This window comes from Mesorhizobium sp. M7A.F.Ca.US.010.02.1.1 (assembly GCF_004023085.1).
GTDB lineage: Bacteria > Pseudomonadota > Alphaproteobacteria > Rhizobiales > Rhizobiaceae > Mesorhizobium.
Genome location: NZ_RZRV01000002.1, coordinates 57672 through 172550 on the forward strand (window position 1 = coordinate 57672; position 114879 = coordinate 172550).

104 protein-coding genes (2 of these 104 running past the window's edge) are annotated in these 114879 nt (G+C 63.7%); 32 read left to right on the forward strand and 72 right to left on the reverse strand.

The window, feature by feature from the left end:
- The 17 genes from EOA19_RS36350 to EOA19_RS02285 form a co-directional block, all read right to left on the reverse strand.
- On the reverse strand, positions 1-85 hold the start of the coding sequence (locus EOA19_RS36350; protein WP_023808985.1) for a nuclear transport factor 2 family protein. The gene continues 584 nt to the left of window position 1, outside the view; 85 of the gene's 669 nt are visible here — the first part of the coding sequence; it begins with the start codon at positions 83-85; the stop codon falls past the left edge of the window.
- The gene (locus EOA19_RS02210; protein ID WP_128302550.1) at positions 82-1461 is read right to left on the reverse strand and encodes an aspartate aminotransferase family protein; all 1380 of its coding nucleotides are present in this window, start codon (positions 1459-1461) and stop codon (positions 82-84) included. The genes EOA19_RS36350 and EOA19_RS02210 overlap by 4 nt, the downstream gene beginning before the upstream one ends.
- A 94-nt stretch (positions 1462-1555) precedes the next feature.
- On the reverse strand, positions 1556-2287 hold the full coding sequence (locus EOA19_RS02215; protein WP_023808987.1) for a LamB/YcsF family protein: 732 nt from the start codon (positions 2285-2287) through the stop codon (positions 1556-1558).
- A gap of 12 nt (positions 2288-2299) precedes the next feature.
- Positions 2300-4648, reverse strand: a complete 2349-nt coding sequence (locus tag EOA19_RS02220; RefSeq protein WP_128302551.1) for a xanthine dehydrogenase family protein molybdopterin-binding subunit — start codon at positions 4646-4648, stop codon at positions 2300-2302.
- A complete protein-coding gene (locus EOA19_RS02225; RefSeq protein WP_023808989.1) occupies positions 4641-5138 on the reverse strand; it encodes a (2Fe-2S)-binding protein in 498 nt (165 codons plus the stop codon). Before EOA19_RS02225 ends, EOA19_RS02220 begins: the two co-directional genes overlap by 8 nt.
- Positions 5135-5986: an FAD binding domain-containing protein gene (locus tag EOA19_RS02230; protein WP_128302552.1), complete on the reverse strand. Its 852-nt coding sequence runs from the start codon at positions 5984-5986 to the stop codon at positions 5135-5137. Before EOA19_RS02230 ends, EOA19_RS02225 begins: the two co-directional genes overlap by 4 nt.
- 136 nt (positions 5987-6122) lie before the next feature.
- Positions 6123-8090, reverse strand: a complete 1968-nt coding sequence (locus EOA19_RS02235; protein ID WP_023808991.1) for a hydantoinase B/oxoprolinase family protein — start codon at positions 8088-8090, stop codon at positions 6123-6125.
- A gap of 3 nt (positions 8091-8093) precedes the next feature.
- Positions 8094-10121, reverse strand: coding sequence for a hydantoinase/oxoprolinase family protein (locus EOA19_RS02240; RefSeq protein ID WP_023808992.1), 2028 nt, complete (start codon positions 10119-10121; stop codon positions 8094-8096).
- A gap of 103 nt (positions 10122-10224) precedes the next feature.
- Positions 10225-11205, reverse strand: coding sequence for a helix-turn-helix domain-containing protein (locus tag EOA19_RS02245; protein WP_023808993.1), 981 nt, complete (start codon positions 11203-11205; stop codon positions 10225-10227).
- Between the two features lie 234 nt (positions 11206-11439).
- Complete coding sequence (locus tag EOA19_RS02250; protein ID WP_245486035.1) at positions 11440-11685, reverse strand: hypothetical protein; 246 nt, start codon at positions 11683-11685, stop codon at positions 11440-11442.
- Between the two features lie 38 nt (positions 11686-11723).
- A complete protein-coding gene (locus EOA19_RS02255; RefSeq protein ID WP_128302553.1) occupies positions 11724-13058 on the reverse strand; it encodes a sorbosone dehydrogenase family protein in 1335 nt (444 codons plus the stop codon).
- Positions 13059-13095: 37 nt separating this feature from the next.
- Positions 13096-14178 carry a c-type cytochrome gene (locus EOA19_RS02260; RefSeq protein WP_128302554.1) on the reverse strand — a complete coding sequence of 361 codons (1083 nt, stop codon included), beginning with the start codon at positions 14176-14178 and terminating at the stop codon, positions 13096-13098.
- Positions 14178-14798 carry a cytochrome c oxidase assembly protein gene (locus EOA19_RS02265; RefSeq protein ID WP_245486037.1) on the reverse strand — a complete coding sequence of 207 codons (621 nt, stop codon included), beginning with the start codon at positions 14796-14798 and terminating at the stop codon, positions 14178-14180. The genes EOA19_RS02260 and EOA19_RS02265 overlap by 1 nt, the downstream gene beginning before the upstream one ends.
- Positions 14795-15169 (reverse strand): hypothetical protein, encoded by a 375-nt coding sequence (locus EOA19_RS02270; RefSeq protein WP_127294296.1) that lies wholly within the window; start codon positions 15167-15169, stop codon positions 14795-14797. The genes EOA19_RS02265 and EOA19_RS02270 overlap by 4 nt, the downstream gene beginning before the upstream one ends.
- Positions 15170-15176: 7 nt before the next feature.
- Entirely contained in the window at positions 15177-17705 is a 2529-nt protein-coding gene (gene ctaD / locus EOA19_RS02275; RefSeq protein ID WP_128302556.1) for a cytochrome c oxidase subunit I, read from the reverse strand.
- Positions 17702-18679 (reverse strand): cytochrome c oxidase subunit II, encoded by a 978-nt coding sequence (gene coxB, locus EOA19_RS02280; protein WP_245486038.1) that lies wholly within the window; start codon positions 18677-18679, stop codon positions 17702-17704. Before coxB ends, ctaD begins: the two co-directional genes overlap by 4 nt.
- Positions 18680-19098: 419 nt before the next feature.
- Entirely contained in the window at positions 19099-20067 is a 969-nt protein-coding gene (locus EOA19_RS02285) for a LysR family transcriptional regulator (protein WP_128302557.1), read from the reverse strand.
- A 131-nt stretch (positions 20068-20198) separates the two neighbouring features.
- On the opposite strand from EOA19_RS02285, the gene EOA19_RS02290 reads away from it, so the two are divergent.
- The 8 genes from EOA19_RS02290 (at position 20199) to EOA19_RS02325 (ending at position 29295) form a co-directional block, all read left to right on the forward strand.
- Positions 20199-21632: an amidase gene (locus EOA19_RS02290; protein ID WP_128302558.1), complete on the forward strand. Its 1434-nt coding sequence runs from the start codon at positions 20199-20201 to the stop codon at positions 21630-21632.
- A gap of 53 nt (positions 21633-21685) precedes the next feature.
- Positions 21686-22984, forward strand: coding sequence for an ABC transporter substrate-binding protein (locus EOA19_RS02295; protein WP_031212361.1), 1299 nt, complete (start codon positions 21686-21688; stop codon positions 22982-22984).
- A gap of 70 nt (positions 22985-23054) precedes the next feature.
- Positions 23055-23879 (forward strand): ABC transporter ATP-binding protein, encoded by an 825-nt coding sequence (locus EOA19_RS02300; RefSeq protein WP_128302559.1) that lies wholly within the window; start codon positions 23055-23057, stop codon positions 23877-23879.
- Positions 23876-24604 carry an ABC transporter ATP-binding protein gene (locus tag EOA19_RS02305; protein WP_127294286.1) on the forward strand — a complete coding sequence of 243 codons (729 nt, stop codon included), beginning with the start codon at positions 23876-23878 and terminating at the stop codon, positions 24602-24604. The genes EOA19_RS02300 and EOA19_RS02305 overlap by 4 nt, the downstream gene beginning before the upstream one ends.
- Positions 24605-24608: 4 nt before the next feature.
- On the forward strand, positions 24609-25496 hold the full coding sequence (locus EOA19_RS02310) for a branched-chain amino acid ABC transporter permease (RefSeq protein ID WP_128302560.1): 888 nt from the start codon (positions 24609-24611) through the stop codon (positions 25494-25496).
- Positions 25497-25522: 26 nt separating this feature from the next.
- Entirely contained in the window at positions 25523-26590 is a 1068-nt protein-coding gene (locus EOA19_RS02315) for a branched-chain amino acid ABC transporter permease (RefSeq protein WP_245486040.1), read from the forward strand.
- Between the two features lie 10 nt (positions 26591-26600).
- Entirely contained in the window at positions 26601-28184 is a 1584-nt protein-coding gene (locus EOA19_RS02320) for a GMC family oxidoreductase N-terminal domain-containing protein (protein ID WP_128302562.1), read from the forward strand.
- 10 nt (positions 28185-28194) lie between these two features.
- On the forward strand, positions 28195-29295 hold the full coding sequence (locus tag EOA19_RS02325; RefSeq protein ID WP_128302563.1) for a class II histone deacetylase: 1101 nt from the start codon (positions 28195-28197) through the stop codon (positions 29293-29295).
- Positions 29296-29817: 522 nt separating this feature from the next.
- Here EOA19_RS02325 and guaA read toward each other — a convergent pair.
- The 4 genes from guaA to EOA19_RS02345 all read right to left on the reverse strand — a co-directional run bounded on the left by guaA (position 29818) and on the right by EOA19_RS02345 (position 34126).
- Entirely contained in the window at positions 29818-31380 is a 1563-nt protein-coding gene (guaA, locus tag EOA19_RS02330) for a glutamine-hydrolyzing GMP synthase (RefSeq protein ID WP_023809008.1), read from the reverse strand.
- 55 nt (positions 31381-31435) lie between these two features.
- Entirely contained in the window at positions 31436-32104 is a 669-nt protein-coding gene (locus EOA19_RS02335; protein ID WP_128302564.1) for a 5'-methylthioadenosine/S-adenosylhomocysteine nucleosidase, read from the reverse strand.
- A gap of 148 nt (positions 32105-32252) precedes the next feature.
- Positions 32253-32711 (reverse strand): PaaI family thioesterase, encoded by a 459-nt coding sequence (locus EOA19_RS02340; RefSeq protein WP_013530371.1) that lies wholly within the window; start codon positions 32709-32711, stop codon positions 32253-32255.
- A gap of 125 nt (positions 32712-32836) precedes the next feature.
- Positions 32837-34126 (reverse strand): RsmB/NOP family class I SAM-dependent RNA methyltransferase, encoded by a 1290-nt coding sequence (locus EOA19_RS02345; protein ID WP_128302565.1) that lies wholly within the window; start codon positions 34124-34126, stop codon positions 32837-32839.
- A gap of 182 nt (positions 34127-34308) precedes the next feature.
- Between EOA19_RS02345 and EOA19_RS02350 the strand changes: the two genes are divergently transcribed.
- Positions 34309-34983, forward strand: coding sequence for an MIP family channel protein (locus tag EOA19_RS02350; protein WP_128302566.1), 675 nt, complete (start codon positions 34309-34311; stop codon positions 34981-34983).
- A gap of 72 nt (positions 34984-35055) precedes the next feature.
- On the opposite strand, the gene EOA19_RS02355 is transcribed toward EOA19_RS02350, so the two are convergent.
- Positions 35056-35577, reverse strand: coding sequence for a hypothetical protein (locus tag EOA19_RS02355; protein ID WP_128302567.1), 522 nt, complete (start codon positions 35575-35577; stop codon positions 35056-35058).
- A 101-nt stretch (positions 35578-35678) separates the two neighbouring features.
- Here EOA19_RS02355 and EOA19_RS02360 point away from each other — a divergent pair, with 101 nt between their 5' ends.
- Positions 35679-36587 (forward strand): LysR substrate-binding domain-containing protein, encoded by a 909-nt coding sequence (locus EOA19_RS02360; protein ID WP_128302568.1) that lies wholly within the window; start codon positions 35679-35681, stop codon positions 36585-36587.
- Between the two features lie 48 nt (positions 36588-36635).
- Here the strand turns inward: EOA19_RS02360 and EOA19_RS02365 are convergent, their stop codons facing one another.
- The 5 genes from EOA19_RS02365 to hisS form a co-directional block, all read right to left on the reverse strand.
- A complete protein-coding gene (locus tag EOA19_RS02365; protein ID WP_128302569.1) occupies positions 36636-37739 on the reverse strand; it encodes a calcium:proton antiporter in 1104 nt (367 codons plus the stop codon).
- A gap of 187 nt (positions 37740-37926) precedes the next feature.
- Positions 37927-39699, reverse strand: coding sequence for an AMP-binding protein (locus EOA19_RS02370; RefSeq protein ID WP_128302570.1), 1773 nt, complete (start codon positions 39697-39699; stop codon positions 37927-37929).
- Between the two features lie 334 nt (positions 39700-40033).
- Entirely contained in the window at positions 40034-40732 is a 699-nt protein-coding gene (gene hisG / locus EOA19_RS02375; protein ID WP_128302571.1) for an ATP phosphoribosyltransferase, read from the reverse strand.
- Entirely contained in the window at positions 40729-41850 is a 1122-nt protein-coding gene (locus EOA19_RS02380) for an ATP phosphoribosyltransferase regulatory subunit (RefSeq protein ID WP_128302572.1), read from the reverse strand. Before EOA19_RS02380 ends, hisG begins: the two co-directional genes overlap by 4 nt.
- 178 nt (positions 41851-42028) lie before the next feature.
- Complete coding sequence (gene hisS, locus EOA19_RS02390) at positions 42029-43534, reverse strand: histidine--tRNA ligase (RefSeq protein ID WP_128302574.1); 1506 nt, start codon at positions 43532-43534, stop codon at positions 42029-42031.
- Positions 43535-43761: 227 nt separating this feature from the next.
- Between hisS and EOA19_RS02395 the strand changes: the two genes are divergently transcribed.
- Positions 43762-44016, forward strand: coding sequence for a hypothetical protein (locus EOA19_RS02395; protein ID WP_023809021.1), 255 nt, complete (start codon positions 43762-43764; stop codon positions 44014-44016).
- 29 nt (positions 44017-44045) lie between these two features.
- Here the strand turns inward: EOA19_RS02395 and EOA19_RS02400 are convergent, their stop codons facing one another.
- Positions 44046-44684: a DNA-3-methyladenine glycosylase I gene (locus EOA19_RS02400; protein ID WP_023809022.1), complete on the reverse strand. Its 639-nt coding sequence runs from the start codon at positions 44682-44684 to the stop codon at positions 44046-44048.
- 215 nt (positions 44685-44899) lie between these two features.
- Here EOA19_RS02400 and EOA19_RS02405 point away from each other — a divergent pair, with 215 nt between their 5' ends.
- Together EOA19_RS02405 and EOA19_RS02410 are read left to right on the forward strand one after the other, a co-directional pair.
- Positions 44900-45637 (forward strand): L,D-transpeptidase, encoded by a 738-nt coding sequence (locus tag EOA19_RS02405; RefSeq protein ID WP_023809023.1) that lies wholly within the window; start codon positions 44900-44902, stop codon positions 45635-45637.
- Positions 45638-45896: 259 nt separating this feature from the next.
- A complete protein-coding gene (locus EOA19_RS02410; RefSeq protein ID WP_023809024.1) occupies positions 45897-46817 on the forward strand; it encodes a bifunctional 5,10-methylenetetrahydrofolate dehydrogenase/5,10-methenyltetrahydrofolate cyclohydrolase in 921 nt (306 codons plus the stop codon).
- A gap of 176 nt (positions 46818-46993) precedes the next feature.
- On the opposite strand, the gene glcF is transcribed toward EOA19_RS02410, so the two are convergent.
- From glcF to EOA19_RS02430, 4 genes are all read right to left on the reverse strand, one after another.
- Positions 46994-48319 carry a glycolate oxidase subunit GlcF gene (gene glcF / locus EOA19_RS02415; RefSeq protein WP_023809025.1) on the reverse strand — a complete coding sequence of 442 codons (1326 nt, stop codon included), beginning with the start codon at positions 48317-48319 and terminating at the stop codon, positions 46994-46996.
- 10 nt (positions 48320-48329) lie between these two features.
- Positions 48330-49535, reverse strand: coding sequence for an FAD-binding protein (locus EOA19_RS02420; RefSeq protein ID WP_023809026.1), 1206 nt, complete (start codon positions 49533-49535; stop codon positions 48330-48332).
- 235 nt (positions 49536-49770) lie between these two features.
- Positions 49771-51267, reverse strand: a complete 1497-nt coding sequence (locus EOA19_RS02425) for an FAD-linked oxidase C-terminal domain-containing protein (protein WP_023809027.1) — start codon at positions 51265-51267, stop codon at positions 49771-49773.
- Positions 51268-51544: 277 nt separating this feature from the next.
- The gene (locus tag EOA19_RS02430; protein ID WP_023809028.1) at positions 51545-52867 is read right to left on the reverse strand and encodes a DUF3422 family protein; all 1323 of its coding nucleotides are present in this window, start codon (positions 52865-52867) and stop codon (positions 51545-51547) included.
- 203 nt (positions 52868-53070) lie between these two features.
- On the opposite strand from EOA19_RS02430, the gene EOA19_RS02435 reads away from it, so the two are divergent.
- From EOA19_RS02435 to EOA19_RS02445, 3 genes are read left to right on the forward strand one after another with little or no spacing between them, the layout of a single operon-like run.
- On the forward strand, positions 53071-53874 hold the full coding sequence (locus EOA19_RS02435; protein WP_023809029.1) for an FCD domain-containing protein: 804 nt from the start codon (positions 53071-53073) through the stop codon (positions 53872-53874).
- Between the two features lie 18 nt (positions 53875-53892).
- Positions 53893-55038 (forward strand): alpha-hydroxy acid oxidase, encoded by a 1146-nt coding sequence (locus tag EOA19_RS02440; protein ID WP_023809030.1) that lies wholly within the window; start codon positions 53893-53895, stop codon positions 55036-55038.
- A gap of 27 nt (positions 55039-55065) precedes the next feature.
- The gene (locus EOA19_RS02445) at positions 55066-55839 is read left to right on the forward strand and encodes a metallophosphoesterase family protein (protein WP_128302575.1); all 774 of its coding nucleotides are present in this window, start codon (positions 55066-55068) and stop codon (positions 55837-55839) included.
- A gap of 39 nt (positions 55840-55878) precedes the next feature.
- On the opposite strand, the gene EOA19_RS36355 is transcribed toward EOA19_RS02445, so the two are convergent.
- The gene (locus tag EOA19_RS36355; RefSeq protein ID WP_013893872.1) at positions 55879-56010 is read right to left on the reverse strand and encodes a hypothetical protein; all 132 of its coding nucleotides are present in this window, start codon (positions 56008-56010) and stop codon (positions 55879-55881) included.
- A 292-nt stretch (positions 56011-56302) separates the two neighbouring features.
- Positions 56303-57001 (reverse strand): type 1 glutamine amidotransferase, encoded by a 699-nt coding sequence (locus EOA19_RS02455; RefSeq protein WP_127292765.1) that lies wholly within the window; start codon positions 56999-57001, stop codon positions 56303-56305.
- Positions 57002-57089: 88 nt separating this feature from the next.
- On the opposite strand from EOA19_RS02455, the gene EOA19_RS02460 reads away from it, so the two are divergent.
- From EOA19_RS02460 to EOA19_RS02475, 4 genes are all read left to right on the forward strand, one after another.
- Positions 57090-57737 (forward strand): hypothetical protein, encoded by a 648-nt coding sequence (locus EOA19_RS02460; protein WP_128302576.1) that lies wholly within the window; start codon positions 57090-57092, stop codon positions 57735-57737.
- Between the two features lie 31 nt (positions 57738-57768).
- A complete protein-coding gene (locus EOA19_RS02465) occupies positions 57769-58503 on the forward strand; it encodes a 16S rRNA (uracil(1498)-N(3))-methyltransferase (RefSeq protein ID WP_128302577.1) in 735 nt (244 codons plus the stop codon).
- Between the two features lie 143 nt (positions 58504-58646).
- On the forward strand, positions 58647-60020 hold the full coding sequence (locus tag EOA19_RS02470) for a glutamate--cysteine ligase (protein WP_127292773.1): 1374 nt from the start codon (positions 58647-58649) through the stop codon (positions 60018-60020).
- Between the two features lie 100 nt (positions 60021-60120).
- Positions 60121-61170 (forward strand): DUF937 domain-containing protein, encoded by a 1050-nt coding sequence (locus tag EOA19_RS02475; protein WP_128302578.1) that lies wholly within the window; start codon positions 60121-60123, stop codon positions 61168-61170.
- A 157-nt stretch (positions 61171-61327) separates the two neighbouring features.
- Here the strand turns inward: EOA19_RS02475 and EOA19_RS02480 are convergent, their stop codons facing one another.
- Positions 61328-61618 carry a DUF1127 domain-containing protein gene (locus EOA19_RS02480; protein WP_023809037.1) on the reverse strand — a complete coding sequence of 97 codons (291 nt, stop codon included), beginning with the start codon at positions 61616-61618 and terminating at the stop codon, positions 61328-61330.
- 177 nt (positions 61619-61795) lie between these two features.
- Here EOA19_RS02480 and EOA19_RS02485 point away from each other — a divergent pair, with 177 nt between their 5' ends.
- From EOA19_RS02485 to EOA19_RS02495, 3 genes are all read left to right on the forward strand, one after another.
- A complete protein-coding gene (locus EOA19_RS02485; RefSeq protein WP_027035580.1) occupies positions 61796-62752 on the forward strand; it encodes a LysR substrate-binding domain-containing protein in 957 nt (318 codons plus the stop codon).
- Between the two features lie 83 nt (positions 62753-62835).
- Complete coding sequence (xseA, locus tag EOA19_RS02490; RefSeq protein WP_128302579.1) at positions 62836-64467, forward strand: exodeoxyribonuclease VII large subunit; 1632 nt, start codon at positions 62836-62838, stop codon at positions 64465-64467.
- A gap of 4 nt (positions 64468-64471) precedes the next feature.
- On the forward strand, positions 64472-65590 hold the full coding sequence (locus EOA19_RS02495) for a P1 family peptidase (RefSeq protein WP_128302580.1): 1119 nt from the start codon (positions 64472-64474) through the stop codon (positions 65588-65590).
- Positions 65591-65745: 155 nt separating this feature from the next.
- Here the strand turns inward: EOA19_RS02495 and EOA19_RS02500 are convergent, their stop codons facing one another.
- The 11 genes from EOA19_RS02500 to EOA19_RS02555 form a co-directional block, all read right to left on the reverse strand.
- Complete coding sequence (locus EOA19_RS02500) at positions 65746-66066, reverse strand: hypothetical protein (RefSeq protein ID WP_245478279.1); 321 nt, start codon at positions 66064-66066, stop codon at positions 65746-65748.
- A gap of 403 nt (positions 66067-66469) precedes the next feature.
- Positions 66470-67468, reverse strand: coding sequence for a N(2)-acetyl-L-2,4-diaminobutanoate deacetylase DoeB (gene doeB, locus EOA19_RS02505; RefSeq protein ID WP_128302581.1), 999 nt, complete (start codon positions 67466-67468; stop codon positions 66470-66472).
- Between the two features lie 5 nt (positions 67469-67473).
- A complete protein-coding gene (gene doeA, locus EOA19_RS02510) occupies positions 67474-68652 on the reverse strand; it encodes an ectoine hydrolase DoeA (protein WP_128302582.1) in 1179 nt (392 codons plus the stop codon).
- Positions 68653-68690: 38 nt separating this feature from the next.
- Positions 68691-69683, reverse strand: coding sequence for an ectoine utilization protein EutC (gene eutC, locus EOA19_RS02515; protein ID WP_128302583.1), 993 nt, complete (start codon positions 69681-69683; stop codon positions 68691-68693).
- The gene (eutB, locus tag EOA19_RS02520) at positions 69680-70672 is read right to left on the reverse strand and encodes a hydroxyectoine utilization dehydratase EutB (protein ID WP_128302584.1); all 993 of its coding nucleotides are present in this window, start codon (positions 70670-70672) and stop codon (positions 69680-69682) included. The genes eutC and eutB overlap by 4 nt, the downstream gene beginning before the upstream one ends.
- Before the next feature lie 186 nt (positions 70673-70858).
- Positions 70859-71635, reverse strand: coding sequence for an ectoine utilization protein EutA (eutA, locus tag EOA19_RS02530; protein ID WP_128302585.1), 777 nt, complete (start codon positions 71633-71635; stop codon positions 70859-70861).
- A 3-nt stretch (positions 71636-71638) separates the two neighbouring features.
- Positions 71639-72298 (reverse strand): ectoine/hydroxyectoine ABC transporter permease subunit EhuD, encoded by a 660-nt coding sequence (ehuD, locus tag EOA19_RS02535; RefSeq protein WP_128302586.1) that lies wholly within the window; start codon positions 72296-72298, stop codon positions 71639-71641.
- A gap of 34 nt (positions 72299-72332) precedes the next feature.
- Positions 72333-72992: an ectoine/hydroxyectoine ABC transporter permease subunit EhuC gene (gene ehuC, locus EOA19_RS02540; protein WP_127292796.1), complete on the reverse strand. Its 660-nt coding sequence runs from the start codon at positions 72990-72992 to the stop codon at positions 72333-72335.
- A 172-nt stretch (positions 72993-73164) separates the two neighbouring features.
- Positions 73165-74016 carry an ectoine/hydroxyectoine ABC transporter substrate-binding protein EhuB gene (gene ehuB / locus EOA19_RS02545; RefSeq protein WP_023809048.1) on the reverse strand — a complete coding sequence of 284 codons (852 nt, stop codon included), beginning with the start codon at positions 74014-74016 and terminating at the stop codon, positions 73165-73167.
- Positions 74017-74103: 87 nt separating this feature from the next.
- Positions 74104-74889: an ectoine/hydroxyectoine ABC transporter ATP-binding protein EhuA gene (ehuA, locus tag EOA19_RS02550; protein WP_023809049.1), complete on the reverse strand. Its 786-nt coding sequence runs from the start codon at positions 74887-74889 to the stop codon at positions 74104-74106.
- Positions 74890-75014: 125 nt separating this feature from the next.
- Entirely contained in the window at positions 75015-76400 is a 1386-nt protein-coding gene (locus EOA19_RS02555) for a PLP-dependent aminotransferase family protein (RefSeq protein WP_023809050.1), read from the reverse strand.
- Positions 76401-76481: 81 nt separating this feature from the next.
- Between EOA19_RS02555 and EOA19_RS02560 the strand changes: the two genes are divergently transcribed.
- The 4 genes from EOA19_RS02560 (at position 76482) to EOA19_RS02575 (ending at position 81126) form a co-directional block, all read left to right on the forward strand.
- Positions 76482-76973 carry an Lrp/AsnC family transcriptional regulator gene (locus EOA19_RS02560; protein ID WP_023809051.1) on the forward strand — a complete coding sequence of 164 codons (492 nt, stop codon included), beginning with the start codon at positions 76482-76484 and terminating at the stop codon, positions 76971-76973.
- A gap of 129 nt (positions 76974-77102) precedes the next feature.
- Complete coding sequence (locus EOA19_RS02565; protein WP_128302587.1) at positions 77103-78596, forward strand: NAD-dependent succinate-semialdehyde dehydrogenase; 1494 nt, start codon at positions 77103-77105, stop codon at positions 78594-78596.
- A 38-nt stretch (positions 78597-78634) separates the two neighbouring features.
- Positions 78635-80014, forward strand: a complete 1380-nt coding sequence (locus EOA19_RS02570) for an aspartate aminotransferase family protein (protein WP_128302588.1) — start codon at positions 78635-78637, stop codon at positions 80012-80014.
- A gap of 8 nt (positions 80015-80022) precedes the next feature.
- Positions 80023-81126, forward strand: coding sequence for an alcohol dehydrogenase family protein (locus EOA19_RS02575; protein ID WP_023809054.1), 1104 nt, complete (start codon positions 80023-80025; stop codon positions 81124-81126).
- A 12-nt stretch (positions 81127-81138) separates the two neighbouring features.
- On the opposite strand, the gene EOA19_RS02580 is transcribed toward EOA19_RS02575, so the two are convergent.
- Genes EOA19_RS02580 through EOA19_RS02610 form a run of 7 tightly spaced genes read right to left on the reverse strand, consistent with a single transcriptional unit; the run spans position 81139 to position 88678 of the window.
- Positions 81139-82185, reverse strand: coding sequence for an ornithine cyclodeaminase (locus tag EOA19_RS02580; RefSeq protein WP_128302589.1), 1047 nt, complete (start codon positions 82183-82185; stop codon positions 81139-81141).
- A gap of 29 nt (positions 82186-82214) precedes the next feature.
- Positions 82215-82844 (reverse strand): FMN-binding negative transcriptional regulator, encoded by a 630-nt coding sequence (locus tag EOA19_RS02585; RefSeq protein ID WP_128302590.1) that lies wholly within the window; start codon positions 82842-82844, stop codon positions 82215-82217.
- Between the two features lie 4 nt (positions 82845-82848).
- Positions 82849-83730 carry a branched-chain amino acid ABC transporter permease gene (locus EOA19_RS02590; protein ID WP_027035600.1) on the reverse strand — a complete coding sequence of 294 codons (882 nt, stop codon included), beginning with the start codon at positions 83728-83730 and terminating at the stop codon, positions 82849-82851.
- 5 nt (positions 83731-83735) lie between these two features.
- The gene (locus EOA19_RS02595) at positions 83736-84440 is read right to left on the reverse strand and encodes an ABC transporter ATP-binding protein (protein ID WP_023809058.1); all 705 of its coding nucleotides are present in this window, start codon (positions 84438-84440) and stop codon (positions 83736-83738) included.
- A 4-nt stretch (positions 84441-84444) separates the two neighbouring features.
- A complete protein-coding gene (locus EOA19_RS02600; protein ID WP_023809059.1) occupies positions 84445-85611 on the reverse strand; it encodes an ABC transporter substrate-binding protein in 1167 nt (388 codons plus the stop codon).
- Positions 85612-85655: 44 nt separating this feature from the next.
- Positions 85656-87497: a branched-chain amino acid ABC transporter ATP-binding protein/permease gene (locus tag EOA19_RS02605; protein ID WP_245486042.1), complete on the reverse strand. Its 1842-nt coding sequence runs from the start codon at positions 87495-87497 to the stop codon at positions 85656-85658.
- Between the two features lie 14 nt (positions 87498-87511).
- Positions 87512-88678: an FAD-binding oxidoreductase gene (locus EOA19_RS02610; protein ID WP_023809061.1), complete on the reverse strand. Its 1167-nt coding sequence runs from the start codon at positions 88676-88678 to the stop codon at positions 87512-87514.
- 145 nt (positions 88679-88823) lie between these two features.
- Here EOA19_RS02610 and EOA19_RS02615 point away from each other — a divergent pair, with 145 nt between their 5' ends.
- Genes EOA19_RS02615 through EOA19_RS02635 form a run of 5 tightly spaced genes read left to right on the forward strand, consistent with a single transcriptional unit; the run spans position 88824 to position 93805 of the window.
- A complete protein-coding gene (locus EOA19_RS02615) occupies positions 88824-89762 on the forward strand; it encodes a MurR/RpiR family transcriptional regulator (protein WP_128302592.1) in 939 nt (312 codons plus the stop codon).
- Positions 89759-90406 carry an isochorismatase family cysteine hydrolase gene (locus tag EOA19_RS02620; protein ID WP_128302593.1) on the forward strand — a complete coding sequence of 216 codons (648 nt, stop codon included), beginning with the start codon at positions 89759-89761 and terminating at the stop codon, positions 90404-90406. Before EOA19_RS02615 ends, EOA19_RS02620 begins: the two co-directional genes overlap by 4 nt.
- The gene (locus EOA19_RS02625; protein ID WP_128302594.1) at positions 90403-91725 is read left to right on the forward strand and encodes a glutamine synthetase; all 1323 of its coding nucleotides are present in this window, start codon (positions 90403-90405) and stop codon (positions 91723-91725) included. Before EOA19_RS02620 ends, EOA19_RS02625 begins: the two co-directional genes overlap by 4 nt.
- On the forward strand, positions 91725-92492 hold the full coding sequence (locus EOA19_RS02630; RefSeq protein WP_128302595.1) for an N-formylglutamate amidohydrolase: 768 nt from the start codon (positions 91725-91727) through the stop codon (positions 92490-92492). Before EOA19_RS02625 ends, EOA19_RS02630 begins: the two co-directional genes overlap by 1 nt.
- Positions 92489-93805, forward strand: coding sequence for an aspartate aminotransferase family protein (locus tag EOA19_RS02635; RefSeq protein WP_128302596.1), 1317 nt, complete (start codon positions 92489-92491; stop codon positions 93803-93805). The genes EOA19_RS02630 and EOA19_RS02635 overlap by 4 nt, the downstream gene beginning before the upstream one ends.
- A gap of 169 nt (positions 93806-93974) precedes the next feature.
- On the opposite strand, the gene EOA19_RS02640 is transcribed toward EOA19_RS02635, so the two are convergent.
- The 19 genes from EOA19_RS02640 to EOA19_RS02730 all read right to left on the reverse strand — a co-directional run.
- Positions 93975-94994 carry an NADP-dependent oxidoreductase gene (locus EOA19_RS02640; RefSeq protein ID WP_023809067.1) on the reverse strand — a complete coding sequence of 340 codons (1020 nt, stop codon included), beginning with the start codon at positions 94992-94994 and terminating at the stop codon, positions 93975-93977.
- A 24-nt stretch (positions 94995-95018) separates the two neighbouring features.
- Positions 95019-96341: an LLM class flavin-dependent oxidoreductase gene (locus EOA19_RS02645; RefSeq protein ID WP_023809068.1), complete on the reverse strand. Its 1323-nt coding sequence runs from the start codon at positions 96339-96341 to the stop codon at positions 95019-95021.
- Between the two features lie 166 nt (positions 96342-96507).
- Positions 96508-97590 carry an amino acid ABC transporter permease gene (locus tag EOA19_RS02650; RefSeq protein WP_032908639.1) on the reverse strand — a complete coding sequence of 361 codons (1083 nt, stop codon included), beginning with the start codon at positions 97588-97590 and terminating at the stop codon, positions 96508-96510.
- Positions 97587-98780: an ABC transporter permease subunit gene (locus EOA19_RS02655; RefSeq protein WP_128302597.1), complete on the reverse strand. Its 1194-nt coding sequence runs from the start codon at positions 98778-98780 to the stop codon at positions 97587-97589. Before EOA19_RS02655 ends, EOA19_RS02650 begins: the two co-directional genes overlap by 4 nt.
- Positions 98781-98793: 13 nt before the next feature.
- Entirely contained in the window at positions 98794-99828 is a 1035-nt protein-coding gene (locus EOA19_RS02660) for an amino acid ABC transporter substrate-binding protein (RefSeq protein WP_245486044.1), read from the reverse strand.
- A 433-nt stretch (positions 99829-100261) separates the two neighbouring features.
- Positions 100262-101281, reverse strand: a complete 1020-nt coding sequence (locus tag EOA19_RS02665) for an isopenicillin N synthase family oxygenase (protein ID WP_128302598.1) — start codon at positions 101279-101281, stop codon at positions 100262-100264.
- Between the two features lie 2 nt (positions 101282-101283).
- A complete protein-coding gene (locus EOA19_RS02670) occupies positions 101284-101622 on the reverse strand; it encodes a hypothetical protein (protein ID WP_023809074.1) in 339 nt (112 codons plus the stop codon).
- Positions 101619-102410, reverse strand: coding sequence for an ABC transporter ATP-binding protein (locus tag EOA19_RS02675; RefSeq protein ID WP_023809075.1), 792 nt, complete (start codon positions 102408-102410; stop codon positions 101619-101621). The genes EOA19_RS02670 and EOA19_RS02675 overlap by 4 nt, the downstream gene beginning before the upstream one ends.
- Positions 102404-103405: an ABC transporter permease subunit gene (locus EOA19_RS02680; protein ID WP_128302599.1), complete on the reverse strand. Its 1002-nt coding sequence runs from the start codon at positions 103403-103405 to the stop codon at positions 102404-102406. The genes EOA19_RS02675 and EOA19_RS02680 overlap by 7 nt, the downstream gene beginning before the upstream one ends.
- A gap of 11 nt (positions 103406-103416) precedes the next feature.
- Complete coding sequence (locus EOA19_RS02685; protein ID WP_023809077.1) at positions 103417-104451, reverse strand: ABC transporter substrate-binding protein; 1035 nt, start codon at positions 104449-104451, stop codon at positions 103417-103419.
- A 60-nt stretch (positions 104452-104511) separates the two neighbouring features.
- A complete protein-coding gene (locus EOA19_RS02690; protein WP_023809078.1) occupies positions 104512-105837 on the reverse strand; it encodes a PLP-dependent transferase in 1326 nt (441 codons plus the stop codon).
- Between the two features lie 29 nt (positions 105838-105866).
- A complete protein-coding gene (locus EOA19_RS02695) occupies positions 105867-106919 on the reverse strand; it encodes a 2-oxoglutarate and iron-dependent oxygenase domain-containing protein (RefSeq protein WP_023809079.1) in 1053 nt (350 codons plus the stop codon).
- A 175-nt stretch (positions 106920-107094) separates the two neighbouring features.
- Positions 107095-108732, reverse strand: a complete 1638-nt coding sequence (locus tag EOA19_RS02700; protein WP_128302600.1) for an ABC transporter ATP-binding protein — start codon at positions 108730-108732, stop codon at positions 107095-107097.
- On the reverse strand, positions 108729-109571 hold the full coding sequence (locus EOA19_RS02705) for an ABC transporter permease (protein ID WP_128302601.1): 843 nt from the start codon (positions 109569-109571) through the stop codon (positions 108729-108731). The genes EOA19_RS02700 and EOA19_RS02705 overlap by 4 nt, the downstream gene beginning before the upstream one ends.
- Positions 109572-109575: 4 nt before the next feature.
- The gene (locus EOA19_RS02710) at positions 109576-110553 is read right to left on the reverse strand and encodes an ABC transporter permease (protein WP_128302602.1); all 978 of its coding nucleotides are present in this window, start codon (positions 110551-110553) and stop codon (positions 109576-109578) included.
- A gap of 18 nt (positions 110554-110571) precedes the next feature.
- On the reverse strand, positions 110572-112149 hold the full coding sequence (locus tag EOA19_RS02715) for an ABC transporter substrate-binding protein (RefSeq protein ID WP_128302603.1): 1578 nt from the start codon (positions 112147-112149) through the stop codon (positions 110572-110574).
- 238 nt (positions 112150-112387) lie between these two features.
- A complete protein-coding gene (locus tag EOA19_RS02720) occupies positions 112388-113380 on the reverse strand; it encodes an ABC transporter permease (RefSeq protein ID WP_128302604.1) in 993 nt (330 codons plus the stop codon).
- A gap of 4 nt (positions 113381-113384) precedes the next feature.
- Positions 113385-114350 carry an ABC transporter permease gene (locus EOA19_RS02725; protein ID WP_128302605.1) on the reverse strand — a complete coding sequence of 322 codons (966 nt, stop codon included), beginning with the start codon at positions 114348-114350 and terminating at the stop codon, positions 113385-113387.
- Positions 114343-114879: the end of an ABC transporter ATP-binding protein gene (locus EOA19_RS02730; protein ID WP_206637987.1), read on the reverse strand. 1110 nt of this gene lie beyond the right edge of the window; only the last 537 of its 1647 coding nucleotides appear in the window; its start codon lies off the right edge, out of view; the stop codon is at positions 114343-114345. The genes EOA19_RS02725 and EOA19_RS02730 overlap by 8 nt, the downstream gene beginning before the upstream one ends.

Sequence of the window (114879 nt, forward strand, 5' to 3'; positions counted from 1 at the left end):
CGGCCCCGGTGGCAAAGCGCCATTCGGTGACCCGAAAGCGTTCGTCGTCGATATGGACGACCGGTTCGGCTTTCATGCGGGTCATTCAAGCCCCTCCTTGGCAACCGCACCGGTCAGGCGCTCAAGCGTCCGGCCCATGCGCGCCATGATTTCCTTCACATCGTCTTCTGTCGAGATCATCGGCGGACAGAGCGCGAGCTGGTCGCCGATGGCGCGGAAGATGAGGCCTTCCTCGTGGCCGATTCCCGCTGCGATACTCCCTGCGCGCCCAACCTTGCCGAAGGGGCGTTTCGTCGCCTTGTCTGCCACCAGCTCCACGGCGCCGATAAGACCGGTGCCCCGCGCTTCGCCGACAAGCGGGTGATCGGCGAACGAGCGGATGCCGGCCTGGAACGACGTCTCAAGGCGGGCCGCGTTTCCGATCAAGTCCCGCTCCTCGAAGATGGCGAGGTTTTCGAGACCCACCGCCGTCGCGACCGGATGACCCGACGCCGTGAAGCCGTGGCCGAAATTGCCGATCGTTGCGGTGTTGTCGGCGATCGCCTGATAGATCGCATCGGAGAAAATGACGGCGGCAAGCGGCATATAAGACGACGTGATTTGCTTGGAGACCGTCATGATATCAGGCGTGAAGCCGTATTTCTGAGCGCCGAAAGGCGTACCAAGCCGCCCGAAACCACAGATCACCTCGTCTGCTATCAGGATGATATCATTTGCCCGGCAGATTTTCTCCACGCCTTCCCAGTACCCGACCGGCGGCGGCAGAACGCCGCCGGCTGCCATGAGCGGCTCTCCTATAAAGGCTGCAATGGTGTCAGCCCCTTCTTCCGCGATCGCCGCTTCCAGCTCGGCGAGCAGACGCGCCGTGAAGGCGGCTTCGTCTTCGCCTTCCATGCCGAAGCGATAGAAGTGCGGGCAGGTCAAATGGCGAACGGGAATCGCCGGCAGATCGAAGTCGCGATGGTTGACCGGCAGGCCCGTCAGGCTGCCGGAGGCGACGGTGATGCCGTGATAGCCCTTGGTCCGTGCCAGGAATTTCTTCTTTTTTGGCCGGCCCAGCGCGTTGTTCATGAACCACATCATCTTGACGATGGTGTCGTTGGCTTCCGAGCCCGACGACGTGAAGAAGACACGCGTCAGGTTTTCCGGCGTCATCTCCACGAGTTTCTCAGCGAGCCGGATGGATGGCTCATGCGCCTTGGAGGAGAAGGTGTGGTAGTAGGGCAGCTTCAGCATTTGCTGGTAGGCAGCGTCGGCCAACCGCTTTTCCGAAAAGCCGACGCCCACCGACCACAGCCCGGCGAGCCCTTCGATGTATTCCTTGCCGCGTTCGTCATACACACGGATGCCGTCACCGCGGCTGATGATCAGCGGCCCGGATTCCTCGTGCTGACGCAGGTTTGTGTAGGGGTGCATGGAGGTGGCGATGTCGGCGGCGAGAGAGTTGGAAAGCGCATCCATGGAAGTCCTCAGCGGCTTGGGGAAATGGTTCGGGCGGTGAGTGCAAGATAGTCCTCGATCCCATGCGTGTAGCTTTCACGATTCGGGAAATGAATCATGGCAGGCTGTTGGAATGGGTGTCGATGATCCGCCGCATCAGCGCGGCGACGTCGCGCGCATTCGGAGGATCGGAGTGGATGCAGACGGTGTCGAAGTCGACCGGGCGGATCGTACCGTCTGTCGTGACGAGTTCGCGTCGGGTAAGCGCCCCCACCATGCGGTGCTCGGCAAGCGTCAGGTCGATGGCCGACTGGACGCGCGGAATGATCAGGCTGCCGCCGGGAGCGTAGGCAAGATCGGGAAAGAACTCGCCCACGAAGGCGACGCCGAGTTCGGCTGCCGCCGTCTCGTGACAGGTTCCCGCCAGGCCGAAGAGAGGGACGCCGAACGGCTTGACCGCCGCGGCAATCGCCCGGGCAGTGTCCACGTCGTGCGCGGCCATGCCGTAGATGATGCCATGCGGCTTGACATGGCTGAGCTGCCCGCCCTCGGCGGCCAGCATTCCTGTCAGCGCACCGATTTGGTAGAGGAAGGCGGCTGTCAGTTCCTCGGGCTGAAGTTTCATCTCGCGCCGGCCGAACCCCTCGCGATCGGGAAGGGACGGATGCGCGCCAACCTGCTTTCCGTGCGAAAGCGCGAGCCGCACGGTCTTCAGCATCGTCCATGGATCGGAGGCGTGGAAGCCGCATGCGATGTTGGCGCAATCGATGTGGGGCATGATGCCGGCATCGTCGCCGAAACGCCAGTTGCCGTAACTTTCCCCCATGTCGCAGTTCAGGGTGACCATGGTTTGCTTGCCTCAGCCCAGAGTGTTCGACGCCCAGCCGTGGGCGATGTGGGGGAATTCCGGCGGCGGTTCGCGCTCGTGCAGCAGTCGAAGCACGCGCGGCGGCGTCAGTGGCAGCTGCCGCACCGGCTTGCCGATAGCGCGTGCCACAGCGCAGCCGATCGCCGCGCCCACGGCCAGGATCGGGACCTCGCCCGCGCCCTTGGTGCCTAGAGGCCCCATCGACGGAGCGCCCTCGTAGAGGTCGGCGGCGACCGGAACCACGTCCTGCGCCAGCGGCAGGCGATAGGTCTCGAAATCGTCCTGCGCGATACGTCCGTCAGCGGTGATCGTCACCTCCTCATGCAGGGCGTAGCCGAGACCCTGCACGACACCACCCTGTATCTGGCCCATGACCGCGCGCGGGTTGAGTGCGCGGCCGACATCCTGCACCACGCGATAGGCCAGCACCTCGACATGACCGGTGTCCGGATCAACCGCCACCTCGGCCTCGTGGACAACGAAGACGGGGATGTCGAGCGCATCGATGAAGTGCCCCATCGCGCAGCCGGACATTGCCGGAGTGTTCCTGGCGGTAAAGGCTCCGCTTCCGGTGACCGGGCCGGTGGTTGCCTGCGCATGGGCGACGACAGCGGGGATCGATATGCCGGAGCCGGGACGTCCCGCGATCTCGACACGACCATCCCGCAGCACCAAGTCTTCCGGTCGGGTCTGGAGCATCTCGCCGGCGGTCCGCAGCAGCTTTTCCCGCACTTCCGCGCAGGCAGCCACACTTGCCGCGCCGATGGACACGGTGGTTCGTCCGCCGCCAACGCCGACATCGAGACCGGCGGCATCGGTGTCGGCTTCGCGCACGATCACCTGGTCGGGAGCGAGGCCGAGTTGCCCGGCCACGATTTGCGGCAGGGATTGCACCATCGTGCCAGATCCGATCTCCACACCCGACGTGACCAGTGTTGCACTGCCGTCGGCGTTCAAATTCACCGTCGCCGCCGAAGGCCCGACGAAAACGAACCATGTGCCGACCGTGGTTGCAATACCATAGAGCCTGCCGTCGGCCTCGGCCTCTGATGTACCGGTACTGGCGCGCAGTGTCTCCATGCGATCGAGCATCGGACCCAGCACGTCGGCCTCGAAAACCTGGCCCGTGGCACCGAGATCACCATCTCCCAGGACATTTTTCTTCCGGAACTCCATCGGGTCGAAGCCTAGCGCATCACAGATTTCGTCGGTGTGTCGCTCCAAAGCGAATGTGTTGTAGACGCCGTTGCAAGCCCGGAAAGCACCGTTGGGTGGTGTGTTGGTGTATACGGCGCGGCTGACGAGCCGCGTTGCGCCAACCCTGTAATTGCCGCCCAGCGTGTGCGCCGTCATCGTCGTCAGAAAAACCTGTTCGCCTCCATACGCACCGCAGTCCATCAGCACGACCGCCTCGCGCCCGGCGATGTATCCTTCGGCAGTGACAGCGGACCGGATGCGGATTTCCGCATTCTCGCGGCAGAGGCAGGTTGCCATCTCTTCCTGCCGGGTATTTTCCAGGACCACCGTGCGCCCGGTCATCCGCGCCAGAACTGCAGTGATAGGCTCGATGGATGCATCGAATTTCAGGCCGAACCCGCCGCCGACAGGGGGTACAGTGACCCGCACACGCCCGGGCGGAAGCTGCATGACCCTTCCGGTGACGTTGCGCACGGTCCAAGGCACCTGCGTCGAGGTCTGTATGTGAGCACGGCCGTCCTCCCAGGAGCCGATGGCAACGCGCGGTTCGAAGGGCACATGGCTCTGCCGGCCGACGGTAAAGCTGCTCTCGACAATGCGTATGTCGGGACGGGCGAAGGCCGCATCGACGTCACCGCGGCTGGATTTTGCCTCCCATGCGATGTTGCCGGCACGTGCACCGCCCTCGGTGATCACCTCGTAGCCGCGCCAGCCCTCATGGACGAGACGGGCGCCGGGCTGGAGCGCGTCGGCCATGGTGAGCACCGGTGCCAGCGGCTCGACCTCGAGCATGATGGCGGCAAGTGCCGCCCGCGCCTGCTTCTCCGTCTCGGCGGCGACGACGGCGATTGGTTCACCGTGATAGCGGATCGTGTCGATGGCCAGGAGCGGATGGTCGGCAATGCCGATGCCGTAGAGCCCTGGCGCGTCGGCGCCGGTCGCCACCGCGCGCACACCAGGACAGCGAAGTGCCGCCGAAACGTCGAGCTTGCGGATACGCCCCGCGGGAACGGTCGACCGCAGCAGCACGGCATGCAGCATGTCGGGGCGAATCCGGTCGTTGGTGTATTTTGTCCGCCCGCGCAGCTTGTCCTGCGCATCGCGGCGGGGAAGATTCATCACCGTGGCGGACAGCTCAGACATGTATGCCTCCCACCAACTGGCCAGCCTTCCGCGCTTGGTCAAGGCAGTCGGCCACGGCGTCGACGATCCGCTCATATCCCGTGCAGCGGCAGATGTTGCCGGCCATCGCGGCCTTGATTTCGGGACGGCTCGCATGCGGATTGTCACGCACGAACGCCGAAAGGCTCATGACCATTCCTGGAAAACACATGCCGCATTGCACGGCATCGACCGCCTCGAAATTGGCCTGGAGCGGGTGCAGCGCCTGGCTTCCGAAACTCAATCCCTCGATGGTCGTCACCGCGCATCCCTGGACCAGTCCAACCGGCTTCAGGCAGGACGGCACCGCTTCGTCGTCGACATGCACCGTGCACGCGCCGCAAAAGCCTTCGCGGCACACGGCTTTGGTCCCCGTCAGGAATCGTTCCTGCCGCAAGATGTCGACGAGCGGCGTCATCGGATCGCCATCAAAGCGGCAGTCCTCGCCATTCAGCTGGAATGTCACGGTCATGCCAGGCCCCCAGTCTTGAGAAGTGCGGCAACACCGCGTTTGACCAGCGGCGGAAGAACCTGGCGCCGGTACCAACCCTCCGCCTCCTTACCGCCGCGGCCCTGAAAATCATTGTGCTCCAGTGCAAGCTCGGCGGTGCGTTCCGGATCGAGCGCATAGGCCGGGCCTGCCCTCATGGCCTGTTCGAGCGCCGTCCAGCGCCGCGCTACCGGCTCCACCGAGCCGACGGCGATGCGACATCGTTTGTCTTTGTCTACCGCAAGCGAGACGATGGCGACCGGATAGTCGCCGGCTTTCCGAAGCGGCAGGCGGATATGAGCACTTGCGACAAGGTCGCGGCGCAGATGAATTCTCGTCACAATCGCTTCGGCCAGCAGCGCATGCCTGTCTTTGAGGAAATCTGAAATACCGAGAAGTTTTGGGCCTTCGAACGTCTCCAGTTCCACCGCCGCCTCACAGACGAGAAGCGCAGGGGCGAGATCGGCGGCGGCAAAGTCGGGGGCACAAAGGTTGCCGCCCACGGTGGCGACCTTTCGGATGCCGGGATTGGCCGCATTCTCCGCCGCGGCAACCAGACCTTCGAAGCCCACTGCCCCGTGCAACGCGCGGCCAAGGACTGCATGGGTAACGGCTGCGCCGATCACGACATGGTCCGGTTCGATTTCGACCTTGGACAAGGCGGGTATTCGGTGGAGTGCGACCACCGCCTCGGGAAGGTCGACCCCGCGCCGTGGATCACGCATCATCCAGGTGCCGCCGGCAAGCACCGCCGCGCCTTGCCGGCGTGCGGCCATTGCCTCTTCAAGTGTGCTGGCTGCGGTGAACGATCGTTCCACGCTTGGTGCCATCTGTCATACCCCTCGGAAGCAGCCAACTTTCGCGGCGCTGCAGCATTGTTGCTCCAGCTTTAGGCTCCTGTGAAATAGTAATTCTTTGAGTAGCGTATCGAAAAAACAGATAACTCTGCGGCGTGCTCTTTGGCGCTCAGGCCCAGTGAGCGACCGTGCGTTTCTCAAAGCTCTCACGGAACTGGGCGGTGGTTTTGGGGAGGAGTTCGCCAGTCTCCCAGTCGAGGATCACGGCATAGTGCCGAACCGCATCGAGCGTATCGATCTCGCCGGAGCGATATTTGCGCGCGACCTCCTCAGGATCCATGCGTGCCCAGTCCTTCCGTTTCGCCCGGATGTCGGCACGGCAGGCTTCGGTTGCCGTCCCGTCGATTTCGTACTGGCACAGGTCGCGGTCGATTTCGCGGATCACCACGCCGTAGTCAGTCTTGGCGCGCTCCAGAGACACGTAGTCGTCGATCACGTCCTCCATCACCTTGCGGGGCTCGCGCTGCAGTGGATCGCCGAAACCGCCGCCGCCGGCCGTCGGACGAGCGAACTGGTCGCCTGTGTGGACGGAGTAATCGGAGAATACGGAGCCGAGCCAGATCTCGGTCTCTTCTCCGGCGCGCTTCATGGTCAAGCCGTGGGGCATCGACGGCAGGCCTCCTTCGACACCCCAGACGACAGCGCGCTCGCGGTCGCAAATATAGGACATGACGGCATTTTCAGCCTCAAGCAGCAAGGAGGTCTTCTGCACGCCGACGCCGCCCCGCCATTTGCCAGGCCCGGCTGAATCCTGCTTGATCTGGAACTCGACCGTCCGAGTCGGATTCACCCGTTCGTTGCCTTCGTTCGGTTGCGACATCAACCCGGTTCCGAAGCAGGCGGTGGTGACATCGGCACCATCCTTGCCGTTGCGCCCGCCCCAACCGCCCGGCAGCCATTCGTAGAACATGAAGATCGGCTTTTCGGGTTTGCGCGCGTCCCGTCCCCCGGCCAGCAGATATTCGAGGTTGAAGGCGCAGGCGATAGCGCGTTCGGGCATGATCTTCGACCACATCTCGAAGATCGCGTTCATGATCTTTTCGAACGGCATCAGGAACCCGGTCACCGCCACCGGCCATTCCGCACTGACGATGCTGTTCTTTGGCGCAGTCACCTCGATCATCCGGTAAAATCCGCTGTTGAGCGGGAGGTCCGGAAAGAAGGTTTTCATGCCGGCGACCACGGCCGAGAAGGTCGCGCCCGGGGCGGAATTGTACATCGAGGCAATGGTCGAATGGCTTCCCGTAAAGTCGTAGTGGATCGTGTCGCCCTTGATCGTCATCTTGATGCGGATCGGGATCATGCCTTCGCCGGCACCGAGATCCCGGTCGATGTAGTCGACCGTCTCCCAAGTGCCGTCGGGCAGCTCCGCGAGACGCTTTCGCACGGCACGTTCGACGTAGTCCTGAACCTCCTCCATCCCGCGCATGACCTGGCCGCGTCCGTACTTCTTGACCAGCCGCAACAGTTCGCGCTCGGCGGCCTGCGTCGCCTGCGCCTGGGAATGGATGTCGCCAATGATCGACGCGGGATCGCGCGTGTTGGCCGCGATCATGTTGGCGACGTCGGAGCAGAAGCGGCCGCGCTGGAAAAGGCGCAACGGCGTGATCCGCAGGCCTTCGCGAAACATGTCGCGGGCGGTGACGTCGAAGGAACCCGGCACCGAGCCGCCGAGATCCGACCAGTGTCCGTTCGACTGGGAGAAGCCGATCAGTTTGTCTTCATCGAAGATCGGTCGGACGAGCCGAACATCGCTGAAATGCGTACCGCCGGCATAGGGATCGTTGATAGCGTAGACGTCACCGGGTGCCATATCGCCTTCGAAGACCCGGATCACCTCCTTGCATGTGTTGTGCAGTGTGCCGACATGGACCGCGATGTCGTAGTTGCCCTGGGCAACGGAGTTGCCATCGGCGTCGTGCAGGGCGTTCGAAAAGTCTCGGTTGTAGATGACGAAGGAATAGCAGGTGCGAAGCATCTGTTCTGCCATCTGGTCGACGGTGGTGATGAAGGAGTTTTTCAGCACCTCGAACGTTACCGGATCGAGGCCAGGGCTCGTTTCAATCAGCTTTGTCATGTCTCAGCCTTTCGTTACGATGAGAATGTTCAGGAAGTCGTCGACGGTGGCGCTCATTCCCGGCGGAACCACGGTGGTGGAATCGAACTGTTCGACGATGGCGGGTCCCGCAAAGGCAGCGCCGGCGCTGAGTTGGTCGCGTTCATAGACAGCCGCATCATGAGATACGCCGTCGAACCAGACGCCGCGGCGGCCGACCGGCTGTGGCTTGTGCGGCAAGACTTCATGCCGCGGCATCTCGGCTTTCGGTACGATGCCGATCGCCTTGACCGCGATGCGGAAGATCGACACCGGCGCCTCTTCGCGGCGGTAGTTGAACTCGCGTTCGTGCTCGTTGTGGAATGCCTCTATCAGCGAGCAGATGCTCTCGATCCGCGCCGGGGCTGACACCGCGAGTGAGCGCCACTGGCCCTGGTACATCATCTCGACCGTACGCTGCAGCGCCATGTCTTCGCGCGCCACGCCCTCATGGGTCAGGCGCTCAACCGCCTGTTCTTCCATCAGAACAAAGGCCGTCTGCATCTCGGCGGGCGAGACCGTCGAAGCATCGGCCATGAAGCTTTCGGAGAAATCATGCTGCACGTCGACGAGAAGGCAACCGAGCGCGGAGGTGACGCCAGGATTGGGCGGCACGATCACGGTTGGAATCGAAAGCTCCTTCGCCACGGCCGCTCCGTGCAAAGCGCCTGCACCGCCGAATGCGACGAGCGCAAAGTCTCGTGGGTCATAGCCCCGGCTGATGGAGAGAAGCCGGACGGCATTGCCCATATTGGCGTTGGCGACGGCGATGATCGCCTCAGCCGCCTGGTGGAGTTCCATGCCGAAGGGTTCCGCCACCGTCTCCTGAACCGCCTGGGCGGCCAGAGCGGGGTCGAGCGTGATCTTGCCGCCCGCAAGGCTGGTGCCGAGACGACCGAGCACGACATTGGCATCAGTGTTGGTGGCGGTGCGGTTGCCATTCTTGTAACAGGCCGGGCCCGGAAAGGCGCCGGCGGACTGCGGTCCGTTGCGCAAGCTGCCGCCCTCGTCCTGCCATGCCAACGAACCGCCGCCCGCGCCGATGGTCAGCACCTCGATGGAGGGGAAGCGGATCGGATATCCGAATTCGATGTACCAGTCTTTTGTGATGCGCGACTCCCCGTTCCATGCGAGCGAGACGTCGGTGCTGGTGCCGCCCATGTCGAAGCCGATCGAGTTCTGGAAGCCACAGAGATTTCCGATGAAGCGGCTTGCGATCGCACCGGCGGCGATGCCCGATCCTGCGAGCCGGGCTGAGAAATCCCTGACGCTTGCGGGTGTCATGACCCCGCCACCGCTGTGCAGCAACAGGAGATCTCGCTTGTATCCGGCCGCGGCAAGCTTTTCTCCGAGACGCGACACGTAGTCGACGACGACCGGGGCGCAGACGGCGTTGGCCATGGTGGTGGAAAAACGCTCGTGCTCGAAGATTTCCGGCATCACCTCCGAGGAGATCGAAACCGGCAGATCCGGCATGGCCTCCTTCAGAATCTCACGCATGCGGCGCTCATTGGCGCCGTTGACATAGGAGTTCATGAAGCAGACGGCGATGGACTTGACCTGCCGTTTCACGAGAATTTCCGCGACGCGGTGAGCGGCCTCTTCGTCCAGTGCTTCCAGGATCGTGCCCTCGGCACTGACCCGTTCCCGGACCGTCAGCCGGTCGCGGCGCGGGATATAGGGCTTGGCGACATCTTTGTAGGTGTCCCAGAGGTCTTCCTTGTTGGCGCGGCGGATCTCGACAACATCACGGAAACCCTCGGTGCAGACCATTGCGGTGCGTGGCAGGCGGCGGGTGATCAGCGCATTGGTGGCGACCGTCGTACCATGAGAGAACAGCGTCACCTCCGAAAGATCGATGCGGCCCTGCTCCACGCCATTCATGATCGCCTGCATGGGATCGTCAGGCGTGGAGGCGGTCTTCTCGATGCGGATCGCGCCGCTATCTTCGTCCATGATGCAAATGTCGGTGAAAGTCCCTCCGACATCGACGGCAACTCTTATTCTGCTCATGACAGTTCCTTCGCGGGATATTTGCGGGCAAGGCCCGGCTTTCGCCGCCCTTGCCGGGGCGGCGTCGCAATAGATTATGGGAATCGGCCCGGATTTCGCCGGTCTAGTGCCGCTCTCTTGAGGTCGAAGCGCGGCCTGCCCGGTTCGCTGCTTCGCGACGGGTATCAGTCGGTGCGCAACCGAACCGCGTCCGGTAGTGCTTGCAGAATTGAGACTGGTCGGCAAAGCCCCAGCGGTAAGCAATCTCGGCAACGCTGCTGATGTTGGTCACCGACATCAGTTCCTCGGAGCAAAGTTCAAGCCGGGCGTCGCGGATGAAGCCGTTGATCGACTGGTTGCTGTCCTGAAAAAGAACCTGCAGGTAACGCAGGGAAATCCCGCAGGCATCGGCCACCGCCTGCGGGCCGAGGCCGGAATTCTTCAGATTGTCGCGAATATACTGCTCGGCACGATGCAAATGGCCGGCCCGGATCGACGAGATGCTGCTGTCCAGCACGCGATCGTCGCTCACGATCGACAGGCACAGCATTTCCAGGATGTGCCTGCCCATCATCTCACGAGCGACTTCAGTGATCTCATCGACATGGCCGATCGTGGTTCGCACCGTGTCAAGGAAGAGCGCGGCGACGCCTTGGGTTGCGTCGAAACTGAGCGCACTGAGCCGTTCGGCAGACCCGATCCGCGCCCGAACGCTCGACGACGGCACCTTCAGGACCCACAGCGCGTTTGGCTTACCGTGCCAGAATTCGTAAGGCGCATCTCCCCTCTCAACGAGGAAGCCCCCCGGACCGCAATTGACGGTCCTCGACCCTTGCGAGAAATTCACCTCCGACATCTCCGGGATGGTGATGAGCAGGCTGGCGTCACGTTCGTTGAGGAAGTGGCGGCGATGGCGGCGATAGCTTACGGCATCGCAGCGCATTTTAGACACGCTGACGAGCCCAAGCGAGAAGGTTTCCAGCGTGCCTGAAAATTCACGACGGTTCCGATACTCGGTGTCGAGCGGAAAATAGGCTTCGGTAACAGCGGCTTGCCAGGCATCACCGCCTGTGGGACCGCCGATCGTATCGACGACGTATTTCATTCCCCGACCTTTCTGGTTGGCCCCGGTTAGCCCGGTGTTTTTCTGAAGATTACAGGAATCCGCCGGCGCGTATTGGTCAAAAACGAATAAACTTATGTGGCCGTTTGGCCCAAGGGCCGGAGCTCGCGACGGTTTCAATTATCGTCACGGTCCTGGTGTGCAGTTGATCAAACCAGCCTTGGGCGCGCAAACCGCAAGCCAACTTGGAGCCATGCATTCTTCTCGCACACTCATTCAGGATAAGTTGGCCAGCGCCGGGATCGCCGCCATGTTCTGTGCCAGGCCGACGGTCACCGCCGCCTCGGCCAGTTCCTGCGCACCCTTCACCCCGAGGATCTTGAGCGCGATGTGGGCAGCGGACGCGTCTGGTGGCGCCGCCAACCAGACCGAGCGCCATCGGCATCTCGATCGTCCCCCGAGAAACCCTGTTTCGCCAAAAATGGTGACGATCCGCTCGGCTCCTCGGTCGTTTTGGCCCATGAGCCCAACCCTTCCACGCGCCGAAGCAACGCGCCGGCCTAGTCGGCCGCCGGGATAATCCGCCAAATCTTGTTGCCCACATCATCCGCGATCAGCAATGCGCCAGTTCGGTCGATGGCGACGCCAACCGGACGGCCGAATGCCTTGTCATCGTTGCTCAGAAATCCGGTGAGCACGTCCTGTGGCGGCCCCGACGGCTTGCCGTCGGCAAACGGCACGAAGATCACCTTGTAGCCGCTTCGCGGCATGCGATTCCATGAACCATGCTGGCCGACAAAGGCGCCATTCTTCATGTGCGGGCCGAACAGGTCGGCGGTGTTGAAGGTGAGCCCAAGCGACCCGGTGTGCGCCCCGAGTGCGTAGTCGGGCACGATCGCCTTGCCGACGAGGTCCGGACGTGGTGGCTGCGCCCTGACATCGATGTGTTGGCCGAAATAGCTGTAGGGCCAGCCGTAGAAGGCGCCATCCCTGACCGATGTCATGTAGTCGGGAACGAGGTCGCTGCCGATCTCGTCACGCTCGTTGACGACCGCCCAGAGTTCCCCGCTTTCAGGGTTCCAGGAGAGGCCGTTCGGGTTGCGCAGACCCGACGCAAAGAGCCGCGTCTGCCGCGTCGCGAGGTCGATTTCGTGCACGGCGGCGCGGCCTTCTTCCTCCTCCATGCCGTTTTCGCCGACATTGGAGTTGGAGCCCACGGTGGCATAGAGCTTCGTTCCGTCCGGACTGGCAATGACGTCCTTGGTCCAATGGTGATTGCGGCCGGCCGGAAGGTCGACGATCTTCTCGGACGGAGCAGTGATCTCGGTGGTGCCGTCGCGATAGGGGAAAGTGACGACCGCGTCGGCATTGGCGACATAGAGCTTGCCGTCGAGCAGCGTCATGCCGAAGGGCGAGAAGAGGCTGCTGAGGAGGGCTGTCCTGGTCTCAGCCACGCCATCGCCGTTCTCGTCGCGTAACAGCGAGATACGGTTGGCGCTCCGCACCTCGGCGCCAGCCCGGCTCTGGAACAGGTTCATGAACCAGCCACGTATGGAAAAACCTTCGTCAGGTTTTGGCGGCGCGTTGCTTTCGGCGACCAGCACGTCGCCATTGGGCAGCACGTGCAGCCAGCGCGGATGGTCGAGGCCGCCAGCGAATTCGTTGACGGCGAAGCCTTGGGCGGCGACCGGCATCTTGCCTTGGGGCCAAGGGGTCGCCTCGGCAACGTGGACCGTGGGTATCCAGGTCGGATTGGGTTCGGCGAGCGTCGGGTTTGGACCGTAGGTCTGCTCGATCGGAACGGTGGCCTGTTCGCGCGAGAAGAAGAACAAGCTCGCCCCCGCGATTACGACGAAGGGGACAATAACGAGTAAAACGCCGAGAATTTTTCGCATCAGATATTCCCGAGATTGGGACAGTGACGTAACGCCATCAGGGCGTTCCGGTTGCGGCGGCACGCGACATTTGCGCGAAATAGGCGGCCAGTGCGGCAATATCTTCGTCCGAGAGGTTTTTAGCAGCGTTGCGCATCAGATGGGCGAAGCGCGTGCCGCTGCGCTTTTCCTCGCGGAAAAGCTCGAGCTGGGTCGCAATGTATTTGGCGGGCTGTCCGGACAGTTCCGGATAGATGGGGTTGCGGTCCGGACGACCGTGGCAACCCAGGCATGCCGGAACGTCGCGCTCCGGAATGCCGCGTCGCGCGATCTCATCGGCACGCGCGATCCGGGCACGGTCCGGTTGCATCGACGTTGCAGGCGCAGGCAGCGCGGAAAAATGCCGCGCGAGATCGGCGAGGAGTGCAGGGTCGACAGCGGTGACAGAAATTCCCATGACACCGCTCTGGCGGTGGCCGGCAGCGTAGGCTCTCAAACTTTCAAGAAGATAGGTTTCGCGCTGAGAGGCCAAGACGGGCGTTGCGGGGCTCCGGCCGAGCCCATCCGTGCCGTGGCAGCGGGTACAGTCGGCGAGTGCGCGTTCGAGGCCTCGTGTTTGGCCAGTCGGCGGTTCGCTACTGCCATAAGCAAGGTCGCGCCACCGCGCCTCGTCCATCATCGGCAGTTCGCGCAGGAAGGCGACCATCGCCCAGACTTCATCGTCGCGCTGCTGCGTCGGCCAGGCCGGCATGCCGGTGAAGCGCACGCCGTGCTGGACGATGCGGAAGAGTTCGGCGTCCGTCCATTCGCCGACCTTACCGACAAGGTCCGGCGGCTGCGGCAGCATCGCAAGGACGGCGGGCGATCGCGGTTCGCCGGGCGCGCCGTGGCAGATGGCGCAGCCGCGCGCGAAATGGCCGGCAGCCGGCTGAATAGCGTAGCGCGGCAGCTCGTCCGGCACCTTGACCGTGAGTGCGTATGTCCGTACGGCCGAGCGCATGGCGAAGTGGAGGAACCACTCGGTCACCTTCCAGTGGCCGGTCGAGGCACCAACGTTAAAGAAGCCGATCCAGGTCGCGAAAAGCACGGCGACCGGCAAAATCGCCAGGCCTATCGCCAAGTGTTTCCAGTTGACGTGCATCAGCCGGCCAGCCTCTCGGTTTTGCCGCCTAGGAGCCTGGCAAGCAGGAAGACGCCTCCAGCGAGGTAAGCGGCAGCGCCGATCATCAACATGATGATGCCGCCGAGCGCCTGGTCCTGTCCCGCCCCGAGCACGAGGCCGAAGCACGTCACATCGCCGAGGCCATAGAGCGGTCGCGAGGCGAGCGAGAGCAGCGCGCCAAGCAACGTCATGTGGATGGAGGTCAGGAGCAACGCGAAGGCGCCGGCAGCGTCCCTAGCCGGCGCATCGGAATTGCGCGGCGCCACGCACGTCAGCCACAGGAACAGTCCGGCGCCAAGGAAGGACACCTGCTCGATCATGGTGGCGATGGTCGATGTCTCGGCCCACTGGCGCGCAGCCGGCGCATGCCAGCCCCAGACGACAATCAGTTCGACGAGAGAGGCGATAAGGGGAGCGGCGGTGGCCACGGAGCGTATCGTCCTGGCAATACCGATCGCGATCAGCGGCGCCGCGATCGCGACGACGCCCATGTGGGCAAGCATGTGGGCCGCGAACGAGCCACGCCACGCATCGAGCAGCGGTCCCGCCCAGACCAGCGCGAGGGTGACGAAGCCCAGCAACAGGCTTGCCGTCCTCATGAGGAGCATCCGTCGATGAAGAGCAGCGGCAGCGCCACGTAGAGCACGGCGACGAAGCTCAGGCCGCAAAGCAGCAGCGTGGCAAACCCCTGGAAGAGGTTGCGGTCCGTCGCTGTGGGATCGTCGTGCGGCGGATCGTTCGTGCCGAAGCCCCACTGCCTCCAGGCGAGCCACCCGGACAAGACGATCATCGCGAGTGCCGCCAGCGTCATAGCCACTATGCCAGCCTGGACGACAGCGAAACCGAGGTCACCGCGCTTTGCACACCAGATTGCGGCCAGTGCGTAACAGGCGAGGAAATGTCCGGCCCAGATCACGGGCGCGGTGAAGAGCGTCCAGAGCGTTTCGACCTCTTTGGGAATGATGCGCATCACCGTCTCACATCGCTTCAGGGAAAAGGCCGATGACGGCGAAGGTGATGACAGCGGTGATCGCCATAAAATGCCAGTAGAGCGCGACGTTGTGCAGTTCCATGTCGTGCTCCCGCGTCAGGCGACCGGCGAGGCTGCGCGCAAGGCAATAGAGCTGCATGACGGATCCGACCGCGGCATGAGCAAGCGCCCAGATGACGAGAATCCAGACGATCGCCGGATAGACATGCGCGGTCGGCTGCATGTCATGCTGCCAAGGTCCGGCAAAACCGGCTGCAGAGGCAGCAAGCGTCAGCAGAAACGCGGCAACAAGCGCAACGCGTGCGCCGTCGATCCACCCGCTTGCGTTCAGTCGGCGCGCACCAAGCATCGCGACCCATGCGGCGACGAAGAGAGAGAGCGCGATCATCGGCCACCGCATACCGGGACCCGGCTGCCCCAGAGTGAAGTCGGGATGGATGGTCCAGTAGAAGAAATAGCCGAAGATGAGGCTGGCGAAGGCAGTTCCGTCGCCAACCATCGTAATGAACATCGCCCACCAGCCAACAGAATCCGGGCCGGAGGCATAGAGCGGCAAGCGCAGTCCAAGGCCGACATCCTTGGTCTTCTTTTCCGGGGTTTCGCCGGTGCCGGTCCAGAGCCACCACAAAATGGCAGAGAGCGTGCCGATGCCCGACAATAGGGCAAGGATCCAGAGTTCGAAGGTGAGCGCGACGAAGACGCCGCCGAGCAATGCGGCCGAGATTATTGTGATCGTGGTTGATGTCGCCACGCGCTGGCACTGCAGCGGATGGGCGTCGAGCACCGAGGTGATGAGCGTCTCGCGGCGATTCTCCTTGGCACTGCGAAGATAATAGGCGCCCTCATTGACCTTTTGCATCAGATCCGCCTGGTCCCAAAGCGGATACCGGCTCTCGATGATCGGAATGGATCGAACGCCCCAGTTCTCCTCGGGCTCGTTCAGCCATTCGAGCGTGCCCGCCTTCCACGGATTCTGCTCGCTGCGAGGTTCGCGATGCTTCGGCCGTACAACATCGAAGACAACCACCAGCACCCCTGCCGCGAAAACATAGGCGCCGATCGTGGAGATGAGATTCAGCCAGTCCCAACCGATCCCCTCGGGGTAGGTGAAGACGCGGCGCGGCATCCCGCGCAGGCCGCTGAGATGCATCGGAAAGAAGGCGACGTTGAAGCCGGCAAACATCAGCCAGAAGGCGGTGCGCCCGAGACGGGGCGAGAGCATCCGCGCATTGATCAGCGGGTAGTAATAGTAAACGCCGGCGACCAGCGGGAACAGCATTCCACCGATCAGCACGTAATGCAGATGTGCGACGATAAAATAGGTATCGTGCGCCTGCCAGTCGAACGGCACGAGCGCGACCATCACGCCGGTCAGCCCGCCGATGACGAAGATAGCGAGCCCGCCGGCGCCAAACAGCATCGGCACCGAGAAGATGACACGTCCGGCCAGCATGGTGGCGATGAAGACGAAGATCTGCACGCCGGTTGGAATCGCGACCGCTTCCGAGGCGGCCGAGAAGAATGCCAGCGAGATCTGCGGCAGGCCGGTCGCGAACATGTGGTGGACCCAGAGGCCGAACGATAGGAAGCCGGTGCCGACAGCGGCAAGCACGATCCAGGAATAGCCGACGATCGGACGTTGCGAAAAGGTTGGCACGATCATCGCCATCAGCGCGATGGCGGGCAAGAAGATGATGTAGACCTCGGGGTGCCCGAAGATCCAGAACAGGTGCTGCCACAGCAGTGGGTCGCCGCCCCGCGTCGGGTCGAAGAACGGCCAGTCGAACATGCGCTGCATCTCAAACAAGATGTCGCCGGCGATCAGCGGCGGAAAAGCGAATAGGATCATGCCCGCGACGATCAGCAGGTACCAGGCGAACAGTGGCATTAGGTTGATGCGCATGCCCGGCGCGCGGCACTTCATGATGCCGACGATCAGTTCGACCGCCGCAGCAATGGAGGCGACTTCGATAAAGGAGAGGCCCAGCAGCCAGATGTCGGCACCAATGCCGGAATATGCCTTGTCAGTGGCAAGAGGCGGATACATGAACCAGCCTGAAGAGGGAGCGGCGTCGAAGAAGATCGAACCGCAAACGAAGACACCGCCGATCAGAAAGCTCCAGAAGCCGAAGGCGCCGAGACGGGGAAATGGCAGTTCACGCGCACCGAGCATTGGCGGCAGCAGAAAGATGGCGACGGCCTCGAAGATGGGCACGGCAAACAGGAACATCATCACGGTGCCGTGCAGCGTGAAGGCCTGGTTATAGAAGTCGGCAGAGAGGAAATTGTTTCCCGGAACCGCGAGTTGCGTGCGCACAAGAAGCGCCAGCACGCCGCCAAACAGCATGAAGGCAAAGGCCGCACCCCCGTACCAGAGGCCAACCTGCGTATTGTTGACCGAAGTCCAGTAACGCCAGCCGATCGGCGTCTTCCAGACGAGGCGCAGCTGTTCTTCCTCGATCTTCTCTGCGGAGGGCAAGGCGTTTCGCTTGATGCGGGCTTTGAGGGTTGTCATTCGAGCCCCTTCAGCCAGGAGGCGATTTCGGCGATGTCCTGTTGGGGCAACATGTTGAAGTCGGGCATCTTCGAACCCGGCTTGATCAAATGCGGATGGGCGATGAAGCTACGAACGGCCTCATCGTCGGTGGGCAAAACGCCGGCACCAATCGTTCCCCGCGAACCCATATGCGAGAGATCCGGGCCGACACCACCCTCAGCTTGTGTGCCCGCAACGCGGTGGCACGCGCCGCAGCCGTTGCGAAGGAATATGTCGCGTCCGGGCAAGGATGCGCCGGGCGAAGGGTTCGCCCGCACAGCCAGCCATTCCCGGAAGGCAGCGGGCTGCATGGCGACGGCCGTGAAGGTCATCAGCGCGTGCGAGGTCCCGCAATATTCCGCGCAAGGGCCGCGGTAGGTGCCAGGTTTGGTAGCCAGCAACGAGAGCCGATTCACGCGACCCGGGATCATGTCCATCTTGCCACCGAGCGCGGGAATCCAGAAGGAATGGATGACGTCGGTGCTTTTCAGCAAGAACTCGACGCGCTCGCCAACCGGCAGCCTGATCTCGTTGGCGGAAAGAATAGGAACTCCGCCGTCAGCCAGGTGGTAGGCGACCCGCCACCAGAATTGCTCACCAGTCACTTCGATCCTGAGACCATTGGCTTCGCCGGCTCGTGCGAAAGGTCTCAGTCCAGGCATCAACCAAAGCGCATAGCCTAGCAAGAGAAAGAGGAGTAGCGAAGGAATGGCTGCCCCGCCCCAGAAAATCAGCCGGCTTGCAATACGCTCGTCTATGGGAGTGCGCTCATGACGTGTCGCGTGGACCAGAAGACCGATGACCGTCAGCCAGATAAAACCGCCAGCAATGGCCATGAGCCAGAAAAGGTCAGCGATCTGGCGCGCTTCCTCTCCGGCCGGATCAAGCGCCGACTGGGCTCCCGAGCAGCTGGAACAGGTTCCCAAGCATAACCACAGCGCGAGCCAGCGCACCGCAGCGAGTTTCGTAATCCGGGCGCTTGTGCTTGGAACTGTTGACGAATCTATCCCTCCAATCGATGCCCTTGCTCACAAACGCGCCCGCAACCGAGTGGTTGCGCCAAAACTTCAGTTTAGCGGCAATGGCCAGTGCTCATGCAATCTACGCGCCGGTTTCGTCATTTGTCGCGCCGGTAGGCGATTTCTTGCACTTTGCGGCGTTCGACGGCGTGCCCAAGCCGTCTCGAAAAGTGCCGTCTCCGCTCCAACCTGCGAGCAGGCGACTGAGCATTGGTGCGGGTGAAAACGTGGGCGCGCACCGAAGAGTTGTCGCCGGGCCGCCCGTCGATCTCGAACACCTCGATCAGGAACCCGCACCTCCGGCGCGGTTGCAACGCCAGTCCTGTAAATGTCCGCAACGCCAAGGGGGCGGCTCAGCCATCCTCCCTGGCGACCAGTAGAAAAGGTTCGCGCTCCGGCGTCGTCACCGAAAAGCCCGAAGGGCCCACCGCGCTGAAAAAGCGATGGAACATGTCGATGAAGACACGCACGAAGAGTGGCTTTGCCGAACCGTACATGTCAGCGACGATCAGCGTCGGTGGCGGCAGTTCATCGAGGATTGGTCTTCGAACGATCTCCTCGCCATCGGCGGTGGCGCGACCGATCGGCCGCATGTTGAGGACGGCCATGCCGAAGCCGGATGCGACGGCCGAGCGCACCGTTTCGTAGGAGCGCGTGCGAAAGCGCACCTCCGGCCGTTTCGCCAGCACGTCGAACAGGGTCAGGAGATAGGTCGCCGTGTGCGGCAGGTCGAGCAGCACCAGCGGCCGTGCCGCCAGTTCCGCCAGCCAGATGCCGTCGCGCGCGGCAAGGGGATCGTCTGCATTGAGCACGGCATGCGCCGGTACCTTGCAGATGCGGGTGACGCTGTCGATACCGATTGGACCGATGTCGTAGAGAATGGCCAGATCGATCTGGCCGGCGACAAGCCGTTCCTGCAACTGGACCTGGTCGGCCTCGACAAGGTCGATCTCGACATCGCCGACGTTGTCGAGGTAGCTGCGCAGCATCTCCGGCATGAACAGCGCGCCGAACGGCTCGAAGCAGCCGATGCGCAGGACCTTCGGCACGCGCCCGTTGAGGTCTCCGATCGACCGGTTGAACTCCGTTTCCGCCGCCAGCATGATGCGGGCGGCGGCGACGAAGCGTTGGCCGGCCGGCGTGATGGAGACGCCGCGCGCCGGCCGCCTGTCGAAAATGCGCGCCCCCATCCCGGCCTCGGCCAGAGTGATCGCCGCGAGGATGGAGGATTGCGAGATGTAGAGCGATCTGGAGGCCGCCAGCACGCTGCCCAGGCGGGCGACTTCGCAGACATAGCGCAACTGCCGAATGGTCAGATTCATGGCTCTTTGTTACATTAAATAGCGAATATTCCCCACAACAATACATTTTATGGTGATGAAAAAACCCGCCAGATTGCCCGGGCTGACAAGGCTGCCGGAAGAGCGGCCATGAAGTGAGGGGTTCGAACTGCATGCCGAATGGGCTGTCTCCCATTGCCGACGCCGATGATCTATGCCGCCTGGCTGCTGCGGAGCTTAGCGCCGCCTACCGCGCTGAATCGCTGTCGCCCGTCGAGGTGACGCTGGCGGCGCTGGATCGCGCCGAAGCGATCAATCCGCTTTTCAACGCCTTCACCATGATCGACCGCAAGGGTGCGATCGAGGCCGCAGGTGCTTCCGAGAAACGATGGCGGGCAGGCGAGCCGCTGTCGGCGGCCGACGGCATACCGACGACGCTGAAGGACATCGTCTGGGTCGAGGGCTGGAGCGTGCGTTACGGCAGCAGGACGACGACTTCCGCCGCCTATGACAAGGATGCCCCCGCCGTTGCCCTGCTGCGCAGAGCGGGTGCGGTCTTCATCGGGCAGACGACGACGCCCGAATTCGGCTGGAAGGCGATTACCGACAGCGGCCTCTGCGGCATCACGCGCAATCCCTGGAATGCGCAAAAGACTCCCGGCGGTTCCTCCGGCGGAGCGGCGGTGGCCGCCGCCACCGGCGCCGGCGTCTTCCATCTCGGCACCGATGGCGGCGGCTCGATCCGCATTCCGGCCTCGTTCACCGGCATCGCCGGATTGAAGCCGACCTTCGGTCGCGTGCCCGCCTATCCGTCCAGCGCGTTCGGAACCGTCGCCCATATCGGACCGATGGCGCGGACAGCACTCGATCTTTCCGTCATGGCCGGCGCCATGTCCGGCCGCGATATCAGCGACTGGCAGCAAGGCGTGGGAACGCTGGCGCCGCTTGGTCGGATCGAAGAAGTTTTGCGGGGCGCCCGGATCGGCTACTGGTCGAAGCCGCCTTCAGGAGCGCTGGATCCCGGGATCGCCGCCGTCGTCTCCCACGCCTTGGCGTGTTTCGACGCCTTCGGCGCGACGGTCGAGCCGATTGACCTTCCCGGTGGCGATCTCCTCGATCTGTTCCAGCATCACTGGTTCACCGGCGCCGCGGCGCGGCTGGCGCTGGTTCCGCCGAGCGAACGGGCGGGCATCGATCCGGGCTTCCTGGAGATCGCGCAGGCTGGGGCGGCGTTCGACGTCCATACGCTCGTCGCCGCACAGTTGGAGCGCGCCGAATTCGGCGCCGCCATGGACCGGCTGCTAGACGACTATGATTTCATCGTTTCGCCGGGGACATCGATTCCAGCCTTCGACGTTGGCCTTGAAGTGCCTCTGGGCAGCGGCCTCTCGCGATGGATCGAATGGGCGGCGTTCAGCTACCCGATCAATCTCAGCCAGCAACCGGCCTGCGTCATCCCTTGCGGCATGACCGAGGCGGGCCTGCCCGTCGGCTTCCAGATCATCGGCGCGCGCGGCGACGATGCCCGCGTGCTTTCGGCGGCAGCCGACCTGGAAGCCGCTTTCGTGCCCATGACCCACGCGTTTCGCCAGAAAGATCTGGTGTGAAAGATTTCGCATGAAGAAAAGACTCTAACCAACGCCAAAAGGGGAACTTTGCCATGATGAACAGACGTGCAATGCTGCAGGGCGTGGTCGGCGCGGGTGCGGCCGGTGCCGCGCTTCTTGCCGATATGAACACTGCGGCGATCGCCCAGGACACCAAGCCCATTCCGGTCGGCTCGGCCCTGCCGATGTCCGGCATCGCCGCCGCCGACGGCATCGAGTTCAAGAACGGTCTCGAACTTGCCGCCGAGGAGATCAATGCGGCGGGCGGCATTCTCGGCCGGCCTGTCGAGATCCACATCGAAGACACCAAGGAAATGGGCGCCGACCTCGTCAGCCAGTCGATGCAGCGCCTGATCGACCGCTTCGAGGCGCCGGTCATCATCAATGGCTACAATCTCGGCACCAACATGATCGAGATGGACGTCGCCGCCGACAACGACGTCATCATGATGCACTACAACACGCTGATTTCGCACAATGAGAAGTTCAAGACCGACCCTGCCCGCTATTACAGCTCCTTCCAGGGCGATCCGCCGGAGTTCTGGTATGGACCGGGCTGCCTGAACTTCCTCAAGACGCTTGCCGCGGACGGCAAATGGAAGGCGCCCAACAAGAAGATCGCCATCATCCCGTCTGCCAACGAATATTCGATCGTCATCGCCAACGCGATCCGCGACAAGGCCGCCGAATACGGCTTCGAGGTCAGCCTGTTCGAGACCGTTCCGTTCCCGACCAACCAGTGGGGACCAACGCTGGCGAAACTCCGCCAGGACCCGCCGGCGGCGATCCTGGTCACGCACTTCCTGCCGCAGGACCTGGCGCAGTTCATGGTCCAGTTCCTCGCCGAGCCGATCAACAGCCTGATCTACATGCAGTACGGACCATCGCTGCCGGCTTTCCGCGAGATCGGCGGCGAGGCGGTCAACGGCGTCGTCTATTCGACGGTGATCGGCTGCCTGCCGGACGACTTCTCCAAGCCGTTCCGCGAGAGCTACCGGGCCAAATTCGGCCCGAACTCGGCCTACATCACGGGATCGCAGACCTATGACGGCCTGTGGATGTGGGCGCTTGCCGCGGCAATCGCCGGTGGTCCAGGCGAACCGATGGACAAGGCGCAGACCACCAAGGTGGCCAATGCGATGAAGCGCCTGGTCTATCGCGGGGTCAACGGCACCTACCGGGCCGATCCGGCCGGCCAATCGGCCTTCTGCTATCCGACGCAGGTGGCCGATCCGTCGCTTGGCATGCCGCACCAGTTCCTGCAGCATCAGGATTACAAGACCGATCCGAAGCTGATCGCGCCGGCGCTCTATGCCACGGACAGCTTCATCCTGCCGCCATGGATCAAGTGACCAGACGCGGAAATGAAACCAACGACACCGGCCGGGCCCTTTGCCCGACCGGCTCCATTGGGTGAGAAATATGACTGAGGCCGCCGGTCCGATGCTGGTTTGTGACAGTGTGGTCAAACGGTTCGGCTCGCTGGCCGCCGTCGACGGCGTGTCGATGGTGGTCAATGCGGGCGAGATCGTTGGCATTGGTGGGCCAAACGGCGCCGGCAAGACAACCTTCTTCGACGTGGTGACCGGGATCACGCCGGCCAGTGGCGGCCGGGTGCATTTCGGCGACACCGACATTTCGGCGCTTCCGGCCGACCGCATCTGCCAACTCGGCATCGCCCGCACCTTCCAGCTCAATGCCGCCTTCGACAGCTTGACCGTTCGCGAAAACATCGAGATCGCCGCGTATTTCGGCCGGCAGCGGCGAAGGCTGGCCGGCTTCCGCCTCGGCGAGGATGTCCGGCAGGCAACGATCGAAGCGCTGGACTTCGTCGGGCTTGCGGCCAAGGCCGACGAGACCGTGGCGCGGCTGCCGGTGCTCGACCGCAAGCTGCTGATGATTGCCGGCGCCATCGCCACCCGGCCGAAAATGCTCTTCCTCGACGAGCCGGTGGGCGGGCTCAACGTCGCCGAGATCGACCAGATCATGGCGATGGTGCTGAAACTGCGCGACCAGGGACTGACCATCGTCCTGATCGAGCACGTCATGCGCTTTCTCCTGGCGCTCTCCAGCCGCGTGATCATCATGCACCATGGCAAGGTGATATTTGAAGGCCGGCCGGACAAGGTCGCCGAGGACCAGACCGTTGTCGAAACCTATCTCGGCCAGGGCACGCAGAAACGGCTGAAGAAATTCTTCGATGAGAAAGCTGCCATGACGAATCCGGCGGTGGGGGGAACGCCATGACGGGCGCAGCCGCAAAACCACCTGTCCTGCAACTCGACGGCATCGTCTGCGGCTATGACGGACTCGACGTGCTCAAGGGCATTTCGCTGACCGTTCATGCCGGTGAATTCATCACCGTCGTCGGCCCGAACGGCCATGGCAAGTCGACATTGCTCAAGACCATTTCCGGCCTGGTGCCGCTGCGCGGCGGTCAGATCAGCATCGACGGCCGGCGCCTGTCCGGCAAGCCGCATGAGACGGCGATGCTGGGCGTCGCCCACGTGCCGCAGGGCGATATGCTGTTCGCGCAGATGAGCGTGCTCGAAAACCTTTTGATGGGCGGTTATCTCGCGCCGGACAAGGCCGAGATCGCGCGTCGGTTGGACGAGGTCTACGCGCTTCTGCCGAAGCTTGCCGACCGTCGCAACCAGATCGCCTCGAGCCTATCGGGCGGCGAACGGCGCATGGTCGGCATAGGCCGCGGCCTGATGATGGGCGGGCGCATCCTTTTGATCGACGAGCCGTCGCTTGGCCTCGCGCCACTGATCATCGATCAGGTCTACGACGTCATTTCGCAACTGAGCAAGGCTGGGCGCACGATCCTGCTGGTGGAGGAGAACCCGGCCCGGGTCGAGGACCTCGCCGACCGCCTGCATCTGCTCGACGACGGCGCCATCGTCTGGTCAGGCAAGCCCGCCGAACTGATGGCGCGCGACGAACTCCTCGCAACCTACCTCGGAGGCTGACGCCATGACCGACGTTCTCTTGGCCATTCTCGTCGCCGGCTTCACCTCGGGCGCGCTCTATGCGCTGGCGACGGTCGGGCTGTCGCTGGTCTGGGGTTCGATGGGCATGCTCAACATGGCCCATGCGGCGATGCTGACGCTTGGCGGCTACGTCGCCTTCACGGTGATCACCTCGCTCGGCCTGCCGGTCGCGATCGGTTTCGCCGGTGCCATCGTCGCGGGTGCTTTGGCCGGCGCCATCCTCTATTTCGCGATCGTTCGCAATCTCCTGCAGAATGACAAATCGACATTCGAAGCCAACGTCATGATCGCCACGGTCGGCATCGGCATCGCCCTCGAGAATGCCATTCTCCTGACCTATGGCGGGCAGCCGCTGAAGCAGCCGGTTTCGATCGCCGGTGCCTTACGCCTGGGGCCGCTGACGCTGCCCTGGCAGAACCTTCTGATCATCGCGGTGGTGGTCGTGATGATGGTGGTCGTCTCGGCGGCGCTCGGCCGCACGCGGATGGGCCGTGCGATCCGGGCGACGGCGCAGAACCGCGACGCGGCGCAGCTCATGGGCGTCGCCGTCAACCGCGTCTACCTGCAGGTGCTGATGCTGTCGGGCGCGCTCGCCGGCATCTGCGGCGTCATGGTCTCGTCGATGACGCAATTGTCGCCGCCACTCGGCAACGACCCGATGCTGAAGGCCTTCATCATGTGCGTGGTCGCCGGTCTCGGCAATCTGCCGGGCGCCATCGCAGCAGCACTTGGGCTGGCGTTGCTCGAATCCTTCGTCCAGTACGCCTTGGGCGCCAGGTGGGGCTTTCCATCGCTGCTGTTCGTCGTCATCGCCGTGCTGATCTGGCGGCCGTCCGGCCTTTTCGGCCACGCCGAAATCCGGCGCATGTGAGGGGCATCATGACAGAGACACGTCCCATGTCCCGTTCCACCATGTCCCGCTCGGCCAGGACTGATCTTGCCATCAGCCTGATGCTGATCGCGGCGGCGATCGCGCTGCCGTTCCTGGTCGACAGCCGCTACATCCTTGGCCAGATCGTGCTGGCGCTGTTCTATGCGACGATCGCCTCGCAGTGGAACCTCCTGTTCGGCTTCTCGGGCATCTTCTCGCTGGCGCAAATGGCGATCTTCGCCTTTGGCGGCTATGCGACGGCGATGCTCTGTTTCTATTTCGGCTGGAACGTCTGGGCAGCACTTGTGCCTGGCGCGCTGGGCGCCGTGCTGTTCTCGCTGGTCGTCGGCCTCGCCTGCCTTCGCCTGACCGGCGTCTATGTGGCGCTGCTGACGCTGGCGATCGCCCAGACGATGTATCTGCTGATCGTCACCGACACCGAATGTTTCGTCATGGTCGGCTCCGTCTGCCGCCAGTTCACCGGCGGCGCCGTCGGCTTTGCCCGCTTCGGCGACCTCGGCACCAGGGCCTTGCTCCGGGCGCAGTGGCTGGTCGGCAATTACGCCATCATCGCGGTGCTGTTCGCGCTCACCATGGTCTTCACCTACGCGATCGTCAAAAGCCCGATCGGCCTTGCCTTCCGGGCGCTGAAGGACAATCCGGGCTATGCGGTGGCCCGCGGCGTCAACCGCTTCCAGGCGCAGCTTCTGGTGTTCGGCATCTCCGCCTTCTTCACCGGGCTGGCCGGCGGTTTCTATGCCGCGCATTTCCAGGCGATCGGCCCCGGTGTGCTGTCGATGTCGCAACTTATGTTCATCATCGCCATCGTCGTGGTCGGCGGCGTCGGCACGTTCTGGGGACCGCTGGTCGGGACGGTGGTTCTGGTGCTGGCTGACGAATTGATGCGAGAGAGCGGCGAGTTCCGCACGCTCGGGCTCGGCCTGATCATCGCCCTGTCGGTGGTGTTGATGCCCAAGGGGCTGGTCGGCCGTTTTGGCGATCTCATCGACTGGCTCGGACGCCGCCGCACCAGCCCCGACAGCAAGCCGGCAGCAAGCAGCATTGTGCAAAGCCCGACCCCGGCTGGAAAGTGAGAGACTGACGATGTTCGACACGATCATAGTGGGCGCCGGCTCGGCCGGCTGCGTGCTGGCAAACCGGCTCAGCGCCGATCCTGCCCGCAAGGTGTTGCTACTGGAGGCAGGACGCGAGGCGCCGCTCGCCTCGGACGTGCCCTCGGACTGGCCGACCATGTTCAACACAGCCGTCGATTGGGGCTATTACACCGAGCCACAGGCCGGCTGCCGCGGCAGGCGGGTGTTCTGGCCGCGCGGCAAGATGATCGGCGGTTCCGGCGCACTGAATGCCATGATCTATATTCGCGGCCTGCCGTCCGATTACGATGGCTGGGCCGCCATGGGCTGCCCCGGCTGGGCCTGGGAAGACGTGCTACCCGTGTTCAAGGCCTGCGAAAGCAATGCCGAACTCGGCAACGACCCGCTGCACGGCGCCAACGGGCCGCTGCATATCGGCAATGTCGCGCATGTCGATGCCAACGAGCTTGCCTGGATCGAGGCCTGCAAGGCCGCCGGCTACAAGCACAATCGCGATTTCAACGGCGTCGAGCAGGAAGGTGTCGGCCTGTTCCAGTTCACCATCAAGAACGGCGAACGCTGGGGCACCGGCAAGGCCTATCTGCGCCCGGCGCGGGAACGACCCAACCTCACCGTGAAAACCGGCGTGCTGGCGACGGGCCTTATCGTGGAGAAGGGCCGGGTCAGGGGTATCCGCTATCTGGCAAACGGCGTGCCGGAGACCGCTTTCGCCGACACAGAGGTGGTGCTGTCCTCGGGCTCGATCGGCAGTTGCCAGCTGATGCTGCTTTCGGGCATCGGGCCGGCCGACGAACTCGCCCAGGTCGGCGTTGCTCCCGTGCACGACCTCCCGGGCGTGGGCAAGGATCTGCAGGACCACATCAACATTCCGATCACCTTCTATACCAAGGACAAGATCGGCGTCGGCGCCTGGACCAACGAGACGCTGCAGCGCGACTTCGCGGAATGGCAGACATCGCGCAGCGGTCCGCGTTCCTCACCCTGGGTGGCGGCGGGCGGCTTCGTCAAGAGCCGGCCCGACATCGAGCCGGACCTGCAGCTTTACGGCGCCATCAGCCCGCATCGCGACTATGTTCGGTTCCTTTCGTCCAGGCCCGGCATCACGCTGCACACCACGCTGCAGCGGCCAGACAGCCGCGGCGAGATTCGCCTGCGCTCGGCCAATCCAATCGAATATCCGGCGATCGACCCACGTTACTTCATCAGCGACGAGGATGGCTCGGACATTGCCACGCTGGTCGAAGGCATCCGCATCAGCCGGCGCATCGCGGCGCAGTCGCCGCTTGCCGAAATGCTCGTCGGCGAAATCACGCCGAGCGCCGAATGCGAGAGCGACGCCGAGATCGCCGACTATATACGCGGCCACTGCACGACGCTCTATCACCCGACCAGCACCTGCCGCATGGGTTCAGATGCGATGGCCGTCGTCGATCCCACGTCGATGAAGGTTCATGGGCTGGACGGGCTTTGCATCGCCGATGCCTCGGTCTTTCCGAAAATGGTGTCGGGCAACACCAACGCGCCGACGATCATGATCGCCGAACGCGCCGCGTCAATGATCCTGGCGGGCTAGGAAACAAAACATGACGACAGGCTGGAATTTCCACGAACTCTATCTCTGGCACGAGACCGGCAATGCCGCGCAGTTCTTTCAGCCGAGCCTGACCATCGAGCCCGGCGAGCATGCGGAGAATGCCGACACGAAACGCAGATTCCGCAATCTGATGGAGGTTTCGGGCCTGACCGAAAAATTGTCCAAGATCGCCTCCGTCGCGGTGAGCGAGGACGACCTCGCCCTGTTTCACGACCGCGACTACATCAGCCGTATCAAGCTGCTCAGTGACGGGCGCGGCGGCGATGCGAGCTATCTCACCCCCTTCGGCCATGGCAGCTACGAAATCGCCTGTCTGGCCGCCGGCGGCACGGCAGCGGTGATGGATGCGGTGTTGAGCGGCGATGTCGACAATGGCTATGCGCTGGTACGACCGCCCGGCCATCATGCCGAGCGCGGGCAAGGCATGGGCTTTTGCCTGTTCGGCAACGTTCCGGTCGCTATCCTGAAGAACCGGGCCAAACATGGCTTCGAGCGGGTCGCCAGCGTCGACTGGGATGTTCATCACGGCAACGGCACCCAGTCCGCCTTCTATTCGGACCCGTCGGTGCTGACCATCTCGATCCATCAGGACGGGCTTTATCCGGATGACAGCGGTCTTCACAAGGAACGCGGCGAGGGCAAGGGAGAAGGCTACAACATCAATGTACCGCTGCCGGCCGGCTGCGGCCACGGCGCTTACATGTCCGTCTTCGAACGCGTCGTGCTACCGGCGCTCAATCGCTACAAGCCTGATCTCATCGTCGTGCCGTCGGGCTTCGACGCCTCGGCGGCCGATCCGCTGGGGCGCATGATGCTGCATAGCGGTAGCTACCGCGACATGACGCGGATGCTGATGCAGGCGGCGGACGACCTCTGCGGCGGGCGCCTGATGATGTCGCATGAGGGCGGCTATTCGGCCTCCTACGTTCCCTATTGCGGCCTGGCGGTGATGGAGCAACTGTCCGGCATCAGGACGCATATCGACGACCCGTTCCTGCCGGTCTTCGAAAGCTATGCCGGCCAACCCTTGCAGCCACATCAGGCGGCCGCTGTTTCCAGGGCGGAGGAACTTTTGGGCGGCATCGCCTAGAATTCTGATTGCGGTCAGCCAATGAGGCGATCTCAAGACACACCGGCGCCCAATCTCACAAATGCGGACTTGCGCTGACGGTAGGACGTGCGGCTGATGCATGTCGCCCAAAAGTGGCCCCGGTTTGGGACAACGACATGCATGAAAACAAAGACTTAAAGCGCGTCGCATGAATCCGTTTCAACGCGACGCGCTTTAAAGTACTGTTCGCGCCGAAACGTCACCGGGAAAGCCATTTATTTCAAATGGTTGACCTACAAAAAGCGTCAGGCCGAGAAACGGGTGACGGTCCTTTCTCGGACGTTGATTCACGTACGAAAAGTACCGTCAAAAGTACCGCCAGATTGATCTGCTGCCCTTCACACGCAACGAAGCCCTCGTTTGCACGGGGCCAGAAAAATCAGTGACTTAGACAGTCGGAGACTTCAGTTGATGATGCAGCATCGATAGTGAATGAGATAAACCGCAAATCGTTGCTTTTTCTGCGAAAAACTACGCCGGAGCAGTCCAGACTACTAACTCCTACTCCCACTCGATTGTTCCCGGCGGCTTCGACGTCACGTCGTAGACGACGCGGTTGATGCCGCGGACTTCGTTGATGATGCGGGTGGCGGCGGCGCCGAGGAAGGCCATGTCGTAGTGGTAGAAATCCGCCGTCATGCCGTCGACCGAGGTGACGGCACGCAGCGCGCAGACGAACTCGTAGGTGCGGCCATCGCCCATCACGCCGACCGTCTGCACCGGCAACAGCACGGCGAAGGCCTGCCAGATGGCGTCGTAGAGGCCGGCCTTGCGGATCTCGTCGAGATAGATGGCGTCGGCCTCGCGCAGGATCTCCAGCTTTTCGCGGGTGATGCCGCCGGGGCAACGGATGGCAAGACCCGGGCCTGGAAACGGGTGCCGGCCGATGAAGCTTTCGGGCAGGCCAAGCTCCTTGCCCAGCGCCCTGACCTCATCCTTGAACAGTTCGCGCAGCGGCTCGACAAGCTGCATGTTCATGCGCGCGGGCAGGCCGCCGACATTGTGGTGCGACTTGATCGTCACTGACGGGCCGCCGGTGAAGGAGACGCTTTCAATGACGTCGGGATAGAGCGTGCCCTGCGCCAGGAATTCGGCGCCGCCGAGTTTCTTGGCCTCTTCCTCGAACACCTCGATGAACAGCCGGCCGATGGTCTTGCGTTTTTTCTCCGGGTCCGACTCGCCCTCGAGGGCGTCGATGAAACGGTCCGACGCGTTCACCAGAATGAGCGGTAAATTGTAGTGTTCGCGGAACATCGCCACCACGCCCGCGGCCTCGTCCTTGCGCATCAGGCCGTGGTCGACAAGGATGCAGGTCAGCTGGTCGCCGACCGCTTCGTGGATCAACAGCGCCGCAACGGAGGAATCGACGCCGCCCGACAGCGCGCAGATGACCTTGCCCTTGCCGACCTGCTTGCGGATCGTCTCGACCGCGTGCTCGCGGTAGGCGCGCATGGTCCAGTCGCCCTCGATGCCGGCGATGTTGTGGACGAAATTCCTGAGCAGCCGGGCGCCGTCGGGCGTATGCACCACCTCGGGATGGAACATGATGCCGTACATCTTGCGCTCGATGTTGCCGAAGATGGCGAAGGGCGAGCCTTCCGACTTGCCGAACACTTCGAAGCCCTTGGGCAAGGAGATGACGCGGTCGCCATGGCTCATCCACACCTGGTGGCGCTGGCCGGGTGCCCACAGGCCCTCGAACAGCGGGCTGTCCTTTTGGATCTCGACGAAGGCGCGGCCGAACTCGCGATGATCGGAGCTTTCGGCAACGCCGCCCATCTGCACGCACATGGCCATCTGGCCGTAACAGATGCCAAGCACCGGCACGCCGGAATCGAAGACAATCTGCGGCGCGCGCGGGCTGCCGATATCGCCGGTCGAAGCCGGACCGCCGGACAGAATGACGGCCTTCGGATTGATGCGCTTGAATGCCGCTTCGGCCGACTGGAACGGCACGATCTCGGAAAACACGCCGGCCTCGCGGATGCGGCGGGCGATGAGCTGGGTGAACTGGCTGCCGAAATCGACAATCAGGACGGTGTCGGGATGATTGGCTGTTTTCATGGCGAGCGTTTAGAGAAAGAAACGAGTCGGCGCAATGGGTTGCGTAGCCCGACTTTCAGGCTGGTCTGGCATCTTCATGGGATGGTTCCGTCCGAAGGGCGCCGTCGCCGATCGCCCGTTCGAGCCGTATGACGGCGTCCGCCAGCTTCTCGTCGATGACTTCAAGATATTCGGTCCAGTCGCCGACATGCCTGAGCTCCGCCGCCCCGTCGGAAATGCCGCGCAGACCGATCAGCGGAATGTCGAACAGTTGACAGGCGCGCAGGCAGGCGAAGGTCTCCATGTCGACCATGTCGGCGCTAACAGCATCATAGGCCGCACCGGTGATGATCGCTGCGCCGGTCGACAGGGTCGCCTGCCTGATGTCCGGTATCTTGAAGGGCAATGGCACAGTTACCGGCAGGTCGAGGAAGGGTGTGGCGCCCTTTTCGAAACCGAGCGGCGAAGCGTCGATGTCACGATAGCTGACCGAAACCGCCTGGTAGATCTCCGTCTGCTCCAGCGTCCGACTGCCGGCTGAGCCGAGCGAAACAACGAGATCCGGCAGTGCCTTTTGCGATTTCAGCCAGGAGAGTTCCGCACCCAGCCTGACGCCGGCCTCGACGGGACCGACACCGGTCATCAACGGCGTGAACAGTTGCTTGAGATGCGGGCCGTATTCGGCCTGCGCCGCCATGACGAAGAGGACGTCCTTGCTCGACAGGCGCGACACTTTACCGGTCATGATCTATTCCTCTCTACCCAATCACCTACAACCGGAGGTAAGAACGGCGACGTGCCCTCACCGGCGCCCAGCCCTCCGCTAGGGCTCCGGGCATTCGTTGCTCGGAAAGCCCATTTGGGAGCTTTCCGTCCGCTTCGCGGACCGCTCCTCAACCTTCTATGCCATCACGCCCGACCACGGTCATCATGGTGCCGGTCATGGTGGCGATCAGCTTGGCCTCGCCGTCGGCGGCGAAGGCGTAGGCCTGGCCGTCGGCGACGATGATGGTGCGGCCTGGCTTGGTCACCGAGCCGCGGAACAGGAAGCGCTCGCCCCTGCCCGGCGCCAGAAGGTTGACCTTGAACTCGATGGTCAGCACGCCGGAATTTTCCGGCATCAGCGAAAAGGCGGCATAGCCGCAGGCCGAGTCCAGCGCCGTCGAAATGACGCCGGCATGGAGAAAGCCATGCTGCTGGGTGAGTGCCGCCGAATAGGGCATCTCGATCTCGATGATGCCGGGCGTCACCAGCGTCAGTTCGGCACCGATCGTGGCCATCGCCTTCTGGCGCGCGAAAGAGGTCCTGACGCGATCCTCATAGTCCGGGGCGGGTACGATCTTTGCTGCCATTGCCGCTGCCTTCCTTTACCCGGATAAGCTTATTGCAGAGGCATGGGCGGCAGGCAAATGCTTTTGCTGCACTGCACAATCGACTGGCCTGCCGGCCGGCGCCGCGCATCCGTCAGGAATTGGATTCAGGCCGATCTGCGTAACGCACAGAGATAAAACCCATCGGTGCCGCTGAGCGCCGGCGACAGCGAGATGTCGCCTTTGGCGCCGATGCGTGCGGCTGCCTCATGGCCGGGAAAACGGCTGTCCCAGAGCTTGCGGTGGTCGACGGGAACATAACCGCTGTTACGGTCCCGAAAGGCCGCGATCTGCTCACCGTTTTCCTCATCAAACACCGAGCAGGTGATGTAGACCAGCAGGCCGCCCGGTTTGACATAGGCTTTGGCCGCATCGAGGATCGCCGACTGCTCGCCCTTGCGGGCATCGAGTTGTCTCTGCGTCAGCCGCCATTTGGCGTCGGGACGGCGGCGCCAGGTGCCGCTGCCGGTGCATGGGGCGTCGACCAGCACGATGTCCATGTGGTTGCCGAGCGGCGCGAGTTCGGCCGGCTTGGTGACCACCTGCACATTGCGGTTTTCCGAACGACGGATGCGGTCGAAGATCGGTGCCAGCCGTGCTTTCTCCGCATCATGGGCAAAGATCTGGCCACGATTTTCCATCGAAGCCGACAGTGCCAGCGTCTTGCCGCCGGCGCCGGCGCAGAAATCCAGCACCTGCATGCCGGCTTCGGCCCCGGCAAGGGCGGCCGCGATCTGCGAGCCTTCGTCCTGGACTTCGAACCAGCCCTTCTGGAAAGCCGGCTCGGCCTGCACGTTCGGGTGCCGGCCGTCGCCGTCGATCGGCGGAATGCGGATGCCGTGTGGCGCGATTGCCGAGGGTTTCGCGCCGGTTCCCGTCAGTTCGGCCAGCACCTTGTCGCGATTGGCCTGCAAGGTGTTGACCCTGAGGTCGAGCGGCGGGCGCGTCGCCAGCGCCGCGCCCTCGTCGGCCCAGGTCGAGCCAAAGGCTCGCTCGAAAAGCGGCGCGCACCAGTCGGGAACATCCGCCCGCACCGCGTCCGGCGCGTCGGCGAGCCGATGGTCGGCGATGGCCTGAAGCTCGGCGGCGGTCAGCAGCGGCGGTGCGAACTTGTCGCCATCAAGCGCCTCGTTGAGCGATTGTGCCGTCTGGCCCCATTCGAGCAGCAGCGCGCCGAAGCCGATGGCGCGCGGCGTGTCCTGCCCCAGCAGCCAGCCGGCGGAACGCTTGTGGCGCAAGGCGTCATAGACGATGTTGCCGATCGCCGCACGGTCGCCGCCGCCGGCGAAGCGATGCGACAGGCCCCAATCCTTCAGCGCGTCCGCCACCGGCCGGTGGCGCCGGCCGATGTCTTCCAGCACTTCGATGGCCGCAGCCAGCCGTCCGCCCAGTCGCATGGTCTTGTTCCGTCACGCAGAAAATTATTCCGGCCCTGCTCTAGAGCGCGCAACCGGCGCGCACAAGCAGGTCGGCCGGCACAACCGCTCTGCTTTCCAACTTTTCTGGTTGCGAATACTCTTCCGGTTGTGATTCGCGGCGCAAAAAAGGCGGACCGGTGGATCGACACGAGGAGAGGGCAATGAAGACTTATCTGGCGGAAGTTCTAGGCACATTTCTATTGGTGTTCATCGGTACGGCTTCTGTGGTGACGGGCTTCGGCGGCGCGCTGCCGCTCGGCCAGGAAGGCATCGGTCTGGCGTTCGGCATCGGCCTCATCGCGGCGGCCTATGCGATCGGCCCGATTTCGGGCGCGCATCTCAATCCGGCGGTGACGCTCGGCGTCTTCCTTGCCGGCCGGCTGCCGGCCAAAGACCTCATCCCCTACTGGATCGCGCAGGTCATCGGCGGCGTCCTTGCTTCGCTGGCGTTGTGGATCATCGTTTCCGGCCAGGTTGGCGGACACACGACCGGCTTCGGCGCCAATGGCTGGGATGTGACGAAATGGGGCGTCAGCTCGGCATTTCTGTGGGAAGTGATCGGCACCTTCACCTTCGTCACCGTGATCCTTGGCGTCACGGCTGAAAAGCACTCGACGGCGTTCGCCGGACTGGTCATCGGCCTGACGCTGGCAGGATTGCACTTCGCCATCATCCCGGTGACCGGAACGTCGCTCAATCCGGCCCGCTCGATCGGCCCGGCGCTGTTTTCGGGAACTGCCGCGATCGGCCAGCTCTGGCTGTTCATCGTTGCACCGCTGATCGGCGGCGCCATCGCCGGCGTGGTTGCGAAGGCGCGCATCTTCGAGAAGGACTGAGCTTCGAAAGCCTGGACAGAACAAAGGCGCGGGCCAAGCCCGCGCCTTTTTCTTTGGGGGATACTCTTGCCGTCAAAGCACAGCCGGGGCGGTCGTCGTTAGGATCCGGACCTTCGGAGGGCGTAGCAGAAAATAGAATGCGGCGATGTGCGTGATCATCAGCAGCGGTACATAGATGATCGGGATCGCGTAGGCGGTGCCCAGTTGCTCCGCATGTGCAGGGAGGCCGACCTGGATGGCGTGGTAATAATCGACGACGAGCTCGACCGTCCCGACGATGTTGAAGGCGACGATGAACGGCCAGAAGAGCCGGGGTAGCCTCACCGTGAGCAGCGCCAGCATCGCCAGTACCCCTGTTGCGAAGTCGCCGTAGGCGGCGAACACGGCGAAACCGGCCGGCAGATCGGGGCTTACGACGCCCGGCAGGATGAAGACGAGCCCGAAGAAACGGAAGCTGTGCAGGGTGGCGATGGCACGTTGCGCCGCGACCCGGTCCAGCGAGCTCAGCCACGGGAGGCCGTATGCGCCGAAGCAGAGCAGCCACGCGACGTAGCCTAGAACGAGATGGGTCTGGAACACCATTTCCGTGGACATTTGGCCTCCTGTCAGCAGCCGGTTCACGCGGCCCCAGCTTCAGTCGGTTACCTCTAAGCCTGCTTCCATAGTTCGACTACCCGGTGTAATCACAACAACCTATGAAGCAGAACTACACAGTCCGGCACGGTGCGCTGGAGGGGGTCGAGACCTTCCTGGCGGTTGCCAGGCGCCGCAACTTTCGCCGTGCCGCCGCCGATCTCGGCGTGACGCCGTCCGCCGTGAGCCAGGCGGTGCGCACGCTGGAAGCCCGCACGGGTGCGGCGCTGTTCGTGCGCACGACGCGAAGCGTCGGTTTGACCGAGGCTGGCCAGCGGTTCCTCGATCTTGCCGGACCTGCCTTCGAGGAGCTCGTCGCGGCAGGCGAGGCCGCGCGCGATGTCGGCCAACGGCCAACCGGGCTGCTGCGCCTGTCCGTGCCCCGCGCCGTCGTGCCCTTGATCCTGGAGCCGATGATCGCGTCGTTCTGCCGGGCCTATCCCGAGGTCGAGCTGGAGATCGCCGCGAGTGACGAGATGGTCGATCTTGCGACCGGCGGGTTCGATGCCGGCATCCGCCTCGGCCAGTTCATCGCGCCCGACATGGTCGCGGTGCGGCTGACGCCGTCGTTCCCGTTCGTGGTCGTCGGCAGTCCGGACTATCTCGAGCGCCATGGCTACCCCGAGCACGTCGACGACTTGTGCCGCCACGCCTGCCTGCGCTTGCGCCGTTCGAACGGCGCCATCGCGCCCTGGTCTTTCGTCGACGGCAACGGGGAGATCGAGGCGATGGTCTCAGGCCCGCTGATCGCGCACGACTATCCGACGCTGCTCGGGGCCGCGATGCAGGGCATTGGGCTGGCGCAGATCCCCCGACCCATCGCCGAAGGTCCGATAGGCCAGGGAAAACTCGAGCCGGTCCTAGACACCATCGCCGCCACGACGCCGGGCGTCTTCCTCTACCATCCCGGCAAGCGCCAGATCCTGCCGAAGCTGCGCGCCTTCATCGACCACCTCAAATCCACGGCGTGAGGTAACGAAGGATACCGCCCCCTTGGCGCTTCGCTTGCACCAAAGCTCTCATGGTATAAATATCAGAAATACATAAGTAAAAAATACTACAAGATGGACCATTCCGGTCAAGAACGTCGTTCTTTCAGTGCTGAAGCTTACATTGCATATGAAAAGCGCCAAGACCAAAAGGACCGCATCAGTCGCTGGAAGCCCCAGGGTTAACCCTCTTCCCGTCAGCAGGCTGGCGGCTGCGACCGCCGGTATTGTCAAACCAATTGTGGCGCAAGCGGAACCCATCGCGACATTCAAACCGCGTTGCAGCTCATTGTTGAGTGAAGCGCGAACCGCCGAAATGGCCTCCGGCATCAAAACCAGCCCGGCGATCAATGCCCCCACAATGCTGTCAGCCTGTGTCACCTGATAGGCAACGAGCGTGTTTTCAACACTTGCGGCGACCTGCTCGGCGAGCATGACAATGCCAATCAGCCCGATCAAAAGCAGCAATGCGCCGGCAAAGACGCTTTCGTGAGGGGCAGTCCGCAGCGCAACGCCGTGGGCCTGCCCTTCGACAAAGTCTTCTCGGTGGCGGACAGTCTGCGCGAACACAAAACTTGCATAAAGCAGCACCGAAAGCACGCTCACAAAGCCAAGTTGAGCTGCCGAAAATGTGCCCGGCCCCGTAGCTTGTGTGTAGGTCGGCAGAATAAGCGTCATGATGGTCAGCGCGATCAGAACCGCCAAATATGCGCTGGTCCCTTGTCGAACAATTGCCTGCTTGCGATGACGCCAGCCGCCGAGCGCAAGACACGTGCCGACGACGCCGGTAGATGCAATCATCACCGTTGAGAAGACGGACTCACGTGCAAGCGTCGGGTTGTTCTCTCCATGCAGCATCATGGAAACGATGATCGACACCTCGATTGCCGTCACGGCAAAAGTCAGCACCAATGTGCCATAGGGCTCTCCTACACGCCGGGCCACCGCCTCGGCGTGGTCGAGCACCACGAAAATGGTGGTGAACATAATCGCACTCGAAAGCGCTCCGACGAGTATCCTGGCGCTCAGCGAACCTTCGTCCGCCGACAGCCCGCCTGCCCTGACTGCAACAGCCATCACCAAGGCGGCCAAGGGCATCGCATAAGAAACCACCGATCGTTTGAAACCACCCATTCAAGCCCCTATGCGCTTCTGCGAACCTTGCGGAAAACCCATGCGGAGTGTGGAGCGCCTTGGAAAACATCCGGCAGGCCCGACGGCCGGCGTTCGCCCCCTCACAAACAACGCGCTCCAAATGATGCAGCAGGATCGCGACCTGACCGCACCCAGCGCGCCGGACAAACCGAAGCGCCGCCTTCGCTCACGCCGTCTTCTGCGCCACCAGCCCCAGTTCCTCCACCATCGCCTCGCGCATCAAGAACTTCTGCGGCTTGCCGGTCACCGTCATCGGCAATTCGGTGCGGAAGCGTATGTGGCGGGGGATCTTGTAATGGGCGATCTGGCCGGCGCAGAAGTTCTTGACCTCCTGCTCGGTGGCGATCTGGCCGGGCTTGAGCACGATCCAGGCGCACAGCTCCTCGCCATATTTGGCGTCGGGAATGCCGAACACCTGAACCTCCTTGACCTTGGGGTGTCGGTAGAGGAATTCCTCGACCTCCCTGGGGTAGACGTTCTCGCCACCGCGGATGACCATGTCCTTGACCCGGCCGACGATGTTGCAATAACCCTCGGAATCGATGGTGGCGAGGTCGCCGGTGTGCATCCAGCCGTCGCTGTCGATCGCCTCGCGGGTCTTGTCTTCGTCGTCCCAGTAACCCTTCATCACCGAATATCCGCGCGTGCAAAGCTCACCCGGTACGCCGACCGCAACGGTAGCGCCATCGGCATCGACCGCCTTGACCTCGACATGGGGGTGGATGCGCCCAACGGTCGAGACGCGCTTTTCCAAGGGGTCGTCGACGCCGCTCTGGAACGAGACCGGGCTGGTCTCGGTCATGCCGTAGGCGATGGTCACCTGTTCCATATGCATCAGCGACACCACCTTCTTCATCACCTCGATCGGGCATGGCGAACCGGCCATGATTCCGGTGCGCAGGCTGGAGAGATCGAAGGCGGAAAAATCCGGATGATCCAGCAGGGCGACGAACATGGTCGGCACGCCATAAAGCCCGGTGCAGCGTTCCTGAGCCACTGCCTTCAGAGTGGCGCCGGCGTCGAACCCTTCTCCCGGGAAAACCATGGTCGCGCCTTTCGAGACGCAACCCATCGTGCCCATCGACATGCCGAAGCAGTGATAGAGCGGCACCGGAATGCACAGCCGGTCGTCGGCGGTCAGCTTGATCGCCGAAGTGACGAAATTGCCGTTGTTGACGATGTTGCTGTGGGTCAGCGTCGCGCCCTTGGGGGCTCCCGTGGTGCCTGAGGTGAACTGGATGTTGATGGCCTCGCCCGGCTTCAGCTTCTCCGAGATGCGGTCGAGGCTGTCATGCTCGTCACGCCCGGCCATGGCCAGCACGTCGCCGAAATTGAACATGCCGGGCGAATTCTCGTCGCCCATGCGGATGACGATCTTCAGCGCCGGCAGTTTCTGTGCCTTGAGCTTGCCCGACGTGGCCTTGGCGATCTCGGGTGCCAGCGTCTCGATCATGCCGAGATAGTCTGACGTCTTGAACCTGGCAGCGGTGACCAGCGCCTTGCAGCCGACCTTGTTCAGCGCATAGTCGAGCTCGGTCAACCGATAGGCGGGGTTGATGTTGACCAGGATCAGGCCGATGCGGGCGGTGGCGAACTGCGTCACCAGCCATTCCCAGCGGTTGGGCGACCAGATGCCGACGCGATCGCCCTTTGCCAACCCCAGTGCCAGGAAGCCGGCAGCCAGCGCGTCCACCGTGTCCGACAGTTCGCTCCAGGTGAAGCGCTTGTCCTGGTCGACGAAAACGGCGGCGTCGAGCGTGCCGTATTTGCTGACGGTGTCGGAAAACAGCGCGGGGATGGTCTTGTCGAGCAGCGGCACGCTGCGTTCGCCAGAGACATGCGCCCTGTTGTCAACGGGTGCGACGAAGACACCGCCAGCACGCGCGCCGCGTCCGCGCAAATTGCTGGCATTCTTCAACTCGTCGAGATTGACCGGCATCGCTCTCTCCTCCCGGGACTGGCCGAGCCTATCAGCCCGAGGGGGTGGTGAAAATCCCGCCGATGGTCGGGGCCGGGCAACGATACGGTCCACGACGCTTCGGGGCCTTCGTTGGTTGACGAACATCAAAACGCAAAAACCCGCCTGGGCGGCGGGTCACTGGCGCAAATCAGCACCATAGGCAAAAATGTACCATAGCTGACTGCACCGGTCAAGGAAATAATTCCTATACAGGAAAAACCCTGGCGCAAAGTTACCGACACCGCAGACGGACCGCCGTAAGGGTTTTGAAGCTGGGTTCGGAGCCCTGAGGGCAGCGGGCGAAGGCCCGCCGCTATCCGACCGCTGACGCCATCTTCGCCGCGATGTCGCGCAAGAGTGCCTCATCCGCCGCCGCCCGTGTCCTCTTCGACGCCACCAGACAGGCCTGCGAGCGCAGGACGAGGCCATCGCCCAGCACCTTGAGATGATTGGCGCGCAGCGTCGAGCCGGTGGTCGTGATGTCGACGATGACATCGGCCAGACCGGCCGCCGGCGCGCCTTCGGTAGCCCCTAGGCTCTCGACGATGCGATAAACCTGGATGCCGTGCTTCTGCGAGAAGAATTGCTGCGTCAGCCGCCAGTATTTGGTGGCGATGCGCAGCCGCCGGCCATGGCGCTGGCGAAAATCGGCGGCGACGTCGTCGAGATCGGCCATGGTGTCGACATCGAGCCATATGTCGGGCACGGCAACCACGACATCGGCATTGCCGAAGCCGAGACGGGCGACAATTTCGGCGCGGGTCTCCCAGTCGGCGAGGTTTTCACGCACCAAATCCTCGCCGGTGATGCCCAGATCGACGGCGCCCTGGCCGATCTCGCCTGATATTTCGGAAGCCGACAGGAACACCACTTCGACATCGTCCAGGCCCTCGACGCGGGCGTGGTACTTGCGCTCGTCGCCGGGCAGGCTGACGGCGAGGCCGGCTTTGGCCAGTATTTGCAGCGCCTGCTCTTTCAGGCGGCCTTTCGACGGGATCGCCAGCGTGATCATGGCGCCGTCTCCCGCAATGCCTCGATGCGATCGAGCCAGACCGAAAAGCCTACGCCGGGGATAGGCGTCTTCGCGCCAAGCAGGGTCAGCAGCCGGTCATAGCGGCCGCCGCCGACCAGCGGCCGGTCGCCATTGTCGGCCGCGATTTCGAAAACCAGGCCGGTGTAGTAATCGAGCGGGCGGCCGAAGGCGGCGTCGTAGCGGACTTTATCGGCCGGCAAGCCATGCGTTTCGATCGCCTTGGCGCGGGCAGCGAACTTTTCCAGCGCGACATCGAGCGACAGACCGGCGCCGGTGGCGAAGGACTCCAGCGCCTGGGTTGCGCCATCAAGCGGAACGTCGATCGCCAGAAAATCCTTCAGCGCGGAAAAGGCCTCGCTCGACAACCGAACGCTGCGCAATTCGGCTTTCTCGATCAGCCGCCGGGCAATGTCGGACGGCGCGCGTCCGGCGGACGCCGACAGGCCCGCCTCTTCCATGCCTCTGGCGATATGGGCGGAAAGACCGTCCAGATCACCGTCTAGCACAAGGGCCGCGACCGGCCCGGAGAGCTGGCCGTTGCGCGGCGGGTTGGCGAGATCGGCGAGTGCCGCCTCAAGCATCGGCGCCGAGCCGAACGCACGGGCAAGGCGCATGCGCCAGCCGCGCGGCAGGCCAAGGGCAGCCAGAACCGCCTCGAAAATGGTCTGGTCGCCGAGCGTGATGGCCAGCGCCTGACCAGGCAGCACCAGCGACAGCAGCGCATGCGCGTCCGCCACCGAGCGGGCATCGGCCCCAGCGGTATCGCGGTCGCCAAGATCCTCTATGCCGGCCTGGAAGAACTCGTTGCCGCCTTCGCGGCGCTGGCGAAACACCTCGCCCAGATAGGAATAACGGCGCGGCGTGCCGGCCTGCGAGCTTATGTGGTCGAGGCAGACCGGAATGGTGAATTCCGGCCGCAGGCACAATGTCTGCCCGGTTTCGCTTTCGGTCAGGAAGATACGGCGGCGTAGATCCTCGCCGGCCATGTCGAGGAACGGGTCGGCCGGCTGCAATATGGCGACTTCGACCGCATGCGTGTTGCGGGTGGCGAAGAGGTTGGTGATGTCGGTTGATATTGCGGGGTAGCGGGAGGTCATCGATCGGATGGGCGCGAGGCACCCCCCTCTGGCCTGCCGGCCATCTCCCCCGCAAGGGGGGAGATTGGCAGCTTCGAGCTTGGCGCACCATCTTCAACACCGGAGATTGGCGAAAGCCTCGGCGGCATCCAATCTCCCCCCTTGCGGGGGAGATGGCCGGCAGGCCAGAGGGGGGTATTCAAGCGCCACCTTTCGCGCGATCAGCGGCCTGCGCCGCCAATATCTTCTTCACCTCACCAACCAGCTCGCTTTCCGCCACCGTCACCTGCGCCGGGCGCGCGGCGCGCCATTCGGCGTTGTCGGTGATTTCGGCCGACATGCGCGCGCCTTCGATCAGGTCTTTGATCTGCAGCTCGCCCTTGGCGCGCTCGTCGCCACCCTGGATGATTGCGACCGGGCAGTTGCGGCGGTCGGCATATTTGAGCTGCGCCTTCATGCCGGCGCCGCCGAGATACATTTCGGAACGGATGCCGGCGGCGCGCAACTCCGCCACCATCTTCTGGTAGCGGCCAAGGCTGTCGGTGTCCTTGTCCATAACCAGCACGACGACAGGCGCGATCACGTCCGAGGCGTCGAGCTTGCCGAGGTTCTTCAGCGCCGTCATCAACCTGGAGACGCCAATGGAAAAGCCGGTCGCCGGCACCGGCTCGCCGCGAAAGCGCGAAACCAGACCATCATAGCGGCCGCCGCCACCAACCGAGCCGAAGCGCACGATCTGGCCGTCTTCGTTGGGGATTTCGGCCAGAAGCTCGGCTTCGAAAACCGGGCCGGTGTAGTATTCGAGGCCGCGCACGACCGAGCGGTCCATGGCGATACGGTCCTCGCCATATCCTGCCGCCCTGACCAGCGCTTCAATCGTGGCGAGTTCGCCGACGCCTTCCTGGTAGATGGTGTTCGAACTGACCATGGAATCCTGGCCGGCCTGTATAGTCCTCGCAGTCGCGAGAAGAACCGCCTCGGCTTGCCCGTTGTTCAATCCGGCGCCCTTGGCGAAGTCGCCTTCGCCCTCCCTGCCGCCGTCCCAGCGGCCCGGGCCAAGCAGAAGCTTCACGCCTTCCTGCCCGAGCTTGTCCAGCTTGTCGATCGCCCGCAGCACCGTCAGCCGGCGGCCGGCATTCTCCTCGCCGCCAAGCCCGATCGCCTCCAGCACGCCATCCAGAACCTTGCGGTTGTTGACGCGAATGACGTAGTCGCCGCGCTTGATGCCGAGCGCTTCCATCACGTCGGCCATCATCATCGCCATTTCGGCGTCGGCGGCCACGCCCGGCGTGCCGATCGTGTCGGCGTCGAACTGCATGAACTGGCGGAAGCGGCCGGGGCCTGGCTTCTCGTTGCGGAACACCCAGCCGGAGCGGTAGCTGCGGTAAGGCTTGGGCAGCCGCTCGTAATTCTCGGCGACAAAGCGCGCCGTCGGCGCGGTCAGGTCATAGCGCAGCGACAGCCACTGGTCGTCGTCATCCTGGAAGGAGAACACGCCTTCGTTGGGCCGGTCCTGGTCGGGCAGGAATTTTCCGAGCGCGTCGGTGTATTCGATCAGCGGCTGGTCGGCCGGTTCGAAACCGTAAAGCTCATAGACCGAGCGGATCGTCGCCATCATCTTCTCGACGGCGCGGATATCCTCGGCGCTGCGGTCGGCAAAACCGCGCGGCAGCCGCGCTTTCGTCTTTTCCGATTTGTCGGCCATGAGTGAGCATCCGGTGTTTCGTGGCGTTGCGGGATAGGAAATTTCCTATTCGGCAGCGCGCGTTTCCTAACTGATGCAGCCGGGAGCGGCAAGGGTCGGCACCCAGCACCACGCTCGAACCTCCGTGAAACAAAACCGCATCGAAAATGAAACAATCCCGACACGGGTGCGGCATCGTGCCGACACAATCGTCGCCGATAAGGCGGGGTAAATGAGGGCTCGGGGCCATGGTCAGCACAGCAAGATTTTACGCTATTGATGGCGAAGCCGGCGAATTGCCCGCGCGCTTGCGCCCGGCCGACATCCACGCTCCGAAAATGGTCAGCCAGGCTGCCGGCCCGTTCGAAGTGCCGGCCGACACCGGCAAAGGCCCATCCATGCGCGACGCGTTGATGACCGGCCTGCTGGTGATCTATCCGACCGTGGCCACGGTGGTGGCGATCGTCGCCGGCCTGGTGCTGGCCAGCGCCAACGGCACCTGAAATTACTCGCTTTACCGGAAGTAGAGGGGCTACTTCGGCCTTTTGAACGCCTTCCGCTGCTTCTCGACCTCTTTGCGGCAGATGCAGCCCTCGAGATGGTCGTTGACCAGGCCCATCGCCTGCATGAAGGCGTAGACAGTGGTCGGCCCCACGAAGCTCCAGCCGCGTTTCTTCAACTCCTTCGAAATCCGCACCGAGACCGCCGTGGTCGGGTTGGCGCGCAGATGGGCGAGATCGACGATCTGCGGCCGCTCCTCCTTGCCGGGTTCGAACTTCCAGAACCAGGCGGCCAGCGAGCCGAACTCGTCGGCCATTTCGCGGGCGCGCTTGGCGTTGTTGATGGTCGAGACGATCTTGCCGCGATGGCGGATGATGCCGGCATTGCCGAGCAGGCGCTCGACATCCTTGTCGGTGAAGGCGGCGACCTTGTCGAATTCGAAATTGGCGAAGGCTTCGCGAAAATTCTCCCGCTTGCGCAGAATGGTCAGCCACGACAGGCCAGACTGAAAGCCTTCGAGGCAGATCTTTTCGAACAGCCTGCGGTCGTCGGCCACAGGCCGGCCCCATTCATGATCGTGGTAGTGCAGATAGTCGGGCAGATTGCCGTGCCAGAAGCAGCGCGCGACACCATCGGGACCGGCGAGCAGTCCGGTGTTTTCCTTGTCCATAAGCCAAAATCCGTTCGTTAACGCGCTTTTGCGCGGCATTTACTGCGGCTTTACCAGATTCCTGAACCCGGCGGTAACCACACCAAAAGGTTTACCGACAGTTCCGCATTTTACGCATTCCGATTCATGTTTCGGTTGCTGCTTGCGCGCCAATGATCGCCGAACCGGGAGGACGTTTCCACCCGTTTTGTATCAGACGATCAAGGTGCGTTACGATGAAGACAGTTCTGTTTCCCGTGCTCGGCGCCGTGGCTGTGTTTGCCGCCGGCGTCACACCCTCAACCGCCGGCGACCGCTATGCCGACAGGCCGCCGGTGATGGTGAGCCCCGACCTTTCCGCACCCTGGGTGCTGCAGCTTGGCCAGGCACCCGGCATCGTGCGCCAGAACCGCCAGGTCGTCCAGCAACAGCGGCGCCTGCGCCCGGCGCAGCCCGACCGGGTGCAGACGGCGGCGGTGCAGCCGCCGGCCAAGCGCATGGTCGCGCGTCCTCAGATCAACCCGATCTACCTGCCGCAGGAAGTCGACTATGACGGAGGCCAGAAGCCGGGCACGATCGTCATCGACACCACGCAGAATTTCCTCTTCCTGGTCGAGAAGAACGGCAAGGCAAGGCGCTATGGCGTCGGCACCGGCAAGCCGGGCTTCGAATGGTCGGGTACGCACAAGATCACCAACAAGCGCGAATGGCCGGACTGGCGCCCGCCGGCGCAGATGATCAAGCGTGAAGCCGCCAAGGGCCGCTATTTGCCGACCTATCTTGCCGGCGGCACGGAGAACCCGCTTGGCGCCCGCGCGCTCTACCTCGGCACGACCGAGTACCGCATCCACGGCACCAACCAGCCGTGGACGATCGGCGGTGCGGTGTCATCGGGCTGCATCCGCATGCGCAACGAGGACGTCGTCGACCTCTATGAACGGGTCAATGTCGGAACCACGGTCGAGGTGATATAGTAGGTCTTGCGAATCACTTGGCCGGCAAAGCAGTCCGCTTTTCGAGCCGGTTAGGGACAACGGGGGACGGGCCGTATGGGGATGCGGCCGGTCAGGAAGGGCAGCACGGGAAACCGCGCTGCCCTTTCCGTTTTTGAGCAGAAATCGAGGGCAAAGGTCACCCACGCGTCGCGCAACGGGCATAGCGGTTCGCTTTCGTGCTGCCCTTTACCGCATTCTTTTGCTATCTCGGTGGCTAGTTCCACAAAAGAGTTCACCCATGCTCCTGTCCGAAGACAGCCGTTATCTCAAGGGCGGCCCGGTCGCCCAGCGCATCATCGCCGCCGTTCGCGAGGACGCCGCGATCGCCAAAGCCGAGGGTTTTCCGCCCAAGCTGATCTCGATCACCGTCGGCGACACCGATGCGGTGGATGTTTATGTACGCAACCAGCGCGCCAAGGCTGAGCTCGCCGGCATCGATTTCGAGGAACGGCGCTTTCCCGCCACCATCACGGCAGGCGAGTTGGAAGCGGCCATTCACGGCCTGAATGCCGATCCGCGCGTCACCGGCATCATCATTCAGCGGCCGGTCCCAGTGCATATCCCGATCAGGACGCTGCAGGCGGCGGTGCATCCGCTCAAGGATGTCGAAGGCATGCATCCGGCCTCGATCGGCAACATCGTCTACAACCAGCTCGATCTCGCGCCTTGCACGGCGGCGGCCTCGGTCGAACTGCTCAAGGAAACCGGCCCCGACCTCAAGGGGCTGGAAGTCGTCATCGTCGGCCATTCGGAAATCGTCGGCAAGCCGATCGCCTTCCTGTTGATGAGCGAAGGCGCGACGGTGACCGTGTGCCACCACATGACGCGGTCGGTCGCCGCCCATGCGCGACGTGCCGATGCGCTGTTCGTCGCCGTCGGCAAGCCGCGGCTGATCAAGGCCGACATGGTCAAGCCGGGTGCGGCCGTCATCGACATCGGCATCAATTCCGAAATCGGCCCCGACGGCTCAAGCCGCATCGTCGGCGACGTCGACACCGAGAGCGTCCGCGAGGTCGCCTCCTGGATCACCCCGGTGCCGGGCGGCGTCGGCCCGATCACGGTCGCCATCCTGCTGCGCAACACCATGGTCGCGCTCAGCCGCCAGCGCGCGCTCTATGAGGCGACCTACGGCACGGCGGACAGGCTCGCGGCGGAGTAAGCACAGAGCGGCGCCAGCCCCCTCACCCAGCCTCCGCTTCGCTCGGCTGACCTCTCCCCGAGGGAGAGGAGATTGTCACCGCCGGCGCAAACCTCTTCTCCCCTCGGGGAGAAGGTGGCCGCGAAGCGGCCGGATGAGGGAGACTTGCCGTTAACTCTGACAGCGGCAACGCCACGCTACTCAGCCGCAACCAGCCTTTCCTCGGGGACCCCTTCCGGCATCGGTCCGCCATAGGCCCAGTCGAGCAGTTTTATCGTGTGCACCACCGGCAGCTTGGCGGCGGAAGCGATCTGGGTGATGCAGCCGATGTTGCCGGTGGCGACGATCGAAGCCCCCGTCGCCTCGATGTTTGTCACCTTGCGGTCGCGCAGTTTGGCCGAGATTTCGGACTGCAGGATGTTGTAGGTGCCGGCCGAACCGCAGCACAAATGCCCTTCGCGCGGCTCGCGCACGATGAAGCCGGCCTTGGCGAGCAGTTCCTTCGGCTGGCGGGTGATCTTCTGGCCGTGCTGCATCGAACAGGCCGAGTGATAGGCGACGACCGTGCCCGGCTTGCGCGCCGGTTCAGGCAGGTCGAAGGTCGAGAGATATTCGGTAATGTCCTTGGCCAGCGCCGAAACGCGCGCCGCCTTGTCGGCATAGGCCGGGTCGAGCCGCAGCATGAAGCCGTAGTCCTTGATCGTCGTGCCGCAGCCGGAGGCAGTGATGACGATGGCATCGAGCCCGCCTTGTTCGATGGCGCGCGTCCAGGCATCGACATTCTGCCTCGCAGAGGCAAGCGCGGCCTGCTCGCGCCCCATATGATGAACCAGCGCCCCGCAGCAGCCCTCGCCCGGTGGCACCACGACCTCGACACCGAGCCGCGTCAGCAGCGAAATCGTGGTGTCGTTGATGGCGGGATCGAGCACCGATTGCGCGCAGCCGGTGAGGATGGCGACGCGGCCTCTTTTGCTCCCCTGCCCGGCATGGATGCCAGGTGAAGCTATCGACGATGCTGTCGGGATCGAGGCCGGCGCGAGCTTGAGCATCGCACTCAGCGGCTTCAGCGCCGGAACCTTGTCGAACAAGCCCATAAACGGCTTGCCCAGCTTCGCCAGCTTGAGCGCGGCGCGAAAACGCTGGGGATAGGGCAGCACGAAGGCCAGCATGGCGCGGGTCAGGCGGTCGAGCAGCGGCCGCTTGTAGGTCTCCTGGATATGGGCGCGGGCATGGTCGACCAGATGCATGTAGTTGACGCCCGACGGGCAGGTGGTCATGCAGGCAAGGCAGGACAGGCAGCGATCGATATGGGTGACGATCTCCTTGTCGGCCGGACGGCCGTTTTCCAGCATGTCCTTGATCAGGTAGATGCGCCCGCGCGGTGAATCGAGCTCGTTGCCAAGCGTCACATAGGTCGGGCAGGTGGCGGTGCAGAAGCCGCAATGCACGCATTTGCGCAGGATCTTTTCCGATTCCGCGACATGCGGATCGGCAAGCTGGGCAAGCGAAAAATTGGTCTGCATCGCTGATGTCCTAGGCCATTCGGCCGGGATTGAGGATATTCTTCGGGTCGAATTCCTGTTTCAGGCGCACCGCTAGTGCGGCAAGCGCCGGCGGCTGCGGCTCGAACACCGGCAGAGCGGCGCGATGCGAAGGTGCGGCACGCACCAGCGTCGCATGGCCGCCGCCATGTTTCCTCAACAGCCCGCGCAGCAGGGCGGCTTCCGGGTCGCCTTGTTCCATGCGCAGCCACACCAGCCCGCCCTGCCAGTCATAGAAGGCGCTGACGGCGGCCTGCATGCGCAGTGTCAGGACCATCTGGTGGCACTGTCCCGGCGTCATCGAGACACGCCAGACCGGTTTCTCGCCGTTGTCGGCGAAGGGCCTGCAATCGCGCACATCGCGCCAGATCAGCCGTGAGGTTTCACCGGCAATCTCCTGCAGCGGCCCGGCCTTGCCGAGCAGCGTTTTCAGCGCGGCAATACGGTAGGCAACCGACGGGCCGAAACCCTCGACACGCAGCAGCGTGGCGGCCTCGCTGCCGAGACTGCCGCCGGCGACGCGCGCGGCGATCCGCTCCGGCAGATGGGCGGCACTCGACACTTCAGCACTCGAGCCAAGCGCCAGGGCCATGGCGGCGGCAGCGGCATCGTCGAGCAAGCCACGGATGGCGAGCGTGACTTCGGTCTCGGCTGCCGGCAGCACCTTGAAGGTGACGTCGGTGAAGGCGGCCAGCGTGCCCCAGCTGTTGGCCATCAGCTTGGACATGTCATAGCCGGTGACGTTCTTGACCACGCGACCGCCCGACTTGAAGGCCTCGCCGCGCCCGGACACCACATTGATGCCCAGGATATGATCGCGCGCCGCGCCCGCCTTCAGCCGGCGCGGACCGGAGAGGTTCGCGGCGAGCACGCCGCCGATTGTGCCTTTGCCAGCTTCGCCGCCGAGCAGTGGGCCGTAGTCCATCGGCTCGAAGGCAAGCTGCTGGCCGTTTTCCGCCAGCAGCTTTTCGATCTCGGCCAGCGGTGTGCCGGCTTTTGCCGACAGCACCAGTTCAGCCGGTTCATAGAGCGTGACGCCGGTGAGCCTCGACAGGTCGAGCGTGTGTTCGGTTTGCAGCGGCCGGCCGATGCCACGCTTGGAGCCGTGGCCGAGGATTTCCAGCGGCGAGCCTTCCGCCGCTGCCCAGGCGACGGTGGAGGGGACTTCGGATGAGGTGGTCGGGGTGAAGGTGGTCATGGGCGACCCCTGTTCCTCGCCCAGCGAAGCGGGGAAGGCCACATCGGCCGCGTTTCTTCACACCCCCCTCTGTCCTGCCGGACATCTCCCCCGCAAGGGGGGAGATTGGCAGCTCGCACGACCGCGCCTTTCAAACCTTGGTGATTGGCGAAAGCCAAAACGACATCCAATCTCCCCCCTAGCGGGGGAGATGTCCGGCAGGACAGAGGGGGGTGTTCAAGCGCCGACATATCCCTCAAAACCTCGGAATGTCTGGGAACGGCAGTTTGCCGCCGGAAATGTGCATCCGCCCAAGCTCGGCGCATCGCCGCAGCTGCGGGAACACTTTTCCCGGGTTGAGCAGATGGTTGGGATCGAAGGCACATTTGACCCGCATCTGCTGGTCGAGATCGATCTGGGTGAACATTTCCGGCATCAAGTCGCGTTTTTCCACGCCCACACCGTGTTCGCCGGTCAAGACGCCGCCGACCTTGACGCAGAGCCGCAATATGTCGGCGCCGAAGCTTTCGGCCTTGTCGAGTTCGCCCGGTACGTTGGCATCGTAGAGGATCAGCGGATGCAGATTGCCGTCGCCGGCATGAAAGACATTGGCGACGCCGAGACCGTATTTTTCCGACAGCTCGCGCATGCCGGCGAGCACGCGCGGCAGCTCCTTGCGCGGGATGGTGCCGTCCATGCAGTAGTAGTCGGGCGAGATGCGGCCAACGGCCGGAAACGCCGCCTTGCGGCCGGCCCAGAAGCTCAGCCGTTCCTGTTCCGACTGCGAAATGCGGCAGGTGGTCGAGCCGTTCTTGTAGGCGATCGCCTCGACCAGCCCGATCAGATGATCGACCTCGACGCCGGGGCCGTCGAGCTCGACGATCAGCAGCGCCTCGACATCGAGGGGATAGCCGGCATGAACGAAATCTTCCGCCGCATGGATCGCCGGCCGGTCCATCATCTCCATGCCGCCCGGGATGATGCCGGCGCCGATGATGTCGGCAACGCACTGACCGCCCTGCTCGCTGGTCGGGAAGCCGATCAGCAGTGCACGTGCCGTCTCCGGCTTCTTCAGGATGCGTACGGTAACCTCGGTGACGACGCCGAGCAGCCCTTCGGAGCCGGTCATGACGCCGAGCAGGTCGTAGCCTTCCGCATCAAGGTGACTGCCCCCCAGCCGCACCACCTCGCCATTCATCAGCACCATCTCGATGCCGAGCACATTGTTGGCGGTAAGGCCGTATTTCAGGCAGTGCACGCCACCGGAATTCTCCGCGACATTGCCGCCGATCGAGCAGGCAATCTGGGAGGATGGATCGGGGGCGTAGTAAAAGCCCTCCTGCTCGACGGCGGTGGTGATGCCGAGATTGGTGACGCCCGGCTGGGCAACGACGACGCGATTGGGGAAATCGATCCCGAGGATGCGGTTGAAGCGGCTCATGACCAAAAGCACCGCGTCCTCGAGCGGCAGCGCGCCGCCCGACAGCGAGGTGCCGGAGCCGCGCGGCACGACGCGGATGTTGCGGTCGTTGCAGTATTTCAGCACGCGCGAAACCTGCGCCACCGTTTGCGGCAGCACGACAACCAGCGGCAGCTGCCGATAGGCGGTCAGGCCGTCGCTCTCGAAGGCGCGCATGGAATTGGCGGCGTCGACGACGCCCTCACCCGGCACGATGATGCGCATGTCGGCGACGATCTCGTCGCGCCGGCGCATCGTGGCGTCGTCTGGTTTCGGCATGGCCAAGCCGGACATCAGCAGCCTCATTTCGCTTGACTGGTCAAAATCTTTTACCAGTGAAGCGCGTTGGGTGCAAATCCTGTGGCGGCGGGGAATCCGCTTCAAGGCTGAGGCAAGCTTCCTCAGCGGCAATCTGCCGCTCTCTCACCCTCCCCTTGTGGGGAGGGTCGCGAACGAAGCGAGCGGGGTGGGGGTCCGCGCGGCGCTCTACGAGGACCACCACCCCGTCTCACGATCTTCGCTTCGCTGCGATCATGAGCCGACCCTCCCCACAAGGGGAGGGTGAGCAGATCTATTCGCCGGGCGGCTTGCCGGGCTCGGAATGCATCCGGCGCACACGGCGTACGCCCCACCAGACCAGCAGGATGGCGACAGGCACCGAAGCAGCGGTAACGATCTCCGGCGCGAAGGCATGGCCGAAGATCGAGGCGCCCTTGGCGACATAGCCGACAAGGCCGACCACATAATAGGAGACGGCGGCGACCGAGAGCCCCTCGACGGTCTGCTGCAGGCGCAGTTGCAGGCGGGCGCGGTTGTTCATCGAGGCAAGCAGGTCGCGGTTCTGCTTCTCGACCTCGACATCGACCCAGGTGCGCAGCAGCGTCGTGGCGCGGGTCAGTTTTCGCGACAGATTTTCCTGCCGCTCCTCGACCGAGCGGCAGGTGCGCATTGCGGGTGCCACACGGCGCTGCAGGAACCCGCGCCATGTGTCATAACCGGGCACAGCCTCTTCCTCGAGCGCCTCCAGCCGTTCGCCGACGATGCCGTCATAAGCGCGGCTGGCGCCGAAGCGGTAAAGGCTCGATGCCGCGTCCGCCTCCAGCTCCGCCGCAAGTTCGGTCAGATCGGCCAGCAAGGTCTGGCTGTCGCGTGTCCCGGCGACCTTCATCTCCAGCGTGGTCTGCGCCAGCCGGTCTTCGATGCGGCGGGCGCGGCCGGACAAGGTCAACGCCAGCGGCAGGCCGAGCATGGCCAGCGTCCGATAGGTTTCGATATCGATAAGCCGCTGCGACAACGCGCCGGTGCGCGCCGGGGTCAAGCCGCGATCGAGCAGCAGCATGCGGGTCAGGCCATCGCCATCCTGGCGAAAATCGGTGACGATGGCGGCGTTTCCGCGCTCGACCAGCGAGTAGCACAGGCTGGTCGGATCGAAACCGGCTATCAGCTGCTCGCTCGCTTGCGTCCATTTGCGGATTTCGAGCCTGATGCCGGAGATGCAGGTTCCCGGCGGCGAGAACCCGTTGCCGAACGGGGAGTCCTCCGGCGTCCTGCCGCTTTCGGAAAGCGGCCCTTCCCACAAATAGGTCGAGAATTCGGTGTGCCGCTCCCAGCGCAGCGAGCCCTTGCCCCATTTCATGGCATGGTGGCGGGCCTGGCGGTCGGGCGCGGCGATGCCGAGGCGCCGCGACAGTTCGGAAAGCACCGCGTGGTCGACGCCGGAGCCACCCTCCGTCATGAAGGCGAGTTGCATCAGGACGCGTGGCTTTTCGATCAGCGGATGCGGCCGGGCATGAACCTCGCCGAGTGCGCCGGGCCGCCCCTCATGCGCGGGAAAGCCCATGACGCTGCCCTTGGCGCGCGGCTGGAATTCGAGATCGGACGGGTCGTCTGACACGGCTTGTTCCCTGGGTTCCTTGAACCCTCTTGCACGTGCGTCCCTCTAGTGCCAATGGCCTTATGACGCAAACAGCAAAGTTAGCCGAAGATGATGGCATCAGGGCGAAAAATCGGCACGCTTTTGTCAATTGGATAAATAATTTGACCAGTTGGCGAGGCAGGCTCTATTCTGCGACACCGGTTCACCTTCCAGGCATTCTGTTGAGCGACATTTTTTCCAGGATCGAGCATTCGCGCACCGCCGACGAGGTGGTGCAGCAGATCGAGAGCCTCATCCTCGAAGGCGTGCTGCGCACCGGCGACCGGCTGCCGGGCGAGCGCGAGCTTGCACGCCAGTTCGACGTATCCCGGCCGATCCTGCGTGACGCCCTGAAGGCACTGGAAGGACGCGGCCTTTTGACGACAAGGCCCGGCGGCGGCACGCATGTCGCCGATGTCATCGGCCAGCTTTTCACCAAGCCGGTGACGGACCTGATCTCGATGCACCGCAAGGCAGTGACCGATTATCTGGAATACCGCCGCGAGATCGAAGGGGTCGCGGCTGAATACGCGGCACGGCGCGCCACTGCGGACGACATGGCGCTGCTCGACAAGATCATGGCACGCATGGACGATGCGCACCGGACCGGCGACTTCGACGACGAAGCCGAGATCGATGTCGAGTTCCACCACGCGATCTGCGAATGCGCGCACAACATCATCCTTTTGCACACGCTGCGCTCCTGTTACCGGCTGTTGTCGGAGGGCGTGTTCCAGAACCGGCTGCTGGTGTTCAGCGTGCCCGGCGCGCGCGACGCCCTGCTCGCGCAGCACCGCGCGATCCATGCGGCGGTGAAGGCCGGCGATCCGGATGCTGCCCGGCAAGCGGCGATGGACCACATCACCTATGTCGAACGGTCGATGGCGGAGGCCGAGCGCAGCGGCGACTGGCAGCGCGTCTCGCGACTGAGGTTGAAACAGCGCGTCGACGCCACCGATACAGAACCAGCACGCAAACGCTCCTAGCTATCGAGACGGGAACCCATGAGCCAGATCCTGACCATCGCCGACCTCAAGGACCTCGCCCGCCGGCGCGTGCCGAAGATGTTCTTCGACTATGCCGATTCCGGTTCGTGGACCGAAGGCACGTATCGGGCCAACGAAGAGGACTTCCAGAAGATCAAGTTCCGCCAGCGCGTGCTCGTCGACATGGACAACCGTTCGCTGGCGTCGACGATGATCGGCGAAAAAGTGTCGATGCCGGTGGCATTGGCGCCAACCGGCATGACCGGCATGCAGCACGCCAATGGCGAGATGCTGGCGGCTCAGGCGGCGGAGGAATTCGGCGTGCCGTTTACCTTGTCGACGATGAGCATCTGCTCGATCGAGGATGTCGCCTCGGTAACCACGAAGCCGTTCTGGTTTCAGCTCTATGTGCTGCGTGACAAGGATTTCGTGCTCAACCTGATCGACAGGGCAAAGGCGGCGAAATGCTCGGCGCTCGTGCTGACGCTCGACCTGCAGATTCTCGGTCAGCGCCACAAGGACATCCGCAACGGGCTTTCCGCGCCACCCAAGCTGACGCTGACGAACATCGTCGACATGGCCATCCGCCCGCACTGGTGCGCCGCCATGGCCGGCACGAAGCGGCGGACCTTCCGCAACATTGTCGGCCACGCCAAGGGCGTCGGCAACATGGCCTCGCTGGCATCGTGGACGACGGAGCAGTTCGACCCGCATCTGTCGTGGAAGGACGTCGCCTGGATCAAGGAGCGCTGGGGCGGCAAGCTGATCCTCAAGGGCATTCTCGACAAGGAGGACGCGCTGATGGCGGCCAAGACCGGCGCCGACGCGATCATCGTTTCCAACCATGGCGGGCGCCAGCTCGATGGTGCGTCGTCGTCGATCAGCGTGCTGGAAGAGATTGCCGACGCGGTCGGCGACACGATCGAAGTGCATATGGATGGCGGCATCCGCTCCGGCCAGGATGTGCTGAAGGCGCTTTGCCTCGGTGCCAAGGGAACCTATATCGGGCGGCCATTTCTTTACGGCCTGGGGGCGCTTGGCAAGGAAGGGGTTACCAAGGCGTTGGAAATCATCCGCAAGGAGATGGACATCACGCTGGCGCTATGCGGAAAGCGTCTGGTCACCGACATGGGCAAGGACCAGCTCCGGCGCCAGGTCCCGTGACCGCCTGACCACGGAGGCACCGAAAAATTGGCAGAACCCGGCATCCATTTTCTCGACGCGCATGGGCCGGACGGCATGCGTCTCTATGCGATCGGCGACGTCCACGGCCGGCTCGACCTTCTGGCCGCCATGCATCTGCGCATCAGGGCCGAGATCGAGCAGGAGGCGCCTGCCGACTGGCGCATCATCCATCTTGGCGACTATGTCGACCGCGGGCCGGACTCGAAGGGCGTCATCGATTTCCTGATCGAAGCGCAAGAGCGCGACCCTCGTCACCTGATGCTGGCCGGCAACCACGACATCGGTTTTCTCGACTTTCTCAAGACCCCTGACCCGGAAGGGCTTTTCATCCGGTTCGGCGGCATCCAGACGGCACAGTCCTACGGCGTGGCGATCAGTGAAGGCACCAGCGTATGGTTCGGCAAGGCTGAATCGGCCGTGCGCAAAGGACATCAGGCCCTGGTCGAGGCCGTGCCGCAAAGCCACATCGACTTCCTGCGGTCACTGCCGTTCTCCGCGATTTTCGGGGACTTCTTCTTCTGTCATGCCGGCATCAGGCCGGGTAATCCTCTGGAGAAGCAAAACCCACAGGACCTGATCTGGATCCGCGACGTCTTCCACAACCACACCGACCTTTATCCGAAGATCGTGGTGCACGGCCACACCCCGGTGCCGGAGGCGGAAGTGATGGCCAACCGCGTCAATATCGACTCGCTTGCCTGGCAGTCAGGCATGCTGAGCGCGCTCGTCGTCGACGGCGCGGACAAACGCATCCTGACAATGACGATCAAGGAAGCTTGAGCGTCGCGCGTCGGAAGACGCGAAAGACGCTTCCCGCCTTTAGCGCAGCGAGGCGGTGACGCCGTAACCGTCTACGGCGTTGTGGTTGTTGGCTGCGTCGGCGGCATAGATGCCGAGACCGCACAGCACGATGGCGGACAACATGGCAAAGGACAGAAGCGCTGCTTTCACGGAGGTCATCTCTTGTTGAGCTTTCTGCATCTGTGCACCAGGCGGTTACCAATGCGTTGAAACGGAGAATTCGCTTCAAAGTTTCGACGATTTTGCGCTTCTAGGCATGTTCTGTATCAACGGTGTGTCGCGCGGGTCACACAAAGGTTCATAGCCGTTGCACAGAAGATGCAGAGCGCGCGCCTTCTAGGATGGCGGGCGGACACAAGCCAAGAATGAAACGGTTTTCCCCAGGCGGTTTCACCGCCGCGTGCCAATTATGTCACGCTGGAGGGTGCAGAGAGACCAACGCTCAGATGGTCGCTACCCAGGCGCGGGCAATGGCCAGACCCGCGGCATCCGCATCGGGTCCGTTGCGGGCCATTTCGCCATCGAGCTTGCCGGCCCAGTCGGGATGGCGGGCGGCGATGGTCGGGGCAAAGGATGTGCTCCAGTCCTTGACCATCGGCCGGTCGGCCTCGAAGTGAAACTGGAAACCGTAGACGGCGCGTCCGACGCGAAACGCCTGGTTCTCGGCGACATCGTTGCCGGCGAGCCGCACGGCGGCCTCGGGCAGCACGAAGGTGTCGTCATGCCACTGGAAGATCGGGAATTTCTCCGGCAGCGCCCCCAGCACCGGATCGGCCTTGGCGTCCGCCGTCAGCGATACGCCGCGCCAACCGAACTCATTGGCGCCGCCGATGCGGTTTTCGCCGCCGAAGGCACGGGCGACGAGCTGGCTGCCGAGGCAGATGCCGAGCACGGCGCGATCCTTGTCGGCAAAATCGCGGGTCAGTTCGAGCAGCGCCGGGAAATAGGGGTACTCATCGTCGGCCAGCGCATTCTGGCCACCGCCGAGCACCACCATGGCATCATGACCGGCCGCGTCGTCCGGCAGGGGATCGCCCCTGTAAGGGAGACGCAGGTCGAGATCGGCACCCGCTTCCGCAAGTGCTGCGCCGACCTGGCCGAGGCCGGTATTGTCGTAGTTCTGGACCACCAGCACCCGCATCACAAAACCCTGCTGACATGAAAAAGATGCGACGAGCGATATCATGCCGCTCGCATTGCAGCCAAGATGCGTGTCCGGAGAGAAAACTATGCCACTGCAGAACCGGGTCGATCCGTTCGGTACCATCCACGCCGTGCCTGATCGCGGCCTGTTCACCGGCAATCGCGGCATCCTCCACGATCCCGAGACGAAGACGCTCAAGAAAAAGCGCTGGGCGCTTCAGGCCTGGATCATCTGCGTCTGCCAATTCCGCGATGTGCGGCGCGAACCGATGGGCCGCAACAGGAAGGGCGGCAAAGCGGGCTGGACCGAGCTGTTCTTCCTCGACGAGGTGACGGCACTGGCTGCCGGGCATCGCCCCTGCTTCTTTTGCCAGCGCGAACGGGCCAGGGATTTCGTCAGCCGCTTCGGCGAAGCTTTCGGCATCGCCGAGCCGCGCGCGCCGATGGTCGACAGGCCGCTGCACAAGGAGCGGCTGGCCTCGGGCGGCAGGCCGCCAGTGGTTGCGGTTGAAGACCTTGCCGGCCTGCCGGACGGCGCCATGGTCGCGGATGGCGCCACGGTTTATGCTTTGCGTCGGGGCAAAACGCTGCGCTGGTCGTTTGCCGGGTATGGGCATCCCGGCGATTTCGGCCTGCTCAACGGCAAGACACTCTCGCTGCTGACGCCGGCCACAACGCTCGCCGTGCTGGGGTATGGCTTTCGGCCGGTGTGGCATCCGACCGCCGAGGCTTGACGCCGGCAGCCGGCTCGCTCATTCCTCGGCGATGCGCGCCAATTACAAGATGCAACGTCTGTTCGTGCCCGACGATCTCGCGCCGGGCATCGAGTTCGACGCCGGCCAACAGCAGAGCCACTATCTCCTGCATGTGCTGCGGCTTGGCGAAGGCGCCGAAATCCTGGTGTTCAATGGCCGCGACGGCGAGTGGTCGGCGGCCATCGCGGCGAAGACGAAAAGGTCGGTTCGACTGAAGGTGTCGGCGCTGCAGCGACCGCAGCCGCCGCTGCCCGATCTCGTCTACTGCTTTGCGCCACTGAAGCAGGGCCGGCTCGACTATCTCGTGCAGAAGGCGGTCGAGATGGGCGCCGGCGTCCTGCAGCCGGTCATCACCCAGCACACGCAAGTGGCCAAGCCGTCGATCGATCGCCTGCGCGCCAATGTCGTCGAAGCCGCCGAACAATGCGGCATCTTGGCGGTACCTCAGGTGCACGAAGCCGAAAAATTCGACCGTTTGCTGACCGGCTGGGACACAGAGCGACGGCTGATCTTCTGCGATGAGGATGCTTCGACCAACAATCCGCTGGCCGCGCTGCAGGCGGTCAAGGAAAAGAAGCTTGGGCTGCTGGTCGGGCCGGAGGGTGGCTTTTCCGACGACGAGCGCAAGATGCTGCGCGCCCTGCCCTTCGTCACCGCCATTCCGCTCGGCCCACGCATCCTGCGCGCCGACACGGCGGCGGTGGCCGCGCTCGCGGTGATGCAGGCGACAGTCGGAGACTGGTGAAACGTCATCTCTTGCAAGGGACGGTGAGCGCGGTAAGGTTCAATTCCTGTTGACCTGTGGCTCAGGATTTTTCGCTTGATCGGCTACTGACATTTCGTCCATTTAGCGCCGGCGGTTCTCCAACCGCCTCTGAGGGCTTGATCATGGCGCGCGACACAACCGATTTCCGGCCCATCGAAGGCATCGACGAACTCGTCGAGCATCTGGCCGAAGGCAACAAGCCGCGCGACAAGTGGCGCATCGGCACCGAGCACGAGAAATTCCCCTTCTATGTCGACGGCAATGCACCGGTCCCCTATGGCGGCGAGCGCGGCATCCGCGCCATTCTCGAAGGCATGCAGTCAAAGCTCGGCTGGGACCCGATCGTCGATGACGGCCGCATCATTGGCTTGGTCGAACCGACCGGTCAGGGAGCGATTTCGCTGGAACCCGGCGGCCAGTTCGAACTTTCCGGCGCACCGCTGGAGACGATCCACCAGACCTGCCGGGAGGGCAACGCCCATCTGGCGCAGGTGCGCGAGATCGCCGAGCCGATGGGCATCCGCTTCCTCGGCCTCGGCGGCAGCCCGAAATGGTCGCTGGCCGAGACGCCGAAAATGCCGAAATCGCGCTACGAGATCATGACGCGCTACATGCCCAAGGTCGGTACCAAGGGCCTCGACATGATGTACCGCACCTGCACGATCCAGGTGAATCTCGACTTCGAGAGCGAGGCCGACATGCGCCGCAAGATGCAGGTGTCGCTGAAGCTGCAGCCGCTGTCGACGGCATTGTTCGCCAATTCGCCTTTCACCGAAAGCCACCCGAACGGTCTGCAGAGCTGGCGCGGCGACATCTGGCGCGACACCGACAACCAGCGCTCGGGCCTGCTCGAATTCTGCTTCTCGCCCGATTTCGGCTTTGCCGACTATGTCGAATGGGCGCTCGACGTGCCGATGTATTTCGTCATCCGGGACGACCGCTATCACGACATGACCCACATCACCTTCCGCCAGTTCATGGCCGGGGCCGCGCGCAATGAAGTGCCGGACGGGCTGCCGACAATGGGCGACTGGGCGAACCATCTGTCAACGCTGTTCCCGGACGTGCGGCTGAAGCGCTTCCTCGAGATGCGCGGCGCCGATGGCGGGCCATGGCGGCGCATCTGCGCGCTGCCGGCCTTCTGGGTCGGATTGCTTTATGATGAGGCCGCACTCGATGCCGCCGAGGCGCTGACCTCGAGCTGGACGTATGAAGAAACGCTGGCGATGCGCAACGCGGTGCCGGAACAAGGCATTTCCGCACCGTTCCGCAACACCACGCTGCGCGAGATCGCGCGTGACGTGATGGTCATTTCCCGCATGGGGCTGAAGAACCGTGGCAAGAAGAACCGCGACGGCTACGACGAGACCTCCTTCCTCAACACGTTGGACGAAGTCGTGGCGCGCGGCACCACCAGCGCCGAGGAGATGCTGTCGGCCTATCACACACGCTGGGGCGGCTCGATCGAGCCGGTTTTCATGGAATACGCCTATTAACCCTCGGATTTGGCAAAGCTGACCGGCCGGCAAAAGTCGCTTCAATCGGAAGTGGAAACAAACTAGGCTTCTTCGGCGAGGATTTCCGGAGGAGAGACCAATGCCTTCCTTGTTCGACATGCTGACGCAGGCCCAGAACGGCAACGGCATGCAGGCCCTTGCCCAGCAATACGGGCTTTCGATGCAGCAGACGCAAGCCGCGGTCGCCGCATTGCTGCCCGCCTTTTCGCAGGGGCTGCAGCGCAACACCGCCGACCCTTATGGGCTCGGCGCCTTCATGACGGCGATGGCCAGCGGCCAGCACGCCAAGTATTTCGAGGACGCAAGCCGGGCCTTCTCGCCGCAGGGCGTCGATGAGGGCAACGGCATTCTCGGGCACCTGTTCGGCTCGAAGGATCTGTCGCGCGCCGTGGCCAGCCAGGCGGCGCAAGCCAGCGGCGTCAATCAGCAGATCCTGCAGCAGATGCTGCCGGCGATCGCCTCGATGGTCATGGGCGGGCTGTTCAAACAGACGACAAACCAGATGCAGGCCGCCGGCGGTTTTGGCGGCGGCGGCAACAATCCGCTCGGCGAGATCATCGAGCAGATGATGCGGCAAGGCGGCGGCATGCAGGCCCCGGCGCCGCAGCCGCGCCAGGCGCCGCAGCCCCAGAACCCGATGGACAACCCGCTCGGCAAGGTGTTGCAGGACATGTTCGGCGGCGGTGCGCCTCAGCCACAGCCGCAAAGCCAGCCGCAGCCGCAGCCCAATCCCTACGGCGAAAATGCACTCGGCAAGGTGCTGCAGGACATGTTCGGCGGTGGCGCGCCTCAGCCGCAGCCGCAAGGGCGGACGCAGCCGCAGCCTCAGCAGACACAGAGCCCCTACGGAGACAATCCGCTAGGGAAAATCTTCGAGGAGATGCTGCGGCAAGGTGGCGGTGGCTTAGGCGGCATCCCCGGCGGACAGCCGGCGCCGCAACAGCCTCAAGCGCCCCCACAGCAGCGTCAGGCACCGCAGCCACAGGCCAATCCGAGCGGCAGGCCAACGAATCCGTTCGACGACCTGTTCGGCAAGATGTTCGAGACCGGCGCCCAGCAGCGTGACGACTACCAGAAGGGCGTGGAGACGATCTTCGACCAGTTCAAGCGGGATATGGATCGGCGGTAGGCGGTCTTCGCTGAGGTAGAAAGAGAAAAGCCCGGTCCTGGGAGGACCGGGCAGAATGCAGGCGGGCCGGGGGGATCCGGCAGGGAGTGGGAGCCTGCATACTCGTCAGTCGCATCGAACCCCGAAAAGGTTCACGACCTAAACAACAAGCAACAGATCAGGCCACCTTGCGGGCGATGTCCTCGATCGTTTCGACGCGATCGCTGGCGATTTCGCGCAGCATCGCCGTCGGGTCGCGGCCAAACGGCACGTCGATGGCGACGTGCAGATCGGCGCGCGTCAGGCCGATATCGGCGAGTTCGGCGTCCGACATCTCGCCAAGACGGTAGAAGGCGCGGCGGTTTTTCCAGGCGCGGTAGACGTTGGAGACAGTGTTGGCCACGCGAGTCGCAACGGCCGGACGCGAGGTGATGCGCGAGGTCTCGGTGGCGAAATCGAACGTGGTCATTGTCGGTCTCCTTCAGACTCGAACGGGCAAAGCCTTGCATCGGCGCTGGCGACAGCGGCCGTTCCGGCTTCGATTCACATGCCTTCATGTGGACAATAGCAATTTGCCATCGAGTGATTGATTAATCCAACGAATGTTTCTAATCTTTACCATCAACACTAGTGATGGATCATGTCGATGAAATCGCCGCTCGATCTCGATCAATTGCAGACCTTCATCTCGATTGCCGATACCGGCAGCTTCACCAGGGCGGCCGAAGAGGTGCACCGGACCCAGTCGGCGGTTTCGATGCAGATGCGCCGGCTGGAGGAGCGACTCGGCAAGCCGCTGTTCGAAAAGGACGGGCGCACCAACAGATTGACCGAGGAAGGCGACAAGCTGCTCTCCTATGCGCGGCGGCTGCTCTATCTCAACCGTGAGACGCTGGCTGCCTTCGATGACCGGCGGCTCGAAGGCACGATCCGCATCGGCACGCCCGACGACTATGCCGATCGTTTCCTGCCCGAGATCATGGCGCGGTTCACGCGCTCCAATCCGCGCGTCGAACTGACCGTCATCTGCGAGCCGACGCCGGGGCTGGTCGAGCATATCAAGCGCGGCAATCTCGACCTCGCGCTGGTGACTCACAACGACGTACGCGGCCAGTCGGAGGTGGTGCGGCGCGAACCGCTGCTGTGGGTCACCTCGGCCAACCATGCGACGCATGAGCAGGAAACGCTGCCGATGGCCTTTGGCCGGCCGAACTGCATCTGGCGGCGCGCCGCCGTCGATGTGCTCGACCAGCAGAACCGCGACTATCGCATCCTGTTCACCAGTTTCTCAGCCACCGTCATCACCGCCGCGGTGCTTTCCGGGCTGGCGATCTCGGTGCTGCCGGAATGCGCGCTTCGGCCCGGCATGCGGGTGCTGAGCGAAGCCGACGGCTTCGGCGCCCTGCCCGACTGCCGCATCGGTATCATGCGCGGCCAGACGTCGCGGCCGGAGATCGTCGATGCGCTCGCCCGCCATATTTCGGAAAGCCTGGACAATATCTCCGTCCCTGTCGGCGAAGACCCCGGGACATTCGATTTCGCAGCACTCGCCTTCACCAAGCTGCGGCGGACCAAGCCGAACCAGATTCTGCCCGGCTGGTAGGCAGGGTCAGGTATGCGGGTTATGAACGGCTGGCCCGACGCAACCGCCTTGACGCCGGCGCCCAACCGTTCCCCAATCGGCCGATGAGCGAAGCAGCATCCGAATCACGCACCAACGCCGCCGAATATACGGTGAGCGAGATTTCCGGCGCGCTGAAGCGCACGGTCGAGGACGTTTTCGGCAATGTGCGGGTGCGTGGCGAAATATCAGGCTATCGCGGGCCGCATTCCTCAGGTCATGCCTATTTCGCGCTGAAGGACGACCGCGCCCGGCTCGACGCCGTGGTGTGGAAAGGCACGATGAGCCGGCTGAAATTCCGTCCCGAAGAGGGCATGGAGGTGATCGCCACCGGTAAGCTCACCACCTATCCCGGCAAGTCCAACTACCAGATCGTCATCGACAATCTGGAGCCTGCCGGCGCCGGCGCGCTGATGGCGCTGCTGGAGGAGCGCAAGCGGCGGCTACAGGCCGAGGGTCTGTTCGACACCGGCCGCAAGCGGTTGCTGCCATTCATGCCGCGCGTGATCGGCGTCGTCACCTCGCCGACAGGGTCCGTCATCCGCGACATCATCCACCGCATCAAGGACCGCTTTCCGCTGCACATCCTGGTCTGGCCGGTGCGTGTGCAAGGCGAGACGTCGGGCGCGGAAGTGACTGCTGCGGTCAACGGCTTCAATGCGCTGGCCTGGGATGGCGCCATCCAGCGCCCCGATCTGCTGATCGTGGCGCGTGGCGGCGGCAGCCTCGAAGACCTCTGGGGCTTCAACGACGAGGCGCTCGCCCGCGCGGTTGCTGCTTCCGGCATTCCGGTGATCTCGGCTGTCGGCCACGAGACCGACTGGACGCTGATCGATCTCGTTGCCGATGTGCGGGCGCCGACACCAACGGGTGCAGCCGAAATCGCCGTGCCGGTGAAGGCCGATCTCGAAGCAACGCTTGCCAGCCTCGGTGCACGGCTGAAAGCGGCGGTCCTGCGCAATTTCGAGCGCAAAGGGCAGGCTGCCCGTGCCGCCGCCCGGGCTCTGCCCTCGCCCGATCAATTGCTGGCGCTGCCGCGCCGACGCCTCGATGAGGCGACATCCAGGCTCGGCCGGGGCCTGTTGGTCTCCACCGAACGCAAGCGTGCAAGGTTTTTTGCCGTAAAGCTGACACCGGCAATGCTGTCGCAGCGCATTGCCGAGGCGCGGCGCACCAACGAACGCAATCTTTTGCGAGCACAAGGGGCATTGCGCACGTTGGCAAGAGCCCGGCGTGCGGAGCTTAACCGAGCGGCGGATCAATTGCCAAAATGTGCCAGGGCATCGCTGCAGCGGCACAAGCAGCAACTGGCCATGCTGCAAGGCCGCATCACGATCGAGCCGACGGCACGGCGGCAACGCGTGCAGAGGGATTTGCTGACAGCTTTGACAAGACGCGGCACGCAAGCAGTGGTGCTCAGGCTGGAGCGTTTGCGCGGCCGTGTCGTCCAGGCCGACAGGCTGATGGCAACACTGTCGCACAAGGCCGTCCTGGCGCGCGGCTTTGCGCTGGTGAGGGATGCGGATGGCGCGGTGATCAAGCAGGCTGCCGATGTGGCGTCGGGAATGGCGCTTTCGCTCGAGTTCGCCGACGGCGTCGCCGATGCGGTGGCGATCACCGGCACGGCAAAACCGAAAGCCGTAGCCAAGCCGGCGGCCAAGGCCAAAGAGCCCGGCAATCAGGGATCCCTGTTCTGACACCATGACCAACAATCCGCATCATCTGACAACGCCCTCAGGCAAACCGCGCGCGCGAAATTTCGGCATCGGCTTCGACGGGCGGCCCGGACCGTTTAACGCGATCACCGATGTGCCCGGCGTCGCGGTCGGTTATGCGACGCTGATTTCGGGCGATGGCGCGCTTGTCGTCGGCGAGGGACCGGTGCGCACCGGCGTGACCGCGATCCTGCCCAGACCGCTGGCGGATCTCGCCACCCCGGTCTTCGCCGGCATCTTCAGCCAGAACGGAAACGGCGAACTGACCGGCTCGCACATCGTCGAGGAAACCGGCGCTTTCAACTTCCCGATCACCATCACCAACACGCATTCCTGCGGTGTTTCGCGCGACGGCACGCTGCGCTGGATGCAAAGCGTGCTGCCGGCGGCACTCGACAGCGGCTGGGGGCTGCCGGTGGCGGCGGAGACCTATGACGGCTTCCTCAACGACATCAACGGTCACCATTTGACGTCAGCGCATGTTGCGCAGGCCCTCGACGGCGCCGCCGGCGGACCGATCGAGGAAGGCAGCGTCGGCGGCGGTACCGGCATGATCACTTTCGGCTTCAAGGCCGGCTCCGGCACCGCATCGCGCATCGTCGAATGGCACGGCCGTGCCTACACCGTCGGCGCCTTCGTGCAGTCTAATTTTGGAAAACGGCGCAATATCACCATTCGCGGCCTACGCGTCGGGCCGGAACTCGTCGAGCCGGCGGTCCGCGAAGGCACACCGCGTGCTGAAAAGGGCTCGATCATTGCCGTCGTCGCCACCGACGCACCGTTCCTGCCGCATCAGATGAAGCGGCTGGCCCGCCGGGTGCCGCTCGGCGTCGCCATGACCGGCGGCTTCGGCTATCACAGCTCAGGCGACATTTTTATCGCCTTCTCAACCGCCAATGCGAGCGCGGCGCTGGCGCCCTCCGGCCGCACCGCCAGCGCCGATTTTATTCCGGACACCGATATCGATCCGTTTTTCGATGCGGTGATCCAGACCGTCGAGGAAGCAATCCTCAACGCGCTGGTTGCCAATGACGATATGACCGGACGCGACGGAAATTTCGTGCCGGCGCTGCCGAAGGCGTGGCTGAAGGAAAAGTTTGGCTGAAGACAAAAACGCGGGCCAGAAGCCCGCGCTGAAACAACGTCGCCGCTAGAGCAATTCCAGGAAAATTGTGAAACGGTTTTCCGTCCGGGATTGCGTAAAAACAAAGAGTTAGAGAAGTTCACTGTTTCCGTGAAACGGTGAACTTCTCTAGGTGATCATTCCGCGGCTTTTCTCGGAGCCTGCTGGCTTTCCTCGGCCTCGGCCGCTTCCTCAAGCCGGGATGCGATAAGTTCCTGGATATCGCCGACTTCTTCCTGGATGTCCTCCAGCGGGATGCCGACCTCGGCCGCCTCGGCGGCGCACTCCTTGGCCAGGGTTTCGGCCTGCTTGTCGATCCTTGCCTGGGAGGACTGGCAATGGACCTTTTCGCCGATCCATCCCCGCAAGAATTCGATGGCGTGTTCACTCATACTGCTGTTCCCTGGCGGCAAAGCCGGTTGGTAATCATAAACGTCGACATCCCGCAAAGGATGCATGTCCCCATTCCAGCCGAGTCGCGGTCGGCCGGCAAGCCAATGCCGTCCAAGGTCCACAGAGCCATAGGAAATCGAGGGGTCAAGAGCATTTTCTGATTCTGGAGGAGTCGGTACCGTTGGCTAGGTCACGCCCAGCGCTGCGCCACTGTTTCTATTTGCTTTTTTCCGGTTTCCGAGCCGATTTCCGTCACAATAGATGGCGCAACACACTACACATTCACAGTTGCTTCGAGGTGCGGCCCTCGGGCGCGCGGGTCGAAGCCGCCGCTATATAGTGACATCGTCCTGCAATGTCGACTCCGCTCGCTATCCTGCTTCTTTCCGCCGCGCCGAAGGGCCGCGACGGACGCAGAGCAAGTGACGAAGGACCCGAGCCGGGTGGAGCAAGCCTCGGCGGAACCGCTCAGACGTGCACAGCCACCACCGCCGCGCAGTCGCCGGCCTTGACCAGCCCGGGGAAATGCCGCGCCGCCAGCATGCCCGACATTTTTGCCTGGATCTCCTGCGGGGCGATGCCGGTGCGGCCGGTGGAATGGATGCGCGCCAGCAACGCGCCCTTTTCGACGGGTTCACCGAGATCGACCATGGTTTCGATCATGCCGTCATCTTCGGCGAAGGAGAAACAATCGCCCGATGGCATATCCAACCACTGGGTTGAGGTCTTCTCCACCGCACCGGCGACAATGCCGGCGTGGCGCAGCACGTTGAGAATGCCGTGCCGCGCGATCCGCACGGTTTGCGCGCGCGACGTGCCGCCGCCGCCAAGCTCGGTGCTGACGAAGACCTTGCCCATCTCCTCGGCTGCCGTGTCATACATGCCGACGACGTCGATTTCGATCATGCGCATCGAGAACGGGGCGGCGAAGGCCGCGACCGCGTCGAAAGCTTTCTGCTCCAGCGCCTTGTCGGGCAAAGTATGCGCGGCGCAGAACGGCACGAAGTCCAGCGTCTTGCCGCCCGAATGGAAGTCGAACACGATGTCGGCGCGGGGGAGCAGCTCACGCTGGAAATAGTCGGCGATCTTTTCGGTCACGGTTCCGTCCGGCCGGCCGGGAAAGCTGCGGTTCATATTGCCCTTGTCGATCGGCGACGTCCGCGTGCCGGCGCGGAAGGCCGGATAGTTCATCGCCGGCACGATGATGACCGTGCCGCTGACATGTTTCGGATCAAGCGTCCTGGCGAGATCGTAAAGGGCCAGCGGTCCCTCATACTCATCGCCATGGTTGCCCCCGGTCAGCAGCGCTGCCGGCCCGTTGCCGTTGCGGATGACGCAGATCGGGATCATCACCGAGCCCCACGCGGAATCGTCGCGGCTGTAGGGCAAGCGCAGGAAACCGTGCTGGATGCCGTCGCGGTCGAAATCGACGGTCGGCGCGATCGGCGACGGGCGGGTGCTGGACATCGGGCTCAATCCTTCACCACCAGCTTACGCGGCACATTGGCCAGGCACTCTACACCGGTTTCGGTGATCAGGATGGACTCGGTGATCTCCAGTCCCATCGTTTCCAGCCACAGGCCGGTCATGAAATGGAAGGTCATGCCGGGCTTCAGTTCGGTGAGGTCGCCGGGACGCAGGCTCATCGTGCGCTCGCCCCAGTCCGGCGGATAGGACAGCCCGATCGAATAGCCGGTGCGGTTGTCCTTGATAATGCCGTATCGCTTGAGGACACCGAAGAAGGCGTTGGCAATGTCCTCGCAGGCGTTGCCGGGTTTCGCCGCGGCCAGCCCCGCTTCCATGCCTTCCAGCGTCGCCTTCTCGGCATCGAGGAATTCCTGCGTCGGCTTGCCGAGGAAGACGGTGCGCGACAGCGGGCAGTGATAGCGGTTGTAGCAGCCGGCAATCTCGAAGAAGGTGCCCTCGCCCCGCTTCATCGGTCTGTCATCCCAGGTCAGATGCGGCGCCGAGGCATCGGCACCCGACGGCAGCAGCGGCACGATCGCCGGATAATCACCGCCGATACCGTCAACGCCGCGCGTGCCGGCATCATAGATTTCGGCAACGAGATCGCATTTGCGCATGCCGACCTCGATCTTGTCGAAGATGCGCTGGTGCATCGCTTCGACGATGCGGGCCGCCTTGCGCATATAGTCAATCTCGGTCGGGCTCTTCACCGCACGCTGCCAGTTGACCAGCGCGGTGGCATCGACAAAGCGGGCATTGGGCAAATGCTTCTGCAGCGACGCGAAGGCGGCCGCCGAGAACCAGTAATTGTCCATTTCGACGCCGACTGTCAGCTTGCCCCAGCCGCGATCCGCAAGCACGCTGGCCAAAAAATCCATCGGGTGGCGCTCGGTCGACTGCACATAGTGGTCGGCATAGCCGACGATGTTGTCATGCGCGAGATAGGCGGTGCGCTTGGCGCCGTTGGCGTCCTGGCCGCGCCCGTACCAGACCGGTTCGCCCGAAGGCGGCACGATAACCGCCTGATGCACATAGAACGACCAGCCGTCGTAGCCGGTCAGCCAGGCCATGTTGGAAGGATCGCTGATAACAAGAAGATCGACGCCCTTCACCTCCATGGCTTTGCGTGTCTTCGCGAGGCGATCCGCGTATTCGCCGCGCGAGAATCTCAGGTTCGGTTGCATTGTTCTTGGTCCTCGTTTGTTGGGCCTTGCGGCCGGTATCAGCTTTCGAAAATGGTTCCCGCCTTCACCACCCGCGCGCGGTCTCGAGCGAGCGTGGCGATCGCCGTGTCCTGGACGCCAGTGCCGGTGAGGTCGGCGATGGTGATGTCGCTGGCCGAGCGCCGGCCATGTTTTTCGCCGGCGATGATCTGGCCGAGTTCGGTCACCTCCGCATCTCCAGCCATCACACCCGCCGCGATGGCATGGTGCAGCTCACCCAGCCGCCGCGTCTGGCGGGCACTGTCGGCGACATAGAGATCGGCCATGCGCAGGATTGCCGGCGCGATCTCATTCTTATGCTCGGCGTCGGAGCCCATCGCAGTGATGTGCTGCCCTGCGGAAACGAACCCTGCCTTGATCAGCGGCTCGGTCGAAGGCGTGGTGGTGACGATGATGTCGGCGCCGACAACCGCGTTTGCCGCGTCGGGCTCGGCACGCACGACGATGCCGAGCTTTTCGCGCAGGGCTCCGGCGGTCGCCTCGGCCTTTGCCGCATCGCGCGCCCAGATGCGCGCCTCGGCAATCGGCCGCACCAGCATGAGGGCTTCCAATTGCAATCCAGCCTGGACGCCGGCGCCGAAGATCGCGGCAACGGACGAGTCCTGCCGCGACAGATGTTTGGCGGCGACGGCGCCGGCGGCAGCCGTGCGGACGTCGGTGAGATAGCCATTGTCGAGCAACAGCGCTTCAACCAGGCCGGTCTTGGCTGACAGCAGCACCATCATGCCGTTGACGCTGGGCAGGCCGAGCTTCGGATTGTCGAAGAAGCCGGGGCTGATCTTGATGGCAAAACCGTCAATGCCCGGCACATAGGCGGTCTTCACGTCGACCTCGCCGCGATGCTCGGGAATATCGAGCCGCAGGATCGGCGGCATCGCCACCGGCAGGGTAGCGAGCGCGCGGAAAGCGTTTTCAATGCAGGCGACGGCATCGAGATCGAGTGTCACGATCGCCCGCAACTCTTTCTCGGTAAGGATGGTCATCCGGCTCATGCGGCGCGCTCCTTAAGCGACGGCGCCTCGCCGCAGACAATTGTGCGGTGCGCGTCCATATCGATGTTGCGGCCGGAAAGAAGCACGACCACCGGCCCGTCCGCCCTGACCTTGCCGGCGAGCAGCGCGGCGATACCGACCGCGCCGGCGCCCTCGACGATTTCGCGCTCCTGCGCATAGGCGTGGCGGATACCGGCGGCGATCTCGTCTTCACTGAGCAGGATGACATCGTCGAGCAGGTCGCGGCACATGGCGAAGGTCAGCCGGTTGTCGAGGCCGATGCCGCCGCCGAGCGAATCCGCAAGCGTCGGCAATTCTTCCACCAGCACCGGCTGGCCCGCATCGAGGCTGGCCTTCATCGCCGCGCCACGCGCCATCGAGACACCGATGACTTTTGTCCGGGGTCTGACGCCTTTGATGGCTGCAGCAACCCCTGAGGCGAGCCCGCCGCCGGAGAGCTGGACCAGAACGAGGGCGGCATCCGGGACCTGCTCGATCATCTCAAGCCCGAGCGTGCCTTGCCCGGCGATAATGTCGGGATGGTCGAAGGGCGGCAGCATAACCAGCCCCTCTTGCGCCACCAGCCGATCGACCTCCTGCTGGGCATCGTCCTGGCTGTCGCCGACGATGCGGACTTCCGCGCCAAGCCGGCGGATCTCGTCGAGCTTGTTGCCGGGCACCAGGCGCGACATGCAGATTACGGCGCGCATGCCCTCAAGCTTCGCCGCATGCGCCAGCGCGCGGCCGTGATTGCCGGTCGAGGCCGCGACCACGCCCCGCGCCTTCTGTTCGGCGTTCAACGAGGCGACGGCGTTCGAGGCGCCACGCAGCTTGAAGCTGCCGGTGGTCTGGCGATGCTCGAGCTTGAGGTGAACGGGGACGCCGAACTGTTCCGAGAGGCTGTGGGACAAGACGGTTGGCGTGCGCTCGACTTTACCAGCGATACGCTCACGGGCGGTACGGATGTCGGTGAGAATGACGGCGGGCATCACGAAACGCCCCCCTCTGGCCTGCCGGCCATCTCCCCCTCAAGGGGGGAGATTAGCGGCTGCAACACCTTCGCCAATTGTCGATGTTGCAGGAAGAGCGGTGACGCATGAACTGCCAATCTCCCCCCTTGAGGGGGAGATGGCCGGCAGGCCAGAGGGGGGTGCTCGCTCACACTGGACATAATCTTACTGAACCAACGGCAACGTCATCAGCCGCCCGAACTCAGGATGCGGCGCCTCATCCCCGCACAATCTCAGACAATTCCAGGCGGTCGCCTGGTTGCTGGTCACCACGGGACGTCCAATAGAATTTTCCATGCCGGTGACCGCGAGGGCGCTACGCAGCGCCGTGCAGGACACGAACAGCGCATCGGCGCTGGCGTCGGTCGCTTCACGCGCCAGGTCGACAAGCGTTGCCGGTGCGATGCGTGCCATCTCGCGGTCGTCCTCGAAGCCGAGGCAGGTGAAGCTGACGATCTCGAAGCCGCGCGCGGCGAAATAGGCGGCCATCGGCCTGGATGTCTCGACCGTGTAGGGAGTGAGAATGCTGATCTTGTTTGCGCCCAGAGCACGCAGCCCGCGCACGCCCGCCATCGGCGGTGTGACCACCGGCACGCCGGGCTTTGCGACCTGGATCGCCGCCTCGATCTCGGCATCGCCGATCACCACCGAGGCCGAAGTGCAGGAATAGCAGATGGCATCGAGCTTCTCGTCCGGCAGGATCAGGGCCGCGCCCGCCGTCAGCGCCGGCTGCATCTTGCGCAGGTTTTCAGGCGTCGTCGGGTTGGCATAGGGAATGCGCGCGACATAGACGCCGACCCGCTCGCCCGCCACCATGCGGCGGAAATCCGGTTCGCTGGTATGGTCGGTGGCCAGGATAATCAGGCCGACGCGCCGCTCCAGCGGGCGCGCATCCAGCGCCGGCCGCTTCGGATAGACCTTGATCTCGGGCAAGGGTTTCATCGGCTACCTCTCGATCTTGCCGTAGCGGCGTTCCAGCCAGCGCAGCAGCATGACCGAAGACAGACTGATGACCAGGAAGAAGGCACCGACCAGCGTGATCGGTTCGATATAGCGATAGTAGGTGTTGGCGACGCTTTTGGCCTGGTTCATCAGCTCCAGCACGGTGATCGCCGACAGCAGCGGCGTTTCCTTGAACATGGCGATGAAATAATTGGCGAGCGCCGGTATCATCGGCGGGATAGCCTGCGGAATGATGATGTTGGTCCAGGTCTGCGTGGCGCTCAGATTGCACGCCTTGGCCGCTTCCCACTGGCCGCGCGGCACATTGTCGATGCCGGCGCGATAAACTTCCGCCGTGTAGGTGCCGTAGTGCAGCCCGAGGCCGATGACACCGGCTACCAGCGGCGGCAGCAGGATGCCGATGTCGGGCAGCACGTAGAAAATGAAATAGAGCTGCACCAGCAGCGGCGTGCCACGGATTAATTCAGCCGCCCAGCCGACCGTGCGCGACAGCGCCTTGTTGGGCGAGCGGCGCGCAAGCGCAATGCCAAGCCCGACGATCGCCGCCAGCACCGAGCCGAGCAGCGTCGCCAGGATGGTGATCTTCACCCCCTGGATCAGCGTCGGCATGATTTCCCAGACGAAGTTCCAATCCCACTCCATCAGCAAGCCCAATTTATCAGAAGGGAATTGGCCATCAGGCACGCACCCCATCGAGGCCGCGCGCCATGCGTCGTTCCAGCGAGCGCACGCCCCACGAGATGAGCAGGGCGAGGATGAAGTAGATGATCAGGATGGTGGTGAACGGCACCAGGGTGTTGCCGGTCTGGGCGCGCACCACCTGCGCCTGGAAGGTCAGGTCGGTGAGCGAGATCAGCGACACCACGGCGGTCGCCTTGAGCAATTCGATGGCATTGTTGCCAAAAGTCGGCAGCATCACCAGCAGCGCCTGCGGCAGGATGATGTGGCGCATGCCTTGCCAGCGGCCGAGATTGAGCGCTGTGCAGGCCTCATACTGTTCGCGGCCGATCGACTGGATGGCGCCACGCACCACTTCGGCGGCATAGGCGCCGACATTGAGGCCGAGCGCCAGCACGCCGGCCTGCAACGGGGTCAGCGAAATGCCGATGAAGGGCAGCACGAAATAGGCCCAGAACAACTGCACGAAGATCGAGGTGCCGCGGAAGAATTCGATGTAGGCGGTAGCCAGCGCGCGCAGCACGAAGAAACGCGACAGCCGCCCCATTCCGGCAAGAAAGGCCATGAACAGCGCAAGCACCGACCCCATCAGCGTCAGCTCGATGGTGACAAGCGCTCCCTGCAATATCAGGCCGAAATAGCCGGACCACTGGGTCATCTAATGTACTGTTCCACCTGGACGTTTGGTCGAAGCCCCCTCACCCGGCCTCCGCTACGCTCGGCCGACCTCTCCCCGGCGGGGAGAGGAGACCACCAGCGTCGGCGCCAGCCTCTTCTCCCCAGCCGGGAGAAGGTGGCCCGAAGGGCCGGATGAAGGGGTCTTCCTTACTTCACTTCGCCGCGCAGAGCTTGTCGCGGCTGGTCGACATCGCGGCCGCCGCCGAGAAGCCGTAGGGCTCGATGATCTTGGCGAACTCGCCTGATTTCTTCATCTTGGCCAGTTCTACGTCGAAGGCGTCGCGCAGTGCCTCGTCGCCCTTCTTGAAGGCGGCGCCGTCGCAATAGACCGGTGCGCCCTGCACCGGAGCGATGACTTCGAGGTTCGGATCGTTGGCCTTCTTGACCAGATCATTGATCGACAGGACGGGCAGCGAATAAGCGTCGATGCGGCCATCCTGAAGCATCTTCACGCCGCTCTGGCCATCCGGCACGACGATGACGCGATCGCGTGGCACGCCGGCATTGAGGGCGAGCTTCTCCTCAGTGCCGCCGCCCGGCGCACCGATGGTCGCAGTCGTATCCTTGGCGACATCCTCATAGCTCTTGAAGCCCTTCGGATTGCCCTTCTTCACCAACATCGCCTCGGCATCGCAAAGCACCGGCTCGGAATAGACGACGGCGGCGCAGCGTTCCGGCTTCATGAACAGGCCGGCGGTGACGACATCGAAGCGACCGGCCTGCAGGCCAGGGATCATGGCGCCATATTCGGAGATCGAAGCGGCGACGTCGGCGACGCCGAGCCGCTTGAATATCTCGCGGGCCACATCAGGCGCGGCACCCGAAACCTTGCCGTCGGCGGCGACCGCCGTATAGGGCGGCTCGTTGGCGATGGCGAGGCGGGCGAAACCTTGCGCCTTGAGCTGTTCGAGCTTGCTGTCATCGGCCGAACCCACGTTCGAGGCGGCCAGCACCGCCGCCAACGCAAGGCTGGCGACGCCAGCCAGAATGCCAAGTTTTTTCATTGTTCCCAACTCCTTGTTTCTTGTCTTGCTTTGTTACGAGGCGGCTCTCGCCACCTCGGGACGACTTCGTCGCCTTGGGCATTGCGGTCAGACGCGATGTCCGGCCGCGATGATCTTCTTCAGGAAGCCTTGCGTGCGCTCCTGCTTGGGATTGCGGAAAATCTCGTCGGGCTTGCCCTCCTCGACGATCCTGCCACGATCGAAGAACAGCACCCGGTCGGCGAAATCATGGGCAAAGCCCATCTCGTGGGTGACCAGTAGCATGGTCATGTCGGTCTCGGCGGCAAGCTTGCGCATGACGTTCATCACCTCCTCGACCAGCTCCGGATCGAGCGCCGACGTCACCTCGTCGAACAGCATGATCTTTGGCGACAGCGCCAGCGCCCGGGCGATCGCCACGCGCTGCTTCTGCCCGCCGGAAAGCTGTGCCGGCATGCTTTTCGCCTTGTCGGCCATGCCGACCATCTCGAGCAGTTCCATCGCCCGCTTTTCGGCGGCCGCACGCGGCGTGCCCTTGGTCAGCATCGGCGCCAGCGTGACATTGTCCATGACGCATTTGTGCGGAAACAGGTTGAACAGCTGGAAGACCATGCCGATCTTCTGGCGCATCCTTGTCAGGTGTCGCTCATCGGCGGGCAGCAACTGGCCGTTGCGTTCCATGTGATAGAGCTGCTCACCGTCGATCTGGATATGACCGCCATCGATGCGCTCCAGCGTCATCAGGATGCGCAGGATTGTCGTCTTGCCCGAGCCCGACGGGCCGATCAGTGCCAGCTTTTCGCCAGGCATGACCTGCATCGACAGGCCGTCCAGCACTTTGAAAGTGCCGAAGCTTTTTGAAATGGCGTCGATCTTGATGATGGGCGTGGGCACTGCAGTTCCCCGTCCTGGAGAGGTCTATGCTCTTAACGATGCGGAACGCGCCAAATCATGTCAATTGAGAAAATAATATCATGACAATTATTTCTGATTCCGCACAATTTCCGAGCAACCCCAGCCTAGATAGCGAGCAGCAGGTGTTCCGGATCGCCAAGCAGCAGCTTGGTGACAACGCCGAGGCCGGCGCGCAGTTCCCCCTCGGTGGTCGAACCCAGCGAGATACGCACCGCCGGATGCCACGGCGCAGCCGAAATACGGAAGGACGTGCCGGGTGCAATCGCCACACCCTGCAGGCGGGCCTGGGCGACAAAGCTTTCCTCGGCGCGGTCGGCCGGCAGTTGCAGCCAGACATGCAGCCCGTCTCGCCGGGCGCGATAGCCGACCCCCGCCAGCACTTGCGCTGCAATATCCTGCCGGCGCCGCAAAGCCGCGCGCTGCCAGTGGACAAGCTCCATCGCCGTCCCGTCGGTCACCCATTTTGTGGCGATCTCGGCCACCAGCGGCGTCGCCATCCAGTTCGAAACCAGATGCCGGTTGGCGACGGCGGCGACATAGCGGTCGGGTGCGACGAGATAGCCGATGCGCAGCCCGGGCACGGTGATCTTGGTGAAGGAGGTGACGTAGAGCGTGCGCTCCGGCGCGAACGCGGCAACCGGCGGCGGCCGGTCTTCGACCAGCGGACCGAGCACATCGTTCTCGATGATAGCGATGTCGTGCTTGCGCGCAACCGCCGCGATCTGCTCGCGCCGCGCCGCATCCATCAACGTCGCCGTCGGGTTGATCACCGAGGGCTGCACGAAGACCGCGCGGATGTCGGAAAGCCGGCAGGCTTCGTCCAGCGCTTCCGGGATCAGGCCGTTGTCGTCGATCGGCAGGCCTTCCAGGTTGAAGCCGAGATAGCGTGCCAACGGCACCAGCGTATGGTGGCCGATCGCCTCGGTGGCGACCGTCGAGCCCGGCGGGGCGACACTCATCAGCGCTACCGTCATGCCGGCGGTGGCGCCGTTGGTCAGGCTGATGTTCTGCGCGGAGGTGTCGAGACCGCACAGTTTCAGCCATTCGACCGCCACCGCGCGGTGGCGCGGAAACACCATGTTGGGCCGAAACGACAGTGCCGAACTCGACGGCAGGTTCTCGGCCAGCCAGCCCAGCGCCTGCTTCAGCCGCTCCAGATGCATCGGCTCGCAGACCGGCTTCAGGATCGACAGATCGATGACTTCGCCGAGCCGCTCCGGCAGATAGGGCGGTTCCGGCTCGCGGCGCTGCGTCTGGACGAAGCTGCCGCGGCCGATCTCGCCCGAAATCAGCCCGCGGCGGATCAATTCCTCATAGGCGCGGCTCACCGTCTGCACAGAAAGCTTGAGGTCGTCGGCCAGACGTCGATGGGTCGGCAGCCGCGCGCCATTGGCGAGGCGCCCGTCATGGATGGCGCGCGCGAACTGGTCGGCCAGCGATTGATAGGCCGGGCGCCGGATGAGCGCGGGATCGGGTTGCCACAATGTCATGACTTATTAGAGATCGAAATCAGTGCAATTGACAATCGAAATAATGCGCCGTCATGGTACTCGGACGAAAAGTGAGCTCTGATGACATCCGCGAAACTCGACCCGATCGACCTGAAAATCCTCGACGCCATCCAGCGCGACGGACGCATCACCAAGTTGGCGCTGGCCGAGCAGGTCGGCCTGTCGCCGACGCCGTGCTGGATGCGGCTGCGCAAGCTGGAGAAGGCCGGCATCGTCTCGGGCTATCACGCCAGGATCGCCATGCGCGTCGTCGCACCCGTTGCCACCGTCCTGATGGAGGTGACGCTGGCAAACCACCGCCAGGCCGATTTCGACCGCTTCGAGCGCGTCATCCGCGATGTTCCCGAGATCGTCGCCTGCTGGTCTGTCGGCGGCGGCGTCGACTATGTGGTGAAGGTGATGGCGCGCGACATCGACGCCTATCAGCGGCTGGTCGATGGCTTGCTCGAACGGGAAATCGGCATCGACCGCTACTTCACCTACATCGTCACCAAGACGGTGAAGGACGAGATCGCGCTGCCCATAGCCGACCTGCTGCCGGCGTCGGCTTAAGGCGGAGAGATCATCTGTCGGGGCGGGACAAAAGAGAGAGTCTCTCTCCTTCGAGGCATCCAAACAGCCTCTCTATCTGCATCGGGCGGATAGTCTTCCCGCATCAGTCCGAACCGGGAGGTCTCGACCATGTCCGCGCATTTCGCCCGCTCGCATCGCCATGAAGCGCTCGACCGCCTGACCGACCGCCGGCTGCTGCGTGAACTCGCCTATGTCGATGGCCACTGGACGGCAAGCGAAGCCGCTGAAAGCTTCGAGGTCACCGATCCGGCCACCGGCACGACTGTCGCTTTCGTCGCCGCGCTAGATGCACGGCAGACGACAAAGGCGATCGATGCGGCCGCGCGCGCCTTCCCGGCGTGGCGGGCACTGTTGCCGCAGGAGCGCTCGAAAATCCTGCGCAAATGGTTCGAGCTGATCCTCGGCGCCAAGGATGATCTGGCTCTGCTGATGACGCTGGAACAGGGCAAGCCGCTGCAGGAATCGCTGGGCGAGATCGACTACGCCGCCTCTTTCATCGAATGGTATGCCGAGGAAGCAAAACGCCTGAACGCCGAGAGCGTCACCAGCCATCTGCCGAACGCCGAAATGATCGTGCGGCGCGAGCCCCTCGGTGTCGTCGGCATCGTCACGCCGTGGAACTTTCCGTCGGCGATGCTGACCCGCAAGGCTGCGGCAGCCCTTGCCGCCGGCTGCACCATCGTTGCGCATCCGTCCTCGGAAACACCGCTGTCGGCGCTGGCTCTGGCCGAACTCGGTGAGCGCGCCGGCCTGCCCGCAGGCGCCTTCAACATCGTCACCGGCAAGGCTTCGACCATCGTCGGGCGGATGTGCGAAGATCCGCGCGTCCGAGCCATGAGTTTCACCGGGTCGACCGAGATCGGCAGGCTGATCGCCGCGCAAAGTGCGCCGACCATGAAAAGGCTGGTGATGGAGCTAGGCGGCCACGCGCCGCTGATCGTCTTTGCCGATGCCGATCTGGACAAGGCGGTTGATATCGCCGTCGACGCCAAATTCGCCACGTCGGGCCAAGACTGCCTCGCTGCCAACCGTATCTATGTCCAGCGTCCGATCTACGATCGGTTCTGTGCCGCCTTCGCCAAGCGCATCGAGACGTTGCGGACCGGCAATGGCCTTGCTGATAGCACAGACATCGGCCCGCTGATGCACGAGCGTGCCGTCAAGAAGGTCGAGGAACAGGTCGCCGATGCCATCGCTCACGGCGCGCGCTGCCTCACTGGCGGCAAGCGGCACCTGGCTGGCCCCCTGTTCTACCAGCCGACGCTGCTGGCCGATGTCAGGGACCAAGCGCTGATCATGCGTGAGGAGACGTTTGGTCCGGTGGCCGCCGTGACGCCGTTCGACAGCGAGGCCGAAGTGATCGCCCGCGCCAACGCCACCGAATATGGCCTCGTCGCCTATGTCGTGACCGAGAATGGTGGCCGGCAGCAACGCATGGGCCGCGCCCTCGACTACGGCATGGTCGCCATCAACCGCGTCAAGATCACCGGCGCGCCGATCCCGTTCGGCGGCGTCAAACAATCCGGCATCGGCCGCGAAGGCTCGCGCCACGGACTCGAGGCTTTCACCGATCTCAAATATCTCTGCCTCGATGTAGCTTAAGCTGCACCGGAATCACCCTTTTGTCAGGAGTCAAAAGAATGCTCGACCAGTCCAACGAACTCGCCGCCTGGGATCGCGACCACTTGTTCCATCCCTCGACCCATATGGGCACCCACGCGCGCGGCGAGAGCCCGACGCGCATCATGGCCGGTGGTGAAGGCGTCACTGTGTGGGACAACAATGGCAAGAAGAGCCTCGACGCCTTCGCCGGCCTCTATTGCGTCAATGTCGGCTACGGCCGGCAGAAGATTTCAGACGCCATCGCCGCCCAGGCGAAGAACCTCGCCTACTACCACGCCTATGTCGGCCACGGCACCGAAGCCTCGATCACGCTCGCCAAGATGATCATCGACCGCGCGCCGCAAGGCATGTCGAGGGTCTATTTCGGCCTCTCAGGCTCGGATGCCAACGAAACCAACATCAAACTGATCTGGTACTACAACAACGTGCTCGGCCGGCCGGAGAAGAAGAAGATCATCTCGCGCTGGCGCGGCTATCACGGCTCGGGCGTGATGACGGGATCGCTGACCGGGCTCGACCTGTTCCACAACGCCTTCGACCTGCCGCGCGCACCGATCCTGCACACCGAGGCGCCTTATTATTTCCGCCGCGCCGACCGCTCGATGAGCGAGGAGCAATTTTCGCAGCATTGCGCCGACAAGCTCGAGGAGATGATCCTGGCTGAGGGCCCGGAAACGGTCGCTGCCTTCATCGGCGAGCCGATCCTGGGCACCGGCGGCATCGTGCCGCCGCCGGCCTTCTATTGGGAAAAGATCCAGGCGGTGCTTAAGAAGTACGATGTGCTGCTGGTCGCCGACGAAGTGGTGACGGGCTTCGGCCGGCTGGGCACCATGTTCGGCTCCGACCACTACGGCATCAAGCCGGACCTGATCACCATCGCCAAGGGCCTGACCTCGGCCTATGCGCCGCTGTCGGGCGTCATCGTCGCGGACAAGATGTGGCAGGTGCTGGTTGAAGGCTCCGACAAACTCGGTTCGCTCGGCCATGGCTGGACCTATTCCGCGCATCCGATCTGCGTTGCCGCCGGCGTCGCCAATCTCGAACTGATCGACGAGATGGATCTTGTGACCAATGCCCGCGAGACCGGCGCCTATTTCCGCGCCGAACTGGCCAAGGCGGTCGGCGGCCACAGGAATGTCGGCGACGTCCGCGGCGACGGCATGCTGGCGGCGGTGGAGTTCGTCTCCGACAAGGACGACCGGGTGTTCTTCGACGCTTCGCTCAAGATCGGGCCGCAGGTGGCGACGGCGCTTGCCGCAAGCGGCGTCATCGGCCGCGCCATGCCGCAGGGCGACATTCTGGGCTTTGCGCCGCCGCTCTGCCTGACCCGCGAGGAAGCCGACATCGTCGTGTCGAAGACAGCCGATGCGGTGAAAAACGTGTTTGCCGATCTCTGAGAGTGACTATGAATGCCATGACCAGGACCCTCCCCGCCACCATGGCCGCCGTGCTGCTTACCGGGCACGGCGGACCGGAAAAACTCGTCTACCGCAGCGACGTGAAAGTGCCCTCGCCCGCTCCCGGTGAAGTGCTGGTCAAGGTCAGCGCTTGCGGGATGAACAACACCGATGTCTGGGTGCGCCAGGGCGCCTATGGCACGGAGGAGGACGCTGCCGCCGTGTCGACATGGCGCCGCCAGGGCAACACGCTTGTTTTCCCGCGCATCCAGGGCACGGACACCGTCGGTATCGTCGCCGCTGTCGGCGAAGGAGTGTCGCCGGACCGTATCGGCGAACGGGTGATGGTCGATTTCTCGATCTACAATCGCGACGACGATTCGCTCGCCGACATCGACTATATGGGCCACGGCCGCGACGGTGGTTACGCCGAATATCAGGCCGTGCCGGCCGAGAACGCTCATGTCATCGACACCGACATGAGCGATATCGAACTCGCCACCTTCTGCTGCGCCTACCTGACCGGTGAACAGATGCTGGAGCGCGCCGCGCTCAAGGCCGGCGAGCGCGTGCTGGTCACCGGCGCCTCGGGCGGCGTCGGCTCCGGCATCGTGCAATTGGCACGGGCGCGCGGCGCCATCCCCTATGCCGTCGTCGGCAAGGGCAAGGAGCAGGCGGTGCGCGACATCGGCGCAGAGGCTGTCATCACCCGTGGCGTTGCCGACCTGCCGCATGCCGTGAACGAGGCGACCGGAGGCCAGCCGATCGACGTTGTCGCCGACCTCGTTGGCGGTGCCATCTTCAATGACCTCCTGCGTATTCTCAGGCCCGAGGGCCGCTACACCACGGCTGGCGCAATCGCCGGCCCGGTCGTGCAGCTCGATCTCAGGACCATGTACCTGAAGCAATTGCAGTTGCATGGCTCGAGCCAAGGCACGCGCGCGGATTTCCGCCGCATCGTCGGGCACATCGAGGCGAAAAAGATCCGGCCGCTGGTCGGCGGCGTCTACAAGCTCTCCGATTTCCACCATGCGCAAGCGGATTTCATCGCCAAGGATTTCGTCGGCAAGCTGGTGGTGGTGCCGGATGCCATGTGGGGTTCGGCTATCTGAACGACCGATGTCTCAACCCTGCTGGGCCGCCCGCAGCAGCATGCCGAACAGGTCGCGCGGCTCGTCGGGGTCGGCCAGCATGTCGAGTTCCTGATAGAGGCCGGTCGAGCGCAGTTGATCCCTGACGTAACGCAGTGCCGAAAAATCCTCGATGGCGAAACCGACCGAATCAAACAGCGTGATCTGCCCGGGATCGCGCCGGCCTTGCACGGCGCCTGACATCACCTGCCACAGCTCGGTCACCTTGTGATCTGGTGCAAGCTGCTGGATCTCGCCCTCGATGCGGGTCTGCGGCGGATATTCGACGAAGATGTCGGAGCGCAGCAGGATATCGCGGTGCAGTTCGGTCTTGCCGGGACAGTCGCCACCGACGGCGTTGATGTGCACGCCGGAGCCGACCATGTTGTCGGTGAGGATGGTGGCGTACTGCTTGTCGGCGGTGACGGTGGTGATGATGTCGGCCCCTTCTACCGCCTCTTGCGCGGTGCCGCAGGCGACCATGTCGAAGCCGAGGCCGGCCAGATTGCGGATGCATTTTTCGGTGGCCTTGCGATCGATGTCGTAAAGCCTCAGCCTGTCGACGCCGAGCAGCGCCTTGAAGGCTACCGCCTGGAATTCGGCCTGAGCGCCGTTGCCGATCAGCGCCATGCAGTCGGAGCCAGTCGGCGCCAGGTACTTGGCGGCCAGGGCCGACATCGCCGCCGTGCGCAGCGCGGTCAGGATGGTCATTTCCGACAGCAATACGGGGTAGCCATTGTGGACATCGGCGAGCATTCCGAAGGCGGTCACCGTCTGGCGGCCCTCGCGCATGTTCTTGGGGTGCCCGTTGACATATTTGAAGCCATAGACCCCGCCGTCGCTGGTCGGCATCAGCTCGATGACGCCTTCGGCGCTGTGCGAGGCGACGCGCGGCGTCTTGTCGAACAGTTCCCAGCGGCGGAAATCGTCCTCGATGTAGCCTGAGAGTTCGACGAGGAAGCGCTCGACGCCGATCTTCAGCACCAGCTTCATCATGTGGTCGACGCTGACGAAGGGGACGATGTTGAGATTGGGAATCATTTTTTCTTGTCCTTGCCGCATGCAGCCGGTCAGTCCTGGCGATGCGCGTTGTGCGTCTTCATCATCGTTGCCAGCGCAGGGTCATTTTGCTCCAGCGCCCTGATGGCTCCGCCTGTGTCGTAGAGGCGCTCATCCTGACCCATCTTGAACTTGGCCTCGAGCCGATCGATCGGCAGGTCAAACCCTATGACACCAGGTATGCGCCGCTCCATGCCGCCAGGGCCGAGCTCGCGCATGCGCCAGCGATCCTCGCGATCTTTCTCCAGCACGTCGACAAGCTGCAAGAGATGCCGGGCGGTGGCATGATCGTCGAGCGGAACCGGATGCCCATGGCAATGCACGACAGCAAAATTCCAGGTCGGCGCGCTGTCGCGCACCGGGTTGCGCGGATACCAGGACGGCGAGATGTAGCCATGTGGGCCGTGGAAGATAGCGACCGTCTCCCTGCCTTCGCTGATCAAGGTGCTGTGCGGATTGGCCCTGGCGAGATGCGAGACCAGCGTTCCGTTTTCACCACGCGCGCGATCGAGCACGAAGGGAAGATGCGAGACGACAAGGCCCTGCGGTCCCGCTGTCACCACCGTCGCGAAGGCCGCAGCCTCGATCAGGCCGAACACCTCGTCCGACGACAGCGGCGCAAATTCAGGCTTGGTATACATCAGGTCAGCTTCGCTGAGCGCGAACCGCCGGGATCAGGCCTTGCGGGCGAACCAGCAGTACCGCGATGACCCCCGACAGCACGATGGCATCGCGGTAGGGCGCGATCGCTCCCGGAAGCGTCGCCTGCAACAAAACCTCGATGATGCCGAGCAGAAAACCGCCGGCGACAGCACCGGGCAAGCTGCCGAGCCCGCCGACGACGGCGGCGATGAAGGCCTTCAGCACCGGCGTAAAGCCCATCAGCGGATCGACTGAGGCACGCTGCGCCACCCACAGCATGGCCGCCAGCCCGGCAAGCAGGCCGGAGAGCAGGAAGGCGGTGGCGATGATGCGGCTGGCCGGAATGCCCATCAGGCGCACGACGTCGAAATCTTCCGCCGCGGCGCGCATCGCCGTGCCGGTCACCGAGCGGCGAAGGAAGACTTCCAGCGCAATCAGCGCCAGTGCGGAGACGACGATGGAGATGCTGGGACCGACGCCGATGGTGAAATCGCCGAAGGAGAAGGCGCCGGTCATCCAACCGGGCATGGCGACAGCTTGCGGCCGCGCCGAAATGCCGTTCTGGAATACGACCTTCAACAGGCTGGAGACGGCAAAGCTGGTCAACAGCAGGCTGGTGACGCTGGCGCCGCGCATCGGCCTGAAGGCGATACGCTCCATGGCGACAGCGGCGAGCGCGCCGCAGGAGACGGCGACAAGCACGGCTACCGGGAAGGGAAAGCCGAGCACCAGCGAGGCCAGAAGCGCGTAGCCCGACAGCGTCATCAGCTCGCCATGGGCGAAGTTGATGAGGCCGACGATGGAAAAGACGATCGCCAGCCCGAGCGCCAGCAGCGCATAGACGCCGCCGAGGCTCACCGCATTGATGATCTGCTGCGCGATCATGCTTCTCAAGCTCCCAAATAGGCCTGGCGGACGAGGTCCGAGGAGGCGAGTTCTTTTGCCGTGCCGGCCAGCACCACTTCGCCATTGGCGAGCACGACGGCGCGGTCGGCGATTTCGAGCGCCAGCGCCACATTCTGTTCGACCAGAAGGATGGTCAGGCCCTTGCGGCGCAGTTCGGCGATCAGGTCGAAGACGGTGTCGATCAGTTGCGGGGCAAGGCCGAGCGAGGGCTCGTCGAGCAGGATCATGCGCGGCTTGCCCATCAGCGCGCGGGCGATGGCCAGCATCTGCTGTTCGCCGCCCGACAGATTGCCGCCCTTGACGCGATGGTAGCGGCGCAGGATCGGGAACAACTCCAGCATCTCCTCCTCGCGCAGCCTTGCCTCGGCCGCCGGCTGATGCACCGCGCCGCCGAGACGCAGATTGTCGGCCACCGTCAGGCTGGCGAAGATACGGCGGCCTTCGGGAACCAGCGCGACGCCCTTGCGGGCTATCGCCTCCGGCGCCAGGCCGGTGATGTCGACACCGTCGAAGACCACCTTGCCGGATGCCGCCGGCACCAGCCCGGCGACGGCGCCGAGCGTCGAGCTCTTGCCGGCACCGTTGGCGCCGACCAGGGCGATGATCTCGCCGCTGCCGACGGTGAGGTCGACGCGGCGCACCGCCTCGACCTCGCCGTACCGGATTTTCAGGGCTTCGACGCTCAGCATGACATCACGGCGCGGGAACGTCGGCAGCGTCGGGGATCAGTGTCTGGACATGCTTGCCCTCGCCGCCCTCGTAGCGCATCAGCGCCACTGGCCGCAACGGCATGCGATCGGTGCCGGCATAGGTGATCTTGCCGGTGATGCCTTCGAAATCCTTGAGGCCGGCGATGGCGTCGCGGATCGCCTTCGGGTCGTCGGAGCCGGCCGTCTTGACCGCCTGGTCGAGGATCAGGCCGATCTCGTAGCCATTGACCTCATAGGTCGATTCCGGTGCGTGGCCGGCATATTTGGTGAAGGCGGCGTTGAAGGCCTCTAGCTTGCTGCCCGGCTCGGCATAGCCGGCCGCGGTGTAGACGACGCCGTCGACCAGCTTGCCGAGCGCCTTGATGGTCGGCGTGCCGATGGCATCGGCGCCATAGACCGGGATGGTGACGCCGGCGCCGCGCAATTGCTGGATGAAGGCCGGGAAATCCGGCTCGTAGGCCGCCGTCATGATCAGGTCGGGCTTGTCGGCCAGGCCCTTGATGTTGGTGATCTCGGCGGAAAAGTCGGGCTGGCCCATGCTGAAGGTGCCGCGGCCGACAATGGCGCCGCCCTTCTTCTCGAACACTTTGCCGAAATATTCCGGCAGATTGGCGGTGTAGGTGGAGTCCGGCGAGGTCAGCAGGAACACCTTCTTCTTGCCTTCGGAGACGGCAAAGTCGGCGACCGCCGTCGCCTGCACATTGTCGGCCGGATAGGTGCCGAACATGACGTCGCCGACCGCGCCGGTCAGCACCGGGGCGGAGCCGCACAGCGTCAGGGTCGGAATGCCGAGCGGCTGGGTGAGCTGGCCGGCGGAAATCGAGGGATCGGCATCGCACGGCGTGATCATGATCTTGGCGCCGGCGTCGATCAGCTCCTGGGCGACGGTGGCGGTCTGCGCGGTATCGGAGCGCGTGTCCTTGATCAAAAGCTTGACGGTGTATTTGCCGCCGAGCCCGCCCTTGGCGTTGAGTTCGTCGAGCGACATGCGCAGGCCGGCAAGTGCCGGCTGGTCGTAAGGGGCAAGGCCGCCGGTCTGCGCGGTCGCGGCACCGATGATGATCTCCTCGGCGCTGGCCGTCGAAATGGCGGCGATGCCGAACACGGCAGCGCACAGGGCGGCGCGATGGAGGCGATAGAGGCTTGGCATGTCGGTTCTCCTTCTGGATTTTTATGATTGGTTGTCGTTGCAGGTCATGCGGTCTGGTTTTCAGCTGTTGCGGTCTTGGCACGCGCCGTGCGGCTGCCGAGATAGGCGGCGATCACGGCGGGGTTCTTCTGGACGTCGCCGGGCGTGCCGTCAGCGATGACGCGGCCATGATCGATGACGACGATGCGCTCGCACAAATTCATCACCAGCCGCATGTCGTGTTCGATCAGCACGACGCCGATGCGGCGCTCCGCGCGAACCGTCGATAGAATCGAGACCAGTTCGGCGGTCTCGACGGCGTTCATGCCGGCGGCCGGCTCGTCGAGCAGCAGGAAGCGTGGCCTCAACACCAGGGCGCGTGCCACTTCGAGCCGGCGGCGCTGGCCATAGGCAAGCCTGGCGGCCGGCTGATCGGCAAATCTCTCCAGCCCCATGCGCGCAAGCTCGCTCATCGCCGCCGCCTCGGCATGGCCGAGATCAGGTTCCACCTGGCGTGCTGCGACAACGACATTTTCGAGCACCGTCATGTGCGGAAAAACGCGGATGTTCTGGAAGGTGCGGGCAACGCCGGAGCGGGCGAAGCGAAAGGCCGAAGCCTGCCGCACCGCGCCGCCGACAGACACCGTGCCGGTGCTTGGCTGGACATCACCGGCCAGCATGTTGAGCAGCGTGGTCTTGCCGGCGCCATTGGGACCGATAATGCCGGTGATGCTGTCTGTCCCGAAGCTCAAACTGACGTCATCGACGGCAACGACGCCGGCATAGCGGCGCGACAGATGGTCGGCGGTGAGCCGGTCACTCTCGACATGCTGCGGAGGTGCCGCCGAAGCCGTCACGGCCTGGCGTCCCGGCCGGCGCAAAAGGTTGAGCTCACGCTCGCCGAACAGACCGGTCGGGCGTCGCCAGATGACCAGGATCATGGCGATGGCCAGCACGCCCTGGGTCAAGCCGAACAGGACAGGCAGATGCAGGCCGAGCACCTCGCCGCCGCCCTCGAAGCGGCGCACCACTTCGACCAAAACGATGGTGACGATGACGCCGGCGAAAGCGCCGAGCGACGAGGTCATGCCGCCGACGATCAGCATGGCGAGCATGGTGAAGCCGAGGTCGAAATAGAAATCGCGCGGCGAAAACGCGCCAAGGAATTGCGCCATCATGGCGCCGGCGGCCATGGCGGCGACGACGCCCGCCACCCAGGCGGCCAGACGCGCCGTGCGCTGGTCGACGCCGACGGCGGCCGCACCACGCTCGTCATTGGCGGCGGCGCGGGTGGCAAGGCCGAAGGAGGTTTCGCGAAACAACCTCGCCGCCACCAGCGCCACAGAAGCGACAGCGGCAGCCGTCCACAGCCCGACCTCGCGCGGCACGCCGTAAAATGGCTGGCTGCCGCGGGTGATTTCGCGTCCGGCGACCAGCAGCGTGTAGACGATGATCAGCATGGCAAGCGTTGCGATCGAAGCGCTCGATCCGGAAAGCCTGAGCAGCGGCGTGCCGGTCAACAGGCCGACGATGACCGCGAGAGCAAGGACGACGGCCAGCGCCGCGACAAAGGAGAGTTGATGGCCTGCGAGGAATTGCGGCAGGTCGCGCAGCGCCGTTCGCTGCAATGCGGTCGGCATGGTGAGGATGCCCGTAGCGTAGGCGCCGAGGCCGACAAAGGCGGCCTGGCCGAACGAGACGATGCCGCTGTTGCCGGAGAATATCTGCAGGCCAAGCACCGCCGTCAGCATGATCGCTGCATAGGTGACCACACGTTGCATGGCGGCGCTGCCGAAGACAAAGGCGGCAAGCGCCACCAGCAGCAGCACCGCGACCATGCACAGGGCATCGGCGGTGGCGTTGCGAAACGCGGCCGGCATGAGGCCGCGTGAGTTGCTCTCGCTCATCGTCGGCGACGCCATCACGCGGCCCTGAAGCGATCGGGCGAAAACGGCGCCAGGATCGGCTGTGCTCCCTCGGTGACCAGCCTGGCCACGGCCTCGCCGACGGCTGGACCGGTCTTAAAGCCGTGGCCGGAGGATCCGGCAGAAACGACCAGCCCTTCGACCCCAGGCATGGCGCCGATGACAGGCAGATCGTCGGGGCTCATGTCGTAGAGCCCGGCATAGCCGGGGCGGATGCCAAGTTCGGCCATGGCCGGCAAGCGGGTGGCGAAGGTCTCCAGGATCTCGACCGATTCAGCTTCCTCGACACCTTCCATGTAGTTGTCGGGATTTTCGACAAGGCGCGGACGGCCTGCATGCTCATGGCGCAGGCCGGTGCCGCCGCCGGCCCAGGTGCCGGCCAGGATGACGCCGTCATTGTCGGGCCGTGCATAGTTGCAGGAAATGTCGTCGCACCAGGCGAACGGCATGACCTGCCTTGCCTTGCCGGCAGCGTCCAGCACGGCCATCGGATGGCGCTCGACATGCAGCGGCAGATCGAGGCCCACTGTCGCCAGCAGCCGGCGCGTCCATGGCCCGGCGGCCAGGACGACGGTACCGGCTTCCAGCACCGTTCCATCGGTCAAGGTGACGCCGGTGATGCGGTCGCCCTGCCGCTGGAGGCTCTCGACCAACGTGTTCTGCATGATCCCAGCACCGTTGGCGCGGGCGGCACGGGCGATGGCGTTGGTGGCGCCGAAGGCATCGGCGTAGCCATATTCCGGCTCCCACAGCGCCATTGCGACATTGTCCAGGACAAAGCCGGGTGCCGCGTCGGCAAAGGCCTGCGGCGACAATGTCTCGATGCGCGCGCCCTCGCCGCGGATGCGTTCGGCTGCCGCCGTCCAACTCACCTTGTTGTCGTTGCCGCAGACCCACATCATGCCGATTTCGGTGACAAAGGATCCTTCGCCCGCGATTTCCGGCAGCGACACCAGGATCTCTCGGCCACGGATGGACAGCTGCGACAGTTCCGGCATCAGGTAGAAGGCGTGCAGCAGCGCCGACGATTTGCCCGACGGGCCGCCGGCGGGGTGGGTCTGCTCGACCAACGTGACCTTCACACCGGCCTTGGCCAGATGATAGGCGGCGCTCGATCCGACAATACCGGCACCGACGACGATGACGTCGCTTCCGTTTCGCATGGCTGTTCCCCACAGTCTCTTGGCTGCTTTCCGACAAGGTAGGGCCAGCGATCACACAATGTCAACATCTCTTCATTGTTGACCAAGATTTAAATCTCTGTAATAAACTCGACAAAACAAGAGAACATGGATTTCGGGGAGGCCCATGGCGATACGCGATGTTCTGATGCGCGGGGATCTTGCGCTGACGCCGTCGGAAGAGAAGATCGTCCGGCTGCTGTTGACGGACTATCCGACCTCCGGCCTCGGCACCGCTTCGTCGCTTGCGCGGCGCGCTGGCGTCAGCGATCCGACCGTGGTGAGGCTGGTCGTAAAACTCGGCTATGAAGGGTTTCCGGATTTCCAGGCGAAGCTTCTGGCCGAAGTCGAGGCAAGACTGCACTCGCCGCTGCTGATGATGGAGGCCAAGCGGCAGAGCGGTTCCAACGACAGCGCCGTGCTGGCATACCTCGATAGCGTCACCACGGCCTTGCAGAAAGCCACCGCCGCGACACCCATCCAGACATACGAGCGGGCGGCCCGCCTGCTGATGGAGGTCAAGGGCGAGATTGTCATGGTAGGCGGCCGGTTCAGCCGCCACATCGCCGGCATGCTGGCCGGCTATCTCGTGCAGTTTCGCTCCGGGGTTCGCGATCTTGGTGTGCTCTCCCCGCAGACCTTCGACACGCTCGCCGACCTCGACCGCCGCGACGTGCTCGTCGTGTTCGACTATCGCCGCTATCAGCTTGATGTGATGGCCTATGCGAGCCAAGCGGCGGCGCTCGATGTTCGCATCGTCCTGTTCACCGACCAATGGCTGTCGCCGATATCAGATCTTGCCGAAGTCACCATCGTCAGTCCGCTCGAAGTCGCCTCGCCCTACGACACGCTGGCGCCGGCGATCGCCCAGATGGAAGCGCTGGTCGCCCATATCGTTTCGACGCTGGGCGACGAGTCCCGCAACCGCATCGAGCGACTCGAAAAGGTGCGGCATGCCAATGCCGTAACACTCGACAGCGACCCGCAAGAGAACGGCGCGCGCAAGACACCCGGCCCCCGCAAGACACCGGGACCCAAATCAGCAAAGCAGGACGGCAAAGCATGACCCAGGCCCTACCCAAACGAGACGAAGCCTTCCGTGCCGGCGAAACGGCACTGCTGCTCGTCGACATGCAGCGCATCTGGCTGGAGCCGGGCGCCGATCCGTCGCATCCGGAGCGTGGCCCCGATCATTATTTCTACCGGCAGACATCCTCGCGGACGATCCCCAACCAGGAGCGCCTGCTGGCCGCGGCGCGGGCCAATGGCGTCGAGGTGCTGCACACCATCATCCAGAGCCTGACCGAAGACGGCCGCGACCGCTCGCTCGACCACAAGCTGACACCGATCCATGTTGCACCCAGCCTTCCCGAGGGGCTGCCGGTGGCGCCGCTGGCGCCGGTCGGCGACGAGATCATGCTGCCGAAGACGTCGTCGGGCATCTTCAACTCGACCAATGTCGACTATCTCCTGAAGAACCTTGGCATTCGCTACCTCGTCGTGGTCGGCGTGCTGACCGATCAATGCGTCGACATGGCGGTGCGTGACGGCGCCGACCGCGGCTATCTCGTCACCTGCGTATCGGATGCCTGCGCCACCATCACTCAGGAACGCCACGACATCGCGCTCAAGGCCTTCGGCGGCTACTGCTGGGTGGCCGACACCGATACGGTCGTCGACCGCTTCAACGCCTTGGGAAAAACGGCATGACATCGCCCGTCGAGCCCCTGGTTGCAATCGTCACCACGGATCTCTCCGCCGTCACGCGGGGCCGTTTCGTTGCCGAAAGCAAGCTGCAGAAGACCGCCACGACCGGGGTCGGCTGGCTGCAGGCCAATCTGTCGCTGACGCCGTTCAACTCGATCGTCGATCCCAACCCCTGGGGCTCGTCGGGCGACCTGCGGCTGATCCCCGATCTCAAGGCGCGCTTTCGCACGACACGCACCGGATCGGCGACGCCGTTCGACATGGTCGCCGGCGACATCGTCGAGCTCGACGGCAGCCCATGGCTCGGCTGCACCCGCACGATGCTCAAAGAGGCGTTGGCCGACTTGAAAGCCGCAACCGGCCTGTCGGTCATCGCCGCCTTCGAGCATGAATTCAATGTCGCCGACGGCGGCTTCGCGCCGGCGCATTCGATGTCTTTCGCCGCATTGCGCCGCACAGATCCCTTCGCGCCCAACCTGATGGCGGCGCTGGAGGAGGCCGGCGTCGCACCCGAAGTGGTCATCGCCGAATTCGGCGACGAGCAGTTCGAGGTGACGCACGAGCCGGCGGACGCGCTGACGGCAGCCGACCGCGCCGTCGCCATCCGCGAAATCACGCGCGAATTGGCGCGCAATGCCGGCTGGCGTGCGAGCTTCGCGCCCAAAACCGCGCCAACTGCCGTCGGCAACGGCGTCCACATCCATTTCAGCTTCGTTGACGAGGCCGGCAAGCCGGCAACTTACGACCCGGCGCAGCCCGGCGGCCTTTCCGCCAAAGCCGGCGCCTTCTGTGCCGGCGTGCTGCGCTATCTGCCTGGAATGACCGCGATGACGGCGTCGAGCGTGTCGTCCTTCTACCGGCTGAAGCCGCACAACTGGAGTTCGTCCTACACCTGGCTTGCCGACCGCGACCGCGAGGCGACGCTGCGCATCTGCCCGACTGTGACGATGGGCGGACGCGATCCGGCGCGGCAGTACAATATCGAGTACCGGGCGGCGGACGCCACCGGCAATCCCTATCTGTCGCTGGCGGCGATTATCCGCGCCGGGCTGGAAGGGCTGAAGGCGGGCCTGCCGTCGCCACCTTTGGTCACCGGCGACCCGACACTGATGAGCGAGGCGGAGCGCGCAAGTCTCGGTCTGGTGCGCCTGCCCGAAACCCTGCCCGCGGCACTGGACGCGTTGCTGGCCGACGGCACCGTGACGGGATGGTTCGCGCCTGTCTTCATCGAAACTTTCGTCGGCCTCAAACGACATGAAGCCGAGCGTCTTGCCGGTCTCGATCCGGCCTCCATCTGCGATCTCTACCGGACGCTCTATTGATGACCGCACGGACCGAAAAAGATTGGCCGGAGGCCGTCGAGGTCCTCAACGAGCACGGCCGTTCCGATATCGTGCTGTTGTGCGAGCATGCCTCCAACCACATGCCGGCCGAGTATCGACAGCTCGGCCTCGATGCCAATCATCTGCAGCGCCACATCGCCTGGGATATCGGCGCCGCCGAGGTGACCCGCCTGCTGTCCGCGAAGCTCGATTCACCGGCTTTCCTCAGCGGCTACTCCCGGCTGCTGATCGACCTCAACCGGCCGCTCAATACCCAGGGCAGCATTCCGGTGCTGTCGGAAGACACCGGCATTCCCGGCAATGTCGGCATCGACGCGACGGAGCGGACCCGGCGTGCCGAGATCATGTTTTCGCCGTTTCATGACCGGGTGACCGCGCATCTCGACTGCCGGGCACAGGCAGGCCGGCAGACGCGGATCGTGACGATCCATTCCTTCACGCCGGTCTTCCTCGGTGTCAGCAGACCTTGGCATGCCGGCGTGCTGCACGACCAAGCAAGCGATCTCGCCGAAGCGATCCTTTCGGGCCTGCGCACCGACGCGGCGCTCAATGTCGCGGCCAACGTGCCCTATGTGATCAGCCGCGACGCCGACTACGCCGTGCCCATCCATGGCGACGATCGCGGCATCGCCGCCGTCCTCGTCGAGATCCGGCAGGACCTTTTGTCGACGCGGCGCGGCATCGAGGAATGGGCGGACCGGCTGGCGGCGGCACTGCCGGCACAGCAGGCGGAGACTATCCCGTGAGCAATCTCAGCCTGCGCGAACGCGACGCCGCGACCATCGCCCAGATCGGCAAGCTGCGTTTCTCGCCGCTCAGCGTCATCGGCGGCCGGGGCAACCGGCTGATCGAGGAAGGCGGCCGCTCCTTGCTCGACCTGTCGGGATCGGCCGGTCCGGCGGTGCTCGGCTACGGCCATCCGGCCATCGTCGAAGCGGTCGAGACGTCGATCCGCGACATGGCCGGCGCCAGCCTGCTGCTCTACCCGAACGAGCCCGCCGTATCGCTGGCGGAGCGGCTGCTGGCGATTACGCCCGGAGAAGGCGAACGGCGCGTCTGGTTTGGCCATTCCGGGTCGGATGCCAATGACTGCGCGGTGCGCGTGCTGCAGGCGGCCACCGGCCGTTCGCGCTTCATCTCGTTCATCGGCTCCTATCACGGAAATCTCTCCGGCTCGATGGGCATCAGCGGCCATACCGCCATGACCCACACGCTACCCCGGCCGGGCGTGCTTCTGCTGCCTTATCCCGATCCGTTCCGACCGAATTTCAGCAGCGAGGACGTGCTTGCCCTGCTCGACTACCAGTTCGAGACCACCTGCCCGCCGCATCAGGTCGCGGCGGTGTTCATCGAGCCGTTGATGTCGGATGGCGGGCTGATCGTGCCGCCCCCTGGCTTTCTCAAGGCATTGCAGGAGCGTTGCCGCAGGCACGGCATCAAGATTGTCGTCGACGAGGTCAAGGTCGGGCTCGCTCGCAGCGGCATGATGCACTGCTTCCAGCATGAAGGACTGACGCCGGACCTCGTCGTCTTTGGCAAAGGCATCGGCGGTGGCTTGCCACTGTCGGCCGTGATCGGCCCTAAGGAGATCATGGACCATGCGCCGGCCTTCGCGCTGCAGACAACCGCAGGCAATCCGGTGGCGACATCGGCCGGCAACGCGGTGCTGAAGACGATCGAGACGGACGGCCTGGTCGAGCGCTCGGCGCGGATCGGCATGCTGTTTTCCGACGCGCTGCGAGCCCTTGCCGCCAGGCATGAGATCATCGGTGACGTGCGCGGGCGCGGCCTTGCCATCGGCGTCGACCTGGTCAAGGACCGCACGACACGTGAGCCGGTTGCGGCGGCGACCACGGCCAAGATCATCTATCGCGGCTATGAGCTGGGTGCGGCCTTCACCTATGTCGGGTTGAAGGCCAATGTGCTGGAGTTCATGCCACCGCTGACGCTGACGGAAGACGAAGTGGCGGAGGGCGTGGCGATCGTCGACCAGGCGATCGCCGATGTCAACGCCGGCGAGGTCTCGGACGCGGACGTCGCCTCCTTCATGATGTGGTGAACAGAAAGGCGCGGCCACGGCTGCGGCAGAAATTGCCTAGAGCAGTTCACCGTTTCACGGAAACGGCGACCCGCTCTAACTCCTTGTTTTAACGCAATCCGGACGGAAAAGCGTTTCACACTTTTCCTGAAATTGCTCGAGGCAGCCCCGACTGATCGTTGCGCAGCAACTATTCCGCGATACGCACGATCAGCTTGCCGAAATTCCTGCCTTCGAGAAGGCCAAGAAAGGCCTGTGGCGCATTTTCGATGCCATCCACGATATCTTCCCTGTATCGAACCCGGCCGGATGCTATCCAGTCGGCCATCTCGCGGTAGAAGGCCGGGCGCTGGTCGACAAATTCGCGCTGGATGAAACCCCTGATCGTCAGGCTGCGGTGCAGCACTTGCTGCATCAATGTCGGCAACCGGTCGGTGCCGGCATCCGCGATGACGTTGTACTGCGCGATCAGCCCGCAGACCGGCACACGCGCAAACTCGTTCAGCAGCGGAAACACCGCGTCCCAGACAGGACCGCCGACATTCTCGAAATAGATGTCGATGCCGCAGCTGCAAGCTGCCTTCAACTGCTCGGCAAAATCGTCGGCCCGGTGATCGACGACCGCGTCAAAGCCCAGCTCGTCTCGCACGAAGGCGCACTTTTCGGCACCGCCGGCAATGCCAACGGCACGCGCTCCCTTGATGCGCGCGATCTGGCCGACGGCCGACCCGACCGCACCGCTGGCGGCCGCCACGACGACCGTTTCGCCAGGCTTCGGCTGTCCGATGGTGAGCAGACCGGCATAGGCGGTGAAGCCCGGCATTCCGAGCACACCCAGTGCGGTCGTGATGGGCGCCGCCGCGGGATCGAGCTTGCGCAGCCCGACACCGTCGGACAATGCAAAACTCTGCCATCCGGAGTGGGACAGGACGATGTCGCCTTCAGCAAATTCCGGATGGCGAGAGATCATCACACGCGCGACGGTGCCGCCCTCCATCACACCGTCGACATCGACCGGCTTGGCATAGGATTTGGTGGCGTTCATACGACCGCGCATATAGGGATCGAGCGACAGATAAAGGATCTGCAACAGCAGTTCGCCCTCTCCCGGCTGGTCAAGGTCAACCGTCTCGATGCGGAAATGATCCGGCTTCGGCCGGCCTTGCGGTCGCGCCGCGAGCACGATGCGGGTGTTGGACTGGATTGACATGGAGACCTCTCCGCGAAGGATGTTCTACTCGAAAAACCGGCTGGGCGGCCGCTTCAGGCCGAGATTCTTGCGCAGTGTCGACCCCTCATATTGCCGCCTGAAGATGCCTCGCCGTTGCAATTCCGGCACCACTTTCTCGGCAAAATCATCGAGCCCTGCCGGCAGGTAGGGAAACATGATGTTGAACCCGTCGGAGCCCTCGGCAACCAGCCATCCCTCCATTTCGTCGGCGATTGTTTCAGGCGTGCCTACAAAAGCAAGCCCGGAATAGCCGCCCAGCCGTTGCGCAAGCTGCCTGACGGTCAGGTTCTCCTGGCGTGCCAGTTCGATGACGCGCTCGCGGCCGCTCTTGCTGGCATTGGTTTCGGGAATCTCCGGCAAGGGCGCGTCGGGATCAAAACCGGACGCATCATGTCCGATCGCGATCGACAGCGAGGCGATGCCGCTCTCGTAATAGACGAGGCTGTCGAGCTTGGCCCGTTTGGCCTGCGCGTCCTCGACGCTGTCGCCGACCACGACAAAGGCACCGGGCAGGATTTTGATGTCGTCGCGCGAGCGGCCAAGTTTCTCCGCACGGCCTTTGACGTCGGCGAAGAAACGCTGCCCCGAGGCGAGATCGGCATGGGCGGCGAAAATGACTTCCGCCGTTTCGGCAGCCAGCTGTCGCCCCGCCTCCGAGGCGCCGGCCTGGACGATGACCGGCCAGCCTTGGATAGGCCGCGCAATGTTGAGCGGACCGCGCACCGAAAGATGCTCGCCCTTATGGTCGAGCACATGCAGCTTTGCGGGGTCGAAATAGAGCCCGCTTTCGGCGTCGCGGATGAATGCATCGTCGGCGAAGCTGTCCCACAGGCCGGTGACGACATCGTAGAATTCCCGTGCCCGCCGATAACGCTCATCATGCTCGACATGCTCGTCGAGGCCGAAGTTCAGCGCCGCGTCAGGGTTGGACGTGGTGACAATGTTCCAGCCGGCGCGTCCACCGCTGATATGGTCCAGCGAGGCGAAGCGGCGAGCAACATGATAGGGCGCGTCGAACGTCGTCGATGCGGTAGCGACCAGCCCGATATGGTCGGTGACGGCGGCGAGCGCCGACAGCAGCGTGAATGGCTCGAACGACGTGACCGTGTGGCTGCGCCGCAACGCCTCGATCGGCATGTTGAGAACGGCCAGATGGTCGGCCATGAAGAACGCGTCGAATTTCGCCGCCTCCAGCGTCTGGGCGAAGCGTTTCAGATGCGCGAAATTGAAATTGGCATCGGGATAGGCGCCCGGGTAACGCCAGGCGCCGGTGTGCAGACTGACGGGGCGCATGAAGGCGCCGAGGCGCAATTGTTTTCGTGTCATATGGCGGATATCTCGGACGTTGGAGATTGAACAAATCTCGACGAGGATCGACCTCCATCAAGGCACGGGGAAGGTATTGCGTTCCCCCGCCACGCGCTTCCGCAGCATTCGCTTCCCCTCCGCCAGCGCAAAATGGCACAGCGCTCCGCCGGCGAGCTTTATGGGCTCAGTGTCGCTGCGACCGGCGCAGATATGTCTCCAGCCAGAGGCTGTAGCGTGAGCCGCCGAAGCACAGCACGAAATAGATCAGCGCAGCGAACAGATAGGCCTCGTCGTAGTAGCCGAGCCACTGCGGATCGGCCGCCGAGGATCGGGCCGCATTGAGCAGGTCGAAAATGCCGATGACGGCAAGCAGCGATGTCGCCAGCAGGAAGCCGATCGCCAGATTGACCATGCCGGGAATGACCAGACGCAGCGCCTGCGGCAGGACAACGAGCTGCATCGTGCGCCAATAGCCGAGGCCAAGCGCGGTCGCGGCTTCGTGCTGGCCCGCCGGGATCGCCTGGAGGCCGGCGCGAACGACTTCGGCGACATAGGCCGACCAGAACAGCGTGATCATGATCATCGCCCGGACATTCTTGTCGATCAGCTGGCCATTCGGGATGGCCATTGGCAGGATGAGCATCGCCACATAGAGGATGGCCACCATCGGCGTGCCACGCATAAGTTCGATAAAGGCGATCGCAAGCGTGCGCAGCCCGCCCATGCCGGAACGCCGCGCCAGGGCAAGCAGGATCGCCAGCGGCGTCGCCAGTCCGAAGCAGACCGACCATACGAACAGCGTCACGGCCAGCCCGCCCCACTGGTTCGATGGGACGGCGGGAGGCACCAGCGTGCCGGACATCAAGATCCAGCTGGCGACGACGACGACAGGCCAGGCGACGAGCAATCCCTTGCGCCAAAATCGCGGCTGAGCGGTGATGACGAGGAGCCCCAGCAGCAGCACCATGACGACGAGCGGGCGCCATTGCAGCGCCGGCGGATAGAAGGCGAACAGGATGAAGCGGAATTTCGCCCCCACGAACGCCCAGCATGCGCCGTTGGCGAGTGCACAGTCGGCTGAGGTTCCGGTCCATGTCGCGTCGAATACGCCCCAGCGCAGCAGTGGCGGTACGATCCAGCCCAGCAACGCCACCGTAACCAGGGTGATGACTGAATTGAGCGGGGTGCCGAAAAGCCCGATCTTCAACGTCCGCAGCGTTGCCGACGATCGCCACGGTCGTAGGTAAACAGCGTCGGAGATGCTCATGTCCTCGCAATTCCTCTGAGAGCGACACGCCGGTTGTAGTGGTTCATGGCGGCCGATACGGACAGGTTGATCGCCAGATAGATGCCTATCAGCAGTGTCAGCGCTTCCAGCGACTGCCCGGTCGTGTTGGCGGTGGTGTTGATGATGCTGACGAGATCAGGGTAGCCGATGGCAACCGCAAGGCTGGAATCCTTGGTCAGGTCCAGGTAGCTGGACGTTGTCAGCGGCGTGATGACGCGCAAGGCCTGCGGCAGCACGACGAGCCGCATGATCTGGCCGCTGTGCAGGCCAAGCGCCCGGGACGCTTCCCATTGGCCACGGTCGACCGACTGGATGCCGGCTCGCACGATCTCGGCGATTGCCGCCGAAAACTTGACCACCAGGCCCGTCAACAGTGCCGTGAATTCCGGCGTCAGATTGTAGCCGCCGCGAATGTTGAAGCCAGCCAGCGCCGGTATCTCCCAGCTCGCACCGGCTCCGGTTAGAGGAAAGGTCAGCACAACGCCAGCCAGCAGCCCCGCGGTTGCGATGCCCAGCCGCCTGGCAGGCAAGCTGCCCTCGCGCCGCGCCCTCCAAAGGAAAGCCATATAGGCCAAGGCGAGGCCGACAAGCAGCCAGAGCGTCGGCGCCGACACACCATGAAAGGCGAGCCCGGGAACGAACACGCCCCGGTTGGTGAGGAAGAAACTGCCGAAGACCGAGAGCGCCTGGCGTGGCGAGGGAAACGATTTTGCCAGCGAAATCCAGAAGAACAGCTGAAGCAGAAGCGGCGTGTTGCGGACGATCTCGACATACCAGCGCACGAGCGCGGCCAGCAACAGATTGCCTGAGAGGCCGGCAACACCGAGAGCAACGCCGAGGATCGTGGCGAGCAGACATCCAAGCGCTGCCACCGTCAGCGTGTTCAGAAGACCGGCCAGGATCGCGCGCGCATAGGGGTCGCCCGCCCTGAAGGCGATCGGCGCCTCGCCGATCTCGAAATTCGCCGGCCTGCCGAGGAAGTCGAACCCCGGCGTGATGCCGATGCGCGCCATGGTCGCGGCGGTGTTGTGGCCGAGCAGCCAGAACAGGGCGATGACAGCCGCGATCACCGCGATCTGGGTCAGCGGCCAGTCGCCCCACCACCTGGACACCTTGCGTAACATGCCGGGTCCGTCTGGACCCGGCACGGTTTCGTCCGTCAATGACATTGGGTGAAGGGTCTCAGCGGAACGGCGGTGAGTACAGCAGACCACCGTTGGTCCACAGGCTGTTGTAGCCGCGCTCCCAACCGAGCGGTTTCAGGTTCCGGTCATAGATTTCGCCGTAATTGCCGACAGTCTTGACGATATTATAGGCCCATTTCGGATCGAGGCCGATCGCCTGGGCGAGCGACGGGTCGACGCCGAGAAAGCGCTGGATGGCCGGATCCGGCGATTTCAGGAACTCGTCGACATTCTTGCTGGTGATGCCCCATTCCTCGGCCTGGATGGTTGCGTTGACCGTCCAGTTGACGATTTCGAGCCAGCGGTCGTCGCCACCGGCGATTGCCGGTGCGAGCGGCTCCTTCGACAGCCGCTCGGGCAGGATAATGTAGTCATCGGGCTTCTTCAGCTGGGTCCGCTTGCCAACGAGATCGGACGAGTCCTGCGTGATGGCGTCGACGCGCCCTGTCTCCAGCGCGTTGATGAATTCGCCGGTGTCCTCGATCGTCACCGGTGTGAACTTCTTGCCGGTCTTGCGGAAGAAATCGGCGATGTTCAACTCGCCGGTCGTACCGCTCTGAACGCCGATCGTGGCACCGTCCAGGTCGGCAGCCTTGGTGACGCCGAGGTCCTTGCGCACAAGGATGCCCTGGCCGTCGTAGAAAACCGTCGGACCGAAATGGAAGCCGAGCTGGAAGGCACGCGTGATCGTCACCGTCACGCCCGACAGCAGAATGTCGAACTCACCGGCCTGGAGCGCCGGCAGGCGCTGCTGCGGCGAAGAGTTGGTGAACTCCACCTTGTCCGGGTCGCCAAAGACAGTGATCGCCAGGGCGCGTCCATAGTCGGCGAAGAAGCCTTGCCAGCGACCGTTGCTGTCCGGCGAGAAGAAACCGGGTGTCGTGCCGACACCGACCTTGATGGAGCCACGCTCCTTGATCTTGTCGAGCGTCGGGCCCGCATAGGTCGCGGTCGAAAACAATCCCGCCGCCACCACCAGCGTCGTCGCCAGTGCCGTCCTCCAACCGGCGCCAAGCCGCATTGCAATCGTCATGTCAGTCAACTCCTGAGGTTCATTGTTGTCAGCCGATCGCGGAACGTCCCCCGCTCTGTTCGACTGCCCCGAAGTTAACTCTATAATTTTTGTAGACTAAGGAACGGCAATCCAATTTTCTGCCTGTCCGGAAAGCAGATTGCTTCGAAAATGCCCATTGGCGGCGAATGCGAACCTGCACCGTTCCCGAATGTGTTCCCTCGCGAAAGACACGTTCCAGCGCGGCTGAAGAAGAATATCCCGGGACAAAAAAATGGCCGGGCTCGAATACGGCCCGGCCAAAAGAAGGTTAAACCTTCAGAGGGGAACACCGTTCAGCGGAATGGGAGGAAACCGCCGAACGATTTTACCTGTTTGAGCCTATTTTGGTTACTTGGCGACGAATGGAATTCCAAAAATATACAAATGAGCAAAAATTCGTGCTCAGCAGCCGTTACGAGCCCGCGGTTCCGGTCTGGAGGAGATCAGCGTAGTGGCGGCGTGCCACGTCGGGATGTGAACGCAGCCGGCTTTTGAGCACGTTGGTTCCGACATCGCGGAACAACGGGTTGTCGGGATCGCTTGCCGGTCCGCGCGCCTGCGCCGCCAGTTCCTCGGAAAGGCCGAGAAGCGGGATGGTCGCATCGAGCCGCGCGCTGAAGAAGAAGGGGACAGAAATCCGCTCGACGCCGGCAGGCGGCGTCACGACGCGGTGCACGGTGGCCCGCAGATATCCATTCGATGCCAGTTCGAGCAGTTCGCCGATGTTGACGACCAGCGTTCCCGCCAGCGGATCCACATTCACCCAGCTTCCGTCATATTCGACCTGCAGCCCCTTGTTGTCGTCCTGCAGCAGCAGTGTCAGGAAACCGCCATCCTTGTGCGCGCCGACGCCCTGGTCGCCTTCGGTCGCGTCACGGCCGGGATAACGCACGATCTTCATGCGATGATTGGGCGAGTCCCGGTAGATCGCGTCGAAGGCGTCCTCGGGCTGATCGAGCGATAGTGCGAAAGCTTTCAACAGCCGAATCGCCACCGCGGTCGCCTTGGCCTGCCATGCAAGCAGTGCCGGCTTGAGTTCCGGCAGTGCAGACGGCCACTGGTTCGGTCCCTGCAACCTTGTCCATGGTGCAATTCCAGGTCCCTGCGCTATGGGCTGGCGCTCGACGCCTAAATCGAGTTGCTCACGCCAATCGGCCGCGCCCCTGGTCAGTTCGCCGCCGGCGCGGGTGTAGCCGCGGAACTGCTGGGATTTGACCATTTCGATCGCCAGCTTGTCGGCCTCCGGCAGCGCGAAGAACCGGCGCGAGGCATCCAGCACGTCGTCGATCTCCGAGGCGGAAATTCCGTGGCCGCTGAGATAGAAGAAGCCAACGTCTCGCGCCGCCGTGCGCAGGTCCAGGAGAAAGGTACGATATTCGGAGGCACCTTGTTCGAGACGGCTCAGATCGAGCACCGGCACAATTCTGGGCATGGTCAGGTTCCTTCTTTTTTCTGCTTTGGATTTTGCATGAAGCTCCCCCACAGAAGCGCGAAGCTGGAAATGATCGCTCCGGCCCACAACAGTTCGGGCGAATAGCGCCGGATGCCGAGGAAATGCCAAGTCTTGCACAACGACATGGCAAGCGAGCAGCGGTCAGACGTCTGCAGCAGACATGGCAGGGTGCGCTCGATTGGAAATCCGGTGTTCGACATGACCTGTGCGTAGACGATCGCCCACCAGACGAGAGCAATGAGCGTCAGGACAATTCCCGCCGCTTCCAGCCAGCGCGGCGAAAACAGTTTTCTGACCGATGCCGACGTATTTTCGGTCATGCCGAGAACCCGAGAATCTCGAGGATGTGCTGGCGTTGGGCTACGATGCGCGGATCGTCACGCCGACGGGGGTAGGGCAGATCGACCGCGACCTCGGCCTTGATGCGTGCCGGGCGCTCGGTCAGCACGATGACGCGCCCGGACAACAGCAGCGCCTCTTCGACATCGTGGGTGACCAGAATGACCGTGTATTCGGCCTGCCGCCAGAGCGCCAAAAGCTCCTCCTGCATGGTCAGCCGGGTGAGTGAGTCCAGCCGGCCCAGCGGCTCATCGAGCAACAGCAGGCGCGGGTCGTTGATCAGGGCACGCGCCAGCGCGGCGCGTTGCGCCATGCCGCCGGACAGCTGGTGCGGAAAGGCGGAGGCGAAAGCCTCGAGCTTGACCAGGCGAAGCGCACCATCGATCCGCTTCTGACTGCCAGGCAGGACGCCGCGCGCTTCCGGCCCGATGGCGACATTGTCGCGAACGGTCCGCCACGGAAACAGCGTCGGGTCCTGAAACACCAGGACGCGCGACGGATCCGGTCTGGCGACGATTGTCCCGTTTGCCAGCACCTCACCACTGCTTGGCCGTTCCAGCCCTGCCGCCAGCCGCAGCAGGGTCGACTTGCCGCAGCCGGATGGACCGAGCAGCGCCACGAACTCGCCTGGCGCCACGGCCAGGTCGATCTGGCGCAGCACCGGCAAGGGTTGCCCATCCAGATCGTACTGATGCGAGACGCCGTGAAAGTCGACGGAAAGACCGGCAGAGTTATCGACCGCGACGCGAGTGGTGCCGAAGGCTACCATTGTACGACACCCTTCTGCCAACCGAGCAGCCGGTCGCGCGCGACGAACAGCAGCTTGACCAGACCCGAGCAGAGCAATGCCATGACGATCAGCATCGCGTAGACGTTGGCGTAGGCCGAATAGGCCGTCTGGAACTGCAGATACCAGCCCAGACCGTATTTCGCGCCGAGCATTTCGGCGACCACCAGCACGGCAAAGGAATAATACAGCCCCATGAACAGGCCGACGAAGACATGCGGCAGAGCGGCCGGTATCGCCACGCGAAGAACCAGATAGCGGCTGCTGGCGCCAAGCGTACGCGCCACGTCGTAGAAGGAGCGGTTGACCGAGTTGACGCCCGACGCGGTCAGGATCGCGACCGGTATGCCGGATGCAAGCGCGACCAGGAACAGGCTCGCCTGGAACGTCGTCGGGAACAGGAAGAAGGTTGCCGGGATCCAGGCGCTCGCCGGCACGGGGCCGATCAGCTTCAGCACCGGCATGCCCCAATAGGCGAAGTTTTTGGACCAGCCTAGCGCCACGCCGCCGATGAAGCCGACAATGATGCCGCTGAAGAAGCCGATGGTCCACAGCCGCGCGGTGTAAGCGATGCAGATGAGGATGCGTTGCCAGTCGACGATATAGACATGCAGGAGGCCGTGCGGCGGCGTGAAGAATGGTTTCGGCATCCAGCCGAGCTTGGCGGTGATCAACTCCCAGACCGCGAACCAAAGGCCCAGCACAATCAGCCATGGACCGTAGTGCATCAGCCCGCGGCCAAATCCGCCAAGCTTTTCGACGCTGAATGCAAGACCGGCCAGGATCATCGCTCCGGCGACCAGCAGGGCGACGAAGACATCGCGGCTACCCCACGGAACGACATCGGGGAAGGCAATCGTGACAATGGCAGCGAGCAGCCAAGCCGAGGCGGCATAGAGCCCGTGCTTCCACACCGGCCCGGCAGAAGCGGAAGAAACACTCTTTTCGCCTGCGTCCTCGTCGATCGCTGCGCTCATCACCGCAACCGTCAGGCCAGAATGTCGACCGTCACCCGCTGCGCGAGTTCCGCCGGGTCGGTGGTGGGATCGAGCACCTTGATCAGCGACAGATCAGCGGCCGCATGCTTCACCTGATCCTGCAGATCCTTGCCGACCGGATGGTTGTGCAACACCCATGACGCAATCTCGTCGCGGATATCTTCAAAGGGGAAACCCGGGTTGAGATTGTCGACGAACCACTTTGCCACCTCATCTGGATGCGCCGCGGCATATTCGTGGATCTCGATGTCGGCCTCGGCCAACCGCCGGATGGCATCCTTGTTGGCATCCAGGAAAGCCGAATTGACGCCAAGCACACAGCAGACTGCACCTTCGAACGAGCCGGTTTGCGTGTTGGCGACTTCCACAAGGTCGAACTTCTTCTTGTGGGAATAGGCCCACGGATCGAGATGCGCCAGCGCATCGGCCTGACCCTTGCCAACCGTTTCGCCGACCAGATCGAACGGCACGTTGAGCCAGTTCACATCATTTTCGGGATCGAGGCCTGCCTTGGCCAGCGCAACCTGGAAGGAGTGCTTTGGCGGGCTGGCGACGTCATAGGAGACGATGGTCTTGCCCTTCAGACCTTCGAGCGTGGTGACGCCGGAGGCCTCGGACGCCAGCAGCCTTGTACAGCCGCCATGTGAGCCGACGAACAGCTTGACGTCCAGCCCCTGCTCCAGCGGCTTGACCCAGTCATAGAGCAAGCCGGCGCCGGCATCCGTCTTGTTGGTGGCGATCGACTGGATCAGCGTCTGGCCGCTGGCACCTTGATAGTAGAGTTCGATGTCGAGATCATGCCTGGCATAGATGCCCTTCGAAAGGGCGAAGGCGATCGGCGAATGGCAGGCCGCGAACTCGGTCCATGACAACCGCACCTTGGTCGCATTGCCGGCTATGGCGTAGCTGGTCGGCCTGGCGAGCAGGGCCACAGCCGCGGCGCCAACACCGAGTGTGCCGGCGGCGCGCAACACGCCGCGCCGCGAGATTTTCGATGTTGCCCCGATTTTCCTGCTGGAAGTCATTGTACCCTCCTGTGACCGGATCGATGTGGAGCCGACGATTTGTTCGCCAGCAGAAATGCCTCAGGCGGCCTTCAATTCGCGATCGCCGACGGCCTGATCGAGCGCCTGTTCAAGATCGCGAATGATGTCGTCAGGATGCTCGATGCCGACGGAAAGCCTGACATAACCGGGCGTCACGCCGGTCGCGAGCTGCTCTTCCGGCGAAAGCTGCGAGTGGGTCGTGGTCGATGGATGGATAGCCAGCGAGCGCGCATCGCCGATGTTGGCGACGTGATAGAGCAGCTTCAACCCGTTGATGAAGGAACGTCCAGCCTCGCGGCCATCCTTGAGTTCGAACCCGACCAGCGCGCCGTAGCTGCCCTGACGGAAATAGGCGTCGGCCCGGCGCTTGCTCTCGCCGCTTTGGTAGCGTGGGAAGATGACGTTGCTTACCTTTGGATGACCGCGCAGAAACTCCGCCACCTTGATGGCGTTCTCATTGTGTTGACGGAGGCGCAAGGGCAGCGTCTCCAGGCCCTGCAGCAGCTGGAAGGCATTGAACGGGCTGATCGCGGCACCGACGTCGCGCAGAAGCACGGTGCGGATGCGCAGTACATACGCCACCGGTCCAAGCGCTTTGGCCGCCTCGACCCAAACCTTGCCGTGATAGCTTGGATCGGGCTGGTTCAGCGTCGGGAAGCGTTCGGCATGGTCTTCCCATGGGAAGTTGCCGCCATCGATGACGATGCCGCCGATCGAGGTTCCGTGGCCGCCAATGTATTTCGTCGCCGAATAGACCACGACAGCCGCGCCATGGTCGAACGGCCTGATGCTCAGCGGTGCCGCGGTGTTGTCGACGATCAACGGCACGCCGAGCGACCGGCCGATGTCAGCGACTTCCTTGATCGGGAAGACTTGCAGCTTCGGATTGGGCAGCGATTCCGCATAGTAGGCGCGTGTCCGCGCATCGGTGGCACGGCGGAAATTCTCAGGGTCGGACGGATCGACGAACCGTACTTCCACCCCCAGGTGCTTCAGGGTCGCGGCAAAAAGGGCCCAGGTGCCGCCATAGAGATCGGTGGCGGAGACGATGTTGTCGCCGGCGCCGGCAAGATTCAGCACCGAATAGGCTGAAGCCGCCTGGCCGGAGGACACAAGAAGGGCAGCAGCACCCCCTTCCAGCGCCGCGATGCGGGTCTCCAGCGCATCCTGCGTCGGGTTCGAGACGCGCGTGTAGATATGGCCGATCTCATCGAGGGCGAACAGCCGGTCGGCATGGCCGGTGTCCTGGAACTGGTAAGACGTGGTCTGGTAAATAGGTACGGCAACGGCGCCGGTGGCGGGATCGGCGCGCCAGGAGCCGCCGTGAAGGGCAAGGGTCTCGGGAGAAAGATTTTCCAGGGTCATTTATCGTTCCTTCCTGATGGTTGTGGCGGTCAAGCGACCGGGACAGCTTCGGCGCGTGCCTGGACGGCCAGCAGATCGGCGTGATGGCGCCGCGCGACGTCGGGATGCGAACGCAACCGGCTCTTCAGCGCGTTTTGCCCGGAATTGCGGTAGAGCGGATTCTGCGGATCGCGGGTGACCCCGTTCGCCTGCGCCTTCAGGTGCGGCGCCAAATCCAGGAGCGGAATCTCGGCATCGAACGGAGCGCCGAGGAAGAAGGCGACCGACAGCCGGTCGGTGCCGGCTGGCGGCGTTACGACCCGGTGCACGGTGGCCTTCAGGTAGCCATCGGTCGCCATTTCCAGCAGTTCGCCGATGTTGACGACAAAGGTGCCGGCGCGCGGCTCGGCGTCAATCCAATCGCCATCGGCGCTTTCGACCTGCAGCCCCTTCTGCCTTTCCTGCAGCAGGAGCGTCAGGAAGCCGCTGTCCTTGTGCGCACCGACGCCTTGCTCGCTTTCGGTCGCGTCACGGCCGGGATAGCGGATGATCTTGATGAGGTGGTTCGGCGTGCCGGCATAGATGGCTTCGAAAGCACCCTCATCCTGCTCCAGGACAATGGCAAAGGCTTTCAGCAGGCGCGTCGAAAGATCGGTGAGGCGATCCTGCCACTCCAGCAGAAGCGGCTTCAGCTCGGGCAAGGCGGTCGGCCATTGGTTTGGTCCCTGCAGGCGCGTCCAGGCCGGCAACGAGGCATTGCGCGGCAACGCCGGTGCCTCCGAGCCGATGTCGACCTGCTCGCGCCAGTCCCTCTGGCCTTTCGTCAGTTCCTGTCCAATCCGGTTGTAGCCGCGGAAATGCGGCGAGTTGACCATCTCTATCTGGAGCTTGTCCTTGTCCGGCAAGGCAAAGAAACGTCGTGACGTGCCAAGCACATCGTCAATCAGCGATTGTGCGATGCCATGTCCGGTCAGGTAAAAAAAGCCAACATCGCGTGCAGCGCGCCGCAGTCCCTCGATGAATTCTTTGCGAGATGCCGGATCGGCTTCATAGCGGGAAAAATCCAGCACCGGAATCGTTTGTTTACCAGCAGAACTGCTCATTTCGACCTCTTGTTTGGTGATCGAAGCGTCGCACCGCAGGCGATGGAAACAAAGAAAACGCCATCCCTTTCGGTGGCAGGTGGGGAAATTCCAGTATCGCTCGGGCAAGACGGACAGCGCGTTTTTGTTAATTCTACAAGATTGGTAGATTTGCCCTGCGACCGGTATCACGCCTCTATTCCGCGGCGGCCCGGTCGATCTGGCTGCGGCTCCGCTCCCAGGACAGGCCTGGGACCGCCGCCAGCAGCGCACGCGCATAGTCGGATCCGGGACGTGTCAAAACCTGTTCGGCGGGACCGTCCTCGACGATCTTGCCGCTCTGCATGACGACGATGCGGTCGGCGATCGCCGAGGCGACACGAAGATCGTGCGTGATGAACAGCATCGACAGGCCAAGATCGCGTTTGATTTCCGCCAGAAGGTCGAGAATCTGCGCCTGTATCGAGACATCCAGGGCCGAGACCGGTTCGTCGGCGACGAGCAGGTCGGGCTCAAGCATGAGTGCTCGCGCCAAGCCAATACGCTGCCTTTGGCCGCCTGAAAAGGCATGCGGGAAACGATCGGCCGCACCGGGGTCAAGTCCGACGCGGACAAGGAGGCGGGACATGCTCTCCTCCGCCCTCTCGCGTGAAAGGCCGTTGACTATGGCGGCTTCGGTAAGGATGCGGCGGACGCGATGGCGCGGATTGAGGGAGGCGAACGGATCCTGAAACACCATCTGGATACGCGGACGTAAAGTGCGCTCCCGTGTCGTGCCAGCGAGATCGCCACCGTCGAAGCTCAGGCTGCCTTCATCCCAGTCGGCCAGTCCGACGACGCATTGGCCGAGCGTCGTCTTGCCCGAACCGGATTCACCGACGAGGGCGACCGTCTCGCCGCGCCCAATCGTCAAATTGACACCGTCCAGCGCCCTGGTGGCGGAGGCCTGCCGCCGCCAAGGGGCGCGGCGATCACGATAGGTCTTGCTCAGCCCGCGGACAACGAGAAACGGATCCCCTGCGTCCCGTCTTTGAATTGCACTGGTATGAAGAACCGGAACGGCTTCGATCAGGCGGCGTGTGTAGGGCTGCGATGGCGCTTCGAGGACGTCGTTTGCTCTGCCGCTCTCAATCACCCGGCCCTCCTTCATCACCACGACGCGATCGGCGATATCGGCGACCACGCCGATATCATGGGTGATGAACAGAACGGCGAGGCCGAGCCTTTCGCGGATTTCAAGGATCAGCCGCAGGATTTCCGCTTGCGTCGTGACGTCGAGCGCGGTGGTGGGTTCATCGGCGATCAGCAGGTCCGGATCGTTGGCGATCGCCATGGCGATCATCACCCGTTGCCGCTGTCCGCCCGAGAGCTGGTGCGGGTAACGGTGAATGATCGTCTCGGGATCCGGAAGCCTGGTTGCCCGCGCCAGTTCCAGCACGCGAGCGGTGCGCGCCTTGCGGTCGCCACCGTCATGCGCGGCGAGCGCTTCCTCGATCTGGCGGCCGATGGTCAGCACCGGATTGAGCGCGCTCATCGGTTCCTGGAAGATGAAGCCAATGCGCTTGCCGCGCAGCAGGCGGAACGAAGCCTCGCTGATCCCGGCAATGTCGCGGCCATCGAAACGGATCGCACCGGCGGCGATCCGGAGCTGCTTGGCAGGCAACAGGCCGGCAATGGCCGCGGCCAATACCGATTTGCCAGATCCGGATTCGCCGACCAGGCAGAGCACTTCGCCACGGTCGATACGCAACGACACGTCTTCGACGGCCAATGCTCGATCGGCGTGCTCCGGCAAAGCGATGGAGAGACCCGCGATCTCGACCAGAGCCGTCATGCGCGCCCACCGCGATTGCTGTTGCGAGGGTTGAGCCAATGGTTCAGGCCGTCGCCGACGAGGTTCAGGGAAAGAACGGTGAGGAAGATCGCCAGGCCCGGGATGGTCGACAGCCACCAGTTGACGCGAAAGGCGGTCCTGCCGGTGCCGAGCAGATAGCCCCAGGAGACGAACTCGCGATTGCCCAGACCAAGGAAGCTGATGCCCGATTCGATCAGGATGACGGTCGCCGTCATCAACGAAGCGGCAACGATCACCGGCGACAGCACGTTGGGAAGGATGTGCCCCCAGATGATCCGGGCAGTCGACAGCCCGCCAACCCGTGCCGCCCGCACGAAGTCATGGTTGACGAGGCTCAGCACCTCGGCCCGGACCAGCCGGGCGATCTGCGGCCAGCTGACGATTGCAATGGCCAGGATGATCGAAGCCAGCGAAGGCGCGACGATCGCAACGATGACGACCGTCAGCAGGAAGCTTGGGATGGTCTGGACGAACTCGGTGAACCGCATGGCGACGTCGTCGACCCAGCCGCCGAAATAGCCGGCGACAGCACCTATCGCCGTGCCGAAGGCGACGGCGAGCAGCGTCACCGCCAGAGCGATCAGCAGCGTGACCTGCGCCCCGTGGGCGATGCCGGCCGCAAGATCACGGCCGAGCATGTCGGTGCCGAACAGATGACCCGGGCTGAAGGGCGGCAGGTTCGGGCGCGCAACCATGCGCCAGGGATCGCCCGGAAAGAGGATACCGGCGAAGATCGCCATCAGGAGGATCGCGATCAGGATCAGCGCGCCGGCGACGGCGCCCGGATGCCTAAGGAACGGGGTTCGCGGCAAGGCCATCGCCTCAAGCTCCCATTTCGATGCGCGGATCGGCGGCAACGTAGAGAAAATCCGCGGCCAGGTTGATGACGACGACGATTGTCGAGGTGATGAAGAAGATCGCCAGCAAGAGGTTGTAGTCCCGCTGCATGAGGGCATCGAAGGCGAGACGCCCGACGCCCGGCCAGGCGAACACCGTCTCGATCAGGATCGACCCGCCAATCAGTTGTCCGGCCTGCAAGGAGGCGAAGGTGATGATCGGCAGCAGCGCGTTCCTCAGCACATGCTGGCGCCAGATCAATCCCGGTTTCAGGCCCTTGGCCCTGGCGGTACGGACAAAATCGCGATCGAGCACGTCGAGCACCGAGGCGCGCGTCACTCGCATGTAGATGGCCATGTAGAACAGGCCGAGCGTCAGAGCCGGAAGAATGAGATGAACGGCGACATCCCCGACAAGCGAGAGATCCGACCCGCCCTCGCCTACCGTCTGCATGCCGTAGGACGGCAGCCAGTTCAGCCAGACCGAAAACAGCAGGATCGCCATCAGGCCGGTCCAGAACAGCGGCATGGCAAAGAACATCACCGAAATGCCGGTCAGCACGGTGTCGAGCAGACTGCCGGCGTGCCGGGCGGCGATAGACCCGAGCGCAATGCCGGTCCCCAACGCAAAGCCAAAGGCGGTCAATGTCAGAAGCAGTGTGGCCGGCAGCCTTTCCGCGATGATATCGATAACAGGACGCTGGTCGCGGTAGGATTGGCCGAAGTCGAGACGCGCCAGCGACTTGGTGTAGATCCACAATTGCTCGGGCACGGAGCGATCAAGCCCGAGATCGTGGCGCAGTTCCGCGACAAAGGCCGGGTCGGCCGCGCCCTGATCCCCGGCCAGGACGGATGCCGCATCTCCCGGTGCGAGGCGCAGCAGCACGAAGTTGAGCACGATAACCCCAAACAGGATGAGAACCGCGCGGGCGGCCCGTCCCGTCAGGAAGCCAAGACGATCCATCCTACCCAGCCCCGCCAGCTATTTCGCCAGCCAGACATCGGCGAAGTTTTCATCTGTGCCGAGACCGGTCGCGATCAGATTGTGAACCTTGGTTCGGTAGAGCGTCGGAAAGACGATGTCGTGCGTCCAGATGAGCGGCACGTCGGCGGAGATGATCTTCTGGGCTTGCGAATAGAGCGCCTTGCGCTTGTCGAAGTCGTTCTCATGGGCGGCGTCGGCCAGCAGTCTGTCGACCTCGGGGTTGGAATAGCCATGCACATTGCCGCCGGTCGTGCCCGCATTGTCGCCTTCGAGCGTGGTGTAGGCATAGCTGATGCCGATTGCCGGGTCGGGGGTGGTGTAGACAAAGTTTTCGGCAAGATCATAGTCGAAGGTGGTCAGCCGCTTGAACCAGCCCGGCACGTCGGTCGCCACGATGTTGACCTTGATGCCGACAGACGTCAGCGCCTCCCGGATATATTCCGCCTCGCGCTGCCACAGCTCGCCATAGGGCAGCGGAACGAACTGCAGTTCGAAGCGCACGCCGTTGGCGTCGGGCTTCAGGCCGGCCTCGTCGAGGATGGCGTTCGCCTTGGCCAGGTCGAATTCATATTTCGTTTCGACCGAAGTGTCCTTGAACCGCGACAGACGCGACAGCGGGCCGTTGGTCTCGTGGCCGAATCCACCAAAGATCGTGTCGATGATGAACTGGCGGTCGATCGCATGCGCGATCGCCCGGCGCACCCGCGCATCGTCGAGCGGCTTGTGGCGGTTGTTGAGGTGGATGTAGCCGACCGGTTGAAGAAATTCCCAGCCTGCCTCGGTCAGTTGCACGCCATCGAGCCCGGCCAACCGCGTAATGTCGAAGTTCTCGACGTCGCCTGCGCGCAGCACATCCACCTGACCGGTTTCGAAAGCGATGGCGCGGCTGTTGGCGTCAGGGATGACGTGGAAGAAGATGTCGTTCAGATGGGGCTTGCCGGCATCCCAATAGTCAGGGTTGCGGACAAGGTGGATGAAGGACCCCTTCTTCCACTCGGCGAATTTGAACGGCCCGGTGCCGATGAACTTGCTGTTTGCCTCGGCGGTGCGAAAGTCGCTCACCCCTTCATAGAGATGGGCCGGCAGCACGGCGGTGTTGTGGACGTAGATGAAGGCTGGGTACGGCGCCTTGAGCGTGAACACCACGGTGTGGTCGTCCGGCGTGGCGATGTCCTTCACCTCCGCCAGGTTGAGTCGCGAGCGGGCCTGAAGTGCCGGCAGAAACTTCTGGAAGCTGAACACCACGTCCTTGGCCGTGAACGGCTGGCCGTCATGCCATTTTACATCGCGGCGCAGGTTGAAGGTGTAGACGAGGCCGTCATCCGAAATCGACCAGCTTTGCGCCAGGCGCGGCAGCGGCTTCAGATCGGCCGAATAGGTCAACAGGCTCTCGTAGATCTTGTTGCCGACATAGGTCGTCGGCCCGAGACGGTTGACGCCGATATTGACCGTCGGCGGCTCGGGCTGGACGATCAGGTTGAGCGTCCCGCCCGCCTCCTCTGCCGCAAGTCCGGTCAGCGTCAGAAGCGTGGCTGCCAGAGACAGCATGATGGTTCGCAACAGGCGGGAGATCATCGTGAATTCACCTTGTCGAATGATTTATCGCGGAGCCTGAGATGTCGCTCCGCGGGAGTGTGGCTCCGCCGGATGGCGCAGCTGACCTGCCTCTTGCGAGTTGCGGCGTACTTTGTGCACTAAGATTATAGACAAAGGGGATTATGATAAGGGAACATGCTTCATCGATGTCAGCCAGAGCGAATATTTTTCCCAATATCCGTGCTGAAATGAGAGCGAATTGCCTGATGGCGGGCGGTCACGACAGGCTCGCCGGGTCGCGCCATCTGGTTGTGATGTCGACGGCGAAGGTGCAGAACACGAACGATGCCGCGGCGAAGATCGTCGTCCCGATGACGACCGGAAAATCGCCTTCAAGCGCCGAGTTGATCGCCAGCCGGCCGACGCCGTCCAATCCGAAGATCGTCTCCGTGACGATCGCCCCGCCCATAATGACGGCAAGCTCCAGGCCACCCAGCGTGATCACCGGATTGAGCGCGGCCTTCAACGCATGATCGTAATAGACCCGCCATTCCGGAACACCCTTGGCGCGCGCCGTCCTTATGTAGTCCTCGCCCAGAACCTCAAGCATGCTTGCGCGGATCAGCTGCTGGAAAATGCCGATCTCGGCAAGTGCCAGCGTCAGCCACGGCAGGGCCAGATGCCGGGCCCATTCGAACGGATCTTTCGTCAGCGGCACATAACCGCTGCTTGGAAACCAGAAGACCCCATAGTTGGAGAGCTGGAAGAACAGGAAATAGGAGATCAGGATGCCGGAGAGGAACGTCGGCACCGACAGGCTCGCATAGGCGAAGCCCGATATCAGCCTGTCCAGCCAGGAGCCCTGCCGGCGCGCGGCAATCACGCCAAGCAGGATCGACAGCGTCATCCAAATGACGACGGCACCAAGGGCGAGCGAAAGCGTCACCGGCACCTTGGACAGGATGAGGTCTGTCACCGGTGTCTGCTTGCGGAAGGAGTAGCCCAGCGCTGGCGGCCAGTGAGCGATCCCCATCGGCGCGCCCTGGATGTCGGGGCCGCGGTAGAGGTAATACCATAGCTGGAGATACCATGGCTCGTTGAGCCGCAATGCCTGCGCTATCGCATCGATCGCCTGCTGGCTGGCGTTGCGCGGCGCCAGCATGGCGGCCGGATTGCGGTAGGCTATGCGGGTGATGAAAAATGCAATCACCAGCACGATCAGCAGCGTCGAGAGCGCCCGGAAGATCAGCCTGCCTGTATGCCGGATCATGGCGTCACCCGCTGCGGCGATGGGGGTCGAGGACGTTGCGCAGGCCAGCGCTCAGCGTGTTGAAGCCGGCCACGGTCAGAAACAGCGCGATGCCGGGTCCGAGCAGGAACCATGGCTGCAACTGGTAGAGGGATGAGCGCTGCGCCTCGGCGATCATATTGCCCCAGCTCGGCTGCGGCGCCTGCACGCCGACGCCGAGGAAGGAGAGCGTCGCTTCGGCGATGATGTTGGCCGGCAGTTGTACCGCCCAGTAGACCAGGATGACCGGCGCGATGTTGGGCAGGATCTCGCGCATGATGATCCTGGCCTTCGAGGCGCCGATCGTCTGCGCGGCTTCCACCAGCGGGCTGCGGCGCAGGACAAACACCAGGCCGCGCGTCAGCCGGGCAAAGTAGGTCCAGGAAAACAGGGTTATGATCAGCACCACCACCAGGGAGGGCGCAACAAACGGCTTGCCATCGACGCCCCGGTTCAGCGACAGGAGGCTGAGCGCGGTGACGATGAACGGGAACGACAAAGCGACGTCCACCGCCTGCGAAATGACGCGGTCGACGCGACCGGCAAGAAATCCGCTGACGAGGCCGATGGCGGTGCCGATGATCATGGCAAGCGTGGTCGCCGGGATGGCGATGGCCAGCGATACGCGCGCGCCGTAGAGCGTTCTGACCAGCACGTCGCGGCCGTTGCCGTCGGCGCCAAGTGGAAATTCGAACGTGGGGCCAGTCGGCAGTCCCATCTCGGTCAACGCCGTATCGCGGAACTGCTCCGTCACCCCGTGCCCCAGCAGCCATGCGACCACTGGCGCCAGCAGCGCACCGGCGGTGACGAAGCCTATGATCAGCGCGCCGATGCGAAAGGACCGTTCGCGCAGCAGCGCTCGCACAAGCAGCGACCTGTAGGAATTCACCACCTCGCCATGCCCCAGCAGGACGTGGTCCTGGACGGACGCCAGGGCGCGGATCTCAGGCATGCGCGGCGATCCGCTCGGGAACCGGGTTGCGCCGCAGGACCTTGCCGGGGATCGCGTCTATCAGCCTGACCGTGTAGGGATGCCGGGGAGCGCCGAAGACACGGCCTGTCTCGCCGGCTTCCACAATGACGCCCTTCTCCAGCACGATGACGCGGTCGCACAGTTCCGACACGACGCCGAGATCATGCGAGATGAAGAGCAGCGACAGGCCTCGCTGCCGGCGAATGGTCTGCAGCAGCCTGATGATCTTCGCCTGCGTCGTGATGTCGAGTGCCGATACCGGCTCGTCGGCGACGATCAGCGAGGGTTCGAGCGCGATGGCGCGCGCAATGGCGACACGCTGCCGCTGGCCACCTGAAAGCTGGGCCGGGTAACGATCCAGCACGTCGTCGGGAAGTTCCACGTGGCGCACCAGATCCTGCACGCGCCGGCGTATCGCCGCGGCGTCCAGTCTGGTGCCGATGATGAACGGTTCCGCCAAAATGGACCGGATGCGCCGCCGCGGGTTGAGGCTCGCATAGGGGTCCTG

Bases quoted from the DNA above. Each gene is read 5' to 3' on its own strand.
- EOA19_RS02210 (WP_128302550.1), bottom strand. From the start codon at position 1,461: ATGGATGCGCTTTCCAACTCTCTCGCCGCCGACATCGCCACCTCCATG.
- EOA19_RS02215 (WP_023808987.1), bottom strand. From the start codon at position 2,287: ATGGTCACCCTGAACTGCGACATGGGGGAAAGTTACGGCAACTGGCGT.
- EOA19_RS02220 (WP_128302551.1), bottom strand. From the start codon at position 4,648: ATGTCTGAGCTGTCCGCCACGGTGATGAATCTTCCCCGCCGCGATGCG.
- EOA19_RS02225 (WP_023808989.1), bottom strand. From the start codon at position 5,138: ATGACCGTGACATTCCAGCTGAATGGCGAGGACTGCCGCTTTGATGGC.
- EOA19_RS02230 (WP_128302552.1), bottom strand. From the start codon at position 5,986: ATGGCACCAAGCGTGGAACGATCGTTCACCGCAGCCAGCACACTTGAA.
- EOA19_RS02235 (WP_023808991.1), bottom strand. From the start codon at position 8,090: ATGACAAAGCTGATTGAAACGAGCCCTGGCCTCGATCCGGTAACGTTC.
- EOA19_RS02240 (WP_023808992.1), bottom strand. From the start codon at position 10,121: ATGAGCAGAATAAGAGTTGCCGTCGATGTCGGAGGGACTTTCACCGAC.
- EOA19_RS02245 (WP_023808993.1), bottom strand. From the start codon at position 11,205: ATGAAATACGTCGTCGATACGATCGGCGGTCCCACAGGCGGTGATGCC.
- EOA19_RS02250 (WP_245486035.1), bottom strand. From the start codon at position 11,685: ATGGGCCAAAACGACCGAGGAGCCGAGCGGATCGTCACCATTTTTGGC.
- EOA19_RS02255 (WP_128302553.1), bottom strand. From the start codon at position 13,058: ATGCGAAAAATTCTCGGCGTTTTACTCGTTATTGTCCCCTTCGTCGTA.
- EOA19_RS02260 (WP_128302554.1), bottom strand. From the start codon at position 14,178: ATGCACGTCAACTGGAAACACTTGGCGATAGGCCTGGCGATTTTGCCG.
- EOA19_RS02265 (WP_245486037.1), bottom strand. From the start codon at position 14,798: ATGAGGACGGCAAGCCTGTTGCTGGGCTTCGTCACCCTCGCGCTGGTC.
- EOA19_RS02270 (WP_127294296.1), bottom strand. From the start codon at position 15,169: ATGCGCATCATTCCCAAAGAGGTCGAAACGCTCTGGACGCTCTTCACC.
- ctaD (WP_128302556.1), bottom strand. From the start codon at position 17,705: ATGACAACCCTCAAAGCCCGCATCAAGCGAAACGCCTTGCCCTCCGCA.
- EOA19_RS02285 (WP_128302557.1), bottom strand. From the start codon at position 20,067: ATGAATCTGACCATTCGGCAGTTGCGCTATGTCTGCGAAGTCGCCCGC.
- EOA19_RS02290 (WP_128302558.1), top strand. From the start codon at position 20,199: ATGCCGAATGGGCTGTCTCCCATTGCCGACGCCGATGATCTATGCCGC.
- EOA19_RS02295 (WP_031212361.1), top strand. From the start codon at position 21,686: ATGATGAACAGACGTGCAATGCTGCAGGGCGTGGTCGGCGCGGGTGCG.
- EOA19_RS02300 (WP_128302559.1), top strand. From the start codon at position 23,055: ATGACTGAGGCCGCCGGTCCGATGCTGGTTTGTGACAGTGTGGTCAAA.
- EOA19_RS02305 (WP_127294286.1), top strand. From the start codon at position 23,876: ATGACGGGCGCAGCCGCAAAACCACCTGTCCTGCAACTCGACGGCATC.
- EOA19_RS02310 (WP_128302560.1), top strand. From the start codon at position 24,609: ATGACCGACGTTCTCTTGGCCATTCTCGTCGCCGGCTTCACCTCGGGC.
- EOA19_RS02315 (WP_245486040.1), top strand. From the start codon at position 25,523: ATGTCCCGTTCCACCATGTCCCGCTCGGCCAGGACTGATCTTGCCATC.
- EOA19_RS02320 (WP_128302562.1), top strand. From the start codon at position 26,601: ATGTTCGACACGATCATAGTGGGCGCCGGCTCGGCCGGCTGCGTGCTG.
- EOA19_RS02325 (WP_128302563.1), top strand. From the start codon at position 28,195: ATGACGACAGGCTGGAATTTCCACGAACTCTATCTCTGGCACGAGACC.
- guaA (WP_023809008.1), bottom strand. From the start codon at position 31,380: ATGAAAACAGCCAATCATCCCGACACCGTCCTGATTGTCGATTTCGGC.
- EOA19_RS02335 (WP_128302564.1), bottom strand. From the start codon at position 32,104: ATGACCGGTAAAGTGTCGCGCCTGTCGAGCAAGGACGTCCTCTTCGTC.
- EOA19_RS02340 (WP_013530371.1), bottom strand. From the start codon at position 32,711: ATGGCAGCAAAGATCGTACCCGCCCCGGACTATGAGGATCGCGTCAGG.
- EOA19_RS02345 (WP_128302565.1), bottom strand. From the start codon at position 34,126: ATGCGACTGGGCGGACGGCTGGCTGCGGCCATCGAAGTGCTGGAAGAC.
- EOA19_RS02350 (WP_128302566.1), top strand. From the start codon at position 34,309: ATGAAGACTTATCTGGCGGAAGTTCTAGGCACATTTCTATTGGTGTTC.
- EOA19_RS02355 (WP_128302567.1), bottom strand. From the start codon at position 35,577: ATGTCCACGGAAATGGTGTTCCAGACCCATCTCGTTCTAGGCTACGTC.
- EOA19_RS02360 (WP_128302568.1), top strand. From the start codon at position 35,679: ATGAAGCAGAACTACACAGTCCGGCACGGTGCGCTGGAGGGGGTCGAG.
- EOA19_RS02365 (WP_128302569.1), bottom strand. From the start codon at position 37,739: ATGGGTGGTTTCAAACGATCGGTGGTTTCTTATGCGATGCCCTTGGCC.
- EOA19_RS02370 (WP_128302570.1), bottom strand. From the start codon at position 39,699: ATGCCGGTCAATCTCGACGAGTTGAAGAATGCCAGCAATTTGCGCGGA.
- hisG (WP_128302571.1), bottom strand. From the start codon at position 40,732: ATGATCACGCTGGCGATCCCGTCGAAAGGCCGCCTGAAAGAGCAGGCG.
- EOA19_RS02380 (WP_128302572.1), bottom strand. From the start codon at position 41,850: ATGACCTCCCGCTACCCCGCAATATCAACCGACATCACCAACCTCTTC.
- hisS (WP_128302574.1), bottom strand. From the start codon at position 43,534: ATGGCCGACAAATCGGAAAAGACGAAAGCGCGGCTGCCGCGCGGTTTT.
- EOA19_RS02395 (WP_023809021.1), top strand. From the start codon at position 43,762: ATGGTCAGCACAGCAAGATTTTACGCTATTGATGGCGAAGCCGGCGAA.
- EOA19_RS02400 (WP_023809022.1), bottom strand. From the start codon at position 44,684: ATGGACAAGGAAAACACCGGACTGCTCGCCGGTCCCGATGGTGTCGCG.
- EOA19_RS02405 (WP_023809023.1), top strand. From the start codon at position 44,900: ATGAAGACAGTTCTGTTTCCCGTGCTCGGCGCCGTGGCTGTGTTTGCC.
- EOA19_RS02410 (WP_023809024.1), top strand. From the start codon at position 45,897: ATGCTCCTGTCCGAAGACAGCCGTTATCTCAAGGGCGGCCCGGTCGCC.
- glcF (WP_023809025.1), bottom strand. From the start codon at position 48,319: ATGCAGACCAATTTTTCGCTTGCCCAGCTTGCCGATCCGCATGTCGCG.
- EOA19_RS02420 (WP_023809026.1), bottom strand. From the start codon at position 49,535: ATGACCACCTTCACCCCGACCACCTCATCCGAAGTCCCCTCCACCGTC.
- EOA19_RS02425 (WP_023809027.1), bottom strand. From the start codon at position 51,267: ATGTCCGGCTTGGCCATGCCGAAACCAGACGACGCCACGATGCGCCGG.
- EOA19_RS02440 (WP_023809030.1), top strand. From the start codon at position 53,893: ATGAGCCAGATCCTGACCATCGCCGACCTCAAGGACCTCGCCCGCCGG.
- EOA19_RS02455 (WP_127292765.1), bottom strand. From the start codon at position 57,001: ATGCGGGTGCTGGTGGTCCAGAACTACGACAATACCGGCCTCGGCCAG.
- EOA19_RS02460 (WP_128302576.1), top strand. From the start codon at position 57,090: ATGCCACTGCAGAACCGGGTCGATCCGTTCGGTACCATCCACGCCGTG.
- EOA19_RS02465 (WP_128302577.1), top strand. From the start codon at position 57,769: ATGCGCGCCAATTACAAGATGCAACGTCTGTTCGTGCCCGACGATCTC.
- EOA19_RS02470 (WP_127292773.1), top strand. From the start codon at position 58,647: ATGGCGCGCGACACAACCGATTTCCGGCCCATCGAAGGCATCGACGAA.
- EOA19_RS02475 (WP_128302578.1), top strand. From the start codon at position 60,121: ATGCCTTCCTTGTTCGACATGCTGACGCAGGCCCAGAACGGCAACGGC.
- EOA19_RS02480 (WP_023809037.1), bottom strand. From the start codon at position 61,618: ATGACCACGTTCGATTTCGCCACCGAGACCTCGCGCATCACCTCGCGT.
- EOA19_RS02485 (WP_027035580.1), top strand. From the start codon at position 61,796: ATGAAATCGCCGCTCGATCTCGATCAATTGCAGACCTTCATCTCGATT.
- xseA (WP_128302579.1), top strand. From the start codon at position 62,836: ATGAGCGAAGCAGCATCCGAATCACGCACCAACGCCGCCGAATATACG.
- EOA19_RS02495 (WP_128302580.1), top strand. From the start codon at position 64,472: ATGACCAACAATCCGCATCATCTGACAACGCCCTCAGGCAAACCGCGC.
- EOA19_RS02500 (WP_245478279.1), bottom strand. From the start codon at position 66,066: ATGCATCCTTTGCGGGATGTCGACGTTTATGATTACCAACCGGCTTTG.
- doeB (WP_128302581.1), bottom strand. From the start codon at position 67,468: ATGTCCAGCACCCGCCCGTCGCCGATCGCGCCGACCGTCGATTTCGAC.
- doeA (WP_128302582.1), bottom strand. From the start codon at position 68,652: ATGCAACCGAACCTGAGATTCTCGCGCGGCGAATACGCGGATCGCCTC.
- eutC (WP_128302583.1), bottom strand. From the start codon at position 69,683: ATGAGCCGGATGACCATCCTTACCGAGAAAGAGTTGCGGGCGATCGTG.
- eutB (WP_128302584.1), bottom strand. From the start codon at position 70,672: ATGCCCGCCGTCATTCTCACCGACATCCGTACCGCCCGTGAGCGTATC.
- eutA (WP_128302585.1), bottom strand. From the start codon at position 71,635: ATGAAACCCTTGCCCGAGATCAAGGTCTATCCGAAGCGGCCGGCGCTG.
- ehuD (WP_128302586.1), bottom strand. From the start codon at position 72,298: ATGGAGTGGGATTGGAACTTCGTCTGGGAAATCATGCCGACGCTGATC.
- ehuC (WP_127292796.1), bottom strand. From the start codon at position 72,992: ATGACCCAGTGGTCCGGCTATTTCGGCCTGATATTGCAGGGAGCGCTT.
- ehuB (WP_023809048.1), bottom strand. From the start codon at position 74,016: ATGAAAAAACTTGGCATTCTGGCTGGCGTCGCCAGCCTTGCGTTGGCG.
- EOA19_RS02555 (WP_023809050.1), bottom strand. From the start codon at position 76,400: ATGACATTGTGGCAACCCGATCCCGCGCTCATCCGGCGCCCGGCCTAT.
- EOA19_RS02560 (WP_023809051.1), top strand. From the start codon at position 76,482: ATGACATCCGCGAAACTCGACCCGATCGACCTGAAAATCCTCGACGCC.
- EOA19_RS02565 (WP_128302587.1), top strand. From the start codon at position 77,103: ATGTCCGCGCATTTCGCCCGCTCGCATCGCCATGAAGCGCTCGACCGC.
- EOA19_RS02570 (WP_128302588.1), top strand. From the start codon at position 78,635: ATGCTCGACCAGTCCAACGAACTCGCCGCCTGGGATCGCGACCACTTG.
- EOA19_RS02575 (WP_023809054.1), top strand. From the start codon at position 80,023: ATGAATGCCATGACCAGGACCCTCCCCGCCACCATGGCCGCCGTGCTG.
- EOA19_RS02580 (WP_128302589.1), bottom strand. From the start codon at position 82,185: ATGATTCCCAATCTCAACATCGTCCCCTTCGTCAGCGTCGACCACATG.
- EOA19_RS02585 (WP_128302590.1), bottom strand. From the start codon at position 82,844: ATGTATACCAAGCCTGAATTTGCGCCGCTGTCGTCGGACGAGGTGTTC.
- EOA19_RS02590 (WP_027035600.1), bottom strand. From the start codon at position 83,730: ATGATCGCGCAGCAGATCATCAATGCGGTGAGCCTCGGCGGCGTCTAT.
- EOA19_RS02595 (WP_023809058.1), bottom strand. From the start codon at position 84,440: ATGCTGAGCGTCGAAGCCCTGAAAATCCGGTACGGCGAGGTCGAGGCG.
- EOA19_RS02600 (WP_023809059.1), bottom strand. From the start codon at position 85,611: ATGCCAAGCCTCTATCGCCTCCATCGCGCCGCCCTGTGCGCTGCCGTG.
- EOA19_RS02605 (WP_245486042.1), bottom strand. From the start codon at position 87,497: ATGAGCGAGAGCAACTCACGCGGCCTCATGCCGGCCGCGTTTCGCAAC.
- EOA19_RS02610 (WP_023809061.1), bottom strand. From the start codon at position 88,678: ATGCGAAACGGAAGCGACGTCATCGTCGTCGGTGCCGGTATTGTCGGA.
- EOA19_RS02615 (WP_128302592.1), top strand. From the start codon at position 88,824: ATGGCGATACGCGATGTTCTGATGCGCGGGGATCTTGCGCTGACGCCG.
- EOA19_RS02620 (WP_128302593.1), top strand. From the start codon at position 89,759: ATGACCCAGGCCCTACCCAAACGAGACGAAGCCTTCCGTGCCGGCGAA.
- EOA19_RS02625 (WP_128302594.1), top strand. From the start codon at position 90,403: ATGACATCGCCCGTCGAGCCCCTGGTTGCAATCGTCACCACGGATCTC.
- EOA19_RS02630 (WP_128302595.1), top strand. From the start codon at position 91,725: ATGACCGCACGGACCGAAAAAGATTGGCCGGAGGCCGTCGAGGTCCTC.
- EOA19_RS02640 (WP_023809067.1), bottom strand. From the start codon at position 94,994: ATGTCAATCCAGTCCAACACCCGCATCGTGCTCGCGGCGCGACCGCAA.
- EOA19_RS02645 (WP_023809068.1), bottom strand. From the start codon at position 96,341: ATGACACGAAAACAATTGCGCCTCGGCGCCTTCATGCGCCCCGTCAGT.
- EOA19_RS02650 (WP_032908639.1), bottom strand. From the start codon at position 97,590: ATGAGCATCTCCGACGCTGTTTACCTACGACCGTGGCGATCGTCGGCA.
- EOA19_RS02655 (WP_128302597.1), bottom strand. From the start codon at position 98,780: ATGTCATTGACGGACGAAACCGTGCCGGGTCCAGACGGACCCGGCATG.
- EOA19_RS02660 (WP_245486044.1), bottom strand. From the start codon at position 99,828: ATGACGATTGCAATGCGGCTTGGCGCCGGTTGGAGGACGGCACTGGCG.
- EOA19_RS02665 (WP_128302598.1), bottom strand. From the start codon at position 101,281: ATGCCCAGAATTGTGCCGGTGCTCGATCTGAGCCGTCTCGAACAAGGT.
- EOA19_RS02670 (WP_023809074.1), bottom strand. From the start codon at position 101,622: ATGACCGAAAATACGTCGGCATCGGTCAGAAAACTGTTTTCGCCGCGC.
- EOA19_RS02675 (WP_023809075.1), bottom strand. From the start codon at position 102,410: ATGGTAGCCTTCGGCACCACTCGCGTCGCGGTCGATAACTCTGCCGGT.
- EOA19_RS02680 (WP_128302599.1), bottom strand. From the start codon at position 103,405: ATGAGCGCAGCGATCGACGAGGACGCAGGCGAAAAGAGTGTTTCTTCC.
- EOA19_RS02685 (WP_023809077.1), bottom strand. From the start codon at position 104,451: ATGACTTCCAGCAGGAAAATCGGGGCAACATCGAAAATCTCGCGGCGC.
- EOA19_RS02690 (WP_023809078.1), bottom strand. From the start codon at position 105,837: ATGACCCTGGAAAATCTTTCTCCCGAGACCCTTGCCCTTCACGGCGGC.
- EOA19_RS02695 (WP_023809079.1), bottom strand. From the start codon at position 106,919: ATGAGCAGTTCTGCTGGTAAACAAACGATTCCGGTGCTGGATTTTTCC.
- EOA19_RS02700 (WP_128302600.1), bottom strand. From the start codon at position 108,732: ATGACGGCTCTGGTCGAGATCGCGGGTCTCTCCATCGCTTTGCCGGAG.
- EOA19_RS02705 (WP_128302601.1), bottom strand. From the start codon at position 109,571: ATGGCCTTGCCGCGAACCCCGTTCCTTAGGCATCCGGGCGCCGTCGCC.
- EOA19_RS02710 (WP_128302602.1), bottom strand. From the start codon at position 110,553: ATGGATCGTCTTGGCTTCCTGACGGGACGGGCCGCCCGCGCGGTTCTC.
- EOA19_RS02715 (WP_128302603.1), bottom strand. From the start codon at position 112,149: ATGATCTCCCGCCTGTTGCGAACCATCATGCTGTCTCTGGCAGCCACG.
- EOA19_RS02720 (WP_128302604.1), bottom strand. From the start codon at position 113,380: ATGATCCGGCATACAGGCAGGCTGATCTTCCGGGCGCTCTCGACGCTG.
- EOA19_RS02725 (WP_128302605.1), bottom strand. From the start codon at position 114,350: ATGCCTGAGATCCGCGCCCTGGCGTCCGTCCAGGACCACGTCCTGCTG.